This window comes from Streptomyces sp. 2P-4 (assembly GCF_030167965.1).
Taxonomy (GTDB): domain Bacteria; phylum Actinomycetota; class Actinomycetes; order Streptomycetales; family Streptomycetaceae; genus Streptomyces; species Streptomyces globosus_A.
The window spans coordinates 4277200-4392269 of sequence record NZ_CP095011.1 but is presented as its reverse complement, the minus strand read 5'-3'; the positions used below and the strand labels follow the sequence as shown (position 1 = coordinate 4392269).

Below are 115070 nucleotides of genomic sequence, written 5' to 3'. Positions count from 1 at the left end.
GGCGGGGCAGATCCACCTCCAGGGCGGCCAGGTCACCGTGTACGACCCGAAGGGCATGGACAACGCGCGCCGCGTCTTCCCGACGCTGGGGTACGCCGAGTCGGCGGTGGCGGCGGCGCGCGGCGCGGACGTGGTGCTGCACCTGACCGAGTGGCGGGAGTTCCGCGAGCTGGACCCGGTCGAGCTGGGTGCGGTCGTCAGCGACCGGCTGCTGCTGGACGGGCGCAACGCGCTGGACGCCGGGCAGTGGCGCGCGGCCGGGTGGACGTACCGGGCGATGGGCCGGCCGCGCGCCTGACGGGCCTTGCCGGAGCCGGCGGCGCGGTCATCCGGTTCGGCGGTGTGCGGCGGCGCGGGCGGTGAACTCGGCGGCGCGCAGGACGCGCAGGGCGTTGCCCCAGGTCAGTTCGGCGATGTCGGTTTCGGGCCAGCCGCGTTCCAGGAGTTCGGCGACGAGGCGCGGGTAGCCGGAGGGGTCGGTCAGGCCGGTCGGGCGGTGGGTGCCGGGCTCGGTGCCGAAGGAGGCGCCGAGGCCGACGGATCCGGGGCCGGCCACGGCACGCAGGTGGTCGAGGTGGTCGGCGACGGCGTGGAGGGAGTCGCCGGTCTGCCCGGTGTCGAAGGAGGCCATCGCGAGGCCGCCGGTCGCGCGGAGGGCGAGCAGGACGTCGTCCGTCGTGTTGTCCGGGTGCGGGGTGAGGGCGGCCGCGGCGGTGTGCGTGGCGATGACGGGCGCCTTGGAGGCGCCGGCGATCCGGAGGGCCGCGGCGGGGGTGCAGCCGGTGACGTCGAGGAGTATCCCGAGCCGGTTGGCCTCCAGGACGACCTGGTGGCCGAAGGGGGTGAGGTCCTCGGCGGCCCAGGGGGCTCCGGCGGCGGCGAGGACGCGGACGCCGAGGGCGTGGAAGGCGCGCAGGGCGGCGAGCGAGTCGGTGAGGGTGCTGCCGGGGACGGGGCCGAGGAACGAGGCGATGCGGCCGCGGTTGCGGGCGTCGGCCATGTCGTCGGCGGTGAGTGCGAGGCGGAGGCCGTCCGGGTAGCGGCGCAGGAGGGCGAGGGCCGCGTCGACCTGGTCGAGGGCGTCGGCGAGGGCGTGGCCGGGGGCGGTGCCGGGGGGCGGGAGCAGGGACCAGAACTGGGCGCCGACCCCGCCGGCGCGCAGGCGGGGGATGTCGGTGTCGACGCCGGCGTCGGGGGTGCCGATGTCGTGGTACGGGCTCTGCCGCAGGATCCGGACGAGGGTGTTGTGCCCGTCGGCGACGGGGTGCAGGGCGAGCAGTGCGACGGCCCGGTCGAGGGCGGGGGCGCGGGCGGGGGCGGGCGGGTCCGCGGCTCCGACGGAGGCCGGTCCGGGCGGGGGCGTCTCGGCGGCGTACGCGAGGTGCGCGGAGGTCTGTTCGTCCTGCAGGTCGGCCATGGGGTTCGCTCCGGGGTGGGCGGCAGCAGGGAGGGAGAAGTGCTGCCACCGTGACACGCGGGGCGGCCGGGCGGCCCGGCGGATGCGGCGTTCGGGTGAGACGCGCAGGTCAGGGCAAGGCTGGCGGCGGCCGTCCCGCCCGGTCCCGGCCGCCCTGCGGCGGGCGGGGCCGGGCCGGGGCGGGTCGCCGGGCCGGGCGGTTCAGACGGCGGTGTGGAGGACCGCGTTGGAGGGGCCGCGGGTCGCCGACAGGTCGCGGGCGACGGCCTCCGCGTCGCGCAGCACCCGTACGGCGTTGGACCAGGTGAGCTTGGCGAGGTCGGCGGGCGACCAGGCGCGGTGCAGGAGTTCGGCGACGAGGTTCGGGTAGCCGGCGACGTCGTCGAGTCCGGACGGGGTGAACGCCGTGCCGTCGTAGTCGCCGCCGATGCCGATGTGGTCGATGCCGGCGACGTCCCGCATGTGGTCGAGGTGGTCGGCGACGGTGGCGGCGGTCGCGGCCGGGCGGGGGTGCTCCGCCTCGAAGGCGCGGTGCACCGCCATCGCCTCGGGGGTGGTGTCGAGGTGGTGGAAGCCGTGGGCGCGCAGGTTCTCGTCGGCGGCGAGGGTCCACTCGACGGCCGCGGGGAGGATGAACTTCGGTACGAACGTGGCCATGGCGACGCCGCCGTTGGCGGGGAGGCGCTCCAGGACGTCGTCGGGCACGTTGCGCGGGTGGTCGCAGACGGCGCGGGCCGAGGAGTGGGAGAAGACGACGGGTGCGGCGGAGGTGTCGAGGGCGTCGCGCATCGTCGTGGCGGCGACGTGCGAGAGGTCGACGAGCATGCCGATCCGGTTCATCTCGCGGACGACCTCGCGGCCGAAGTCGGCCAGCCCGCCGTGCCGGGCCTCGTCGGTCGCGGAGTCGGCCCAGTCGATGGTGTCGTTGTGGGTGAGCGTCATGTAGCGGACGCCGAGCAGGTGCAGGGCGCGCAGGGTGGCGAGGGAGTTGTTGATGGAGTGGCCGCCCTCGGCGCCCATGAGGGAGGCGATGCGGCCGTCGCGGCGGGCCGCCTCCATGTCGTCGGCGGTCAGGGCGCGGGCCAGGTCGCCGGGGTAGCGGTCGATCAGCTGGGTGACGGCGTCGATCTGCTCCAGGGTGGCGCTGACCGCCTGGTCGCCGGCGTAGTCGGAGCGGACGAACACCGACCAGAACTGCGCGCCGACCCCGCCGGCGCGGAGCCGGGGGATGTCGGTGTGCAGGTGGGCGGAGGTGTCGCCGGCGATGTCGCGCTGCGCGAGGTCGTAGCGGACCTGCTGGCGCAGGGCCCAGGGCAGGTCGTTGTGGCCGTCGGCGACGGGGTGTTCGGCGAGCAGGGCGCGGGCCTGGTCGAGGCGGTCCGCCGCGGTCACTTGCCGAACCCGAAGGACTCCGCGCCGGAGGCCTTGGCCCGCAGCCGCTTGCCCTTCTCGGTGGCCTGGTCGTTCAGTTCCTGCTGGAAGTCGCGCATGCGGGCGAGGAGTTCGCCGTCGTGGGCGGCGAGCATGCGGGCGGCGAGGAGGCCGGCGTTGCGGGCTCCGGCGACGGAGACGGTGGCGACGGGGACGCCGGCGGGCATCTGGACGATGGACAGGAGGGAGTCCATGCCGTCGAGGTACTTGAGCGGCACGGGGACGCCGATGACGGGCAGGGGGGTGACCGAGGCGAGCATGCCGGGCAGGTGGGCGGCCCCGCCGGCGCCGGCGATGATCGCCTTGAGCCCGCGGTCGGCGGCCTGCTCCCCGTAGGCGATCATCTCGCGGGGCATGCGGTGGGCGGAGACGACGTCGACCTCGTAGGGGATCTCGAACTCGTCGAGGGCCTGGGCGGCGGCTTCCATGACGGGCCAGTCGGAGTCGGATCCCATGACGATGCCGATGACGGGGGCGGTGCTCCCGGTGCTGGGGGTGCTCATGCGGTGATCGTTCCTCGGAGGTAGCCGGCAGCGTGACGTGCGCGCTCCAGCACATCGTCCAGGTCGTCGCCGTAGGTGTTGACGTGGCCGACCTTGCGGCCGGGTTTCACGTCCTTGCCGTACATGTGGATCTTCAGCTGCGGGTCGTGGGCCATGCAGTGCAGGTACGCGGCGTACATGTCGGGGTAGTCGCCGCCGAGGACGTTGGCCATGACGGTCCAGCGGGCCCGGGGGCGGGGGTCGCCGAGGGGAAGGTCGAGGACCGCGCGGACGTGGTTGGCGAACTGGGAGGTGACCGCGCCGTCCTGGGTCCAGTGGCCGCTGTTGTGCGGGCGCATGGCGAGCTCGTTGACGAGGATCCGGCCGTCGGCGGTCTCGAAGAGCTCGACGGCCAGGTGGCCGGTCACGCCGAGTTCCCCGGCGATGCGCAGGGCGAGGGCCTGGGCCTCGCCGGCGAGCTCCTCGGAGAGGTTCGGGGCGGGGGCGATGACGGTGTCGCAGACGCCGTCGACCTGGATCGACTCCACCACCGGGTAGGCGACGGCCTGGCCGTGCGGGGAGCGGACGACGTTCGCCGCGAGTTCGCGGACGAAGTCGACCTTCTCCTCGGCGAGGACGGGGACGCCGGCCTTGAAGGGGGCCTCGGCGTCCTCGGGGGTCCGGACGAACCAGACGCCCTTGCCGTCGTAGCCGCCGCGGACCGTCTTGAGGATGACGGGGAACCCGCCGACCTCCGCCGCGAAGGCGGCCGCGTCCGCCGGGTCCGCCACGATGCGGTGGCGGGGGCTTGGCGCGCCGATCTGGTCGAGCTTGGCCCGCATCACGCCCTTGTCCTGGGCGTGCACCAGCGCGTCGGGTCCGGGGCGGACGGGGATGCCGTCCGCTTCGAGGGCCCGCAGGTGCTCGGTGGGCACGTGCTCGTGGTCGAAGGTGATCACGTCGCAGCCGCGCGCGAAGGCGCGCAGGGTGTCCAGGTCGCGGTAGTCGCCGATGACGACGTCGCTGACCACCTGGGCCGCCGAGTCCTGCGGGGTGTCACTGAGGAGCTTGAACTTGATGCCGAGGGGGATGCCCGCCTCGTGGGTCATACGGGCGAGCTGGCCGCCGCCGACCATGCCGACTACCGGGAACGTCACCCCTCCAGGGTATCGGCCGGCCGTCCGCCGGACGGACCCGGCCCCACCGGGAACTCGTAGCAACATCCCGTGCGCCCTGCGTCGCGTACCTGTACGAACGCACAGTGCCCGAAGGCACAGACGGGTCGGCAGGGGGACACTTAGCATGAGTGGCCGATCGAGAGGCGACAGACGCCCCGCTGGGGGCCGCTACGGACGGGACCGACCATCACCATGACCACGCCGAAACGGGGCTCGGCCCTCGAACGGGTACGCGGCCTCGCACGCGAAGTCGCGAAGTTCGGGGCTGTCGGGGGCCTGGGCGTGCTCGTGAACCTGGGTGTCTTCAACCTGCTGCGGCACACCACGGACCTGCAGGTGGTCCGGGCGAGCGTGATAGCCACCGTCGTCGCGATCACGACGAACTACCTCGGCTTCCGCTACTTCACCTACCGGGACCGGGCGCGGACGGGCAGCTCGCGGGAGGTCCCGCTGTTCGTGGCGTTCAGCCTGATCGGGCTGGTGATCGAGAACGGCGTGCTGTACGCGGCCACGTACGGGTTCGGCTGGGACGGCCGGCTCGCCTCCAACGTCTTCAAGTTCGTCGGCATCGGCACGGCCACGGTGTTCCGCTTCTGGTCGTACCGGACGTGGGTCTTCAAGGCGCTGCCGCAGGCGGCTCCCGCGGCCGCCGCGGAGCCGGAGCCGGTGGCGCGGGCCGCGGCCCGGCCCGCGCGGGAGAGCGGTACGCGCGCCCCCGAGCCCGCCGGCAACAAGTAGGGGGCCCGCCCGCCTCCCGGCGCCCCGGGGTCAGCGGACGGTGTGCTCCCGCTCTCCGCGCTCGGGCTCGGTGCGGCTGAGGAAGAGGGCGAACACCGGGGGCTGGGCCTGGAGCAGTTCGAGGCGGCCGCCGTCGGCCTCGGCGAGGTCGCGGGCGACGGCGAGGCCGATGCCGGTGGAGTTGCGGCCGCTGATGGCCCGCTCGAAGATGCGGTTCCCCAGGTCGGGCGGGACGCCGGGCCCCTCGTCGGTGACTTCCAGGACGGCCTGGTTGCCGACGACCCGGGTGCGCAGGGCGACGGTGCCGCCGCCGTGCATGAGCGCGTTCTCCACGAGGGTGGCCAGCACCTGGGCGACCGCGCCGGGGGTCCCGAAGGCCCGTACGCCGGTCTTGCCGGAGCGGACGATGGCCCGGCCCTCGCTGCGGTAGGCCGGCCGCCACTCCTCCACCTGCTGTTTGACGACCTCGTCGAGGTCGAAGGGGACGGCGGAGCCGGTCCGCGGGTCGCGGGAGTTCGTCAGCAGCCGCTGGACGACGTCGGTGAGCCGCTCCACCTGGGCGAGCGCGATGGTGGCCTCCTCGCGGACGGTCGCGAGGTCGTCGGTGACGGTGATCTCCTCCAGCCGCATCGACAGCGCGGTCAGCGGGGTGCGCAGCTGGTGGGAGGCGTCCGCGGCAAGGCGCCGCTCGGCGGTGAGCATCCGCCCGATCCGCTCGGCGCTGGAGTCGAGGACGTCCGCGACGCGGTCCAGCTCGGGGACCCCGTAGCGGCGGTGGCGGGGCCGGGGGTCGCCGGAGCCGAGGCGCTCGGCGGTCTCGGCGAGGTCGGTGAGCGGGGACGCCAGCCGGTTGGCCTGGCGGATCGCGAGGGCCACGGCGGCCACGACGGCGAGCAGCGCCACCGCGCCGACCACGGCGAGGGTCCGCCCGACCTCCTGGGTGACAGCGGAGCGGGGCTCCTCGACGACGACCAGCTCGCCCAGCTCCCCCTTGGCGGTGCCGCGCAGGACGCTCCCGCCGGGCCGCTCGCCGATTTCGACGGGAGGCTGCCCGGGGACGGTGATGCGGGCGTAGCGGCCGGGGTCGAGCTGCTCGGCCAGCGCGTCGGAGTCGATGGGCCGGCGCTCGGCCGCGTTCGCCTCGACGATGCTCGCCAGGCGCAGGGCCTCGGACTCGATGCGGTCCTGGGCGCTGCTGGTGATCGTGCGGGTCTCCACGATGACGAGGGAGACGCCGAAGACGGCGATCACGACGAGCACCACGGCGAGGGTGGACTGGATCAGGCGGCGGCGCATGGCTGGGGGGCCCGGTCAGCTCTTCTCGAAGCGGAAGCCGACGCCGCGGACGGTGGCGATGTAGCGGGGGTTCGCGGCGTCGTCGCCCAGCTTCTTGCGGAGCCAGGAGATGTGCATGTCGAGGGTCTTGGTGGAGGACCACCAGGTGGTGTCCCACACCTCGCGCATGAGCTGGTCGCGGGTGACGACGCGGCCGGCGTCGCGGACGAGGACGCGCAGGAGGTCGAACTCCTTCGCGGTGAGCTGGAGCTCCTCCTCCCCCATCCAGGCGCGGTGGGACTCGACGTCGATGCGGACGCCGTGGGTGGCGGCGGGCTGGGCGGCCTCGGTGGCGCCGCGCCGCAGCAGGGCCCGGACGCGGGCGAGGAGCTCGGCGAGGCGGAACGGCTTGGTGACGTAGTCGTCTGCTCCGGCGTCCAGGCCCACGACGGTGTCGACCTCGTCGGCGCGGGCGGTCAGGACGAGGATGGGAAAGCCGAGCCCCTCGGCGCGCAGCCGGCGGGCCACTTCCAGGCCGTCCATGCCGGGCAGGCCCAGGTCGAGGACGACGAGGTCGACGCCGCCCTGGAGGCCTGCGTCGAGGGCGGCCGGGCCGTCCTCCCGGACCTCGACGTCGTACCCCTCCCGGCGCAGGGCGCGGGCCAGGGGCTCCGAGATGGATGCGTCGTCCTCGGCGAGCAGTACACGCGTCATGTGGGTGATGGTAGTCCGCGGCGGCGATCCGCAGGGGCGGCCCCGCGCACCCCTTTCCATCTGGCCTTATGAATGCAGCCCGCCTTCGAAAATGCCTAAACGGTTCCCAATCCTCCTGTGATCCATCTCTCAAGTCCTTTCATTTGCCACCCGGTCGTGTCGTATGGTGGCGAGACGCCTGATGTACTACCTCCGGGACCTTTGCGCCGAAATCCGAGCCAAAGGTCTCAATTCTGTCCGGATCGATCAGAGGGTCTTGACGACTTTCCCGATCGGCTTCGGTGACAGTGGATGACCTGTGGGCCGGCGCCCCGCGCGCGTTCGTGTGCGCGAGGGCGTGGATCCCGGTTGCGTTTGTTCCCCCGCCCCCTCCGCGGCGCGGGTGCGGTCCCCGGGGCGTGGGGGCCGGAACAGCAGCTGCCGGTTCCGGCCACCCCCCACCGGGCGCCGACGGCTCACGAAGCCGGGCGTCCCGAGCAAGCAAGGATCGACCATGGCTTCCAGCCTGACGAAGGGCGCGGTGGACCCGTCCGCCGAGAAGACCTTCTTCGGCCACCCCCGTGGCCTGGCCACTCTCTTCATGACCGAGATGTGGGAGCGCTTCTCCTACTACGGCATGCGGGCGCTGCTGGTGTACTACCTGGTCTCGGGCGGCGCGGACGCCGCCACGGGAAGCCAGGGCGGCGGCCTGGCCATGACCGCGGCCACGACGACGGCCATCTACTCCGTCTACGTCTCCATGGTCTACCTGATGGCCATGCCGGGCGGATGGTTCGGCGACCGGGTCTGGGGCGCGCGCAAGACGGTCGCCATCGCCGGCTTCGTGATCATGACGGGTCACCTGTCGCTGGCCCTGCCCGGCCAGGCGATGTTCTTCGTCGGCCTGCTCCTCGTCGCGGTGGGCTCCGGTCTGCTGAAGGCCAACATCTCCACGATGGTCGGCCACCTCTACGACGGCCCCGAGGACCCGCGCCGTGACGGCGGCTTCACGCTGTTCTACATCGGCATCAACCTCGGCGCGTTCGTCGCCCCGTTCGTCGTCGGCACGGTCGGCAAGGAATACAACTGGCACCTGGGCTTCGCCCTCGCCGCCGTCGGCATGGGCATCGGCCTCGCCCAGTTCCTCCTCGGCACCAAGCACCTCAGCCCGAAGAGCAGCCAGGTCCCGAACCCGCTGTCGGCCGAGGAGCGCAAGGCGGTCATCACCAAGGCCGTCCTCGGCGCCGCCGCCATCGCCGTCTTCTACGGCGCCGTGGTCGCCCTGGGCGCGTACACCCTGAACTGGGTGCTGGTGCCGCTGACCCTCGCCGGTCTGGTCATCCCGGTGGCCGTGCTGGTCCGCATCAAGCGCGACAAGGACCTGAACACCACCGAGCAGTCGAGGATGACTGCGTACATCTGGTTCTTCGTCGCCGCCGCCGTCTTCTGGATGATCTACGACCAGGGCGGGTCGACGCTGTCGCTGTTCGCGGACTCCAAGACCGCCGACACCGTCTTCGGCCTCGGCTTCTCGGCCACCTGGTACCAGTCGCTGAACCCGCTGTTCGTGATGGCGCTGGCCCCGGTCTTCGCCTGGCTGTGGCTGTGGCTGGCCCGCAAGAACCAGGAGCCGAACACCATCGTGAAGTTCGCGATGGGCCTGGTCCTGGTCGGCGGCTCGTTCTTCGTCTTCATCGTCCCGATGAACATGGCCGGCGACGGCACCATGGTCTCCCCGATGTGGCTCGTCTCGATCTACATGATCCAGACCATCGGCGAGCTGTGCCTCTCCCCGGTCGGCCTCTCCGTCACCACGAAGATGGCCCCGCAGAAGTACGCCTCCCAGATGATGGGCGTCTGGTTCCTCGCGGTCACCGCGGGCGACTGCACCACCGGCCTGCTGTCGCTGGCCGGCGTGGACCTGAACGGAACGGTCGTCATCGGCATCCAGGCGAGCGCCGCGGTCCTCGCCGGTGTGGCGGTGTACGCCTATCGCAAGAAGGTCCGGGCGCTGATGGGCGACGTCCACTGACGCACCCGCGCACAGGCTGAGGCGACGGCCCGGCACTCCTCCGAAGGGGTGCCGGGCCGTCGCGTTCCGCCGGCTCCGTCAGCGGCGGGTGCCGCCGCGCAGGCGGCGCCAGGGGGTGAGGGTGAACACCGCGGCGCCGAGCAGGACCACCGTCGCGGCGGCCACGGCGAGGGCCCGCACGCCGCCCGTGCCGCCCGCGCCGGTCTCGGCGAGGCCGCCGGGTCCGCCCGACCCGGCGGAGGCGGAGCCGCCGGAGGCCGGGGAGCCGGAGCCGCCGGGCTGGGCGGTGGTGTCCAGCTCCAGGGACACGCCGCTGGAGACCGCCTTGCAGGGCACGTTGATCGGCGTCGAGCCGGGGCTCATCGTCACGTCGATCGTCAGGCGGTCCGGGGTCAGCGTCACCTTGCCCGTCGCCCCCGGCTTGTAGGTGCCGGTCATGTCGCTCAGGCTGACCGGGGCCTTGTCCGGGATCGGCTCCGCGTTGGCCGGGCCGGAGACCCGGACCGTGCCGGTGTCCGCGCCGCCGAGCCGGATGTCCATCGAGGGCTTCAGGGCGCCCGCGGGGAGGGCCATGGGGCTGGCCATCGCCCCCTTGGCGGTCTTCACGGTGAGGTCGAAGCCGCCGCCGTTCTTCTTCGCGCTGACCGTCACCGGGGTCTTGACGCCGCCCGGGACGACGGCGCCGCAGTCGAAGGCCACCTCGACGGGCTTGCCGGGGAAGTCGGTCTGCCCGCCGCCGCCACCGGTGGCGCCGCCGGACGCGGTGCCTCCGCCCGACGCGGTGCCGCCGGACGCGGTGCCGCCGGACGCCGTGGTGCCTCCGCCCGACGCGGTGCCGCCGGACGCGGTGCCGCCGGACGCCGTGGTGCCTCCCGACGCCGAGCCGCCGGACGCCGTACCGCCGCCGCTCGCCGTACCGCCCCCGCTCGTCGTACCGCCGCCGCTCGTCGTACCGCCGCCGTCCGACACCTTGATCGTCGCCCCGGCCGCGGCCGCCTCCTTGGGCGAGCAGCGCGTGGTGAACCCGCTGAAGTCCACGTCGTACCGGCCCGGGGTGATCGTCACCTCCCCCGCCTTGGCCAGCTTCACCCTCCCCTTCATGTCGGACAGCACCATCGGCGCGTTCTTGGGGATCGGCGGGTTCTTCCGCTCACCCTCCAGCTTCACCTCGCCCGCGAGCGCCCCGCCGAGCCTCACCCAGCCGGTCGGCTTCACGGTGTCCTTGCCGAGGTCCATCAGGTCGGTGTTGTTCGAGGCCGCCTTGACGGTCCTCCACACCACCTCGACCTCGTCGCCGACCTTCGCGGCGGCGGGCGCCGTCACCGAGACGGTCGTCGTGCCCTGGACCGGGCCGCCGCCGCCTGCGGGCGGAATGCACTCCACCTTGTACGAGACCTCGGCCGCCTTGGCGGGTCCCGCCCCCAGCAGCGCGGCCGCGCCGCCGAACAGCAGCGCGGCCGCGGCCGCGCTCACCCTCCGTTGGGTCCTCACTGGTGTCCCTTCGTCGTCGGACTGCCGGCTGACGGTGCGGACGTCTGCGGTGCCGTGAACCACGGCAGGTCTGCGGCCTCCCCCGACCCGGCCGCCTCCGGGGCCTCCTGCACTGCGGGTGCCTCCGGCGCGGGCGCCGGCCGGACCCGGTCGACGAGGGCCATCCCGGCCCTGAACAGGCCGGCGGGCACCACCAGCAGGAGCAGGGCCCAGAACACCAGCACCCCGTACGGGCGGGACACCGCCCACGGCCGGGCCGCCAGGACCGTCTCCCCGTACATGAGGGAGACCGTGTGGCTCCCGTGTGCACCGGCCCCGAGCGTGACGGGCAGCCGGACCTCCGCCCTGCCCCCGGGCGGGATGGCGCCCTTCCAGCGGACCTCCTCCCACTGCGGGGCGAGCACGCCGCGGGCCGTGCCCAGCCGGAAGACCGGGTCCGCGACGGGCGCGGGTCCGGTGTTCCCGAGGGTGACGGTGAAGGTGCGCGAGGGCGGCGCGCCGAACCGGGTCAGGATCCCGTCGCCGCCCGCCAGCCGGGCCGGGCCCAGCACGGCGAGGCGCGGCGCGCCCTGCTCGGGCGGCAGCTCGGCCACCGGGTGGCCGGTGAGCACCAGCGGGAGGGCGACGGTGGCGGCGTCCCCGCCGACCGAGGTGACGTTGACGATGCACGGGCACGGTGTGGGCGGGGCCGCCGCGGCCAGCCGCGCCGTGAAGCGGCCGTCGCCGCCGACGGAGACGGCCGCGCCCTCGGCGTTCGCGCAGCTGTTCGTGCCGCCGACCATGTTCTGGCCGCAGACCAGCAGCATCACCAGCGTTCCGGCCAGCCAGCCCGTGCCGGTCACCGTGAGCTGCGTACCCGGGGCGGCTTCCCGGAGCGAGAGCTGCGCGGCCGGCGGTGCATCCGCGGCGGCGGCCGGTGCCGCGGCGGCGAACAGGCACGCCGTGAGCACGGCCGCGGCGGCGCGGGCCCCGGCCCCGCCGGTCATGCGCGTGCTCCCGCCGGCTCGGGGGCCGGCTCCGGTCCGGCCCCGCTCCCGGGTACCGCAGCGGGCGGCCCGCGCCGGGCGCGCCGCCTGCGGGCGAAGGCCGCCGCGGCCGCGGCGGCCGCGCCGAGGGCGAGCAGGGCTCCCGGGCCGGGCACGGCGACGCCGGGTGCGAACCGGGCGGACGCGGTGGCGGCGGCCGGCGCGGCGCCCGGGGCGGTGGCGGTGAGCGTGAGGTCGGCGGCGCCGAGGCGGGGCGCGCTCGGCCACGGCTCGGCCAGCCGCAGCCGCCCGCCCGGCGGCACCTGCACGGGCAGGGCCCGCTCCGGGCGGCCGGGCAGCGGCCCGAACAGGCCCTCGGCGCGCACCGACACCCGCGGCGCGAGGGCCACGTTCCCCCGGTTGACCAGGGTGTACGCGACCTCGGTGCGGGCGCCGCGGCCGCGCACGGCGACGTCCTCGACGGTCAGCGCGGCGAGGGTCGGGCCGCCGACGCGCAGGTGGACCCGTACGGCCTCCTCGCGGCCGGCCTCGGCGGCGAGGACAGCGGCCCGGCGGTCGCCGGGCAGCGCGGCCGGCGGAACGGTGACCGTGAAGGGGACCGCCGCGCGGGTCCGCGGCGGCACGGTGACGGCGGCCGCCCCGCCGAAGCTGATCCACGCGCCCGCCCCGCCCGCCCCGCCGGGCTCCTCGGCACCCCGGAGGGCGAAGGTGCGCGGCCGGTCGGAGGCGTTCGTCAGGGCGAGCCGGTCCTCCAGTACGGCTCCGGGGGCGCCGGCGAGGTAGAAGGCGGGCCGGGGCGTCCCTCCGGCCGCGCCCGGCTCGGGGGCGGCGCTCCAGCCGGGGCCGTCCGCGGCGGGGGCGGGGGCCGTGCCGAGCAGCGGCAGGAGCGGCAGGAGGAGCGGCAGTGCGGAGGCGGCCCTCCGGCCGCGGGGGCGGCGGCGGGGGGCGCCGGCCGGCGGGCGGGGCACGGGCATGGCCGGTGCTCCGCTCAGGTCCGGGCGGCCCGGCGGCTGCGCCGGCTCAGCCAGAGGAGCCCCGCGGTGCCGGACAGCAGCACGGTGCCGCCGAGGGTGGCGAGCGCGGCGACGGAGTCCTCCGGCCCGGTCTGCGGGAGGGTGTCGGCGGGCCCGGACCCGGCGCCGGCCGCGGCGGTGACGTCCAGCTCCAGCGACGGCTTCGGGCTGTTGCCGGGGGTGCAGGTGGTGGTCGTCCCCATCGCCTTGATGGTCAGCACGCCCGCCGTGAAGGTGACCCGGCCCGTCTTCTTCGGGGTGTAGGTGCCCGACAAGTCGGTGATCTTGATGGGGGTGTTGGCGGGCGCCGCCTCGGGGTTCGGCGGGCCGGAGACCGCCACCTGCCCCTGGTCTGCGCCGCCGACCACGATGACCGCGCTCGGGTTCATCGCGCCCTTGCCGAGCTCGATCGGGCTGGAGGAGACGCCCTTCCGGAAGGACATCGTCAGCTTGTAGCCGTCGCCCTCCGCGGCGGCCCTGATGTCGATGGGCGAGACGGCCGACTTGTCCCCGATGGGCGTCTTGCAGTCGTAGGCGACGTCCACGACGTCGGCGCGGGCCGTGCCGGCGGCGGGCAGAACCGCCGCCCCGGCCAGCGCCAACGCGACCGCCGCCGAGCGTGTGCGGTGGGACACCTTCGTCCTCCCCTCGAACCGATTCTGACGGCACATCAGATCGCGGCTCAAGGTACGCCCGGGGCCCTGCAAGGGGAAGACGAAGGACGAGGTGTTCGGCCGCGGCCGGCTCAGGCCGCGCGCACCCCCCGCTGCCACACCGCGGAGACCAGCGGCACGCCCGGCCGGTACGCCAGGTGCACATGGCTCGGGGCGTCCAGCAGCGCCAGGTCGGCGCGCGCGCCCGGCGCCAGGACCCCGATGTCCGTACGCCGCAGCGCGCGGGCGCCGCCGGCGGTGGCCGACCAGAGGGCCTCGTCCGGCGTCATCCCCATGTCCCGCACGGCGAGCGCGATACAGAACGGCATGGAGCTCGTGTACGAGGAACCCGGGTTGCAGTCCGTGGACAGCGCGACCGTCGCCCCCGCGTCCAGCAGCCGGCGGGCGTCCGGCCACTGCGCGCGGGTCGAGAACTCGGCGCCCGGCAGGAGCGTGGCCACCGTGGTGTCCGCGGCCTGGGCGAGGGCGTCGACGTCGGCGTCGGTCAGGTGCGTGCAGTGGTCGGCGGACGCCGCGCCCAGCTCGACGGCGAGCTGCACGCCCGGACCGTACGAGAGCTGGTTGGCGTGCACGCGCGGGATCAGCCCGGCGGCCGCGCCGGCGGTCAGGATCGCGCGCGCCTGGTCGCCGTCGAAGGCGCCCTTCTCGCAGAAGACGTCCACCCAGCGCGCGTACGGGGCGCACGCCGTGAGCATCTCGCCGGTGACGAGGTCGACGTACCCGGCCGGGTCCTCGGCGTAGTCCGGGGAGACGATGTGCGCGCCGAGGTAGGTCACCTCCTCCGTGTGTGCGGCGGCGATGCGCAGGGCGCGGGCCTCGTCGGCGACGGTCAGGCCGTAGCCGGACTTGGTCTCGAAGGTGGTCGTGCCCTGCCGGCGGGCCTCGTCGAGGTGGCGGACCAGGTTCGCCTCCAGCTCGGCGTCGGACGCGGCGCGGGTCGCCGCGACCGTGGTGCGGATGCCGCCCGCGGTGTAGCTGCGGCCCGACATGCGGGCGTTGAACTCGGCCGTCCGGTCGCCTGCGAAGACGAGGTGGGAGTGGGAGTCGACGAAGCCGGGGATCAGGGCGCGGCCCTGGGCGTCGAAGGATGCGTCTGCCGGCGGGGCCTTGGCTGTGGGGCCGACCCAGGCGATGCGGTCGTCTTCGACGACGACCGCTGCGTTCTCGACCAGGCCGAGGGGGCCCTCACCCGATTCCGGGTCGTTGGTGACGAGGCTCCCGATATTGCCGATGACTGTAGTGCTCATGGGTTCCTTCCAGGGGTTTCCTTCCCCCACCCCGCCCCTTCCCGAAACCGGGGCTCCGCCCCGGACCCGCTGCCGCTGCACCTCCGGCGGGGCCGAGCCCACGGACTCCGCCCCGCCCCCCCGTTCCGGGCGCTCCGCGCCCGTGCGCTCAAACGCCGCGCGGGCTGGACATGCCCGCCCCGGCGGGCCGGAGCCGGCCCCGCCGGTGATTGAAGGCGCAGGGCGTGGGGCGGAGCCCTGCGGGTCCGGTTGCCGGGGTGGGGTGGGGGTCAGGTGCGGACTGCGGCGATGGAGGCGGACAGGGCCGACGGGACGTCGGGGACCAGGGTGTGGGCGCCGTCGCGGACGATGTGGCGGCCGCCGACCACCGTGTGGCGGACATCCGCGGCCGAGGCCGCGAAGACGGCCGTCTCGGCGCCCAGCCGCGGCAGGGGGCCGGCCGTGCGGACGCTGTCCAGGGCGATGGTGGTGAAGTCGGCCAGTGCGCCCGTTTCCAGGCGGCCCGCGTCGGGGAGGCCCAGCGCCGCGTGGCCGTCCGCGGTGGCGGCGGTGAGCAGCGCGTCGGCGGTCCAGTGCCCCCGCGTCCGGCTGCGGAGCCGCTCGTCCAGTTCCATGGCGCGCGCCTCCTCCAGCAGGTCGATGACGGCGTGGCTGTCGCTGCCCAGCGACAGCGGGCTGCCCGCCTGCTGGAGGCGGACCGCCGGCCCGATCCCGTCGGCGAGGTCCCGCTCGGTGGTGGGGCACATGCAGGTGCCCGTCGCGGTGCCGCCGAGGAGCGCGATGTCCTCGTCGGTGAGGTGGGTGTTGTGGACGCCGGTGGTGCGCGGCCCGAGCACCCCGTGGTCGGCGAGCAGCCGGGTGGGCGTGCAGCCGTGGGCGGCCAGGCAGGCGTCGTTCTCGGCGGTCTGCTCGGACAGGTGGACGTGCAGCGGGGCCTGCCGCTCCTCGGCCCAGCGCGCGACGGTGCCCAGCTGGTCGGCGGGGACGGCGCGCACGGAGTGCACGGCCGCGCCGATCAGGGCGTGCCCGCGCGGCACCAGCGCGGAGGCCCGTTCGGCCCAGGCGTCGGCGGTGCCGTCGGAGAACCGGCGCTGGTGCTCGGTGGGGGCCTGGCCGAAGCCGGAGGACAGGTAGGCGGTGTCGAGGAGGGTGATGCGGATGCCGGCGGCCGCGGCGGCCTCGATGAGGGCTTCGCCCATGGCGTTGGGGTCGGCGTACGGGGTGCCGTCCGCCTGGTGGTGGAGGTAGTGGAACTCGCCGACGTTGGTGATGCCGGCGAGCGCCATCTCCGCGTACACGGCCCGGGCGAGGTCGTGGTACGTCTCGGGGGTGAGGCGGTGGGCGACCTTGTACATGACGTCGCGCCAGGTCCAGAAGGTGCCCGAGCCGACCTGGACGGTGCCGCGCAGGGCCCGGTGGAAGGCGTGGGAGTGGGCGTTGGCGAGGCCGGGGAGGGTCAGGCCGCGCAGGACCTCCGCGCCGGGCGGCGGGGCGGCGGCCCCGGTCCGCAGGGCGGCGATCCGCCCGTCGTCGGACACGTCGAGGGCGACGCCCGGCTCGACACGGGTGCCGAGCCAGGCGTGCTCCAGCCAGTACGTCTTCACCGTGCGCAGGGTCAGTGACACGCCAGGCCTTCCAGTACGTCGGCGAGGGCGAGGACTCCGGCGACGCAGTCGTCCTCGGGGGCGAACTCCAGCGGGGAGTGGGAGACGCCCGTGGGGTTGCGCACGAACAGCATCGCGGTGGGGACGGACGCGGAGAGGATTCCCGCGTCGTGTCCGGCGCCGGTGCCGAGGACGGGCACGGATCCGCCGAGGATCCGGTTGATCTCGTCGCGCAGGGCGTGCTCGAACTCGACGACCGGGGTGAAGGACTCGCGGACGACGGCGAGGTCGACGCCGTCCTTGTCGGCGCGCTCGCGGGCGGCCTTCTCGATGGCGGTGACCACCGTGTCGAGGGTGGCCTGGTCGGCGGCGCGGGAGTCGAGCCAGCCCCGTACGAGGGAGGGGATGGCGTTGACGCCGTTCGGCTCGACGGAGACCTTGCCGAAGGTGGCGACGGCTCCGGCGAGCGCCGCCTCCGTACGGGCGGCCAGGACGGTCTCCGCGTAGGTGAGCATCGGGTCGTGCCGGTCGACGAGGCGGGTGGTGCCGGCGTGGTTGGCCTCGCCGCGGAAGTCGAACCGCCAGCGGCCGTGCGGCCAGATGGCGGAGGCGATGCCGACGGCGTCGCCGGACAGGTCGAGGGCGCGGCCCTGTTCGACGTGGAGTTCGACGAAGGCTCCGATACGGGCGAGCCGTTCGGGGTCGGGCCCGATCGCGTCGGGGTCGTACCCGGCGGCCTCCATGGCCTGGGGCAGGCTGATCCCGTCGGCGTCGCGCAGCTCGTACGCCTTCTCCTTGGTCAGCTGCCCGGAGGTGAGGCGGGAGCCGACGCACGCGAGGCCGAAGCGGGCGCCTTCCTCGTCGCCGAAGTTGACGATGGCGAGGGGCCGCCTGAAGCGGGCCCCGCGGGCGCGCAGCTCGTCGAGTGCGGCGAAGGCGGAGACGACGCCGAGGGGGCCGTCGAAGGCGCCGCCGTCGGGCACGGAGTCGAGGTGGGAGCCGGTGACGACGGCGTCGCCGGCGGCGGGGTCGCCGAGCCAGGCCCACTGGTTGCCGTTGCGGTCGGTCTCGACGTCGAGGCGGCGGGCCTCGGCCTGCATCCGGAACCAGAGCCGGCAGTCGGCGTCCGCTCCGGTCCAGGCGTAGCGGCGGTAGCCGCCGGAGGCGTCGCTGCGGCCGAGGGCCGCAGCGACGCCCACATGGCGTGGAAGCTCTGGCTCACGCGGAGGCTCCGGTGTCGCCCTCGCGCATCGGGACGCGCACGCCCTTGGCGTCGGCCACGGACTCGGCGATGTCGTAGCCGGCGTCGACGTGCCGGATGACGCCCATGCCGGGGTCGTTGGTGAGGACGCGGCGGACCTTCTCGCCGGCCAGCGGGGTGCCGTCGGCGACGGTGACCTGGCCGGCGTGGATGGAGCGGCCCATGCCGACGCCGCCGCCGTGGTGGAGGGAGACCCAGGAGGCGCCGGACGCGACGTTGACCATGGCGTTGAGCAGGGGCCAGTCGGCGATGGCGTCGGAGCCGTCGAGCATGGCCTCGGTCTCGCGGTACGGGGAGGCGACGGAGCCGCAGTCGAGGTGGTCGCGGCCGATGGCCAGCGGGGCGGCCAGTTCGCCGCTCGCGACCATGTCGTTGAAGCGCTCGCCGGCCTTGTCGCGCTCGCCGTAGCCGAGCCAGCAGATGCGGGCGGGCAGGCCCTGGAAGTGGACGCGCTCGCCGGCCATCTTGATCCACCGGGCGAGGGACTCGTTCTCCGGGAACAGGTCGAGGATCGCCTTGTCGGTCTTGGCGATGTCGGCGGCGTCGCCGGAGAGGGCGGCCCAGCGGAAGGGGCCCTTGCCCTCGCAGAACAGCGGGCGGATGTAGGCGGGGACGAAGCCGGGGAAGGCGAACGCCCGGTCGTAGCCGGCGAGCCGGGCCTCGCCGCGGATGGAGTTGCCGTAGTCGAAAACCTCGGCTCCGGCGTCCATGAAGCCGACCATGGCCTCGACGTGCCTGGCCATCGACTCGCGCGAGCGGGTGGTGAAGCCCGCCGGGTCCTTGGCCGCGTAGGAGGCCATGTCGTCGAAGTCGACGCCGGTCGGCAGGTAGGCGAGCGGGTCGTGCGCCGAGGTCTGGTCGGTGACGATGTCGATGGGGGCGCCCTCGGCGAGCATCTGCGGGAGCAGCTCGGCGGCGTTGCCGAGGAGGCCGATGGAGAGCGGCCTGCGCTGGTCGCGGGCCTCGGTGGCGAGCTGGAGGGCGTGCGCGAGGGAGTCGGCCTTGACGTCCAGGTAGCGGTGCTCGATGCGGCGCTCGATGGCGCGCGGGTCGCAGTCGATGCAGATCGCGACGCCGTCGTTCATGGTGACGGCGAGCGGCTGGGCGCCGCCCATGCCGCCGAGGCCGGCGGTGAGGGTGATGGTGCCGGCGAGGGTGCCGCCGAACTTCTTCGCGGCGACGGCCGCGAAGGTCTCGTACGTGCCCTGGAGGATGCCCTGGGTGCCGATGTAGATCCAGGACCCGGCGGTCATCTGGCCGTACATGGTCAGGCCCAGCTGCTCCAGGCGGCGGAACTCCTCCCAGTTGGCCCAGTCGCCGACGAGGTTGGAGTTGGCGAGGAGGACGCGCGGCGCCCACTCGTGCGTCTGCATGACGCCGACGGGGCGGCCGGACTGGACGAGCATCGTCTCGTCCTGCTTGAGGGTGCGCAGGGTGCGGACCATGGCGTCGAAGGAGCGCCAGTCGCGGGCGGCCTTGCCGGTGCCGCCGTACACGACGAGCTTGTCGGGGTGCTCCGCGACCTCGGGGTCGAGGTTGTTCTGCAGCATCCGGAGGGCGGCTTCCTGCTGCCACCCCAGGGTGCTGAGCTCGGTGCCTCGCGCGGCCCGTACGGGGCGGGGTCCTGACATGGCGATGCCTCCAGACGCTGTGGGTAATTCCATTCACATCTTCACCGGCTGAATAGTTCCAGTCAACAGCTGCGGGCGGGCGCGCCGGGTGGTGGGATGGCGGACATGGCTGCCGACACGCACGCGCAGGGCGCCGCCGAGCGCCGGGACCTGGCCGTCCGGGCCGCCGTCGAGCAGGGCCTCGTGGGCGGGGCGGACTCCGCGCCGCCGCTGGTCTGCCTGCTGGACACCGCCGGGATCCGCGCCTCCGCCGCCGCCCTGGCCGGTGCCTTCGCGGCCGCCGCGGCGCCCGGGACGCCCGTCCTGCACGCCTTCGCGGTGAAGGCCGCGCCGCTCGTCCCCGTCCTGCGGCTGCTCGCCGGCTGCGGGCTGGGCTGCGAGGTCGCCAGCCCCGGCGAGCTGGCCCTGGCCCGCGCCGCCGGGGTGGGCCCGGAGCGGACGGTCCTGGACTCCCCCGCCAAGACGGCGGCCGAGCTGCGCGAGGCCCTCGCCCTCGGCATCGCCGTCAACGCCGACAGCCGGCAGGAGCTGGAGCGGCTGGACGCGCTGGTCGCCCAGCACCCGACGGCCTCCCCGATCGGCGTACGGATCAACCCGCAGACGGGCGCCGGCGCCATCGACGCCCTCTCCACGGCCACCGCCACCTCGAAGTTCGGCATCGCCCTGCGCGACGAGGGGGCCCGTGCCTGGCTGGTGCGCGCCTTCCTGGACCGCCCCTGGCTGACCCGGCTGCACGCCCACTCGGGCTCCCAGGGCGTCCCGCTGCCGCTGATCGCCGAGGGCGTACGGGAGCTGCACGCGCTGGCCGAGGAGATCAACGCGGCGGCCGGGCGCCGCCAGGTCGACACCCTCGACATCGGCGGCGGCCTGCCCGTCGACTTCACCTCGGACGCGCACGCTCCCACGTACGCGGACTACGTCGCCGCGCTGCGCGAGGCGGTCCCGGCCCTGTTCGACGGCTCGTACGGGCTGGTCACCGAGTTCGGGCGGTCGCTGCTGGCCAAGCACGGCCTGGTCGTGGCGCGCGTCGAGTACACGAAGAGCACCGGCGGGCGGCCGATCGCCCTGACGCACGCCGGCGTCCAGCTGGCCACCCGCACGGTCTACGCGCCCGCCGCGTGGCCGCTGCGGATCCTCGCCTACGACGGCAAGGGCGCCCCGAAGCAGGGCCCGCCCGTCGCCCAGGACGTGGCCGGCCCGGCCTGCTTCGCCGGCGACCTGCTGGCGACCGCACGGGAGCTGCCCGAGCTGGCGCCGGGCGACCTGATCGGCGTCCCCGACACCGGCGCCTACTTCTTCACGGCCCACTACGGCTACAACAGCCTGCCCGGCCGGCCGTCCACGGCTTCACCGTGGACGGCTCGGGCGGGGTGTCCTTCCGTACGGCCCGCCGGGCGCAGACCCTGGCGGACCTGGCGGCGGAGGCCGGCGCGGACCTTGCGGAACCCCTCGGCTGACCGTCCCGCGCCCGCCTACTCGACGAACAGGCCTCGGGCCGCGGCCCGCGCGTCGAAGGCCTCCAGCCTCGCCTGCGCGTCGGGCAGCGCGTCGGCCATCGCCTCCAGCAGCACCCGCCCCAGCAGCATCGGCGCGCAGGCGGTGTCGAAGGCCAGCCCGGTGCCGACCGGCGCCGGGATCAGCAGGTCGGAGACGCGGGCGACGGGCGCGAACGGCGACTCGGCGACCGTCACCACCGTCAGCCCCGCCTGCCGGGCGTGCTCCAGCGCCTCGGCCACCTCGCGGGGGTGGCGGGGCAGGGCGAAGCACAGCAGCGCGGAGGCGCCGGCGCCGGCGGCCGCGTCGATCCGGTCGGCGAGCATGGAGCCGCCCTCGTCGAGGAGCCGCACGTCCGGGTGGACCTTGGCGGCGAAGTACGCGAACCCGCGGGCCTGCGAGGACGCCGCCCGCAGCCCCAGCACGGGCAGCGGCACCGACGCGGCGAGCAGCCGGCCCGCCTCCTGGACCGGCGAGGGGTCGGCGAGCATGGCCGAAAGCTGCCGCAGGTTCTCGATCTCCCCCTGGACGGCCTGCTGGTACTCGTTGTAGGCGTCCTCCTGTTGCTCCTCCGCCCGCTCGGCGGGCGGGGCCACCTCCCGCAGGTGCCGGCGCAGGGCCGGGTAGCCGTCGAAGCCGAGGGCCACCGCGAACCGCGTCACCGAGGGCTGGCTGACGCCGGCCAGCTCGGCGAGCTCCACGCTCGACAGGAACGGCACCTCGGTGGCGCCGCGCACCATGCAGTGCGCGATCCGCCGCTGGGTGGGCGTCAGCCGGTGCCCCTCGAACAGCCTCTGCAGGCGCGCCGCCGGGCTGTCGCTCGTCATCCCGACCCTCCGTCCCCGTACGTATTCAGTCACGGAGCACTCTGCATGCGTCTATGCAGGCACGGCAACCCGCGGCCGCTCCGCGAGACGGGCGGGCCGGGCGCGGAGGGGGCGGTCCGGGGCCGGAGAACGCGGGGACCGCCGCACCCTCGGGGTGTGCGAGGGGCGGGACGACGGCGGTCCCCGCGCGGGACACGGGCCGGGTCAGGGCCGTCCGCGTCCGTGGCGCCGCAGGTCCGGGAGCCGCTCCGGAGGTGTGCAGACGCCGTTCCGTGGCGCCGGCCGGGGCCCTCGCCCCTGCCGACACCCACCACTGTGCCCTGCGCGTGTTAAGCCGGTGCTGCCGCCGCGTGTCGGGCCCGTGCCGATCGCACGAAGCCCCGGCACGCGGCCGGCAGCGCCGCCGTCACGCGTTCTTCGCGAGGAACGCGAGCAGGTCCTGGCGGCTGACGACGCCGGTCGGCTTGCCCTCGACCAGCACGATCGCCGCGTCGGCCTTGCCCAGCGCGGCCATCAGGTCGGAGACGGGCTCGCCGGAGCCGACCTGCGGCAGCGGCGCGCTCATGTGCTTCTCCAGCGGGTCGCTCAGCGCGGCGCGCTGCGCGAACAGCGCCGCGAGCAGCTCCTTCTCCACGACGGAGCCGATGACCTCGGCGGCCATGACGTCCGGGTGGCCTGCGCCGGGCTTGACGACCGGCATCTGGGAGACGCCGTACTCGCGCAGCACCTCGATGGCCTCGCCGACGGTCTCCTCGGGGTGCATGTGCACCAGGGAGGGCATGTCGCCCTCCTTGTCGGCGAGGACGTCGCCGATGCGGGCGGCGGGGCCGGCCTCCTCCAGGAAGCCGTGTCCGGCCATCCACTCGTCCGAGAAGATCTTGCTCATGTAGCCGCGGCCGCTGTCCGGGAGCAGGACGACGACGACGTCGTCCGGGCCGAGGTTCTCGGCGGCGCGCAGCGCGGCGACGACGGCCATGCCGCAGGAGCCGCCGACGAGGAGGCCCTCCTCCTTGGCGAGGCGGCGGGTCATCTGGAAGGAGTCCTTGTCGGACACGGCGATGATCTCGTCGGCCACGTTCCGGTCGTAGGCGGTCGGCCAGAAGTCCTCGCCGACGCCCTCGACGAGGTACGGGCGGCCCGAGCCGCCGGAGTAGACGGAGCCCTCCGGGTCGGCGCCGATGACCTTGACCTTGCCGCCGGACACCTCCTTCAGGTAGTTGCCGGTGCCGGAGATCGTCCCGCCCGTGCCGACGCCGGCCACGAAGTGCGTGATCCTGCCCTCGGTCTGCTCCCACAGCTCGGGGCCGGTGGTCTCGTAGTGCGAGCGCGGGTTGTTCGGGTTGCTGTACTGGTCCGGCTTCCAGGCGCCGGGCGTCTCGCGGACGAGGCGGTCGGAGACGTTGTAGTAGGAATCCGGGTGCTCCGGGTCGACCGCGGTCGGGCAGACCACGACCTCGGCGCCGTACGCCCGCAGCACGTTGATCTTGTCCATCGACACCTTGTCAGGACAGACGAAGATGCACTTGTAGCCCTTCTGCTGGGCCACGATGGCGAGTCCTACACCGGTGTTGCCACTGGTCGGCTCCACGATGGTGCCACCGGGCTTGAGCGCACCGCTCTGCTCGGCGGCCTCGATCATCCGGAGGGCGATGCGGTCCTTCACGGAGCCGCCGGGGTTGAAGTACTCGACCTTGGCAAGGACGGTGGCCTGAAGGCCTTCGGTCACGCGGTTGAGCTTCACCAGCGGGGTGTTGCCGACGAGGCTGATCATCGAGTCGTGGAATTGCACCATGTTCTCCAGGGATGGGACTCCACGGGTTCTCCGGGAGACATGGCCAGAGTATGCGGAAAGGGATTGGCGGACGGGCGGTACGGGGCAGGAAGGTCGACGAGGACGGAGGTGGCGTGAAGGGTGTCCAGAGCAAGGACGGCCCGCCGGATCGCGGCGGGGGCGGCGTACGGCGGGGGCGGGCTCGGCCTGGTCGGGGTCGCCGCCGTGGGGCTGGTGCTGGCGGAGGTCCAGTTCGCCAAGCGGACGGTCGGCAGCGGCCTGCCGGACCCGCCGCGCGCGGACGGCCTGTACGGCGGCGGGTTCTGCGGCAGCGGGCTGGACCCGGGGCCGCTGCGGCTCGCGATGATGGGCGACTCGACGGCCGCCGGGCTGGGTGTCCACCGGGCCCGGCAGACTCCGGGGGCGCTGCTGGCGTCGGGGCTGGCGGCGGTCGCCGAGCGGCCGGTGGAACTGCGGAACGTGGCCCTGTCCGGGGCGATGTCCGACGACCTCGACCGGCAGGCCGGGCTGCTGCTGGACGGGGACGCGCCGCCGCCGGACATCTGCGTGATCATGATCGGGGCGAACGACGTGACGCGCCGCATGCCGCCCACACAGTCGGTGCGGCACCTCACCTCGGCGGTGCGGCGGCTGCGGCTGGCGGGCACCGAGGTGGTCGTCGGGACCTGCCCCGACCTGGGCACGATCGAGCCGGTGTACCAGCCGCTGCGGTGGCTGGCCCGGCGGGTGTCGCGGCAGCTGGCCGCGGCCCAGACCATAGGGGCCGTCTCGCTGGGGGCCCGCACGATCTCGATGGGTGACCTGCTGGGCCCGGAGTTCGCGGCGAACCCGCGCGAGATGTTCGGCCCTGACTCCTACCACCCGTCGGCCGAGGGGTACGCGACCGCGGCGATGGCGATCCTGCCGACGGTGTGCGCGGCGCTGTCCCTGTGGCCCGAGTCGGACCGGCTGGAAGTGAGCCGGGACGAGGACATGCTGCCGGTGGCCCAGGCCGCCTCGGCCGCAGCCGGCCAGGCGGGCACGGAGGTCACCCCGGCCCGCGGCCCGTGGGCCCTCCTGAAACACCGCCGCCGACGCCGCGTCCCGGCGGAAGACGCCGGCCCGGCCCACTCCCCGGCCACCCTCACCCACTCCCAGGACCCCTGACCGGCCAACGCGCCATCCGCCCCCCGCACACCCCCGGACCAGCCCCCGGACCCTGCGGAGCGACCGGCATCACACGCCCCACCCGGTGACCAAGACCGTACGGGCCGGTAACTTCGCATGCGGTCCGCAATGAGCCGCAACTCACCCCTTGGAGCCCCGATGCCCGAAGCCGTCATCGTTTCCGCCGCCCGCTCCCCGATCGGGCGCGCCTTCAAGGGGTCCCTCAAGGACGTCCGCCCGGACGACCTCACCGCGACGATCATCCAGGCCGCCCTGGCCAAGATCCCCGAGCTGGACCCGCGGGAGATCGACGACCTGATGCTCGGCTGCGGCCTCCCCGGCGGCGAGCAGGGCCACAACCTGGCCCGCATCGTCGCGGTGCAGATGGGCATGGACTACCTGCCCGGCACCACGATCACCCGCTACTGCTCCTCCTCGCTGCAGACCTCCCGCATGGCCCTGCACGCGATCAAGGCGGGCGAGGGCGACGTCTTCGTCTCCGCCGGTGTCGAGACCGTCTCCCGCTCGGTGAAGGGCACCTCGGACGGCCTGCCCGACACGCACAACCCGCTGTTCGCCGAGGCGGAGGCACGGACCGCCGAGGTCGCCCAGTCCGAGGGCTCGACGTGGCACGACCCGCGCGAGGACGGCCTGATCCCGGACGCGTACATCTCGATGGGCCAGACCGCCGAGAACCTGGCCCGCCTGAAGGGCGTCACCCGCCAGGACATGGACGAGTTCGGCGTCCGCTCCCAGAACCTGGCCGAGGAGGCCATCAAGAACGGCTTCTGGGCCCGCGAGATCACCCCGGTGACCACCCCGGACGGCACGGTCGTCAGCAAGGACGACGGTCCGCGCGCCGGGGTCACCCTGGAGGGCGTGCAGGGCCTGAAGCCGGTCTTCCGCCCGGACGGCCTGGTCACGGCCGGCAACTGCTGCCCGCTGAACGACGGCGCCGCCGCGCTGGTCATCATGAGCGACACGAAGGCGCGCGAGCTGGGCCTGACCCCGCTGGCCCGGATCGTCTCCACCGGCGTCACCGCCCTCTCCCCGGAGATCATGGGCCTGGGCCCGGTCGAGGCGTCGAAGCAGGCCCTGAAGCGGGCCGGCCTGACGGTCGGCGACATCGACCTGTTCGAGATCAACGAGGCGTTCGCCGCGCAGGTCATCCCCTCCTACCGGGACCTCGGCATCCCGCTGGAGAAGCTGAACGTCAACGGCGGCGCCATCGCCGTCGGTCACCCGTTCGGGATGACCGGTGCCCGCATCACCGGCACCCTGATCAACAGCCTCCAGTTCCACGACAAGCAGTTCGGCCTGGAGACGATGTGCGTGGGCGGCGGCCAGGGCATGGCGATGGTGATCGAGCGGCTGAGCTGAGCCGCAGCGGAGGGTAGGGGTCGCCCGAGGAACGAGGGCGGCACCTGCCCGCAGCGGAGGCGAAGCCCAGCGCGACCAAGGGTGCGAGCGGCTGAGCTGAGCCGCAGCGGAGGGTAGGGGTCGCCCGAGGAACGAGGGCGGCACCTGCCCGCAGCGGAGGCGAAGCCCAGCGCGACCAAGGGTGCGAGCGGCTGAGTGAAGCGCCTCGTTTGCCCTGGTCCGGGCCTCCTGGGGCGCCGGGATCCAATCCTTCCGCGGCCGACCTGTGACCGAATCTCCCCCAGGATGTGACAAACATCCTGGGGGTTCGGCATTTTCGCAGCTCAGGCGGGGTATGCCGCTCTCCTGTGTGACGAACGCCCTGTCCATTTCGTGACGTAATGCACTGCACGCCATTCCCAGGTCGGGACACTCTGATGTAGGAAGTCGGGGGATCGAGTCAATCAGGAGTTAGTCAGTGAGCGCCATGTCTCTTGCCCTGCTGCTGACCACGGCCGCCGCCGCGGCCGTGGGCGCTGCTGCGCTGCACGCCGTCCACGGCCTCCGCAAGCAGGTCACCGCCCTGCGGGGCGAGCTTGCCGTCCCGTCCCGGCCGCGCGGTGCGAGCGTCCCGCACGCCCGCGGCGCCGCGGAGTCCCCCGCCGCCGAGATACGGGCCGCCGTGGCGGAGGCCCTGGCCGAGGAGCGCGAGCGCGAGCTCGCCGAGGCGCGGGCCTTCTGGGCCGCGCAGGAGGCCCGCGAGGCCGCCGAGGCCTCGCCGACCTTCGCGGGCGACGCCCCGTCCCTGCTGGGCGGGCTCCCGGGCCTGGCGGACGACGGCCCGGTCTTCCTGCCCCGCCAGGCGGATCTGGTGGGTCTGGAGCCGGTGCTGGGCGAGGAGGTCGCCGACGAGTACCCGGAGGATTCGGCGGAGCTGGCGGCCGCGCGCCGCCGCCACCCCTCGCACCCGGACTTCGTCCCGTCGCAGCCGGTGTCGGCCGGCGCGGACCACGAGCGCACGGTGAACCGCCTGGAGGAGCTGGCGGAGGCCCGTACGGCGCTCGCGGACGTCCGTCCGGGCCCCCTGGGCACGCTCGACGTGTACGTGTTCACGGACGGCACGACGCTGTGCATGACGCCGGGCCACCGCGAGACGGCGGAGCGCCTGGCGGAGGCGCTGCGCTCGGGCACCGCGCCGGTCCTGCTGGGCGGCTCGGGTATCTCGGGCGCCTACGCGCTGACGTTCTCCTGCGGCGGTGACGCGCAGGACCCCGACAACAACGTCTACATCCTGGCGGACCGCGTCATCGCGTCGCTCTGACCTCCGCCTGCTCCACCAGCCGCACGGCCTCGTCCAGCATCTCGGACGGGGCCTTCGCGGTTTCCGGGGCGGCGCGCAGGGCCTCGGCGAGGTCGGTTCCGGCGACGGCGACCTGGTCGCCGACGGCGAAGACGCCCGCGTCGGGCATGGTGTGCGCCGGAGCCGCCCCGTCCGGCGCTTCGAGCCGCTGGGCGCGTACGGACAGCTCGCGGGCCAGTTCGAGCGCCTCGGCGGCGGCTCCGCGCTGGAGACGGCTCTGCGGCATGGCGCGCAGCCGGTCGGCGAAACGTTCGACGGCGTCGGTCAGGGGCGAGGTATCGAGCACGCGGCCGACCTTACGCGTGGGGGCGGCGCCATTGCCAACGGCCGGACTCTCCGGCACGGTGACGGGAAGGGAACAGCACGGCCACACCCCGGAGGCGCCCATGTCCGTAGAGTTCTCCGAGCAGACCCACCGCAACATGATCGACAGGATTCCGCAGACGACCGGCCGCGAGGTCGCGGACTGGCTCCGCACCGTGGACGAGGGTCCGTCCCTGGTCCGGTTCGAGGAGAAGGTCAGCTGGCTGCGCGGCGCGCACGAGCTGTCGTACGGCCAGGCCAAGGCGATCATCCACGAGTACGACCTGCGCAGGGCCGCCCGCAGGTTCGGCTGATCCTCCGTCCCCCTCCCTGCCCCCCACCCGCCCGGTCTGCACCGGAACGCGGGAAGGCCCCGCGAGCGTCGCGCTCGCGGGGCCTTCCCGGTGGTGCCGGCGGGCCCTGCCGGGCCCGGTCCTGCTAGTCGTCCCCGGAGAGGATCTGGAACAGGCGCAGCATCTCCAGGTAGATCCACACGAGGGTCAGGGTCAGGCCGAAGGCGGCGAGCCAGGCCTCCTCGCGGGGGGCGCCGTAGGCGATGCCGTCCTCGACCTGCTTGAAGTCCAGGGCGAGGAACGCGGCCCCGAGGATGACGCCGATGATGCCGAACAGGATGCCGAGGCCGCCGCTGCGGAAGCCGAGGCCGTCACCGCCCGCGAACACCGAGAACAGCAGGTTCGCGGCCATCAGCAGGATGAAGCCCATGGCCGCGGCCATGACGAAGCCGTAGAACCGGCGGTTCACGCGGATCCAGCGCATCTTGTACGCGAACAGCACCGCGGCGAAGACGCACATGGTGCCGAGCACGGCCTGGATGACGACACCGGCACCGAGGTAGGTGCTGGTGGCGGCGCTGATGACGCCGAGGAACACGCCCTCGAACGCCGCGTAGCCCAGGATGAGCGCCGGGGACGCCTTGCGCTTGAAGGCCTGGACGAGGGCCAGGACCATGGCGACGAGCGCGGCGCCGATCGCGATGCCGTAGGACTTGCCGATGTTCGCCGGGTCGACCGGGAGGGCGATCCAGGCGAGCGTCGCGGTGAGGATGACCGTGCCGAGCGTCATGGCCGTGCGGCTCACGACGTCGTCCATGGTCATCGCGTCGACGCGGGCGGGCGCCTGCGGCATCCCGGTGGCCGGGTCGGTGGCGTAAGGATTCGTCGCGTACGGGTTGGCCCCGGCCTGCTGGTGCTGCACGTCGAAGCCCGCGTAGGCACCGTTGTCGCGGCTGAACCCCCGTCGCGAGAAGACCGGGTTACTGCTCCTCATCTCACTCCTCCATGGCCACCTTGCGCGGCCTTGCAACAAGAGTAATGCGCTAGCAAAGAAATCACCCTACTGCTGGAGGAGGATCTTAGGAGAAGGACGGGCGGCGCGCAGGGGCATAACCGCCGGTCGGCGGCGCGGCGGGCGGGCCGGGCAGCGGGACGGGGGTGGCGGCGGGGACGCGGGAGGCGGTCGGAGGCTCGGGGGGCTCCGGCGCCGCATGAGGCGGCCGGGGCGCATGAGGCGGGTTGCGTCGGGGGCAGGGCAGGCCGGTCGGCGTACGCCGGCGCGCGGGCGGGGCCGCGGACGGGGCCGCGGGCGGGCCGGAAACGGAATGAGGCCGAGCCACCGGGTGTTCGCGGGTGGATCGGCCGAAGTGGGAGTGCCCGGAGCCGGACTTGAACCGGCACGACCTCAAGGCCAGCGAGGTTTAAGCTCGCCGTGTCTGCATTCCACCATCCGGGCATGGGAGCCGGCGCCTCGGAAAATCAACCGGACGCCGGACCGAGCCTATCGGGAATGCCCTGGTCGGGGACGGGCACACTTTCCTATGTTGTCTGATTTTATTGGCGCTTGAGTGTCCGTCAGGCCGGAGAACGCGGGGTCGGCCCGTTGCGGCACCGACGACCGGCCATACGGGAATGACGGGATTTCGATGGCCCCCGCCGGCCTCCGCGCCACCTGTCCGCCACCCCGGGCCACCCCACCCCCGCCGGCCCGCACCGGCCCTCCCGCGGCACGCGCGATCCCCCGGAAGGCCACCCCCCAGGGGGCGCAGTCATACCAGAGGAGGATCCGGCCGGTCCCGCGGTCAGACTCCAGTGGGCCGGTGAACGGGCACCGCGGCTGATCCCCTGCCCCTGCTGCGCGGAGACGATGGGAGGGTCCCAATCCGCAGACCGCCGCAGCCGGTCAGCATCCGAGGAGCAGCCCCCGTGACCACCATGAACCACGCCCCGCACACCACCCTGGCCGTGGCCGCCCGGGCCACCGGCCTCTCCAAGGTGTACGGCCAGGGCGAGACCCAGGTGGTCGCGCTCGACAACGTGTCCGTGGACTTCGGCCGCGGCCGGTTCACCGCGATCATGGGCCCGTCCGGCTCCGGCAAGTCGACGCTGATGCACTGCGTCGCCGGCCTCGACACGTTCTCCTCCGGCTCCGTCCGCATCGGCGACACCGAGCTCGGCTCCCTCAAGGACAAGCAGCTCACCCAGCTGCGCCGCGACAAGATCGGCTTCATCTTCCAGGCGTTCAACCTGCTGCCGACCCTGACCGCTCTGGAGAACATCACCCTCCCGATGGATATCGCCGGCCGCAAGCCGGACAAGCAGTGGCTCGACACGGTCATCGAGATGGTCGGCCTCTCCGGCCGCCTCGGCCACCGCCCCACCCAGCTCTCCGGCGGCCAGCAGCAGCGCGTCGCGGTGGCCCGCGCCCTGGCCTCCCAGCCCGAGATCATCTTCGGCGACGAGCCCACCGGCAACCTCGACTCCCGCTCCGGCGCCGAGGTCCTCGGCTTCCTGCGCAACTCCGTGCGCGAACTCGGCCAGACCGTCGTCATGGTGACCCACGACCCGGTCGCCGCCTCCTACGCCGACCGCGTCGTCTTCCTCGCGGACGGCCGCATCGTCGACGAGATGCTCGCCCCCACCGCCGACGGCGTCCTCGACCGCATGAAGGCCTTCGACGCCAAGGGCCGCACCAGCTAGTACCGGCCGGTGCCGTGACCGGGCCGCCGGCCCGCAGCCGCCCGCCCGCCGCCCTCCCCGAACCGCCCGACCGCGCCTCCTGCGCCGCCGCCCCGGCGGCCGCCACGACTCCTGGATTCCCCATGTTCCGTACCGCCCTGCGCAACGTGCTCGCGCACAAGGCCCGACTGCTGATGACGGTCCTCGCCGTCATGCTCGGCGTCGCCTTCGTCTCCGGCACGTTCGTCTTCACCGACACCGTCGGCAAGGCGATGTCCGACCAGTCCCGCAAGAGCTTCGACGGGGTCGCCGTCTCCGTCACCCACCTCGGCCCCGGCCGCGCCGAGGACGGCACCAAGGAGGAGGGCGAGCCCGGCATCAGCCGGCAGACCCTCGACAAGGTCGCCAAGCTGCCCGGCGTCGCCTCCGCCTCCGGCCGCGTCTCCGGCTTCGCCGGCGTCGCCGACCCCTCCGGCAAGCTCATCGGCAGCGGCTGGATGAACCAGGGCGCCAACTTCGCGCCCGTCCAGGACGGCAAGGACCCCCGCTACGCGTTCACCGCGGGCAGCGGGCCCGCCAAGGCCGAGGAGATAGCCCTCGACCAGGCCTCCGCCAAGGCCGGCCGCTACTCCGTCGGCGACAAGGTGCGCGTCGCCACCAACGGCCCGGTGAAGGAGTACACCCTCAGCGGCGTCTTCACCACCGAGGACGGCGCCGTCAACGCCGGCGGCTCGCTCGTCCTCTTCGACGCCAAGGTCGCCCAGGAGCTCTACCTCGCCCCCGGCTACTACTCCGAGCTGGCCGTCGCGGCCAAGCCCGGCACCGACGCGGCCAAGCTCCTCGCCGACGTCACCCCGGTCGTCGGCAAGGACGCCAAGGCCGAGACCGGCGCCGCCCTCGCCGAGCGCAACGCCAAGAACATCGAACAGGGCATGAGCGGCCTGAAGACCGGCCTGCTCGCCTTCGGCTTCATCGCCCTCTTCGTCAGCATCTTCCTCATCTACAACACCTTCAGCATGCTGGTCGCCCAGCGGACGAAGGAACTGGCCCTGCTGCGCGCCGTCGGCGCGACCCGCAGCCAGGTCCGCCGCTCCGTCCTGACGGAGTCCCTGCTCGTCGGCCTGCTCTCCTCCGTCCTCGGCCTCGGCGTCGGCGTGCTCCTGGCCATGGGCCTGCGCTCCGGCATGGACAGCTTCGGCGCGAAGATCCCGGCCGGCCCGCTGGTCGTCTCCACGACCGCCGTCACCACCGCCCTCCTCGTCGGCCTGGTCGTCACCGTGCTCGCCGCCTGGCTGCCGGCCCGCCGCACCTCCAAGATCCCGCCGGTCGCGGCGATGGGCAGCGCCCACCTCCCGCAGACCGCCAAGTCCCTCGTCCTGCTCAACAGCTTCGGCGGCGTCCTGGCCGGCCTCGGCGCGGCCCTGATCCTGTGGGGCTCCGCGAAGGGCGGCGAGACCGGCCGCTGGATCATCGGCGGCGGCGCGTTCTTCACGCTGATCGGCGTGGCCGTGCTCATCCCGATGCTGTCCCGGCCGCTGATCGCCGTCGTGCGCCCGCTGCTGACCCGCGTCTTCGGCACCGCCGGCAACCTCGCCGCCCGCAACGCGGTCCGCAACCCGCGGCGCACCGGCGTCACCGCCGGCATGCTGACCATCGGCCTGACCCTGGTGACGGGCCTGACCGTGCTCGGCGTGACCGTCGGCAAGGCCGTCGACCGCTCCACCACGGACCAGATCCGCGCCGACTACATGCTCACCATGGCCAGCGGCGGCGACCTGGACCCCTCGGTCCTGACCGCACTGGAGAAGACCCCGGGCGTCACCGCCGTCTCCGCCCAGCAGTCCGCCTACTTCAAGGGCAAGGGCGACGTCTTCCACTCCGCGTCCGGCGTCAACCCGGCCGCCATCGAGAAGGTCGTCAACCTGAAGGTCGTCAGCGGCTCGGTTGCCTCCCTGGCCCAGGGCCAGGTCGCCGTCGCCGACAAGACCGCGAAGAAGGCCGGCCTGTCGGTCGGCAGCACGATCGACGCCGCCTTCGACGGCGGCGAGAAGAAGACCCTCACGGTCGGCGCGGTCTTCGAGGAGAACGAGCTCGTCTCCCCCTACGTCCTCGACGCCAAGCTGGTCCCGGTCGCGGCCGGCGAGAAGCCGCAGATCCGCCAGGTCTTCGTCAAGCTGTCGGGCGGCGAGTCCGCGGCGAACGAGCAGAAGGTCATCGACGCCCTCGGCGACAACCCGGCCATCAAGATCGACACCAAGCAGGACATCCGCAACGAGATGGGCGGCATCATCAGCACGATGCTGAACCTGATGTACGGCCTGCTCGGCATGGCCCTCGTCATCTCGGTCCTCGGCGTCGTCAACACGCTGGCGATGTCGGTGTTCGAGCGGACCCAGGAGATCGGCATGCTCCGCGCCGTCGGCCTGGACCGCGGCCGGGTCAAGAACATGATCCGCCTGGAGGCCGTCGTCATCTCCCTCTTCGGCGCGGTCCTCGGCGTCGGCCTCGGCACCTTCCTCGCCTGGGCGCTGGGCCGCACCTTCAAGAACAGCATCCCGAACTACGAGCTGGTGATCCCGTACGACCGGATCGGCGTCTTCCTGCTGCTGGCCGCCGTGGTCGGCGTCCTGGCCGCCATGTGGCCGGCGCGCAGCGCGGCGAGGCTGAACATGCTGACCGCGATCAAGACCGAGTAGCAGCGGCCGGCAGTGCACGGAGGGCCCCGGGGCGGCGAAACCGCCCCGGGGCCTTCCGCGTTCCCTGGCGGGTCACGGGGGTGACGCGGGCCCCCCGCCCCAGGTGCGGGCCCGCAGGGGCATGCGGGAGGGGCCGCCGTCCTCGGACCGCACCGCGAGGACCTGGTTGACGCCGAGCCGGTTGTGCTCGAAACCGAGCGCCGACGCCGCCATGTACAGCAGCCACACCCGCGCCCGCCCCGGGGAGGTCAGGGCGACGGCCTCCTCCCAGTGCTCCTCCAGCCGGGCCACCCAGGCCCGCAGGGTGAGGGCGTAGTGCTCGCGCAGCGCCTCCACGTCGCGGACCTCGAAGCCGGCCCGCTCCAGTTCGCCGACGGTCGTGCCGAGGGGGGACAGCTCGCCGTCGGGGAAGACGTAGGCGTCGATGAACGCATCGACGCGGTAGGCGCGTTCGTCGGGTTCGGGGCGGCGGGCGATCTGGTGGTTCAGCAGCCGGCCGCCGGGGCGGAGGAGGGCGTACAGGCCGCGGGCGTAGTCGCGGTAGCGGGCGGCGCCGACGTGCTCGGCCATGCCGACGGAGGAGATCGCGTCGTAGGGGCCGTCGCCGACGTCGCGGTAGTCCTGGACGCGGATCTCCACCCGGTCGGCGAGGCCCTCTTCGGCGACCCGCTTGCGGGCGTACCCGGCCTGCTCGGCGGAGAGCGTGACGCCGGTGACGCGGACGCCGTACGCGCGGGCGGCGTGCAGGGCGAGGGCGCCCCAGCCGCAGCCGACGTCGAGGACGCGCATGCCGGGCTCCAGGCCGAGCTTGCGGCAGACGAGGTCGAGCTTGTCGTGCTGGGCCTGCTCCAGGGTGGCGCCGGGGCTCCAGTAGGCGCAGGAGTACACCATCGAGGGGCCCAGGACGTAGGCGTAGAAGTCGTTGCCGACGTCGTAGTGGTGGCTGACGGCCTTGCGGTCGCGGCCCCTGCTGTGCCGGGATCCGCCGCGGCGGACGGCCTCCTCCGGCGGCGGCGCGGGCGGCGGCCACGGCCCGGCGAGGGCGGCGAGCTCGCGCAGGGCGGCGCGGCGGGCCGGGTCGCGCAGCAGCGCGGCGGTACCGGCCGGGGCGGCGGCTGCCGGGGCGGTGGCTGCGGCGGCTGCCGGGGCGGTCGGCCCGCGCTCCCACAGCAGGCCGGACACCAGGCCCAGCAGCCCGTACAGGTCGCCCTCGACGGTGAGGTCCCCGGCGACCCAGGCGCGGGCCAGGCCGAGCTCCCCGGGCCGCCACAGGACGCGGCGCAGGGCGCGGCGGCGGGCCAGGACGAGGACGGGCCCGCCCGGCGGCCCCGCCTCGCTGCCGTCCCAGGCCCGGATCCGGACGGGGAGCGGTGCGCCCAGCAGGGTCTCGGCCACAGCGGCCAGCCGCGGTGCGGCGTCGGTCATCGTCGGCACCTCCAGTCCATCCGATCGGACGGACTACCCCGGTACGGCGCCCGCCATGCCGCGGCGCGCGGGGCGCGCGGCGCCGGGTACGCCGAAGGGGCCGCCCGCACCACGGATGGCGGGCGGCCCCTTCGGGGACGTGCGGGGCGGGCCGGACGCGCGGGGCGTCCTGCCTGCCGTCGGGCGGACCTGCGTCAGGAGGCCTTGGCCTTCTCGGCCGGCGCGGCCGCGGCGGCCGGAGCCGGGGCCGGCTTGGCGGCCTCGTAGAACTCCTCGCGGGGGGTCTCCAGAGCACCCAGGGAGACGACCTCGCGCTTCAGGAACATGCCGAGGGTCCAGTCGGCGAAGACGCGGATCTTGCGGTTCCAGGTCGGCATGGCCATGCCGTGGTAGCCACGGTGCATGTACCAGGCGAGACGGCCCTTGAGCTTGATCTTCATCTTGCCCATGACGATCATCGCGACGCCCTTGTGGACGCCGAGACCGGCCACCGCACCCTTGTTGGAGTGCTCGTACTCCTTCTGCGGGAAGCCCCGCATGCCGGCCACGACGTTGTCGCCGAGGACCTTGGCCTGGCGCAGCGCGTGCTGGGCGTTCGGCGGGCACCAGGCGTTCTCGACTCCGGCCTTGCGGGCGGCGACGTCGGGGATCTGGGCGTTGTCGCCGGCGGCCCAGATGTAGTCGGTGCCCTGGACCTGGAGGGTCGGGGCGGTGTCGACGTGGCCGCGCGGGCCGAGCGGCAGGCCGAAGCGGGCCAGCGCCGGGTTGGGCTTGACGCCCGCGGTCCACACGATCGTGTTGGAGTCGACCTCGAGGCCGTTCTTCAGCACGACGTGGCCGTCGACGCAGGAGTCCATCGAGGTGCCGAGGTAGATCTCGATGCCGCGGGACTCCAGGTGCTCCTTGCCCCAGGTGCCGAGCTTGGGCCCGACCTCGGGAAGGATCTTGTCGGCCGCGTCCACCAGGATGAACCGCATGTCGTCGCGGCTGATCGTGGAGTAGTACTTGGCGGCGTCGCGGGCCATGTCCTCGACCTCGCCGATCGTCTCAGCGCCGGCGAAGCCGCCGCCGATGAAGACGAAGGTGAGGGCCCTGCGGCGGACGTTCTCGTCCGTCGTGGACTCGGCCTTGTCGAGCTGCTCGAGGACGTGGTTGCGCAGGCCGATGCCCTCTTCCACGCCCTTCATGCCGATGCCCTGCTCTGCGAGGCCGGGGATCGGGAAGGTGCGGGAGATGGCGCCGAGGGCGATCACCAGGTAGTCGAAGGGCAGCTCGTACGCCTCGCCGACGAGCGGCGTGACGACGGCGACCTTGCGGTCCTGGTCGATGCTGGTGACCCGGCCGGTGAGGACCTCCGCCTTGGGCAGCACGCGTCGCAGCGGGACGACGACGTGCCGAGGCGAGATGCTGCCTGCGGCCACTTCGGGGAGGAAGGGCTGGTAGGTCATGTACGACCGCGGGTCGACGACCGTGACGGTCGCCTCGCCGTAGCGCATCTTCTTCATGATGCGCTTGGCTGCGTACAGGCCTACGTACCCACCTCCTACAACGAGGATCCTGGGACGCTCCGTGGTGCTCATGGAACGAGTATCCAGCACCCCCAGGGGTGATGCTCGTGAGCCCCTTCACAAGAACCGACAGGGGCTCTGCTACACTGCGCCGCCCACGTGACGGAGGTCATGGTGCGGATCGGGAACCAGGGTGTGGCGGGATTCGTTGTTCACCCGCTCTGAACTGGCCTCCAAGGCCCCAACCGGAGTAGACCACCGGGTTCGTGGATACCTACCGACACGGCGCGGCGCCCTCCGCGGATCGCACGAAGAGGGTCGCGGAGGGGCCGTTGGACCCCCGAGGGGGGCCTTCCGGGCCCTCGACTTGACCCCGGGCACCCCTTTTCCTTGTGAAGAACTTCACGAACTTTTCGGCGCGCCGCCGGGGAAAGCCGAGCCCGAGCGCCCCGAACACCCCCAACACGCCCACTCCCAGGGCCCATCCGCCTTCGATCCCACCGCCGCTCCGCTCGCGGGGGCGGCGACCGGGCCGCACCTCGATCGAAGTGCCGACTCAAGCGCGACAGGGCCTCGTGTACACGTTCGCGGGTACACTGGCCGCATGACCGATAACGCCGTGACTGTACGAGAAGCCCGCGCGCATCTCGCCGACCACATCAACCGAGCCGAGGAAGGGCTTCCCACCGTCATCACGCGCAACGGCACGCCGGTGGCGGCAGTGGTCCCGATCGCGGACTTCGAGGCATTGGAGGAAGCGGCCGACGTCATGCTGGCCCGCGAAGCTGAAGCAGTTCTCGCCGAGGGCGGCCCCACGGTGACCATGGCCGAACTGCTGGCAGACCTGTTCAGCGAGCAGGATGGCGACGCGGCGTGAAGTACGCCTTTCGGTTCACCGCTGCGGCGCAGAGGCAGCTGCGCACCATCAGCCGTCCCCACGCCATGCAGATCCTGACCGCACTGACCGCGCTCGGTGAGGATCCGTACCGCGAGGACGCCGACGTCAAGAAGCTCACCGGCCCGTCCGGGCTCTACCGGCTCAGAGTCGGAAACTACCGGGTCGCCTACCAGGTCGACAATGGCGAGCTCGTCATCCTCGTTGTCAAGGTAGGCGACCGGCGAGACGTCTATCGCAATCTGTAGGCGTCAGGTCAGGGACCAGGCGATGCCGTCCAGGATGTCGTGTTCCGAGACCACGACCTCCGTCGCGCCCGTGCGCTCCATGATCGCCAGGAGGACGAGGGCGCCCGCCGCGATCACGTCGACGCGGCCCTCGTGCATCACGGGGATCGCGGCGCGCTCGGCGTGCGTGGACGCCAGCATGCGCTCGCTGATCTCGCGGACCTGCTCGTACGGGATGCGCGAGTGGTGGATGCGCGCGGAGTCGTACGCGGGCAGGCCGAGCGCGATCCCGGCGACGGTGGTCACCGAGCCGGCGAGGCCCACCAGGGTACGGGCCTCGCGCAGCGGGACGGTCTGCTCGGCGAGGTCCAGGGCCGCCTCGATGTCGGTCCGCATCGCCGCGGTCTGCGCCGCGGTCGGCGGGTCGGTGACGGCGCCGTCCACGACGAGGTGGCGCTCCGTCATGCGGACGCAGCCCACGTCGACCGAGCGCGCGGCCCGCACGTGGTCGTCGCCGACCACGAACTCCGTGGAGCCGCCGCCGATGTCCACCACCAGGTACGGCTTGTCCAGGTGGTCGGCGCCGACGAGCTCGCGGGTCGCGCCGGTGAAGGAGAACTCCGCCTCCTGCTCGCCGGAGACGACCTCCGGCTCGACCCCGAGGATGTCCCGCACCCCGGCGGTGAACTCGTCCCGGTTCTCCGCGTCCCGCGAGGCGGAGGTGGCCACGAACCGGATGCGCTCGGCGCCCAGCTCCTTGATCACCCCGGCGTACTCGCGGCAGGCGGCGAAGGTCCGCTCCAGCGCCTCGGGGGCCAGCCGGCCGGTCCGGTCCACGCCCTGGCCGAGGCGGACGATCGTCATCCGCCGGTCGAGCTCGACGAGGTGGCCGGTCTCCGGGTCGCAGTCGGCGACCAGCAGGCGGATGGAGTTGGTGCCGCAGTCGACCGCCGCGACCCGCGTCATGCCTGCGGCTCCTTCTCCTGCTCGGCCGCGGCGCCGCCGCACGGCGTGACGCAGGGGCCCTTCGCCCACCACTCGGGCAGCATCGCCAGCGCCTCGTCGCCGAAGGGGTTGACGCCCGGACCGGCGGCCAGCGAGTGCCCGACCAGCACGTGCAGGCACTTCACCCGGTCCGGCATGCCGCCGGCGCTGGGGAAGCCCTGGAGCACCTCGATGGCGTCGCGGCGCCGGATGTAGTCCTCGTGCGCGGCCTGGTAGGCGGCGGCGAGCTCGGGGTCCTCGGCGAGGCGGGCCTGCATCTCCTTCATCACGCCGTTCGCCTCCAGCGTGCCGATCGCGGAGGCGGCTCGCGGGCAGGTCAGGTAGTAGAGCGTGGGGAAGGGCGTGCCGTCGGGGAGGCGGGGGGCGGTCTCCACCACGTCGGGCTGCCCGCAGGGGCAGCGGTGGGCGATGGCGCGCAGCCCGCGCGGCGGGCGTCCGAGCTGCTGCTCGAACGCCTCGATGTCCGCGTCGGTCGGCTCGGTCCGGTCGGTCTGGGGCGGGGGCGTCTGCATGCCTGGAGGAAGTCTCTTCGTTCTCGTGGATGGGTGCTGCGGGGTGGTGCGGGGCGGTCGGGTGCGTACGGCCCGTCAGTCGCCGGGGCGGTCGGCCTTGTCGACGCCGTCCCAGACGTTGGAGTACCAGGGCCGGTCCGCCCCGGCGTGCCCGGTGCGGCGCTGCTGCGCCGCCTCGGCCCCGGGGTCGGCCATGATGTAGCCGGTCTCGCCGGGCCGTACGAAGTGCAGGTGCTTGCGCGCCTGCTGTTCGGCGTAGGCGTCGTCCTGCCAGCGGGCCTTCTCGTCGCGCAGCCGCTCCAGCCGCTTGGCCGCCGCGTCGGCGGCCCGCTCCTGCTCGGCGATCTCCGAGCGCTGGGAGACGTACTGGCGCATCGGGTACGCCAGGGCGACGACCAGCGTGCAGAGGACCAGCACCAGGAGCGCGGCCCGGCCGGTGAGCCGGCTGCGGCGGACCTGTCGCCGGTTCTGCGACCGGTAGACGTGGGCTGCGGTCCGCTCTCCGAGCTGCTTGAGCCTCGTCGCGGTGGAGAAGGTGGAGAACCGATCCCGGTTCCCGGCCATTGAACCCGCCTCCCCTGGTGCACGGCGCTACGCAATACGTCCCCGCACACGGTACGGGACCGAGTGCGGGGACGTACGGAGGCCGGACCCTCGGGTCACGGCCCGGAGGCGGTTCAGCCCTTGAAGCGGGGGAACGCGCTGCGGCCGGCGTACACGGCGGCGTCGTCGAGGATCTCCTCGATGCGCAGCAGCTGGTTGTACTTGGCGACGCGCTCGGAGCGGGCCGGGGCGCCGGTCTTGATCTGGCCGCAGTTGGTGGCGACGGCGAGGTCGGCGATGGTGACGTCCTCGGTCTCGCCGGAGCGGTGGGACATCATGCACTTGAAGCCGTTGCGCTGGGCGAGCTCGACGGCGTCGAGGGTCTCGGTCAGCGAGCCGATCTGGTTGACCTTGACGAGGAGGGCGTTGGCGGTGCCCTCCTCGATGCCGCGGGCGAGGCGCTCGGGGTTGGTGACGAACAGGTCGTCGCCGACGAGCTGGACCTTGGCGCCGAGCTTCTCGGTGATGGTCTTCCAGCCGGCCCAGTCGTCCTCGAACAGCGGGTCCTCGATCGAGACGAGCGGGTACGCCTCGACGAGCTCCGCGTAGTAGTCCGTCATCTCGGCGGCCGAGCGGGCCTGGCCCTCGAAGTGGTACTTGCCGTCCTTGTAGAACTCGGACGCGGCGACGTCGAGCGCGAGGGCGATCTGCTCGCCGGGGGTGTAGCCGGCCTGCTTGACCGCTTCGAGGATGAGGTCGAGGGCCTCGCGGTTGGAGCCGAGGTTGGGGGCGAAGCCGCCCTCGTCGCCCAGGCCGGTGGAGAGGCCCTTGTCCTTCAGGACCTTCTTGAGGGTGTGGTAGACCTCGGTGCCCCAGCGCAGGGCCTCGGAGAAGGACTCGGCGCCGATCGGCGCGATCATGAACTCCTGGATGTCCACGTTCGAGTCGGCGTGCGAGCCGCCGTTCAGGATGTTCATCATCGGAACGGGCAGCAGGTGCGCGTTCGGGCCGCCGAGGTAGCGGAACAGCGGGAGGTCGGAGGCCTCTGACGCGGCGTGCGCGACGGCGAGGGAGACGCCGAGGATGGCGTTGGCGCCCAGCGAGCCCTTGTTGTCGGTGGCGTCCAGGTCGAACATGGCCTGGTCGATCAGGCGCTGCTCGGTGGCGTCGTAGCCGACGAGCTCGGGGCCGATCTGCTCGATGACCGCGAGGACGGCCTTCTCGACGCCCTTGCCCATGTAGCGGTTCGGGTCGCCGTCGCGGAGCTCGATGGCCTCGAAGGCACCGGTGGAGGCGCCGGACGGAACGGCAGCACGGCCGGTGCTGCCGTCGTCGAGGCCCACCTCGACCTCGACCGTGGGGTTGCCTCGGGAGTCCAGGATTTCCCGGGCTACGACGACGTCGATGGACGGCACGAGCATCTCCTTCTGGGATGTGACGCTGGGTGTGCGGTGGCGTGTCGGACCGAAGGACCGGCCCTGCCGCCTAGAGCCTAACCGCAGCCGGGGGGTCGGCCCGCCGACCGCCCGGGTCGTGGGACGAAAAAGGGCCCGAATACCCCGCTTCCCGGACATACGCCCCCTGCTGACGGCGGCGTACGGGGGCGGGCACGCCACCGCCCGGCGCGAGGGGGGGTACGCGCCGGGCGGTGGGGATCAGGTGTTGCGGGAGCCCTCGGGTGAGGGTTCGCGCGGAGTTCAGGCGAGCTTCAGCTTCTGGCCGGGGAAGATCAGGTCGGCGTCGGAGACGATGTCCTTGTTGAGCTCGAAGAGCTTCTCCCAGCCGCCCTTGACGCCCTGGGCGTCGGCGATGGTGCCGAGGGTGTCGCCGGACTTCACCTCGTACGAGCCGTTGCCGGTCTTGACGACGGGGGCCTCGGCGCGCTCGGAGCGCGTGGTGGGGGCGGGCGTCTGCGCGCGCTGGGTCTGCTTCTTGACCTCGGTCTTCTGCGGCTGCGTCTTCTTGGTCTCGGTCTTCGGCGTCTGCTTGGGGGTCGTGTTGGTGGTCGACCCGCCGCCGGTGTACGAGGAGTTGGACAGGCCCTTGCCGCAGTGCGGCCAGGCGCCCTTGCCCTGGACCTTCAGGACCTTCTCGGCGATGGCTATCTGCTGCGCCTTGGTGGCCTGGTTGGCCTGCGCGGCGTACGCCTTGCCGCCGAAGCCGGCCCACGTGGAGGCGGAGAACTGGAGGCCGCCGTAGTAGCCGTTGCCGGTGTTGATGGACCAGTTGCCGCCGGACTCGCACTGGGCCACGCGGTCCCACTCGGACGCGGTGGCGGCGGAGGCGGTGCCGGCGGTCATCAGGGGGGCCGCGACCGCGACGCCGGCGACGCCGGCGAGCGTGACGATGCGGGTGGTCCGCTCGATGGCGGTGGCGCGGCGGTGCTTGCCCTTGCCCGAAAGCAGCATGGAGTTCTCCTCACCGACGCCTGCGAGGTGAGCTGTCGGGTTCGGGCGGATGAGTTGCCCGGTCGCGCACGTGGCGCGTCTTCACCCCAAGCCGGTCCGGACCGTCTTCGACGGCCTTTCGCGGCACCTACCTTGGTTCCCCCGCTCCTGCCTTCGGCGCTTGACGCGACGTGTTGTTCCCCCCGTCCGCCGGCAGGACTCGGCGATGCGGTCGAAGGGGCCCGCGGTGGCGGGCGATTCAGAAGGTAGACAGGTCCCTCCCCGAAGTTCAACGAGGGAAATCCGGGGAGGGAGGGCCCTACTTGCGCTCCCCCGAGGGGCATTTGCGCAGGTGAGGGCGGTTTTCACCCAAGGTCACGGACAGGACACGCCAGTTGACCGGAAGAGACGCATGTCTCATTTGAACGAACCGGACATTCAACACTTTCCGGGTGTCCGAAATGCCGTTGTTCTTAACCTATTTCCAGGTTCTGGCCGGGCTTGATGAGGTCGGCGTCCGAGCCGATGACCTGCTCGTTGGCCTGGTACAGCGCGCTCCAGCCGCCCTTGACGCCGGCGGCGTCCGCGATGGCGGCCAGGCTGTCGCCCTCCTTCACCGTGTACGAGGGCGCCGGCTCCTCGGCGGCGGGGGCGCCGCGGTGCTTCCCGGTGGCCGCCGTGGCGGCGGAGACGTCCGCCGGGTCGGTGGAGGCGCCCGGGGCCGGCGAGGCCGACGGGTCGGCGGGCGCCGCAGGGGAGCCCGGGGCGGCGGATTCGGGGGACCCGGAGGGCGCACCGGGCGCCGCGGGCGTCCCGGCGGTGTCGCCCGGCAGCGGGGTGCCCGGGGCGGTGGGGCTCGGCGTGGGGACCGCGGGGTCGGCGGGGTTCACGGGGCCCGGGGTGACCGTGGGGTCGCCCGGGAACACCGGCGGGAGCGTCGGCGACGGCGTCGCACCGTCCGGGTCGGGCATGACGGGCAGTCCGACGGAGGGGGCGAGCGGCCCGGGGGGCGGGGTCGCCGGGGCGGGGGTCGGCGCGCCGTAGTCGGTGGGCCGGTGGCCGTCCGCGACGGGGACCTGGTCGTCCGGGCGGACCGGGGAGGGGCCGACGGCCCGGTGGCTGCCCGCGGAGCCCGGGTCCACGTCCGCGGCGGGGCCGTCCTGGGTCAGCCCGGCCGCGGCCGCGCACTGCGCCCAGGCCTGGGCGCCGCTGGCGGCGAGCACGCGCTCGGCGACCGCGATCTGCTGGGAGCGGCTGGCGAGGTCGGGGCGCTCGGCGAACTCCAGGCCGCCGGCGTTCTTCCACTGCTCCTGCGTGAACGCCAGGCCGCCGTAGGAGCCGTTGCCCGTGTTGGCGCTCCACGTCCCGCCGCTCTCGCATTCGGCGACTTTGTCCCACGTCGCGGCTTCGGCCGCACTCGCGCCGGTGGCGGCGAGCAGCGGCATGGCCAGCGCGGAGCCGGTGACTCCGGCGGTGACGACGATGGCGGGTACCTGGCGGGGGCGTCTGTGGCGGCCGTTCCCGGAACGCATGTGATGCACCTTTCGCATAACGGCGTGGTAACGGCAGAACCTAGCGGCCTTCGAACGATTGTCACAAGTTGAGCAAGAAATTGATTTACCATCAGAAACCCTTCAGATGTTTCGGGGTGTGAAGCGGACGGGAAGGGTGCGCAGGCCACGCATGATCAGTCCGCCCCGCCATCTCAGGTCCGCAGGCGGAACTGCCAGTTCCAGATCGGGCAGACGCGTCAGCAAAGTCGCAAGCGCCGTCTGACCCTCCAGCCGGGCGAGCGGCGCGCCCAGGCAGTAGTGGATCCCGTGCCCGTACCCCAGGTGCTGGTTGTCGCTCCGCGAGAGGTCCAGGGTGTCCGGTTCGGCGAACCGCGCCGGGTCCCGGTCGGCCGCGGCCAGGACGACCAGCACGGGGTCGCCGACCGCGATCTCCTGCCCGCCGAGGACCAGCGGCCGGGTGGCGAACCGCCAGGTCGCCAGCTCCACCGGCCCGTCGTAGCGGAGCAGTTCCTCGACGCCGGTCTCCAACAGGTCCCGCTCGCCGGCGGCGAGGGAGGCCTGGAGGCGGGCCCGCTCGCCCGGGTTCATGAAGAGGGAGTGGACGCCGTTGCCGATGAGGTTGACGGTGGTCTCGAAGCCCGCGAAGAGGAGGATGAACGCCATCGCGGTGGCCTCGGCCTCCGTCAGGTGGTCGCCGTGGTCGCTCGCCCGGATCAGGTCGGAGATGAGGTCATTGCCGAGGTCATCCCTTTTGCGGTGGATGAGTTCGCCGAGATAGGCCCGCATCTGCTTCACGGAACGGGCCACCCCGCCCCGCGGCCCGCCGCCGTGCCGGATCATCATCCCGGCCCAGTCCCGGAAGTCGTCCTGGTCCTCCCGCGGGACGCCGAGCATCTCGCAGATGGCGTAGATGGGGAGCGGGAAGGCGAACTCGTGGATCAGGTCCGCCTCGCCGCGGCCCGCGAACGCGTCGATCAGATGGTCGGTCAGCTCCTGCACCCGCGGCGCGAACTCCGCCACCCTGCGCGGCGTGAACGCCTTCGACACCAGCCGCCGCAGCCGCGTGTGGTCCGGCGGGTCGATGTTGAGCAGGTGCGTCATCAGCTCGGCCTTGCGCTCCCCCGGGATCCCGGTCTTGCCCTTGGCGTGCGCCGGCTCCGCGTGGTGCTCCGGGTTCTTGCTCAGCCGCTGGTCGGCCAAGGCCTGGCGGGCGTCGGCGTACCGGGTCACCAGCCACGCCTCCACCCCGCTCGGCAGCCGCGTGCGGTGCACCGGGGAGTGCTCCCGCAGCCAGGCGTACGCCGGGTACGGGTCGGTGGCGAACTCCCAGTCGAACAGGGTGGGGCCCTGCGCGGGAGCGGGTTCTTCGGAGGCTGCGGAGGTCGGCTCGTGCACGCCCCCGACCGTAACCCGCGCGCAGGCCCCCGCCCGCCGCTGCCGCTCCCCTTACTCCGCGGCCCCGCCCGCCCCGTCGGCCCCGTCCGCCCCGTCGGCGCCGGTGTCCCGGCCGGGGGCGGCGTCGAGGCCCTCCGCGGCGCGGATCGCGTCGCGGTAGGCGCGGGCCGCCGCCCGCAGGGCCGTCTCCGGGTCGGTGCCCTCCGCCTCGGCGCGCGCCGCGAGCCGCAGCAGCTCGTACCCGACGCCCTCGCCAGCCGGCAGGGCGACGGCCACCCCGCCCGCCCGCGCCCGCCCGGCGAGCTTCGCCGCGAGCGCCAGGCCGGGCTGGCCGAGCGGGATCCCGTCCGTGACCGACTCGCGCCGCTTCTCCACCGCCTTGGTGCGCTGCCAGTGCGCGCCGACGTCCTCCGCGGTCTCCGCCTCGGCGTCGCCGAAGACGTGCGGGTGGCGGTGGACCAGCTTCTCGACGAGGGTGCCCGCCACGTCGTCCACGGAGAACGGCTCCTCGGGGTGCTCCTCGGCGATCCGCGCGTGGAAGACCACCTGGAGCAGGACGTCGCCGAGCTCCTCGCGCAGCTCCTGCCGGCTGCCCTCCTCGATCGCCTCGACCAGCTCGTACGACTCCTCGATGGCGTACTTCACCAGCCCCTGATGGGTCTGCCGGGAGGTCCACGGGCACTCGCGGCGGACCCGGTCCATCACCTGGACGAGGTCGAGGAGCCGCGCCCCGGGCAGGTCGTAGGAGCCGGGCAGCAGCTCCAGCTCCGGCATCGCGACCCGGCCGGACCCGGCGAGCCGGGCCAGCCCGTCGGTCAGCCGCCGGTCGCCCTCCCCGCCGGGGATGACCACGACCGTGCGCCCGCCGACGCAGGCATCGACCAGCTCCTGCGCGTCCGGCACGGCGAAGCCGACCTCGACGCCGGCCTCGCGCAGGTACGGCAGCTGCGGGTGGTCCGCGGCGGCGCACAGCACCTCGTCCGCGGTGCGCAGCGCCTGCCAGGCCGGCCAGGACAGCAGTCCGGGCGCGACCCGGTGGCTGACGGTCAGCAGGACGATCCGCCCGGTGTCGGGGGCGGCGGGGGCGGCGGCGGGTTCGGCGGAGTGGGAGTTCACCCTTCGAACCTACCGCCCTGCGCCGGACCGCGGCGGCGGGCCCCCGGGGGCCGGGTCAGGCGCCCGCGGCGGGCTGCTCGGGCCGGGTCCGCTGGGTGATCCAGGGGGTGGCCTGGTCGCCGAGGACGATCTGCTGGGCGTCCCACACGCCGTAGCGCGGGTTCACCTTGATGTGCAGCTCCTTCGCGGCGGCCGCGAGCCGCTCCAGCGCCTTGTCCTGGCTGCCGTAGTGCTCGAAGAGCTTGTCGCGCAGCAGCTTGAAGCGGGCGTCCGCCTCCAGCTGTGCGGGCGCCAGCTGCGCCTGCTCCAGCGCGGAGGCCTCCAGCCGCTCGCTGCTGCCGGCCTTCTCCAGCTGTGCCTGGCGGAACTCGCCGACCTCCCGCGGGGAGACCGTCACCCCCGCGTCCTTCGCGGCGCGCTCCAGGACGGCGGTCTGGATCATCTTGTTGAGCTTGACCCGCTCCAGGCCCGGCGAGGACTGGATCAGCTGGGCGGCGCTGCCCTCGGCCCGGTTCTGGGCGTCGCGGACGGCGACCACCTGGGCCTGGAGTGCGGAGGTCGTGATCCGCTCGCCGCCGACGACGGCCGCGGTCCCGGGCCGGGCCCCGCCCGAGCAGGCGGACAGCAGGGGGGCCGCGACGAGCAGGGCGGCGGAGACGGAGAGCGCTGTGCGACGGTGCAAAGGAGCCTCCAGGGCCGGGAGATTGTGCGTCGGTGCACAAAGGCCGTGCGGTGATCGATGGTATGCAGTCGGGGTGGTCCGGGCCACCCGTTCGACCAACGAGTCCCCTGGTGTCGCGGGTACGCCCCCGCCGCCCCCGGCCGGGCGGCACACGGTCAGCGGACCCGGGTCAGCCACTCCAGGGTCCGCCGGACCTCCGCGGAGAAGGGGTGCCCGGGGCCGTGCACGCGGTCCGCGTCGAACAGCAGCCGGGCCAGGGTGTCGTGCGCGGCGGGCCGGTCGCCCAGCGACAGCAGCAGGTGCCCGATCCGCCGCCGCACCTCAAGCGGCAGCCCCGGGTCCGGGTTGGCGTAGTGGTTCTCGAACAGCGGCAGCAGCGACCGGTACTCCGCCAGCGCCGCCGCCGGCTCGCCGAGCTGCTCCAGGCACTGCGCGGCGTCGTAGCGGAACCGCAGCGACTGCGGGTCGCCCGCGGGGAACTCGTCGGCCAGCCGGCGCAGTTCGGGCAGGGCCCGGCGGTACTGGCCGTCGTCCATCAGCGTGGCCGCGTACTGCTTGCGCAGGGAGCGCACCACGGGCGAGTGCTCGCCGTGCTGGGCGGCCGCGGCCGGGAGGATCCCGCCGAGGATGTCCACGGCCTGCGTCAGGCGGCCCTGGTCGAGCAGGCTGCGCGCCTCGTCGACGGCGGCTCCGATGTCCGGCCGCGGCGGGGCCGTCGGCTGCGGCGGGATCGCCGTGCTCCGGTCCGGCCACGGCGCGTGCGGCCGCAGGAAGGGGCGGCTCGGGTCCAGGGACGCCGACGGCGCGCCCTGCTTGGGCAGCAGCGGCGCCAGGGCCTCGTACACGGCCTGCGCGGAGGCGGGCCGGTCCTGCGGGTCCTTGGCCAGCATGTGGAGCAGTACGGCCTCCAGCTGGTGGGGGATCTCCGGGCGGGTCCGGCGCACGGGCGCCGGGGGCTCGTACAGGTGGCGGTGGAGCACGCCGAGCGCGGTGGAGCCGGCGAAGGGCACGTTCCCGCTGAGGAGTTCGTAGAGCAGCACGCCGAGCGCGTACAGGTCGGTGTACGGGCCGACCGCGCCGCCCATCGCCTGCTCGGGGGCCATGTACGCCGGGCTGCCGATCGGCGTGCCGGTGCTGGTGAGGCGGGTGGTGTCGGTGTCCATCACCGAGGCGACGCCGAGGTCGAGGACGAGGACGGTGCCGTCCGGGCGGACCATCACGTTCCGCGGCTTGAGGTCGCGGTGGACGATCGGCACCGCGTGCACCGCGGACAGCACCCCGCACAGCTGCGCGACCACCGACACCGCCCACGGCCACGGGTACGGGTCGTGCGCGGCCAGGTGGTCGGCGAGGTTCTCGCCCTCGACGTAGCCCATGACCAGGAACAGCTCGTCGCCGTCGCTGCCCGCGTCGTGGACCGTGACCAGGCCCGGGTGGTCCACCTGCGCCGTCACCCGGCACTCGCGCACGAAGCGGCGCCGCAGCTCCTCGGCGACGGAGCCGGGACCGGCCACCTTGTCCGGGCGGAGCAGCTTGACCGCGACGCGCCGGTCCAGGCGCTGGTCGTACGCCGTCCACACCTGGCCCATGCCGCCCTGGCCCAGCAGCGACGCGAGGCGGTAGCGCTCACCGATGATCCGGCCGTCGTCCGTCACCGGCCCGTGCCCTCACCGTCGGCCGGGGGCCGGTTCGGGTGCGGGGTCTCCTTGCGCAGCAGCTCGCTCAGCTCGTCGAGCTCGGCGCGGACCTGCCCGATGCGCGGCGGGGTGGCGGGGCCGGGTCCGGGCTGCGCCGGGCGCGGCACCGGGGTCGGCGTGTGGTGCACCGGCTGGTGCGGCTGCGGGTAGCCGTACGCCGGCCCGGCCGTCTGCTGCGGGGGCGCGTACGGGGCGGCGGGCTGCGGCGGGTACCAGGCGGCGGAGCGGGCCGCGGCCCTGGCCTCGTAGTGCCGGATGTCGGCGACGAGGAAGTAGATGCAGGTGGCGACACCGGTCAGGATCGTGCCGAAGGCGCCGGTGTTGCCCTGCCAGCCGTCGGTATTGGGCGTCGGGTCGGCGCCGATCAGCGCGAGCCAGCCGACGGTGAGGGCGAAGTTGACGGCGAGGAGGATCCAGTCGGCGGACTTGCGGGTCACGACCGCGAGCCGCAGCATCGTGGCCCATCCCAGGAAGCCGCAGGTGAGGACGGGCAGCAGGGCGAACAGCACGCGCAACGCCACCACACCCCCGGAACTGGGCTGGGGCTGCTGCGGCGGGAGGCCGGGGCCGTGCATCGCTGCTCCTGACGGACCGTGTCGACAAGTTCTGGTCTGAGGGTATACAGCGTTTCCGGCCGTCAGTGAGGGGATGCGCGCAACCGTTGCAGCCTCGCAGCACACGCCCCCGCCACGCGCCCCCGGCGAAGGTCCGCACCGCCCGCCGGCCGGCCGGCGGCACCGGGCTGGCCTCGTCCCACCGACCACACCCCCGGGGGGACAACCATGACCGTCAGCCGTTCCAGAGCGGTTGCCGCCGCCGTCGCCCCCGAGGACATCGTGGAGCCCTGACACGGCCGCGGCGGCCGGGACCCGCAGCAGGGGTCCCGGCCGCGGGCCGGCCGGTCAGGAGCCCAGGACCGTCGTCAGGAACTCGCCGGTCCAGGCCAGCAGTTCCCGGCCGACCAGCGGCTTCCCGCCGACCCGCGCCGTCTTCGGCCGCGGGACCAGCACCTGCGACGCCGCCGGCTTCAGCACCGACCCCGGGTAGAGCCGCTTCAGCCGCAGCTCCTGCGACTCCCGCAGCTCCACCGGCCCGAACCGCACGTTCGGCCCCTGGAGGGTGATGTCGCCGACCCCGCAGGCCCGTGCCAGCATCCGCAGCCCCGCCACCAGCAGCAGGTTCTCCACCGGCTCGGGCAGCTTGCCGTAGCGGTCGGTGAGCTCCTCCCGCACCGCCTTGACGTCCTCCTCGGAGTTCACCGAGGCGATCGCCCGGTACGCCTGCAGGCGCAGCCGCTCCCCCGGCGCGTAGTCGTGCGGGACGTGCGCGTCGACCGGAAGCTCGATCTTCACCTCCAGCGGCGGCTCCTCCTCCGCCCCGCCCTCGACGGCCGCCCGGTAGTCGGCCACCGCCTCGCCGACCATCCGGATGTACAGGTCGAAGCCGACGCCCGCGATGTGCCCGGACTGCTCCCCGCCGAGCAGGTTCCCCGCACCGCGGATCTCCAGGTCCTTCATCGCCACGTACATGCCGGCGCCCATCTCGGTGTGCTGGGCGATCGTCGCGAGCCGCTCGTGCGCGGTCTCCGTCAGCGGCTTCTCCGGCGGGTACAGGAAGTACGCGTACCCCCGCTCCCGGCCGCGCCCGACCCGGCCGCGCAGCTGGTGCAGCTGCGACAGGCCGAAGTTGTCGCCGCGCTCCACGATCAGGGTGTTGGCGTTCGAGATGTCGATCCCGGACTCCACGATCGTCGTCGAGACGAGCACGTCGAACTTCTTCTCCCAGAAGTCCACGACGACCTGTTCGAGGGCCTGCTCCGACATCTGCCCGTGCGCCGTCGCGATCCGCGCCTCCGGCACGATCTCCCGCAGCCGGGCCGCCGCCCGGTCGATCGACTCGACCCGGTTGTGGATGTAGAAGCACTGCCCCTCGCGCAGCAGCTCCCGCCGGATCGCCGCCCCGATCTGCTTCTCCTCGTACGGGCCGACGAACGTCAGCACCGGGTGCCGCTCCTCCGGCGGCGTGGTGATCGTCGACATCTCGCGGATGCCCGTCACCGCCATCTCCAGGGTCCGCGGGATCGGCGTCGCCGACATCGTCAGCACGTCCACGTTCGCCCGCAGCTTCTTCAGCTGCTCCTTGTGCTCGACGCCGAACCGCTGCTCCTCGTCGACGATGACCAGGCCGAGGTCCTTGAACTTCGTCTCCTGCGAGAACAGGCGGTGCGTGCCGATCACCACGTCCACCGAGCCGTCCTTCAGGCCCTCCAGGGTGGCCTTGGCCTCGGTGTCGCTCTGGAACCGCGACAGCGCCCTCACGTTCACCGGGAACTGGCTGTACCGCTCGGAGAACGTGCCGAAGTGCTGCTGCACCAGCAGCGTCGTCGGGACGAGCACGGCGACCTGCTTGCCGTCCTGCACCGCCTTGAACGCCGCCCGCACCGCGATCTCGGTCTTGCCGTAGCCGACGTCGCCGCACACCAGCCGGTCCATGGGCACGGACTTCTCCATGTCCTCCTTGACCTCGGCGATCGTCGTCAGCTGGTCGGGCGTCTCCGCGTACGGGAACGCGTCCTCCAGCTCGCGCTGCCAGGGCGTGTCCGGGCCGAAGGAGTGGCCGGGCGCCGCCATCCGCGCGCTGTACAGCTTGATCAGGTCGGCGGCGATCTCCTTGACCGCCTTCTTCGCGCGGGCCTTCGTCTTCGTCCAGTCGGCGCCGCCGAGCCGGTGCAGCGTCGGCGCCTCGCCGCCCACGTACTTGGTGACCTGCTCCAGCTGGTCCGTCGGGATGTACAGCCGGTCGCCGGGCTGGCCCCGCTTGGCGGGCGCGTACTCCACCAGCAGGTACTCGCGGGTGGCGCCCTGCACGGTGCGCTGCACCATCTCGATGTAGCGGCCCACGCCGTGCTGCTCGTGGACGATGTAGTCGCCCGCCTCCAGGGTGAGCGGGTCGATGGACTTGCGGCGCCGCGTCGGCATCCGGCCGAGGTCCTTCACGGCCGTCCGCTGCCCCGTCAGGTCCGTCTCCGTCAGGACCGCCAGCCGCAGCGCCGGGTCGACGAAGCCGGTGGCGAGCGCCCCGCACGCCACGTGGACGAGGCCGGTCGCCAGCTCGCCGAGCCCGGCCTCCAGGCGGGCCGCGATGCCCTCGCCGGACAGCACCTCGACGGTGCGGGCGGCGGGTCCGTGGCCCTCGGTCAGGTAGACGGTGCGCCAGCCGTCGGCGATCCAGCCCTTGGTGTCGGCGAGCGCGCGGGCGGTGTCGCCGCGGTAGGCCTCCGCGGCCTGCATGCCCAGCTTGAGGGTGTCGGCGGACAGCTCCTCGTCGGCGGCGAACGGCGAGACGGACCACCACATCATGCCGAGCTCGCGCGCCCGGTCGCGGACGTCGGCGATGCCGCGCAGCGAGGCGGCGCCGACGTCGATCGGGGCCTCGCCGCCGCCGGCGGTGGCCGCCCAGGACGCCATCAGGAACTCCTGGCTGGTGGCGACGAGGTCCGCGGCGCGCGTGCGGACCCGCTCCGGGTCGCAGACGACGGCCATCGACCCGGCGGGCAGCACGTCGACGAGGAGCTCCATGTCGTCGACGAGGACCGGCGCGAGGGACTCCATGCCCTCCACCGCGATCCCCTCGGCGATCTTCCCGAGGAGTTCGCCGAGCTCGGGGTGGTCCTCGGCCAGGGCCGCGGCCCGCTCGCGGACCTCGGCCGTCAGCAGCAGCTCGCGGCAGGGCGGCGCCCACAGCCCGTGCTCGGCGATCTCCAGGGACCGCTGGTCGGCGACCTTGAAGTAGCGGACCTCCTCGACCTCGTCGCCCCAGAACTCGATGCGCAGCGGGTGTTCCTCGGTCGGCGGGAACACGTCGAGGATGCCGCCGCGGACGGCGAACTCGCCGCGCTTCTCCACCAGTTCCACCCGCGCGTACGCGGCCGCCGCCAGCGCCTCGACGATGTCGCCGAGGTCGGTGCTCTCGCCCCGCCGCAGACTGACGGGCACCAGGTCCGCCAGGCCCTTGACCTGCGGCTGGAGCACGGACCGGATCGGTGCGACCACGACCGAGACAGGCCCGGCCGCCGGGTCGTCCTTGCTGGGGTGGACGAGCCGGCGCAGGACGGCCAGGCGGCGGCCGACGGTGTCGCTGCGCGGCGAGAGCCGCTCGTGCGGCAGCGTCTCCCACGACGGGAACTCGGCGACCTCGTCCGACGGCAGGAAGGAGCGCAGGGCGGCGGCCAGGTCCTCGGCCTCCCGGCCGGTGGCGGTGACCGCGAGGACGGTCCGCCCGGTGCGGGCGGCCAGCGCGGCGATCGCCAGGGGCCGTGCGGCGGGCGGGCCGACGAGGTCCACGTGCATCCGGTTGCCGTCCCCGGCCGCGGTGACCGCCTCGGTGAGGGCGGCATCCCGGGTGACGGCGTCGAGCAGTCCGTGCAGGCTCATGAAGGAGGCTTTCCATCCGGTGTAGAGGGCAGCGCGAGGGGCCCGACACGCGTGCGGGCCGGGAGTTCCACCCTACGCCCGCTCCCCCGGCCCCGGCCTCCGTCGGCACACCCCGCACCCCGCCCGCCGCCGCCCCCGCACACGGCGCGGCCCCGGCGCGCCCTTTCCGGGGCCGCCGGGGCCGCACCGCCCCCGTACGACCGCCGGCTAGTCGCCGGCGATCGCGTCCAGGACGTTCATCCGCCCTGCCCGGAAGGCCGGGACCAGTGCGGCGAACAGGCCGACGAAGGCCGAGGCGGCGAAGACGCCGATGATCGTCGGCCAGGGGATCTCCAGCACCTTCAGCCCCTCCAGCGCCAGCAGCTGCTGGGCGGCGGCCCCCCAGCCCATGCCAAGGCCGAGGCCGAGGAGGGCGCCGAAGAGGGCGATGACGACCGACTCCAGGCGGATCATGCGGCGCAGCTGGCGGCGGGACAGGCCGATGGCGCGCATCAGGCCGATCTCGCGGGTCCGCTCGACCACGGAGAGGGCGAGGGTGTTCACGACGCCGAGCACGGCGACGACGATGGCGAGCCCGAGGAGCCCGTAGACCATGTTGAGCAGCTGGCCGACCTGGTCCTTCAGGTTCTCCTTGTAGTCGGTCTGGTTCAGCACCTGGTACTGCGGATAGGGGGCGAGCGCCGCCTTGAGCGCCGCGTACGCCGGCTCCGCCTTCCCGTCCGCGGCCTTGGCCAGCAGCATGAACGGCCGCGGCATCTTCTCCGCCGGCACGTACTGCCCGGCGGTCGCCGTGGACACGTACATGACGCCCTTGTCGAGGTTGCCGTCGTCGGAGGTGATCGCCGCGACCTTCAGCCGGGCGGTCTTGCCGCCGGTGAACGCGACGGTCAGCTCGTCCCCGACCTTCACCCCGTGCTCGGCGGCGTAGAGCGAGCCGACCGACATCGCCCCGGCGCCGTAGGCCTGCGGGTGCTCGCCCGCGGTCATCTTGCGCCGCACGTCCTGCGCGTACGAGGGGTCGGTGACGCTGAGCTCCTCGTCCACGGTGCGGCCGTCCGGGGCGGTGACCTTGGCGGGGACGCCCCGGTAGGCGGTGACGTGGTCGAGGCCCGCGGTGGCGCGCAGCGCCTGCTCTGCCTGCGGCACGACCGGCTGGCCGGCGGGGGACTGCACGATGTAGTCGGCGCCGACGGACCGGTCGAGCTCGTCGGTCGCGGAGGCGACCATCGAGGACCCGACGACCGACAGGCAGGCGACCAGTGCCAGCCCGATCATCAGCGCGGCAGCGGTGGCACCGGTGCGGCGCGGGTTGCGCAGCGCGTTCCGCTCGGCGAGCCGCCCCACGGCCCCGAACGGCCGCAGCACCGGCGCGGACAGCACCCGTACGACGATCCCGGCGAGCAGCGGCCCGATGACGACGAACCCGATCAGGGTGAACACCACGCCGAGTCCCAGCCAGGCCGAGCCGGTCGCGGCCCGGTCGGCGGCGACGGCCGCGGCGAGCCCCGCGGCTCCGGCACCGGTGAGGAGGAGCCCGACCACGGCCCGGATCCGGCCGGCCTTGCGGTCGCCGGGGGTGCCGGCGTCGCGGAGGGCGGCCATCGGGGAGACCTTCCCGGCCCGGCGGGCGGGGACGAACGCGGACACGACGGTCACGACCACACCGAGGACGAGACCGGTGACGGGCGTGGTCCACGCCACCGTCAGGTCATCGGTGGACAGGTTCATGCCCATCTGGCCCATCAGCTCCATGAGCCCGACGGCCAGCCCGATGCCCGCGCCGATGCCGAGCGCGGAGCCGATGGCCCCGAGCAGCAGCGCCTCGACGACCACGGACTTCAGAACCTGCCCGCTCTCGGCGCCGATGGCCCGCATCAGGCCGATCTCGCGGGTCCGCTGGGCGACCAGCATCGAGAACGTGTTGAAGATCAGGAAGATGCCGACCAGGAAGGCGATCCCGGCGAAGCCGAGCATCACGTACTTCATGACGTTCAGGAACGACGCGACGTCCTTGCGCCCGGCGTCCGCGGACTCCTTCGCGGTCTGCAGCTTGTACGTGTCAGCGCCGACCGCGGCGGCGACGTTCCGCTTCAGCTGCTCGTCGCTGACACCGTCCGCGGCGGTCACCGCCAGGTGCGTGAACACGCCGGGGGCCCCGAGGAGCTTCTCCTGCGCGGTCGCCGTGTCGAAGTAGACGACGGCCGCACCGGGGTTGGTGACGGTGAACGCGGCGATACCGCTGATCCGCGCCCGGACGTCACCGATCACGGTGATGGTGCGCAGCTCCTGGCCCAGCTCCAGCCGGTGCTTGCGGGCGGTGTCGGCGTCCACCATCATCTCGCCCGGCCCGCTCGGCGCCCGGCCCGAGGTGATCTTCATCGACCTCAGTTCGGCGGCGGACCAGTTGGCGGCGATCGTCGGAGCGCCGGTGGTGGAGCCGAGGTTCTCGTTCTTCCCGTTCACCAGCGTGACGGACATCGAGAGCACCCCGCCCTGCACGTCCGTCACACCGTCGACCCGGCGCACCTGCTCCAGCACGGACCCCGCAAGCACCTCGGGCCGGCCGCTGCGCGGCACGTCGTCGCCGTCCTCCGCCGCCTTCGGACTGACCGTGACGTCAGCGCCCGTCACGGCGAACAACTTGTCGAACGTCGTGTTCATGGTGTCGGTGAAGACCAGCGTCCCGCAGACGAACGCCACGGACAGCATCACGGCGACCGCCGACAGCAGCATCCGCCCCTTGTGCGCGACGAGGTTCCGCCGCGACGTCTTCAGCACCGCACCCGCGCTCACGAGGTCCGCCCCCGCGCGTCGAAGTCCTTCATCCGGTCCAGGACCTGCTCGGCGCTCGGCGCGTGCATCTCGTCGACGATCCGCCCGTCCGCGAGGAAGACGACCCGGTCGGCGTACGACGCGGCCACCGGATCATGCGTGACCATGACAATGGTCTGGCCGAGCTCGTCGACCGAACGCCGCAGGAACCCCAGCACCTCGGCCCCCGCCCGGGAGTCCAGGTTCCCGGTCGGCTCGTCACCGAAGATGATCTGCGGCCGGGCAGCCAGCGCCCGCGCCACCGCGACCCGCTGCTGCTGCCCCCCGGACAGCTCGGTCGGCCGGTGCTTCAGCCGCCCCGCCAGCCCCACCGTCTCCACGACCCGCTCCAGCCACTCCCGATCGGGCTTCCGCCCGGCGATGTCCATCGGCAGCGTGATGTTCTCCAGCGCGTTCAGCGTGGGCAGCAGGTTGAACGCCTGGAAGATGAACCCGATCCGGTCCCGGCGCAGCTGCGTCAGCTTCTTGTCCTTCAACCGCGTGATCTCGGTGTCATCCAGGTGGATCTCACCACTGGTCACGGTGTCCAGCCCCGCAAGGCAGTGCATCAGCGTCGACTTCCCCGACCCGGACGGCCCCATGATGGCCGTGAACCGGCCCCGCATGATGTCCACGTCGACATGGTCGAGAGCCACCACCCGCGTCTCACCCGAGCCGTACGCCTTGACGACCTGGCGCGCCCGGGCCGCGACGGCTTCATGGCCTCCAGTACCCCCGTGCCTGGTTTCGGTCATAGCCGTTGTCACGGTGCTTCCCCTCGTTCGTCTGCCTGTGCGGTCGAGTGTCGGCCGCACAGGGGCCCGGGCGCCCTGGTGCCCCTCGCCGTATCCACCGGGGGGTTAGCCCCACCCCGCGTATGAACCAGTTAAGGACGCCGCTCGCCGCGCCACCTCCTCCGCCGGGACGAACGGCCCCTGGGCCGTTGTAAGGAGCAGCCCCTAGGGGATCTGCACCCTTCGGCGGACGCGAGACGGGGGTTCCGCCGGGCATGCCGCGGTGAGAAGGTGTCCCCCGGCCAGTACGTGCACGGTGAAAGGATCCGGGTGGGCAGGCAGGAGAGCACCGGTGGACACCCCGGGGACGCCGCCTCCGGGCACATACCCGCCGGCCCGGCCGCTGCCGCGGGGCGCCCCCCGGCCTCCGTCGTCGCCGCCCTGATGCTCACCATGGCGCTCGTCGCCCTGGACGCCTCGGTGGTCGCCACCGCCGTCCCGCAGATCGTCGGCGACCTCGGCGGCTTCTCCGTCTTCTCCTGGCTCTTCGCCGGCTACCTCCTCGCCATCACCGTCACCCTCCCCGTCTACGGCCGGCTCTCCGACACCTTCGGCCGCAAACCGGTCCTCCTCTTCGGCACCGCCCTGTTCCTCGCCGGCTCCCTGCTGTGCGGGGTCGCCTGGGACATGGCCTCGCTGATCGTGTTCCGCATCGTGCAGGGCCTGGGCGGCGGCGCCCTGCAGGGCACCGTCCAGACCCTCGCCGCCGACCTGTACCCGCTGAAGGACCGCCCGCGGATCCAGGCCCGCATGTCCTCCGTGTGGGCCGCCTCGGCCCTCGCCGGCCCGGCCCTCGGCGGACTCCTCGCCGGATACGCCGACTGGCGGTGGATCTTCCTCGCCAACCTGCCGCCGGCCGGGCTCGCCCTCTGGCTGGCCGCCCGCCACCTCTCCGAACCGGCCCGCGCCCCCGGGGGCCGCGGCCCCGTCGACTGGGCCGGCGCCCTCACCATCGCCGCCTGCGGCAGCGTCCTGCTCTTCGCTCTCGTCCAGGGCGGTGTCGCCTGGCCGTGGCTGTCCTGGCCGTCCCTCGCCCTGCTGGCCGCCGGCGCCGCCCTCGCGGCCGCGGTCGTCGCGGTCGAACGCCGGGCCGCCGACCCGATCCTGCCCGGCTGGGTGTGGCGGCGGCGCACCATCGCCGCCGTGAACCTCGCCCTGGGCGCCCTCGGCCTCCTGATGGTCGCCCCGACCGCGTTCGTCCCCACGTACGCCCAGACGGTCCTCGGCCTCGACCCGGTCACCGCCGGGCTCGTCATGTCCGCGATGACCCTCAGCTGGCCGCTGTCCGCGGCCCTGAGCCAGCACGTCTACCGCCGCATCGGCTTCCGCGACACCGCGGCCCTGGGCATGGCGGCCGCCGCCCTGGCCCTCTTCGCGTTCACCCGGCTCCCCTACCCGGGGAGCCCCTGGCAGCCGGCCCTCGCGATGCTGGCCCTGGGCGCAGCCCTGGGCCTGTTCCAACTCCCCCTGATCGTCGGCGTCCAGTCCACGGTCGGCTGGGCGGAACGCGGCACCACGACGGCCTCGGTCCTCTTCTGCCGCCAGGTCGGCCAGAGCCTGGGCGCGGCGCTCTTCGGCGCCGTCGCCAACGCCACCCTCACCACCCACCTGACCGGCGGCCACACCCTGGAGGCGATCCCGGAGGCCCTGGACACCGAAGCAACGGCCGAACCCGTCCGCCAAGCGGTGGCCACGGCGGTGGACCACGTCTTCCTCGGCGCAACGGCCGCAGCCGTGGCAGCCCTGGCCGTCCTCCTCTTCCTGGCCCCGCGCCGCTTCCCGGTCCTCCCCGACCAGCAGTTGTCATGACCGCCACCCCCCGAGTAGACCTGTCCGACAACCACACGGGGGAGACATGACACACACACTCCTGGCCCTGGCACTCTTAACACTGCTGACGGGCCTGATCACCCGGCGCCTGCGCCGCAGCCCCGCCTTCCTCACCGGCCGCGACGGCCGCCTCTCGACCTCGACCGCCCTGGCCCTCGCCTGGACGGTCATCCTGGTCTGGCTCCTCCTCGCGGTCCTCGCCCACGCCCTCACGACAGGCCACAGCACCCGCTACCTCAACGCCGACCCCGGCCCCCTGTCGCCCCTCGCCACGGTCTACCTGCCACTCCTGGGCGGCCCGTACACGGCCCTCATCGGCGCCAAGGCCGTCGTGGGCATCCGCCTCCAGCACGGCACCCTCGCGAAACCGGCCCCCACCTCACCCCACCGCCCGCTCCGCGAGCTCATCGCCAACGACAGCGGCCGCACCGACCTGGTCGACCTCCAGTACGTAGCCCTGAACGCCGTGACGATGCTCTACGTCGCCCTGTCCTTCCTCTCCGATGTCCAAGGCGGCCTCCCCGACCTCCCGCCCCAGCTCTGGGCCCTGACCGGCGCCCCCGCGGGCGCGTACCTGCTCAACAAACTGGCGACCCGCCCCAACCCGGTCATCACGGCGGTGTCCCTCACGGAGGACACCCTCACGGTCCGAGGCGGCGGCTTCACCCCGGACGCCCGCCTGGAACTGAACGGCACCCCGGTCCCCACCACATCCCCCACCCCCGACACCCTGACCACACCCCTCCCCCACCCCACCCACCCCATCACCGCAGTCGTCACAGCCCGCGGCCTCCGCAGCGACCCGTACACCCACACACCGACCCCGGACACACCGGCGGACGAACTCACACCCCCGGGGGCTCGGCCCGGCCGGCGACGGGGGCGGGGCGGGGTGCCGTCCGGGGTGTAAAACGTGATGTGTGGCCCAAACTCCGCACCCCACACAACTCCCGCCAAGGGGCCATAAATCATGCCTACCCCGGACGGCACCCCGCCCCGCCCCGGCACCGGCCCCACCCGAAGCCCCCGCCCACCAGCCCCGCCGGCGCTTGAGGCGCGGGGGCGCGGGGGCAGAGCCCCGCAAGCACCAGCCGGCCTCAGCCCTCCGCCGGCGCCGGCCGCCCCGTCAACGCCGCCAGACTCGCCCGCACATGACTCATGTGCGCCCGCATCTCGTCCTCGGCCTCCGCATGCTCCCGCAGGATCCGCTCGGTCTCCCGCCCGATCCGCTCCTCCCGCACACGCGCCTGCGCCAGCAGCTCGGCGGCCTGTGCCTCCGCGTCCTCCTGCCCGTGCCGGGCAGCCTCCTCCGCCTCGGCGAGCCCCCGCCGCGCCTCGGCAAGCCGCCCCTCGACATGCCGCTCCAGCTCGGCAAGCCGGTCGTCAAGCCCGTTCTCCCGTACGGCGAGGGCCCGTTCGGCAGCCTCCCACCGCTCGGCCTGCTCCTGCTCCTGCTCGGCAAGCAGCTCGTGCGCCCGCCGCCGCGTCTGCGCGAGCACAGCCTCCGCCTGGTCCCGCCACCCGGCCGCATCCTCCCGGGCCGCGGCACGCAGCGCATCCGCCTCCCGCTCGGCGGCGAGCAGCCCCTGCCGGGCCCGCACCTCGGTCTGCTCCCGCACGGCCTGCGCATCCTGCCGCGCCAGCTCGGCAACCCGTTCGGCATGCGCATCGGCCGCGGCCAGCGCATCGGCGGCGTCGGCCCGCGCGTCGGCCCGCAGCGATTCGGCCTCCTCCAAGGCGAGCGCGAGGATCCGCCGGGCCCGCTCGCTCAGCTCGTCGTACGTCTGCGGCGGCAGCGCTGCGACGACCTCCCGCAGCCGCTCCGCCTCCCCTTCCATCTGCTTGGCGAGCACGGTCAGCCGCGCCACCCGCTCCCAGGCCTCGTCCCGGCTGCCGGAGAGCCGCGCGAGACAGCGGTCCACCTGGTCCGTGCGGTAGCCGCGGCGTACGGTCGCGAAACCCTGTCCGTGAGGTGACATGCGTGCAGCCATCCTGGAAGCGCCTCTCTCGCGGGGATTGCTGTCAAGCATGCGCCATGGGCCCCCTGAAGCCCGAATGGCCGGGCCGGGACCCCGACAAGGGTCCCGGCCCGGCCACACCAGTGATCATCCGATCAGAGCAGTCCGTCCCACATCTGCTCCAGCAGCACCGACCACCAGCTCTCCGGCGAGGTCAGCGCGGCACTGTCCAGGCCGGCCAGATTCGCCTGGAAATCGACGGTCCAGCGCCCCGCCTGTTCGGGCGTCAGATGCTGCCGCAGCCGCCACATGTGCCCCAGCATGGCGATCGACCGCGCGAACTGCGGCAGGCTGGAGTTCACGAACTGCGGCGGCACGGGCGCCCCGCCCGGCCCGCCCTCGACGGGCACCGCGACGATGTGCGCCGTCCCGTACTGCACGCACAGCGCCTTCCCGAAGTCGCTGCCGATGACCAGGTACGAGCCCGCGTCCGACGCGGGCTGCACCTGCCGCTGCACCGCCAGCTCGGCCAGGGTCGGCACCGGCTGCCCGGGAACGGCCTGCGCCCAGAAGAACGGCCCGAAGTCCGTCGGCAGGCCGGCCCACATCAGCGTCTGCGCGACGATGTCGGGCACACCCTGCCGGGACACCGCCCGCTGGTCGAAGCGGAACACACCCTGCGGCCCGAACGCTCCGGCAAGCTCCGCACCGATCGCGTCGAGCGGGATCGCCGGCTGGAGCGGCACCTGCGGCAGCGGTGCCCGCACGGGGGCGGGGCGCGCCGGACCGTCGGCCACCTGGTGCAGTTCGCCCTGGTGGGTCAGCAGGTGGCGCATGCCGGCCTGGCGCCCGGCGTGGTCCTTCCCGTACGGGGCGACACTGGTGATCCGCACCTGCGGCCAGGTCTCGCGGATCATCCGGGCGCAGTAGCCGCCGGGCAGCTCGCAGGACTCCAGCTCGGTGTGGAGTTCCAGCACCTGCTGCGGCGGCACGTTCATGGCGCGCAGCTCGTGCAGGATCTGCCACTCGGGGTGCGGGGTGCCGGGCGCGGAGCGGCGGATGATCTGCTGCTCGGAGCCGTCGTTGCCGCGGTAGCGGAGCACGGCCTGGTAGCCGGGGCCCACCGTGGGCGTGCCCGTGGCGGCGGGCGCGGGCGGCGGCGCGGAGGGGCCGGCCACCACGGCGGGCCCCGCCAGCATCGTCGCGGCGTGCTCGACGCCGCCGGGGGGCGTACCCGGCCCACCGGGAGCGGCGGGCGGCGCGGGCGGCTGCGCACCCGGCGCGGGCGGCGGCCCGGGAGGCACAGGCGGCCCACCCACCACAGCAGGCCCGGCCAGCATCGTCGCAGCATGATCCAACCCACGCCCCAGCGACCCCGGAGCACCCGGCGGACCCGGAGGCGCAGGCGGCTGCCCCGCACCAGCCCCCGGCACACCAGGAGCACCCGGCGCAGGCGGCGGCCCCGGAGGCACAGGCGGCCCACCCACCACAGCAGGCCCGGCCAGCATCGTCGCGGCATGGTCCAGCCCGCGCCCCATCGACCCCGGAGCCCCGGGCGGACCCGGAGGCGCAGGCGGCTGCCCCGCACCAGCCCCCGGCACACCAGGAGCACCCGGCGCAGGCGGCGGCCCCGGAGGCACAGGCGGCCCACCCACCACAGCAGGCCCGGCCAGCATCGTCGCGGCATGGTCCAGCCCGCGCCCCATCGACCCCGGAGCCCCGGGCGGACCCGGAGGCGCAGGCGGCTGCCCCGCACCAGCCCCCGGCACACCGGGAGCGGAAGGGGGCGCGGGCGGCCCGACGGGCGCCTTGCCGGTGGGCTCCTGCGCCAGCGCCTCCGGCGACCCGGGCGGCGCAGCGGGCGCAGCCGACGGCACGGGCGGCGCCCCGCCCAGATCAAGCGCGGGCGCGATCGCAGTCCTCGGCAGCGCACTGCCCGCGGGCATGAGCTGCGTCCGGGCCTCCGAGGACTCCGACGGCGCCGCCCCCGCATCGTCCAGGTCCGACCCGGACAGCGGCGGCGCGAACACGGTCGCAGGCAGCGGCACCGAGGCGTCATCCGCACCCGGCGTCACATCCGTACCCGCCCACGGCGTGGCCCCGACGGGCACCCCGCCCTCGGCGGTCGGCTCGTACGGCACCTCGCGCCGCAGCGGCACCGGCTCCGACACCTCGGCGGCCGCAGCCGGGACAGCCCCGTCCCCGGAGGCGACGACACCCGCACCCGAAGACGCACCGGCAAGACCATCGCCAGAACCGGGCGGAGCCTCAGCCGAAGCAGAAGCAGAAGCAGAAGCAGGCTCCGCAACCGGATCAGACGCCCCAGCCTCAGCAGACGCCCCAGCCGCAGCCGCAGCCGGCGGAATCCCCGCCCGGTCCGCAGCCTCCTGCAGCCACTCCGGAGGACTCAGCATGAACGACGTCTGCTCCGAGTCGATCCGCGGTGCCGGCACCGACGGCTCCGCCGCCGGCACCGCCGCAACCCCGTACTCCTCCTCGTACCGGCGGATGACCTCACCCACCGGCAGCCCCGGCCACAACGTCACCTCGCCGCTGTCCCGCGCAATCACCAACCGCTGCCGACCACCACCGGCCACCGGCCCGCCCGCACGATCCTCAGCCCACACCACGAAGCCGAGCCCGAACTCCCGCACCCGCACCTCCCGATGCTGGTACGGCGGCACGCCCCCGTTGATCCACTCCTCGGCGCGCTCCTGCGCCTGCGCAAACGTCACCACCGCGCCGTCACCCTTCCACCGGTGCGCCACCCGGCACCGGAACCGAACGCGCGAATCCGCCGTCCACCATCAGACCGGCCACCGTCTCCAACTCAGGGGGATTTCCCGCCAACTTCTCGAGAAAGGCATCGAAATCCGCACCGCACGGCAGCAACAGCCGCTCCACACGCTCCTGCACCGACCAACCGTCCCGGTCGCGCCCGTCGTCGTACGGGGAGAACCACACCGAGCCGATGCCCTCGCCCCTGACCTTCACCGCCAGCAGACCACCCTGCGCGAACGCCACACACAGGTAGTCCTTCGTCAGATGGTCCCGCAGGCACTTGTTCACGTACACCAGGTCATTGACGGCAGCCTCCTCACGCACCGTGAAGAACGGCTGGTCGACCAGCACACCCAGGTCCACGTCCAGACCCGCACCGACCGGCGCACACCCGCCCGCAGCCTTCAGGAACGCCCGATAGGCCTCCGGCAGCCGGTAGCCGAGGTCCTCCTCGACCCCCTGCACCTGCTCCTCACCCACCGACACCGCAGCCTTCGGCAGCGCCAGGTGCACCGGGCGCACCTCCTGAAGCGGACGCGTACCCCGCTTCCCGTGGTCCACAGGAGCCGTCGCCAGACCGGCATGGTGCCGCAGCAGCGCCTTCACCTCGACCGGCACCAACTCCATACGCCGCGTCCCCGCCACGTGGTGCCACGTCCAGCCGTGCGGCGTCGCCACCGGCCCGACCGTGTCCCACAGGGGATGCCCGGCAGCCCGCATCGCCGCATTCGCCGACACATAGTCCGTCAACCGCAGCTCATCCACACCGAACCCCTCCGGAGGCTCGGCGATCTCCACCGCCGCACGCGCATACGGCGAGAAATCCGGATGTCCCTGCGCACCCATCCGCACGCCCAGGGGATGCCGAGCAGCCCGGACCGGGTCCGGGAAGTGCACGACCTGCCCCGAATACGCGGCGTTGGGTGGCGCGGCCTGCTCGCCGAGCCGACCTGTCGTCATGGCAGTAGCCCCCTGCTGGATCTGGCTGGTTCCCCACAGCCTATGCGGTGAGGCAAGACCGGCCCCCGCCCCCGACCCGGTCCGTCCCACCCACCCCCACCATGACCGCAAACATCCGAATTGATACGAATATTCGACCCAGGTTCCACACCCCGGACAACATTTGACAGGCTGTCCCGCAAGCACGGGGGCGTGCGCACCAGCGGCCACCACCGCAGCCACGGGAGGGAAGACGCACCATGCAGAACACAGCGGCACGCACAGCCGCCCGCACACAAGCCACTGCGGAGACCGGCCCCGGAGCCACCGGAGACCCCCGCCTGCGCTGGAGCACCGCCGACCACACCGCAGTACCCGTACCGCGCTTCCGCCGCGACGGCATCCTGCCCACCGTCGCCGCAGCCCTCTCCGTCCGCGGCGAAATCCTCACCAGCACCGCCGGCAAAGCCGACCAGCCGCCCGCACTCCACCCGCTCGTCCAGGACTACCTCGACACCCTCACCAGCAGCCAGCGCGAACGCTTCACCGGCCGCTGCCCCGAAGCCATCCTCCTCTCCCGCCACCTCACCACCACCGAAAACACCCGAAGCAAACGCGCCTCCCGCAAACCCCTCACCGCGAACGAGGCCCGCCGCTCCCTCAAGAACTCCAAGATCACCGCACGCCGCATCCGCGAGGCCGGCGACCCCCTCCACGGCACCTACGCACCCCCCTGCCGCTCCTGCGAAGCCCTCCTCACCCACTTCGGCGTCCGCCACGTCGACCTCACCCCCGCCTCAGAAAAGGCCTGAACCACACCACCATGACCACCCCCTCCGCCTCCTACGACCGCTCCTCCGCCACCCGCTTCCCCACCACCGTCGACCACGCACTGCGCACCGCCGGCTGGGAACCGGGCCGCTGGGACATCAAGCAGGCCGAATACTGGGCCGACGCCCTCCGCGACCACACCACCCCCGCCGGCCACCGCCACACCGTCTTCCCCGCAGCCGTCGAAGCCTGGGCCGAGTTCGGCGGCCTCACCATCACCGCACCCGGCCCCGGCCGGCAGATAGCACCCGTCCCCGTCCGGCTCGACCCCCTCACGGGCCTCCACCTCGCCCGCACCCTCGCCGACCTCGGACGCGCCCTCAACACCCAGCTCTGCCCCCTCGGCACCGACTCCGACGGCGACTCCCACCTCGCCATCGACCAGGAAGGCCGCGTCTACGCCATCGACCACACCGGCGACTGGTACCTCGGCCCCCGCATGGACGAAGCCCTCACCCTCCTCCTGACCGGCCTCCAACCGGCACGCCTCACCAGCGCCCCCTGACACCCACCAGGCGGCCGCCCCTCACCCCCGCGGCACGCCCGGCAGCACCGCCGACACCCGGAACCCGCCCGCATCCGTCGGACCGGACACGAACACCCCGCCCAGCCCGACCACCCGCTCACGCATCCCCACCAACCCGTTCCCCCCACTCGGCAACCCCGGCAGAGCAGCACCCGCCACCCCCGGCCCGTTCTCCACCTGCACCGCCACCTCCCCCTCACGACGCCCCAGCCGCACCACCACCCGCGCACCCGGCGCATGCTTGTGGCAGTTCGTGAGCGCCTCCTGCACCACCCGGTACGCCGTCTGCTCCACCACCGCCGGATACGCCCCCGCCGCACCCCGCACATCCAGCTCGACGACCATCCCCGCCGCCCGCGACTGCCCCACCAGCGCCTCAAGCCCCGCCAGCCCCGGCCCGTCCTCCCCACCCGGAGACACCGGCACCACAGGCGCCGGCACCCGCTCCACCACCCGCTCCGGCCGCTCCGGCCGCTCCGGCCGCGGCGTCCGCAGCACCCCGAGCATCTCCCGCAACTCCGTCAACGCCTGCCGACCCATGTCCCCCACCAGCGCCGCATTCTGCGCCGCCTTCACCGGATCCTTCACCGCCACCGCCTGCACCGCCGCCGCATGCACCACCATCAGCGACACCCGGTGCGCCACCACGTCGTGCATCTCCCGCGCGATACGCGTCCGCTCCTCCGTACGCGCCCACTCCGCCCGCTCCTCCGCCCGGTCCGCCAGCAGCGACAGCTCCCGCTCCAGCGAATCCGCCCGCTCCTGCAGGCTCTCCATCAGCCGCCGCCGCGCCCCCACGTACATGCCGAGCAGCACCGGCGGCACCGTCAGCGCCACCGCCATGAACAGCGACAGGCCCACCACCAGCGTCCGCCCGGCCTCCTCCTCCCCGACGGTGCGCACGTACGTCACCACGAAGGTGGCGGCGAAGGACATCACCGAGAGCGTCGCGGTGATCCGCCGCGGCACCTCGCAGGCGGCGAGCGTGTACAGCCCCACCAGGCTGAGCAGAAAGCCCATCTCCGCCGGCGTGACCGCGATGCCGACGAGCACCACCGCGATGGGCATCCGCCGCCGCAGCACGACGACGGCCCCGGTCAGCGCCCCGAACAGCACACCGAGCACCACGGGCACGCCGGTGTCACGGGCGAAGACCACCCCCTCCGCGGCGCACTCCGCGACCGACACCCCCGCCAGCGACACGTCCAGCACGGCGGCCCGCCGCCGGTCCCACCACAGGGGCCCGTCCCGCCCGTCCCCACCCTGCTCTTCCCCCGAAACGGCCATACGCCCCACCCTACGCAGCGCCCCCAGCACACCGGCGACGGGAATTCCCGCGAACCACCGGTATTCGCACGTACGACTGAATCATCCGCCCACCAAGACCTGAATCCCACATTCCGGACGACAGTGAGCGCATGACCCAAACCCGACACGGCCGCGGCGACGACACCGGCGGCCTGCGCAACGGCACGGCGTCCTTCGAGGCCCTCCGCGACCAGGCCGTCGCCCTCCGCCGCCAGGGCCTCAGCCGACGCCAGATCCGCGACCGCCTCCACGTCCACAACAACGACATCCTGACCCGCCTCCTCGAAGGCGAGCCGCCACCCGACTGGACCCGCCGCCCCAACGCCAAGGACGACCTCCGCGCCCGCCCGCGCCCGCGAGCTCCGCCTCCAGGGCATGACCTACGACCGGATCCAGCTCGAACTGGGCTGCTCGAAGAGCTCGATCTCCCTCTGGGTCCGCGACCTCCCGAAGCCGGACCGGACCCGCACGCGGGAGGAGTCGTCCGAGATCGCCCGGCGGGGCTGGGAGCGGACGCTGGAGATCCGCGAGGAGGCGCGGCAGCAGACGAAGCTGGCGGCGGCCGCCGACATCGGCCGGCTGTCCGATCGCGAGCTGTTCCTCGTCGGGGTCGGCCTGTACTGGTCCGAGGGCAGCAAGGACAAGGCGTACCAGCGCCGCGAACGGGTGACCTTCATCAACAGCGACCCCGACATGGTGCGGGTCTACCTGGTCTGGCTCCGCCTGCTGGGCGTGACGGGCGAGCACCTGCGCTTCAGCATCACCATCCACGAGACGGCCGACACGGCCGCGGCGGAGAAGTTCTGGTCAGAGCCGGTCGGGGCCGGCCGCGGGGCGCTCCTGAAGACGACGCTGAAGCGCCACAACCCCAAGACGGTGCGCAAGCACACCGGCGACAGCTATCACGGCTGCCTGACCATCCGGGTTCTGCAAAGCGCCGAGTTGTACCGTCGCATTGAGGGCTGGTGGTGCGGCATAGTAGGGGCTGCGTCCGAAGGCGATCACGAAAAACGGACATAAAGGCAATCCCGGGTCGTATAAGGGTAATACGTCAGATTTTGGTTCTGATCATGGGGGTTCGAGTCCTCCCCCGGGAGCCACGCGGGTTCGGGTCCTGACCGGAAGGTCAGGACCCGCCCTCGTTTACGGCGTCTGGCCCCCCGGTATCCTTCGGAAGTCCACCACCCGAAGCCGAAGGGCACACCCGTGAGCGCCAACCGCCCGGCAGCCGTCGTCGTACTCGCAGCGGGTGAGGGCACCCGCATGAAGTCGGCCACTCCCAAGGTCCTCCACGAGATCTGCGGGCGGTCGCTCGTCGGACACGTCGTCGCCGCCGCGCGCGAGCTGGACCCCGAGCACCTCGTGGTCGTCGTCGGCCACGCCCGTGAGCAGGTCTCGGCGCACCTCGCCGAGATCGACGCGGACGTCCGCACCGCCGTCCAGTACGAGCAGAACGGCACCGGCCACGCGGTCCGCATGGCGCTGGAGGAGCTGGGCGGGTCCGTCGAGGGGACCGTCGTCGTCGTGTGCGGGGACACTCCGCTGCTGACGGGCGAGACGCTCGGCGCCCTGGTCGCGACGCATGCCGCCGACGGCAACGCCGTGACCGTCCTGACGGCGGAGGTCCCGGACTCCACCGGGTACGGCCGCATCGTGCGCGACCAGGAGACCGGTGCGGTCACCGCGATCGTGGAGCACAAGGACGCGACCGACGCGCAGCGCGCGATCCGTGAGATCAACTCCGGGGTGTTCGCGTTCGACGGCGCCCTGCTCGCCGATGCGCTGGGCAAGGTCCGGACGGACAACAGCCAGGGCGAGGAGTACCTGACGGACGTGCTCGGCATCCTGCGGGAGGCCGGCCACCGGGTGGGTGCGTCGGTGGGGAGCGATCACCGGCAGATCCTGGGGATCAACAACCGTGTGCAGTTGGCGGAGGCGCGGGGGCTGCTGAACGCGCGGCTGCTGGAGCGGGCGATGCTGGCGGGCGTGACGGTGGTGGATCCGGGGAGCACGTTCGTCGATGTGTCGGTGACTTTCGGCCAGGACGCGCTGGTGCATCCGGGTACGCAGCTGCTGGGTGCCACGCATGTGGGTGAGGGCGCCGAGGTGGGTCCGAACACGCGGCTGCGGGACACGCGGGTGGGCGCGGGTGCGCGGGTGGACAACACGGTGGCGGAGTCGGCGGTGATCGGTGCGTCGGCGTCGGTGGGTCCGTACGCGTACCTGCGGCCGGGGACGAACCTGGGTGTGAAGGCGAAGGCCGGCACGTACGTGGAGATGAAGAACGCGACGATCGGTGAGGGCACGAAGGTGCCGCACCTGTCGTATGTGGGTGACGCGACGATCGGGGAGTACACGAACATCGGTGCGGCGAGCGTGTTCGTGAACTACGACGGTGAGCACAAGCACCACACGGTGGTGGGCTCACATTGCAAGACGGGTTCGGACAACATGTTTGTGGCGCCCGTCACGATCGGGGACGGTGCCTACACGGCGGCCGGGTCGGTGATCACGAAGGATGTGCCGCCGGGTGCGTTGGCCGTGGCGCGGGGCCAGCAGCGGAATATCGAGGGTTGGGTGGCTCGGAAGCGGCCGGGGAGTGCGGCTGCCTCGGCGGCGCAGTCGGCGGCCGGTGAGGGGTCCTCGGGGGCCTGAGCGGCCCTTCCGGGTGAACTGTCCGGAAACAGGTGCGCCGGGGACGGCGTACCGTGGTAGGTGCACGCAATTCGGCTGGCTCACCGTGTGCGGGACGGACGCACATGGGGGCGAGCAGCTTTCAACACGTCTGAGGAGACTGTGCTGTGACCGGGATCAAGACGACCGGCGAGAAGAAGCTGATGCTCTTCTCCGGCCGCGCCCACCCCGAGCTGGCCGAGGAGGTTGCGCACCAGCTGGGCGTCCAGCTCGTGCCGACCAAGGCTTTCGACTTCGCCAACGGTGAGATCTACGTCCGCTTCCAGGAGTCGGCGCGTGGTGCGGACTGCTTCCTGATCCAGAGCCACACGGCTCCGATCAACAAGTGGGTCATGGAGCAGTTGATCATGCTGGACGCGCTGAAGCGCGCGTCGGCCCGGTCGATCACGGTGATCATTCCGTCGTACGGGTATGCCCGGCAGGACAAGAAGCACAAGGGCCGTGAGCCGATCTCGGCGCGTCTGGTGGCGGATCTGCTGAAGACCGCGGGTGCGGACCGCATCCTGACGGTGGACCTGCACACGGACCAGATCCAGGGCTTCTTCGACGGCCCTGTCGACCACTTGTCGGCGCTGCCGGTCCTCGCGGACTACGTGGGTGCGAAGGTGGACCGGACGAAGCTGACGATCGTGTCGCCGGATGCCGGCCGTGTGCGTGTCGCGGACCGCTGGTGTGACCGTCTGGACGCGCCGCTGGCGATCGTGCACAAGCGGCGTGACAAGGACGTCGCGAACCAGGTGACGGTTCACGAGGTGGTCGGTGAGGTCAGGGGCCGGGTGTGTGTCCTGGTCGACGACATGATCGACACGGGTGGCACGATCTGCGCGGCGGCGGAGGCGCTGTTCGCGCACGGTGCGGAGGATGTGATCGTGACGGCGACGCACGGCATCCTGTCGGGGCCGGCGGCGGACCGTCTGAAGAACTCGAAGGTGAGCGAGTTCGTGTTCACGGACACGCTGCCGGACCCGTCGGACCTGGAGCTGGACAAGATCACGGTGCTGTCGATCGCGCCGACGATCGCGCGTGCGGTCCGTGAGGTGTTCGAGGACGGTTCGGTGACGAGCCTCTTCGAGGAGCAGCAGTAGCAGGAGCGGGATGGGTCCCCGGGGTGCCGGCCGTGGTGGTCGGCGCCCTGTGGGAGATCCTTTTGGGTGCGGCCTCCGTGCCGGGTAGACTCGTGGAGTTGCTCGGCGAGGGAGGCCGCACTTTTCGGTGCGGGTGCTCCGTTATCGACGCGCTCTTCGTAGCAGGCCGTTTCGTGGCCGGGTGACCGTTGTCCGTTCCGTCACCCCACGAGGAGTGAACATGTCCGAGGTCAAGCTTTCCGCTGAGCTCCGTACCGTCTTCGGCAAGGGCGCCGCCCGTGCCACCCGCCGCAACAAGCAGATCCCGGCGGTCATCTACGGCCACGGCGAGGCCCCGAAGCACGTGGCGGTCGAGGGTCACGCGCTGACGATGGCGCTGAAGACCCCGAACGTCCTGATCTCCCTGGACATCGCGGGCGACGGCACCGAGCTGGTCATCCCGAAGGCCGTCCAGAAGGACCCGATCAAGCGCACCGTGGACCACGTGGACTTCCTCGCCGTGAAGAAGGGCGAGAAGGTCACGGTCGAGGTTCCGGTCCAGGCCGAGGGTGACCTGGCCGCCGGCGGCAACCTGCTGGAGCACGTCCTCTCCACCGTTTCGGTCGAGGCCGAGGCCACCCACCTGCCCGAGGCGCTGACCGTGTCGGTCGAGGGCCTGGAGGCCGGCGCGTCCGTGCTGGCGAAGGACATCGCCCTGCCGTCCGGCGTGTCCCTGGCGACGGACGCCGACGCGGTCGTCCTGCAGGTTCTCGCGGCGCAGGCCGAGGAGCCGGCTGCCGAGGGCGAGGGTGAGGGCGCGGAGGCCTGAGCCTCCCCCTTTTCCGTCGCACCGGTTGCGCACCCGACCGCCGTCCGGCTCCACTGGAGCAGGACGGCGGTCGTCCATGTTGAGGAGCTAGTGATGTCGGACGACGCAGCGCCCTGGCTGATCGTCGGTCTCGGGAATCCCGGGGCGGAGTATGCGGGCAACCGCCACAATGTCGGGTTCATGGTGGTGGACCTGCTGGCCGATCGGATGCGGGGGAAGTTCAAGGCGCACAAGGCGCGGGCGCAGGTGGTGGAGGGGCGTGTCGGTCCTCCGGGTCCGGCGAACCGGCGGGTGGTGCTGGCGAAGCCGATGTCCTTCATGAACCTGTCGGGTGGGCCGGTGACGGCCTTGCGGGACTTCTACAAGGTGCCGGTGGACCGGATCGTTGCGGTCCACGACGAGTTGGACATCGACTACGCGACGCTGCGGTTGAAGCTGGGCGGCGGTGACAACGGGCACAACGGTTTGAAGTCGATGACGAAGTCGCTGGGGCCCGACTACCACCGGGTGCGGTGCGGCATCGGGCGGCCGCCGGGCCGGATGCAGGTCGCGGACTTCGTGCTGAAGGACTTCTCCTCCGCGGAGCGCAAGGAGCTGGACTGGTTCGTGGACCGGGCCGCGGATGCGGTGGAGTGCCTGGTGACGGAGGGGTTGGAGCGGGCGCAGTCCGCGTATAACTCCTGAGGGCTACAGTTCGTCGAGCCCTTCGAAGTCGATGTCGGCGGCGAAGGGCCGGTCCACGCTGAACGGCTTGGTGTGGATCCCCTGGCAGACGTAGGCGCGGGTGTGAGGGTCCAGCTCGTAAACGTAGACGGCCGGTTCGATGGCCTCGCCGCCCTCGGCCTTGACGATCCAGTAGTGGGGGATGCCGGCGGCAGCGTATTTGAGGAGCTTGGTCTGTGTGTCCCGGGCTTCGGACTCGGGCGAGACCACCTCGACGGCAAGCAGGACGTCCGCGGCGTGGAAGTGGGTTTGCAGGGGGCTGGTGCACGCTTCTCGCCGCACGATCGAGATGTCCGGCTCTGGTCCGTTGCGCTTGTCGATGACCACGGTCATTTCGCGCGCGACCTTCATGTACCGGGGGGCGGCCGTGCGCAGCCGGGCAACGAGGAAGTCGATCAGCTCGGCGTGGATGAACCGCTGCGGACTCACGAAGACCAGGCTCCCGTCGATCAGCTCGGTGTGGCGCGGGAGGTCCGGCAGCGTCAACAGATCGTCCACGGTGTAGCCATCCAGAGGAGGCCGCGACCAGTCGTGGACGGACTCGGCGGTCATGGTTGCTCCCATGGACGGAAGTGTGGCCCTGGAACACCACGGTAACGGCCGATATCCGCCTGCGTCATCACATCGTGTGACGGCGACGAATATCGGCCGTTCGTTCGACCGTGCGGGGTCAGCCGGTGTTGCGCAGGCCGGCGGCGACGCCGTTGACGGTGAGGAGGAGGGCCCGGGACAGGAGCGGGTCGGGGGCTTCGCCGCGGGCGGCGGCGGCGCGCTGGCGGGCCAGGAGGGAGACCTGGAGGTAGGAGATGGGGTCGAGGTAGGCGTCGCGGACGGCGAAGGTCTGCTGGAGGACCGGCTGGGAGTCGAGGAGCTTCTCGCCGCCGGTGATGCGCAGGACCTCGCGGACGGTGAGCTCGTGTTCGGCGCGGATGCGGTCGAAGACGTGCTTGAGGTCGTCGGGGACGAGGGTGTCGACGTAGTGGCGGGCGATCCGCAGGTCCGTCTTGGCGAGGGTCATCTCGACGTTGGACAGGAAGTTGCGGAAGAAGTGCCAGCGCTCGCCCATCTCGGTGAGGGCGTCTTCCTGGCCGGCCTCGCGGAGGGCCTTCAGGCCGGAGCCGACTCCGTACCAGCCGGGGACGATCTGGCGGGACTGGGTCCAGCCGAAGACCCAGGGGATGGCGCGGAGGCCGTCGAGGCCGGCGCCGGAGTCGGGGCGGCGGGAGGGCCGGGAGCCGAGGTGGAGGTCGGCGAGCTGGTCGACGGGGGTGGAGGCGAAGAAGTAGGCGGGCAGGTCGGGGTCTTCGACGAGTGCGCGGTAGGCGGCGTGGGCGGCGTCGGAGACGATGTCCATGGCGGCGTCCCAGCGGGCGAGGGCCTCGTCGGACTGCCGGGGGGCGGTGTGCAGGGCGGAGGCCTGCAGGGTGGCGGCGACGGTCAGTTCGAGGTTCTCGCGGGCGAGGGAGGGGACGAGGTACTTGTCGGAGATGACCTCGCCCTGTTCGGTGACCTTGATCTCGCCTTCGAGGGTGCCCCAGGGCTGGGCGAGGATCGCGTCGTGGGAGGGGCCGCCGCCGCGGCCGACGGTGCCGCCGCGGCCGTGGAAGAGGCGCAGGCGTACGCCGTGGCGGTGGGCGACGTCGCGGAGGCGGCGCTGGGCGCGGTGGATCTCCCACTGGCTGGTGGTGATGCCGCCGAACTTGGAGGAGTCGGAGTAGCCGAGCATGACCTCCTGGACGTCGCCGCGGAGGGAGACGAGGCGGCGGTAGGAGGGGTCGGCGAGCATGTCGTCGAGGATGACGTCGGCGGCGCGGAGTTCGTCGGTGGTCTCCAGGAGCGGCACGATGCCGATCTTGGCCCAGCCTGCGTGGAGGTCGAGGAGGCCGGCTTCGCGGGCGAGGACGGCGGCGGCGAAGACGTCGTCGGCGCCCTGGCACATGGAGATGATGTAGGACTCGATGACTTCGGGTCCGAACTTCTCGAAGGCGTCCTTGACGGCGAGGAAGACGCCGAGGGTCTTCTGGCCGGCTGCGTCGAGGGGGGCGGGGGTGGGGGCGAGGGGGCGGCGGGAGCGGAGTTCCTTCGCGAGGAGCTTCTGCCGGTACTCGCGGGGCATGTCGGCGTAGCGCCAGGACTCCTCGCCGAGGCGGTCGAAGAGCTGGCCGAGGGCGTGGTGGTGGGCGTCGGCGTGTTCGCGGACGTCCATGGTGGCGAGCTGGAGGCCGAACGCGGCGAGGGTGCGGATGGTGCGGTCCATGCGGCCGTCGGCGAAGAGGGCGCCGCGGTGCTCGCGCAGGGAGGTCTGGATGAGGGTGAGGTCGGTGAGGAGTTCGGCGGTGCCGAGGTAGTCGCGGCCTTCCTCGTGGGGGGTGCCCTTGGCGAGGCGCTCGCGGGTGTTGAGGAGCTTCTGCCGGATGCAGGTGGCCTTGAGGCGGTAGGGCTCTTCGGCGTTGAGGCGCTTGTAGCGGGGGCTGATCTCGGGGAGGCGCTCCAGGTCTGCCTGGAGGGAGGAGAGGAGTTCCTCGGTGGCGCCGGTGTAGCGGATGGAGTTGGAGAGCAGGCCGCGCAGGTAGTCGATGAGCTCCAGGGCGTCGGTGATGCCGTGCTCGTGCTGGAGGATCAGGACGTCGCGGGTGACGTCGGGGGTGACGTTGGGGTTGCCGTCGCGGTCGCCGCCGATCCAGGTGCCGAAGGTGAGGGGGCGGGTGCCGGGGGGGAGTTCGACGCCGACGCGCTGGAGTTCGGCGGCGAGGTCCTCCAGGACGTCGCCGACGGCGCCTGCGTGGAGCTCGTCGAGGTAGTAGATGGCGTTGCGGGCCTCGTCGGCGGGCTCGGGGCGGACGACGCGGAGTTCGTCGGTCTGCCAGACGAGGTCGATGTTCTCGGCGAGGCGGAGGTCCTGGCGGCGGCGGTCGCCGGCGCCGGCGGCGGGCTCCTCCAGGAGGGTCGCGATGCGGCGGAGCTTGTTGAGGACGCTGCGGCGGGCGGCCTCGGTGGGGTGTGCGGTGAAGACGGGGCGGACGTTGAGGTTGCGGACCGTTTCGCGCAGGTGGTCGGGGTCGGCGTCCTTGAGCATGTCGGCGGTGCGTGCGAGGAGGCCGCCTTCGGCGGCGCGGTGGGCGCGCAGTTCGCGGCCGCGGTGGACCTGCTCGGTGATGTTCGCGAGGTGGAAGTAGGTGGAGAAGGCGCGGACGAGCTTGGCGGCGGTCTCCAGGTCGGTGTCGCCGAGGAGGGCTGCGGCGGCCTCGCCGTCGGTGCGGGTGAGGGCGCGGACGCGCTCGACGAGGTCGAGGAGGTCCCGGCCTTCCTGGCGGACGAGGGTTTCGCCGAGGAGGTCGCCGAGGCGGCGGATGTCCGCGCGGAGTTCCGCGTTGGCGGCGGCGACGGAGGTGGACGGGGCCCGGCCCGGGGTGGGGGCGGTGGAGGCCTGGTCGGCACTGCTCACGGGTGCGGCTCCTTGCAGTGGTCGAGCGCTACGGGGAGGTGGGCTCCGGCGTGCGCGCGGGGTGACCGTCCCGGACGCGTCCGAGTGGTACGGCCGTCCTGGTGCGCAGCTCGGCTGCCCGTGCGGACCGCGCTGTCCGACGACACAAGGATAGGTGTCCGGGCCTCGTGCCTCGGTAAACGTCTCATCAGGCGGGCGGGGGCGGCGTGGCGTGTCGGGCGGGGGCGTGTCGTGGGGGGTGTGGCGGGTAGGCGCGGTCGGCTGCGGCTCCTCTTGTTGCGGGGCCCGGCTTTGCCATACTTACGTTGCCGTAGGTTACGCATCCGTAGGTGCGGGCCTTCTCCTCACCCTCCAGGGGCCTCCATGACCACCAGTCCCGATCTTGTCGAAGGCGTCTCGGCGCCTTCCGGTTCCGTCCCATCCGAGTCCGCGACGCTGGGCGGCGAGAGCAAGCGCTCCGCCGAGCAGGTCGCGCTGCTGTTGTTCATCGTCGTTCCGTTTGCGGCGCTGCTGGCTGCGGTGCCCCTGGCCTGGGGGTGGGGGGTGAGCTGGCTGGACCTGGGGCTGTTGGTGTTCATGTACTTCCTGACGTGCCACGGGATCACGATCGGCTTCCACCGCTATTTCACGCACGGGTCCTTCAAGGCGAAGCGGCCGCTGCGGATCGTCCTGGCCGTGCTGGGGTCGATGGCGGTGGAGGGGCCGCTGGTGCGGTGGGTGGCGGACCACCGCAAGCACCACCGGTTCTCGGACCACGAGGGGGACCCGCATTCGCCGTGGCGGTACGGGGAGTCGGTGCCGGCGCTGCTGAAGGGGCTGTGCTGGGCGCACATGGGGTGGCTGTTCGACGAGGAGCAGACGGATCAGCGGAAGTACGCGCCGGATCTGGTGAAGGATCCGGTGATCCGGGGGATCTCGCGGGGGTTCGTGGGGTGGACGGTGTTGTCGCTGGCGCTGCCGCCGCTGGTGGGCGGTCTGGTGACGATGTCGTGGTGGGGGGCGTTCACGGCGTTCTTCTGGGGGTCGCTGGTGCGTGTGGCGCTGTTGCACCATGTGACGTGGTCGATCAATTCGATCTGCCATGCGGTGGGGAAGCGGCCGTTCCGTTCGCGGGACCGGTCGGGGAACGTGTGGTGGCTGGCGGTCCTGTCGTGCGGTGAGTCCTGGCACAACCTGCACCACGCGGACCCGACGTCGGCGCGGCACGGGGTGCTGCGGGGGCAGATCGACTCCAGTGCGCGGCTGATCCGCTGGTTCGAGCTGGCGGGGTGGGCGACGGACGTGCGGTGGCCGTCCGGGGCGCGTATCGACTCCCGGCGCAGGGAAAACGCGGCGAACCCGGCATGATGGGGGGCGTGGCGATCGACGGCAGCATTTCCAGCAGTGACAAGCCCCGGCGGGGCCGCCGGGTCCGGATGACGGGCGCCGAGCGGCGTCAGCAACTGCTGGACATCGGCCGGGCCCTGTTCGCGGAGAAGGGTTTCGAGGGCACGTCGGTGGAGGAGATCGCCGCGAAGGCGGGGGTGTCCAAGCCGGTGGTGTACGAGCACTTCGGCGGCAAGGAGGGCCTGTACGCGGTCGTCGTGGACCGGGAGATGCGCCAGTTGCTGGACATGGTGACGGGGGCGCTGACCGCGGGGCATCCGCGGGAGCTGCTGGAGCAGGCGGCTTTCGCGCTGCTGGACTACATCGAGACGTATACGGACGGGTTCCGGATCCTGGTGCGGGATTCGCCGGTGGCGCAGTCGACGGGGACGTTCGCGTCGCTGATCAGCGATATCGCCACGCAGGTGGAGGACATCCTGGGTCTGGAGTTCAAGGCTCGGGGGTTTGATCCGAAGCTGGCGCCGCTGTATGCGCAGGCGCTGGTGGGGATGGTCGCGCTGACGGGGCAGTGGTGGCTGGACGTGCGCAAGCCGAAGAAGGCTGAGGTGGCGGCGCATCTGGTGAATCTGGCGTGGCACGGGTTGGACGGTCTGGAGTCCAAGCCGCGGCTGGTCGGCCACCGCAAGAGCTGAGGAGGGGCCGGGCCGGTGGGCTCGGGCGGGTCGCCCCGCTGCCGCGGACTGCCGTGGCGGCGGGGCGTCGTCGTGTGGGGGCGGGGTCAGGCCTCCTTGACGGCGACGGCGAAGATCCGCCGGAAGGGGAAGACGGTGCCGCGGGGGCCGGTGGGATAGGCCTCGCGGAGGAGGTCGCGGTATTCGGCGAGGAAGGTCTCGGCTGCTTCGCGGTCGTCTCGCAAGGCGGTCAGGACGGGGCGCAGGGCGGTTCCCTTGACCCAGTCGAGGACGGGGTCGGGGCCGGGCAGCAGCTGGTGGTAGGTGGTCTCCCAGGTGTCGGTGGTGCAGCCGAGTTCGGTGAGGCGGTCGAGGTATTCGGCGGGATCGAGGACGTGGGTGTGGCGGGAGCCCTGGCCGGCGAGGCGGTCGCGCCAGCGGGGGCTGTCGCAGAGGGCTGCGAGGAGGGCGTGGCTGGGGGCGGTGTGGTTGGCGGGGACCTGGAAGGCGAAGGTGCCGCCGGGGCGGAGGGCGGCGGTCCAGGCGGCGAAGGAGCCGGGGTGGGCGGGGACCCATTGGAGGGCGGCGTTGGAGGTGATCAGGTCGTAGGTGTCGTCGGGGAGCCAGTCGGCGATGTCGGCGCGGCGGAAGTCGAGGGTGCCGCCGCCGGGGGTGGGGCCTGCGTGGTCGGCTTCGGCGCGGCGGAGCATGTCGGGTGAGAGGTCGAAGCCGGTGATGCGGGCGTCGGGCCAGCGGTCGGCGAGGAGGGCGGTGACGTTGCCGGGGCCGCAGCCGAGGTCGGCGATGCGGGCGGGGCGGCCGGGGCGGGTGGGGAGTGCGGGTATGCGGGCCAGGAGGTCGAGAAAGGGGCGGGTGCGGTGTCCTGAGTGGCGCAGGTACTGCTGGGGGTCCCATCCGGGGGCGGTGGGCGGGGCGGCCGTGCGGATCCGTGCAGCGGGGTCGACGTCGGAATGCATGTTCGAGCCTCCTTGCTGGGTTCGCGGGCGGAAGCGGAAGCGCCTCGGCCCCCTCCATGCCCAGCACCGCCCGGGAATATATCTTGACATCAAGAATAATGACATCGAGATATACCTGTCCGAGACTCTCGCATTCAAGAGACTTCACATCGACAGACCCCTTACACTGATCGGCATGGAGGACGAGGTCGACCGACTGGTCGCGGCATGGCGTCGGGAGCGCCCTGACCTCGACGTGGAACCGCTCGAAGTGCTGAGCCGCGTGAGCCGGCTCGCCCGCCACCTCGACCGCGCCCGCAGGCTGGCCTTCTCCGAGCACGGCCTGGAGCCCTGGGAGTTCGACGTCCTCACGTCGCTGCGGCGCGCCGGAGCCCCCTACCAGCTCTCCCCCGGCCAGCTCCTGACCCAGACGCTGGTCACCTCGGGCACCATGACGAACCGCATCGACCGGCTCGCCAAGAAGGGCCTCGTGGAGCGCCTGCCCGACCCCAGCGACCGGCGCGGCGTCCTGGTCCGCCTCACCCCCGAGGGCCGCGACCGCGCCGACGAGGCCCTCGCGGGGCTGCTGGCCCAGGAGCGGGCCATCCTGGCCCGCCTCTCGCAGGGCCAGCGCGCCGACCTGGCGGCCCTGCTACGCCAGTTGACCGCTCCGTTCGACAACATCCCCGGCTAGGTCCGCCGGCCGCACCCCCGCCCGCCGGGCCAGCGCCACGGCCGCCAGCGTGGAGTGCACGCCGAGCTTGCCCAGCACGTTCTGCATGTGCGTGCGGACGGTGTGCGGGGACAGGAACAGCCGGGCGGCGACGTCCTTGCGGCCCAGCCCGGCCACCATGCACCGCAGCACCTCGTGCTCGCGCGGCGTCAGGGACTCCACGAGGCGCTCGCCGTCGCTGCGGTGCTTGCGCGCGGCGGTCAGCTCCCGCAGCACCCCCGTCAGCAGGGCGGGCGGCAGGTGCGTCTCCTCCCGCAGCACGCCCCGTACGACGGCGAGCAGGCGGGAGAGCGAGCAGTCCTTCGCCACCCAGCCGGACGCCCCCGCCTGGAGGGCGGAAGCGGCCCGGCGCGGGTCGTCGCGCCCGGCGAGGACGACGCAGCGCACCGCCGGATGGGCGGCCCGGACGCCGGCGACGAGGGCGATGCCGTCCGGCGCGTGGGGCGGCTGCCCCGCGGCGCCCGCCTCCCGCTGGGCGGGCACGGCGCCGGCGGCGGCGCCGAGGTCGGCGTCCACCAGCAGCACGTCGAACCGGCGCCCCTCCGCGACGGCCCGCTCAAGGCAGCGCAGCGCGGCCGGGCCGCTGCCGGCGGCGGACACGTCGACGTCGGGCTCGGCGGCGAGTGCCGCGGCGAGCGACTCGGCGAAGATGCGGTGGTCGTCGACCACGAGAACTCGGATGCGAACCACAAAACCCCCAAGGGTCGGGGAACGGACGACGGCGGGTACGGCGCCGGGACCGGGCGATCCGCCGGCGCCGCGGCCGCCGCCGAGACACCTCTGCATTACCCCGGACCGGACGCCGTACCCGGCGCATCTCGACCCCTGAATCAACACCGGCCCCCACCGGCGTCACGCATCAGCGTAGAGCGGGCGGGCGGCCGCAGTTGGCCGAATAGCAGAAGTTTTCCGAGCGAATTCCGGGGGCGACCGCCTTGAACCGGTTCCGCCATGGCGGGATTTCACCGGTCCCGGAGTGCGGCCCCGCCGGCGTACGCCCGGGACGTGCCACGGGCAGGTGCGCGGGGGGCATGTCACCCCGCGTGCGTGCGCCGGGCGCCCGCGCACCGCGCCGCTCCACGGCGCGCCGCCTCCCCTGCGCGCTCCACCGGCGCTCCCCCCGCGCCCGACACCCGCCCTCCCCGCGGCCCGGACCGCGCGGCCGCACCCCCGGACGCACCGCACCCCCGGACGCGCCGCGCCCCCGGCACCGCAAGGGGGTGCCGGGGGCGCGGGAGGCGCGGCGGGGGCGGTCAGGCGCCGCGCAGGCCGCGCGTGAACTCCCAGGCGTCCGCGATGATTCCGGCGAGGTCCGGCCGGGACGGGGTCCAGCCGAGCCGGGCGCGGGCGTTCTCCGCGGAGGCGACGAGGACGGCCGGGTCGCCGGCGCGGCGCGGCGCGAGGACCTCCGGGATGTCCTTGCCGGTGACCTTGCGGACGGCTTCGACGACCTCGCGGACCGAGAAGCCGTTGCCGTTGCCGAGGTTGCAGATCAGGTGCTCGCCGGGGACGGCCGCGCCGAGCGCGGCGAGGTGGGCCTCCGCCAGGTCCGCGACGTGGATGTAGTCGCGCACGCAGGTGCCGTCCGCGGTCGGGTAGTCCTCGCCGAACACCGAGATCGCCTCCCGCTCGCCGAGGGCGACCTGGAGCACCAGCGGGATCAGGTGGGTCTCGGGGTCGTGGCGCTCGCCGAACTCCTTGTAGGCGCCGGCGACGTTGAAGTAGCGCAGCGAGACCGCCGCGACGCCGTGGGCCGCGCACTCGCCGGTGATCATGTGGTCGACGGCGAGCTTGGTGGCGCCGTAGGGGTTGGTCGGCTTGGTGGGGGACTCCTCGGTGAGCAGCGGCTCGGTCGGCTCGCCGTAGGTGGCGGCGGTCGAGGAGAAGACGAGCTTGCGCACACCGGCCCCGCGCATGGCCGCGAGCAGGGCGAGGGAGCCGCCGACGTTGTTCTCCCAGTACTTGCCCGGGTTCGCGACGGACTCGCCGACCTGGGAGGAGGCTGCGAAGTGCAGCACCGCCTCGTAGGAGGGGTCCAGGTACCGGGCGGCGTCCTGGATGCGGCCCTCGATGAAGGCGGCGCCGGCCGGGACGCCCTCGCGGAAGCCGGTGGAGAGGTCGTCGAGGACGGTCACCTCGTGGCCCGCTTCCAGCAGGTGGGCCGCGACGACGCTGCCGACGTAACCGGCACCGCCGGTGACCAGGTACTTACTCACTCGCCTACTACCTCTCGCGGGGGAACGCACGCGCGGTGCGTGCTCGTGCTGCCGCCCTCTGGCTTACCGGATTACGGGCGTCCGGGGAAATCGGGGCCCTGCCCGGGCAGTGCCGCACGGTCCAGCAGGCCGGTCCGGGCGGCGAGCGCGGCCGCCTCCAGCCGTGAGCCGACGCCGAGTTTCATCAGCACCCGCTGGACGTGGGTGCGGGCGGTGCTCGGGGCGATCTCCATGCCGGCGGCGATGAGCCGGGTGTCCTCGCCCTCCGCGACCCGCACCAGCACCTCGATCTCGCGCGGGGTCAGCAGCCGCAGCAGCCGGCTGCCCTCGTCGTCGGGCGGGACGGCCGGGTTCAGCAGTTCGGCGAACGCGCCCTGGAGCAGCTGCGGGGAGACGGCGGCCTCGCCGGCCCGTGCCTTGGCCAGGGCCCGTTCGACGCCCTCGATGCGCTCGTCCTGGCGTACGTACCCGCAGGCGCCGGCGGCGAAGGCGGCGGCGATGCCGCGCGGGCTGGGCACCGGCCCGAGCACCACCACCGCGATGTGCGGGCGCTCCCGCCTGATGCGGACGACGGGCTCGAAGACGCCGGGCTCGGCCGGGGAGGCCGTCCCCAGCAGGCAGACCTCCGGCGCCCGGCTGATGACGAGTTCGGCCGCGCCGGAGGCCGGCGCCGCGGCCGCGAGCACCCGGTGCCCGCGCAGCTTCAGGGCCGAGGCGAGCGCCTCGGCCAGCAGCCGGTGCTCGTCGACCACCATGACCCGTACGCCCATCGGGCTCCCGCCCCCTCCCCTTATGCCCCGGCAAGCTACACGCTTGTTCGACGGCGCGCGGGGGTTACCGCGCGAAAGCCCCCGGAAAGGCGGACCTTCCGGGGGCTTCGTGCGGCCGCGGGAACGGCCGGGGGTCAGCTCGCCGTGTACGAGACGAAGAGGTAGTCCGGGTCGCCGCCCGAGATGGAGCTCTTGCGCGCGGTGGTGCGGGACATGAAGAGCTTGCCGTTGTGGTAGCGGAACTCGGAGAACTCCGGGGAGAAGGCGATCTCGGCCTTCTTGGCGGCCCGGTCGCCGGGCGTCTCCATCAGGAGGGTCTGCTTCATCGTCGTGCCGTCGATGGAGACGACCTGGCCGCCCTTGTCGTAGGGGCCGGACTTGTAGGCGATGATGTTCGACCCGTCCATGCGGAGCGGGTACATGGTGTAGCGCTCGCCGGCGTCGGAGCGGTCGGTGGTCTGCTTGCCGGTCTCCAGCTCGAAGGAGAGCAGCTCGTTGGTGCGGCCGGACTCCTGTCCCTGGTGCTCGATCGAGGGCAGGTAGACCTTGCCGTTGCCGACGACGATGTTGGAGCACATCTCGACCTCGGTGCTGCGGCACTTGCCGCCGAAGTTGCCGGAGGCGAGCGAGATGCGCGACTTCAGCTCGCCCTTGGGGTCGACGACGAAGAGGTCGCTGATGCCGGTGGCGTTCTTGGCGGTCTTGCCGACGTCGGCGGCGACGACGAGGGGCTTGGTGGAGATGATCGAGGCCCACTCGATGCCCTCGGACAGCTTGTACGAGGAGGTGGGCGCGCCCGTGGCCGGGTCCAGGGTCTGGGCCTGGAGGGTCTGGTTCGGGTGGCGGCCGCACTTGCGGATGACGGCGAGGGCCTCGCCGCCTGCGTAGCCGGAGTCGTAGCAGCCCTCGGCGTCGGCCTTGGGGGTCCACAGGGACTTGCCGTCGGCGAGGTTCCAGGCGGCGCCGCCGCTGGTGCCGCCCGCGGCGACGGTGTTGCCGCTGATGGTGACCTCGTCGAAGTTCGCGGGCCGGTCGCCGGTGGCGCTGCCCTTGGCGTTGCCGGACCAGACGAGCTTGCCGGTGGTGAGGTCGAGGACGCCGACCTCGGTGCACGGCGGGTACTTGACCTCGGGCGTGGGCTGGCTCGCGCGGAAGAGGAACGCCGTCTTGTTGTCGCTGACGTGCTTGGTGGCGCCGCAGATCTCGCCGGGGAGGGGCAGCTCCCACTTCTTGCCGCCGTCGACGAGGTTGTAGCCGACGATCTTGCCGATGTCCGACTTCGCGTACACGCTGTCGGTCAGCCAGGAGCCCTTGACGGAGGTGCTCTCCTCGGGCGCCGGGCTCGGGTGGTTGTAGAGCACCCGGGCCTTGGGGTTGGCGGGCGCCTTCTCGGAGCCGGGCGTGCCGGCCGGGGCGGCGCCGGTGCTCGCGCTCGGGCCGGCCTGGGGCTCGCCGTCGTCGGCGCTGCCGGAGGCGTACCAGAAGCCTCCGGCCACGATGAGGACGATGGCCAGCGCGGCCGCCCCGACGATCATGAGCTGGGTGCGCTTCTCGCTGCCCGAGGGGCCCTGCGGGGTGCCCGGCAGCGGCTGGGCCGCATGCATGGGGGCCGTGGGCGCGCCGTACGGGTTGGGGGCGGCCGGGCCGCCGGGGGCGCCCTGCTGCGGGTAGCCGTAGCCCTGCTGGGGGTAGCCGTACGCGGGCTGCGCCGGCGGCTGCTGCGGGGCGGTCGGCGGCTGCTGCGGGGGGCCGGCCGGGGGCGCGGGCGGCGCGGCCGGCGGTGCGGGCGGCTGCTGCTGCGGGACGGGCGGCTGCATGTTCGGCGGGGCCGGCGGGGGTGCGCCGAAGCCTCCGGGCGGCGGGTCCGTCGGCGCTCCGAAGCCGCCGGCGGGCGGCTGGTTGGGGGGCGGCGGGGTACTCATCGGTTGCTACTGCCTCTCGGTGGGCGGCTCGGGTACACGTTCACTTGCCGAAGACCATCAGGAGCTTCTCGTCCGTGCCCTGGGCGCGCAGGAGCGCGGTGGAGAGGTAGAGGCGGCCGCCGACGTAGTCGATCTTCGGCTTGTAGAAGGCGGCCTCGACGGGTGCCGCGGTGCCCGACGGGCTGCGCAGCAGCGCGGTGGGGTTGCCGCCGGCGGCGGGGAAGGCGACGACCTCGCCGCCCTGGTCGGGGGTGGCGCGGCGGTAGGCGATCAGTTGGCCGTTCTCGGCGCGGACCGGGGTCAGGGTGCGGCCGTCGCCGGCGGGGGTGCGCCACTTGGCCTTGCCGGTGGAGAGGTCGAAGGCGACGATCTCGTTGGCCTTGCCGACTCCGGGGGAGGTCGGCATGTAGAGGGTGTTCTGGTCGACGACGGAGGTCTCGCAGACCTCGACGGACCGGAAGAGGCCGTTGGTGCACTCGGTTTCGAAGGTGCCCTCACCGCTGACGGTGGTGCGCTGCCTGCCGTCGGGTCCGAGGACGACGATGGCGCGCTCCTTCTTCTCCTCGTTGCCGACGTCGAGGATGACCGGGTCGAGGGAGTGGACGCTGGTCACCTTGTGCTTGGCGGGGAGCCGGTAGGTCCAGGTCTTCTTGCCGGTGACCGGGTCGGCGTCGGAGACCTCGGTGGTGAGGTCGTCGTCGTAGCAGGTCGCGATGGCGATCATCTTGGTGCGGTGGGCGACGTACGCGCCGGGCTTGCAGCCCTCGGCGCCGTTGCTGCCGAACAGCTTGTCGCCGGTGCTGATCCTGAAGGCGCTGGCGGTGCCGCTGCGGCTGACGGCGACGGTGTCGCCGGCGATGCCGAGGGTGGGGCTGGTCATGATGTCGAAGATGCCCTCCTTGGGCACCTCCTTGGACCAGCCCTCCTTGCCCGTCTTGAGGTCGACGAGCCGCATCCGGTTGCAGACGGCGCTCTCGGACTCGCCGTCCTTGTACATGACGACGGTCTTGGCGTCGGCGGTGGTCTGGCGGGTGACGGAGCAGATCTGCGTCGGGAAGGAGAGCTTCCACTTCTCCTTGCCGTCGGCAGCCCCGTAGGCGACGAGGTCCTTCCAGACGCTCTTGACGACGGTGTCGCCGACGACCCACTGGCCGCCGGAGTCGACGCCCGCGCCGGGGCCGTCGATCTTGACGGTCTTCAGCCAGAGGGCCTTGTCCTCGCCCTGCTTGCGCCCGGCGTTGAGGTCCTCGGACGCGCCGGAGCCGTTGCCGCTGCCGTCGCCCTTGTCCGGGGTGCCGGACGGCTGCGGGGCGGCGGGGGGCGCGCTCTGCGCGGCGGGCTTGGGGTCGTCGCCGCCGTCCCCGGCGAACGCGAGGTACGCGCCGGCGCCGACGAGGAGCACGCCGGCCGCGGCGGCCGCGGCGATGACGGCCGTGCGGCGGCCGCGCGGGCCGCCGGGGCCCGGGCTTTGCGGGGCGCCGGGCGCGGGCGGGACGGGCGGCGGGTAGCCGTAGCCGGGCTGCGCGAGCGGCGGCGCCGCCGGCTGGGCGTAGGGGTTGGCGCCCTGCGGGGGCGTCCCGTAGCCGGGCTGGGGCGGGCCGGGCAGGTGGCTGTAACCGGACGGCGCGGGCGGCTGGTTCGGCGGCTGGGGCGGCTCGGTCATCAGCGCGTACCTTCGGCGTCGGGCGATCGGGGGGGATCACCTTTCTACCACTGGCGTGTTTCCTGCACCGGGCCGGTCGCACCCCTGTTCCCAAGGGCGGACCGGCCCGTGACAGCGCCGTTATCCGGCCGTTCGGCGGCCGCGTGCCGGGCCGGGTCAGGCCTCTTCGGCCAGCTCCAGCCAGCGCATCTCCAACTCGTCCCGCTCGGAGATCAGTTCGCGCAGCTCCGCGTCGAGCTTGGCCACCTGCTCGAAGTCGGTGGCGTTCTCGGCGATCTTCGCGTGCAGGTTCGTCTCGCGGTCGGCCATCTTGTTGAGCTGCCGCTCGATCTTCTGCAGCTCCTTCTTCGCGGCCCTGGCGTCGCCTGCGGACGTCGACTTCGGGGCGGCCGGGGCGGGCGCCGGGACGGCCGCCTCGACCATCCGCTGCCGGCGCTCCAGGTACTCGTCGACGCCGCGCGGCAGCATGCGCAGCGCCCCGTCGCCGAGCAGCGCCATCACGGTGTCGGTGGTGCGCTCGATGAAGAACCGGTCGTGGGAGATGACGATCATCGAGCCGGGCCAGCCGTCGAGGAGGTCCTCCAGCTGGGTCAGGGTCTCGATGTCCAGGTCGTTGGTGGGCTCGTCGAGGAAGAGGACGTTCGGCTCGTCCATCAGCAGGCGCAGGATCTGCAGGCGGCGGCGCTCGCCGCCGGAGAGGTCGCCGACGGGCGTCCACTGCTTCTCCTTGGTGAAGCCGAACTGCTCGCACAGCTGGCCGGCCGTCATCTCCCGGCCCTTGCCGAGGTCGACGCGGTCCCGTACGCGCTGGACGGCCTCCAGGACGCGCAGCGACGGGTCGAGCTCGCCGACCTCCTGCGACAGGTAGGCCAGCCGGACCGTCTTGCCCACGGTGACGGTGCCGGCCGCGGGCTGGACGTCGCCCTGGGTGCGGGCGGCCTCGGCCAGGGCGCGGAGCAGCGAGGTCTTGCCGGCGCCGTTGACGCCGACGAGGCCGATGCGGTCGCCGGGGCCCAGGTGCCAGGTGAGGTGCTTGAGCAGGGTCTTGGGGCCGGCCTGGACGGTGACGTCCTCGAGGTCGAAGACGGTCCTGCCGAGGCGGGCGTTGGCGAAGCGCATCAGCTCGGAGGTGTCGCGCGGCGGCGGCACGTCCGCGATGAGGGCGTTCGCGGCCTCGATGCGGAAGCGCGGCTTGGAGGTGCGGGCGGGGGCGCCGCGGCGCAGCCAGGCCAGCTCCTTGCGCATCAGGTTCTGCCGCTTGGCCTCCTCGGTGGCGGCGATGCGCTCCCGCTCGGCGCGGGCGAAGACGTAGTCGCTGTAGCCGCCCTCGTACTCGAAGACGGAGCCGCGCTGGACGTCCCACATGCGGGTGCAGACCTGGTCGAGGAACCAGCGGTCGTGGGTGACGCACACCAGGGCGGAGCGGCGCTCGCGCAGGTGGCCGGCGAGCCAGGAGATGCCCTCGACGTCGAGGTGGTTGGTGGGCTCGTCGAGGACGATGAGGTCCTGCTCGTCGATGAGGAGCTTGGCGAGGGCGATGCGGCGGCGCTCGCCGCCGGAGAGCGGGCCGATGACGGTGTCGAGGCCGTGGGTGAAGCCGGGCAGGTCGAGGCTGCCGAACAGGCCGGTGAGGATGTCGCGGACCTTGGCGTTGCCGGCCCACTCGTGGTCGGCCATGTCGCCGATGATCTCGTGGCGGATCGTCGCGGCCGGGTCGAGGGAGTCGTGCTGGGTGAGGACGCCCATCCGCAGGCCGCCGCTCTGGGTGACGCGCCCGGTGTCGGGCTCCTCCAGGCGGGCCAGGATGCGGATGAGGGTGGTCTTGCCGTCGCCGTTGCGGCCCACGACGCCGATCCGGTCCCCCTCGGAGACGCCGAGGGAGACGCCGTCCAGCAGGGCACGGGTGCCGTACACCTTGCCGACTGCCTCGACATTGACCAAGTTGACGGCCATCAGACGCGCTCCAGGGAAGGAATGGGGATCAGCCCCTCAGCCTAACGCTCCGCGAAGCGCCCGAACGTTCCACCAGGAGCCACCCGCCGAGCGCCGTCGCGAGCGCGGCGGGCGCGGTCACGGGAAGGGCGACGAGGGTCGCCGCCGGGGCCGCGCGCCTGCCGGAGTGCGCGTACTCATCCCGCGCCCGGGTACCCGGCCCGGCCGGCGGGGCGCCGGGCCGGGCGGGGCGGCCGGGTCAGATGCGGGTGGCCCCCGCGGTCGGGCTGGTGGCGATCCGCGTCGTGCGGCAGGTACCGGACGCCTCCAGGGCGGCGGCGACCTTCGCGGCGGCCTCGTCGTCGCGGACGAGGAACGCGGTGGTCGGGCCGGAGCCGGAGACGATCCCGGCCAGCGCCCCGGCCGCGGTTCCGGCGGCCAGGGTCCGCGCCAGCTGCGGGCGCAGCGACAGCGCGGCCGGCTGGAGGTCGTTGGCCAGGGTGCCGGCCAGCGCGTCGGGGTCGCCGGAGGCGAGGGCGGCCAGCAGCGCCGGGGAGGCCTGCGGCTCGGGGATCTCGCGGCCCTCGGCGAGCCGGTCGAACTCGCGGAAGACGGCCGGGGTGGACAGCCCGCCGTCGGCGACGGCGAACACCCAGTGGAAGGAGCCGGCGTCGAGGGGGGTCAGCAGCTCGCCGCGCCCGGTTCCGAGGGCGGCCCCGCCGAGCAGGCTGAACGGGACGTCGCTGCCGAGCTCCGCGCACATCCCGAGCAGCTCGGCGACGGGCGTGTCGAGGCCCCACAGCCGGTCGCAGGCGAGCAGCGCGCCGGCGCCGTCGGCGCTGCCGCCGGCCATGCCGCCGGCGACGGGGATGTTCTTCGCGATGTGGATGTGGACGGCGGCCCCGCCGGGGCGTCCGCTGCGGGCCGCGAGCAGCTCGGCCGCGCGGGCGGCGAGGTTCGTCCGGTCCAGGGGCACCTGGTCGGAGTCGGGCCCGGAGCAGGTCACCGTGAGGGCGTCGGCGGGGGTGACGGTGACCTCGTCGTACAGGGAGACGGCGAGGAAGACGTTGGCCAGGTCGTGGAAGCCGTCGGGCCGGGCGGCGCCGACCGCGAGCTGCACGTTGACCTTGGCGGGGACGCGTACGGTGACGCCCCCGGCGGGTGCGGTGCTCACAGGGCGGGCCTCTCGGCTGCGGCGGGCTTGTGCTCGGCGATGGCGGCGAACTCCTCGACGGTGAGGGACTCGCCGCGGGCCTGCGGGGAGATCCCGGCGGCGGTGAGGGCCGCTTCGGCGGCGGCCGCGGACCCGGCCCAGCCGGCGAGTGCGGCGCGCAGGGTCTTGCGGCGCTGGGCGAACGCGGCGTCGACGACGGCGAAGACCTCGGTCCGGCTTGCGGCGGTCGGGATCGGCTCGGCCCGCCGGACGAGGGAGACGAGTCCGGAGTCGACGTTCGGCGCGGGCCAGAAGACGTTGCGGCCGATGGCGCCGGCCCGCTTGACCTCGGCGTACCAGTTCGCCTTGACGGAGGGGACGCCGTACACCTTGCTGCCGGGCTTCGCGGCGAGCCGGTCGGCGACCTCCGACTGCACCATCACGAGGGTGCGCTGGATGCTGGGGAAGCGCTCCAGCATGGTCAGCAGCACCGGCACGGCCACGTTGTACGGCAGGTTCGCGACGAGCGCGGTGGGCGGCGGGCCGGGCAGTTCCTCGACGAGCAGGGCGTCGGAGTGGACGAGGGCGAAGCGGTCCTTGCGGTCCGGCATGCGGGCCTCGATGGTGGCGGGCAGCGCCGCGGCGAGGACGTCGTCGATCTCGACGGCGGTGACCCGGTCGGCCGCTTCGAGCAGCGCCAGCGTCAGCGAGCCCAGGCCGGGGCCGACCTCGACGACGACGTCGTCGGGCCGGACGCCGGCGGTGCGCACGATGCGGCGCACCGTGTTGGCGTCGATGACGAAGTTCTGGCCCTTCTGCTTCGTCGGGCGCACGCCGAGCGCGGCCGCGAGTTCGCGGATGTCGGCCGCGCCGAGGAGGGCGTCGCTGGTTCTGTCGGGCTGCTGCTCTGCGGTGCTCACCGGTAAAGCCTACGGCCGCAGTGCGGCCACGGACTCGCCCCCCGCTGCACGTACAGCTTCTTGGCCCGGTACGTCTGCTCGCCGCTGGTGGCGTCCTGGGGGCGGCCGCTGCCGCCGAGGCCCTGCCAGGTGCGGACGTCGAACTGGTAGAGGCCGCCGTACGTGCCGGACGGGTCGGTGGCGTCGGGGCGGCCGCCGGACTCGCACTGGGCGAGGGCCGCCCAGTTCAGGCCCTCGGCTCCGGCGACGGAGGCGGGCAGGGGCCTGGTGCCGACGCGGACGACCTGGGTGACGGGTTCGCGGACGGTCTCCTCGGTGACGCGGCGGGGCTTCTGGGCGACGCCGTTGACGGTGCGCAGGGCGTAGGTGACCCGGCGGGCTCCGGGGCGGCCGGCCCGTTCGACGACTTCGGTGCCGGCGAAGAGGTCGGCGTCCTGGATGCGCTCGGTCTCGAAGGGGATGCGCTCCTCGCGGACCTCGCGGGTGCCGGTGATGCGGAGCACGGTGACGGTCTGCCCGTCGCGGGGGAAGGACTCGGGCGGGACGGAGGTGGTGTCCTGTCCGGAGAGGGTGATGCCGGCCTGGCCGAGGGCCTCGCGGACGGTGGCGGCGTTGGTGCGGACGGTGGTCTCGCCGCCGTCTGCGAGGAAGGTGACGCTGCGTTCGGTGCGGACGGCGAGGTCGAGGCCGGAGCGGGGCACGGGGGCGGTGCGGGGGACGGACAGGTGGGCGCCTTCGACGCGGACGCCGAGTTGGCGCAGGGCGGCTTCGACGGTGCGGGCGGTGGTCCACACCTCGCTGGTCTGCCCGTCGAGGGTGAGGAGCACGGGGCGCCCGTAGCGGACGGTGATCTCGTCGCCGTCGCCGAGGGCGGCGGCGCGGGCGGGGGCGACGAGGTCGTGGGTGCCGACGCCGAGTCCTTCGGCGGCGAGGAGTTCGCCGACGTCGTCGGCGAAGGTGTGCAGGGTGCGGGAGCGGCCGTCGACGGTGAGGCGGACGGCCTTGTCGGTGGCGACGAAGGCGGTGGTGCCGCCGGCGAGGAAGGCGACGACGAGGGCCTGCGGGATGATCCGCCGCCAGGCGGCGGGGCCTGCGGAGGCAGCGGGCGGGGTGGCCGGGGCGGCGGGGGCCGGCGTCCGGCGGCGGCGTCCGGTGCCCGGCGTGCCGGGGGGCTCGGCGGGTCTGCGGCGGTGGCCGGCGCGGCGGCCTCCGGGTGCGCGGGGCGCGGGGACGGCCCCGTCGGGGGCGTGCGCGGCGGCCGGGGCGGCAGGGTCGGCCGCTCCGGTGAGGGGGCCGGCGCCGGGGTGCGGTTCGGCATCGGCCCCGTGGCCCCCGGTGAAAGGTTTCTCGCTCACGCCGCTCGCTCCACTGGTCCGGCCCGGCTTCGTCGGGCACGGCACCCTAGCGGAGGGTCCGTCACTCTCCAAAGCCGGTCGGACACCCAGCGTGTCGGCGGGCGGGGGCGGGTCAGTAGCCGAAGGCGCGCGCCGTGTTGGCGGCGATGGCCGTGGCCATGGCGTCCTCGTCGATGCCGCGGACCGCGGCCATCGCGCGGACCGTCAGCGGAATGAGGTACGGGGCGTTCGGCCGTCCGCGGTACGGCGCGGGGGTGAGGTAGGGGGCGTCGGTCTCGACGAGGACGAGCTCCGCGGGGGCGGCGGCGAGGGCGTCGCGCAGCGGCTGGGCGTTCTTGAAGGTGACGGTGCCGGCGAAGGACATGTAGTAGCCGGCGGCGGCGCACTCGCGGGCCATGTCGGCGTCGCCGGAGTAGCAGTGGAAGACGGTCCGCTCGGGGGCGCCCTCCTCGCGGAGGATCCGCAGGACGTCGGCGTGGGCGTCGCGGTCGTGGATGACGAGGGCCTTGCCGCGGCGCTTGGCGATCTCGATGTGGGCGCGGAAGGACAGCTCCTGGGCGGCCATGCCCTCGGGCCCGGTGCGGAAGTAGTCGAGGCCGGTCTCGCCGACGGCCTTGACGTGGTCGAGCGCGGCGAGGGCGTCGATCTCGGCGAGGGCCTCGTCGAGGGCGGCCTGCCCGCCGCCCGGGCGTGCGCCCTGCCGGGACCATCCGTCGGGATCGCCGAGGACGATGCGGGGCGCCTCGTTCGGGTGGAGGGCGACGGCGGCGTGGACGTTGTCGTACGCCGCGGCGGTCTCGGCGGCCCAGTGGGAGCCCTTCACGTCGCAGCCCACCTGCACGACGGTCGCCACGCCGACCGAGGCGGCCCTGGCGAGGCCCTCCTCGACGGTGCCGGCCTGCATGTCGAGGTGGGTGTGCGAGTCCGCCACGGCGACCCGGAGCGGTTCGGGCAGCGGCGGCGGGGTGTCCTTGGAGGCGCTCATACGGCCGATCTTATGACCGGCGGCGGCGCCCCAGCAGTCGGGCGAAGAAGCCGCGGCGCTCCTCGCCGCCGTCCACCGGCACGGGTCCGGGGGCGTCGTGGCGGGGTGCGGTGCGGCGGTCGGCGCGCGGCAGGTTCGCGCCGGCCGGGACGGGTCCGGCGATGCCGGGCGAGACCGGGTGGTGGTAGATGCTGTCCATGGTGCCGCGGACGGTGGACACCTGCCCCTCCCGCATGATCCGCACGACGTGGCTGCCGCAGTTGTGGCAGGTCGGGTTGGACAGCGGGGAGGGGACGCGCTCGCCGCCCGCCCGGTGGACGATGAAGGGGCGGCCGTGGCCGTCGGTGTGGTGCTCGATCTCGTAGCCCTGCTCCCAGCCGTAGCCGCACCGCATGCAGGCGAAGGAGTACGCCTCGTGGGCGACGTGGACGCCGGCCGCGGCGGCCGCGGCGGCGCGGGCCGCTGCGGGCGACGGGGCGGGGGCCGGGACGGGGGCGGCTGCCGGGGTGTCTGCGATCTCGCTCATGCCAGCTCCTCTTGTTCCACTGGTGCCATTGCCAGTGGACGCCTCGCCGGGCGGGAGCGCATCAGGCCATGTCGAGAATTGGACGGTCCTTGGGCGACTCATGCCCGAGGCGCCCGGTGCGCGGTCCGAGCTTTGCTTTTCAGGTTATCCCTTTACCCTCTTACGGCATCTTTTCGGCCGCGTTCTTTGCCGCGACGACGGCGTCGAACACCTCCCGCTTGGGTACGCCGGCCTCGGCGGCGACCGCCGCGATGGCCTCCTTGCGCCGCTCCCCTGCCTCCTCGCGCACCCGTACGCGCCGCACCAGCTCCGCAGCGTCCAGGTCGGCGGGCCCGGCCTCGGGGGCGCCCTCGACGACGACGGTGATCTCGCCGCGGACCCCCTCGGCGGCCCACGCGGCGAGGTCGCCGAGCCCGCCGCGCCTGACCTCCTCGTACGTCTTGGTCAGCTCCCGGCAGACCGCCGCTCGGCGGTCGGCGCCGAAGGCCTCGGCCATCGCGGCGAGGGTGTCGTCGAGCCGGTGCGGGGCCTCGAAGTAGACGAGGGTGCGCCGCTCGGCCGCGACCTCGCGGAGCCGGGCGAGGCGCTCTCCGGCCTTGCGCGGCAGGAACCCCTCGAAGCAGAAGCGGTCCACGGGCAGCCCGGACAGGGCGAGCGCGGTGAGCACCGCGGAAGGCCCGGGCACCGCGGTGACCTTGATGTCCTGCTGCACGGCGGCGGCGACGAGCCGGTAGCCGGGGTCGGAGACGGACGGCATGCCGGCGTCGGTGACGAGCAGCACCCGCTTGCCGTCCTCCAGCGCCTCGACGAGCTCGGGGGTCCGCTGGGACTCGTTGCCCTCGAAGTACGACACGACCCGGCCGGTGGTGTGCACGCCGAGCCCCTGGGTCAGCCGGCGCAGCCGGCGGGTGTCCTCGGCGGCGACCACGTCCGCCCGCTCCAGCTCGGCCGCAAGGCGGGGCGGGGCGTCGGCGAGGTCGCCGATCGGGGTGCCGGCGAGGACGAGCACGCCGTGGGCGGCGGCTCCGGTACGGGTGGGCTGGTCGGTCGTCACCCGTCCATCCTCTCAGCCGTCCCGCCCGGCACACGCTCCGGCGGCGGGCAGCACGGCGGAGCGCACTGCCACGGCGCTGTGGATCGCGACCACGGCGCTGTGGATCGCGACCGGGCGTTCCCTACGATGACCCGGTGACCAGTACCGCGACGCCGCCGCCCAGCCCCGCGGGGGCCCCGACCGCCCCGCCGGCGGGCCGGGCAGAAGAGCCGTCCCCCTGGCTGCGCCGGCTGCGCGGCTTCGGCTACGCGCCGCCCGCCGGAGCGCGCCCGGCGGACGTCCGCGCCCGCCTGGTGCCCCCGTACGCCCGCCCGTCCGGGCAGTTGTGGGCGGCGCTGGGCTTCTCCGCGGCAGCGGCGGCGACCTGGCAGCGCGTCATGGCGTGGGCCGGGCCGATCGCGGTCGCGCTGGTGGCCGGGGTCATGCGGTTCTGGCAGCTGGGCAGCCCGAAGGCCGTGATATTCGACGAGACGTACTACGCGAAGGACGCGTGGGCGACCATCCGGCAGGGCTACGAGGCGAGTTGGCCCAAGGACATCGACAAGTCGATCCTGGCCAACCCGGACGGGGTGGCCCTGCCGACGGACCCGGGGTACGTGGTGCACCCGCCGGTCGGGAAGTGGGTCATCGGGCTCGGCGAGTGGATGTTCGGCTTCGACCCGTTCGGCTGGCGGTTCATGACGGCCGTGCTCGGCACGCTGTCGGTGCTGCTGCTGTGCCGGATCGGGCGCCGCCTGCTCCGCTCCACGTTCCTCGGCTGCCTCGCGGGCGGACTCCTCGCCGTGGACGGCCTGCACCTGGTGATGAGCCGGGCCGCGCTGCTGGACCTGGTGCTGATGTTCTTCGTGCTGGCCGCGTTCGGGGCGCTGCTCGTCGACCGCGACCGGGCCAGGGAGCGGCTCGCGGCGGCCCTGCCCGTGGACGCGGAGGGCCGTACCCGGCCCGACGCGGTGGTCGCCGAGACGCTGCGGCTCGGCGTGCGCCCGTACCGGATCCTGGCGGGCGTGTGCCTGGGCCTGGCTTTCGGGACGAAGTGGAACGGCCTGATCACCCTGGCGTTCTTCGGGATCCTGACGGTCCTGTGGGACGCGGCCGCCCGCCGCACCGCGGGCGCGGCCGCCCCGTACGCGGCGATGCTGCGCCGGGACGCGCTGCCGGGCTTCGTCTCGACGGTGCCGGTGGCGGTCGCGGTGTACGTCGCGTCCTGGCTGGGCTGGATCCTCAGCCCGGACGACGGCCGCGGCGGCTACTTCCGCGACTGGGCGGCAAAGCAGGACCAGGACAGCCCGCTGTCGTTCCTGCCGGAGTGGCTGCGCAGCCTGTGGCACTACGAGACGGAGGTCTACAGCTTCCACGTGGGCCTGACCTCGGGGCACACGTACGACTCGAACCCGTGGAGCTGGCTGGTCGTCGGCCGGCCGGTGTCGTACTTCTACGAGTCCCCGGAACCGGGCGCGGACGGCTGCCCGGCGACGGAGGCCGGCAAGTGCGCCCGCGAGGTCCTGGCCCTCGGCACCCCGCTGCTGTGGTGGGCGGGCTGCTTCGCCCTGCTGTACGTGCTGTGGCGGTGGTTCTTCCGCCGCGACTGGCGCGCGGGCGCCATCGCGTGCGCGGTGGCCGCGGGCCTGCTCCCCTGGTTCAACTACCAGGAGCGCACCATCTTCTACTTCTACGCGGTGGTGTTCGTCCCGTACCTGTGCCTGGCCCTGGCGATGACCGTGGGCGCCCTCCTGGGCCCGCGGGACTCGACGGAGCGCCGCCGCACGCTCGGCGCGGTGGCGGCGGGCGTCCTCGTCCTGCTGATCATCTGGAATTTCATCTATTTCTGGCCGATCTACACGGGCCAGTCGATCCCGATGGACTCCTGGCGCAGCCGCATGTGGCTGGACACCTGGGTCTGAGACGGCGGCCGCGGGCCCCGGTGCCGGTCGGCGCCGGGGCCCGCGGCTGTTCTCGGCCCGAATCGGAATGTCCGGCTCCCGCAACAACATGCACATGGCACGCGCACAGCGCGTAAGGTCGTCCGCCGGAGGTCCTTGAACGCGTTCAAGGGATCGGATGTCCTGGGGAGGGGCGCGGATGAACGGGGCAGGCAAAGGCGCGGTCGTGGTCGGGGTGTTCCTCGCGATGGTCGGCGGCACGGCGCTCGGGGTGTACACGCTGGTCGACGGCGCCGGCAGCGGCGAGGGGGCGGGCGCCTCGGCGGCGTCCGCGAAGGGCAGCGGACCCGTCACCGGGGAGGAGGCCGCCCGGACGGCGAAGGCGTTCCTCGCCGCCTGGGCCGCCGGAAGGGACCGCGAGGCCGCCCGGCTGACCAACAACGCCGCCGCCGCGCAGGCCGCACTGGCCGGCTACCGGGACAGGGCGCACATCGCCAAGGCCGTGTTCACGCCCGGCGCCCCGGAGGGGGCGGCCGTCCCGTTCACGGTGGCCGCGGAGGTCGCCCACGAGGGCGCCGCGAAGCCCCTCGCGTACGCCTCGAAGCTGACGGTGGTGCGCGGAGAGACGACCGGGAAGCCGCTCGTCGACTGGCAGCCCTCGGTGGTCCACCCCGAGCTGGGCCGGGGCGAGGAGCTGCGGGCCGGCCCGCCGGCCGCGCCGCCGGTCAAGGCCGTCGACCGGCGCGGCGAGGAGCTCGACCCGCACCGGTACCCCTCCCTGCGGCCGGTCCTGGACCAGCTGCGCCGCACGTACGGCGGGAAGGCGGGCGGGCGGCCCGGCGTCGAGCTGTGGATCGAGCCGGCCTCCCCGGAAGCGCCCCGGCGCACGCTGCTGACGCTGGCCGAGGGCGAGCCGGCGAAGCTGGAGACGACCCTGGACGCGCGGGTGCAGGCGGCGGCAGAGAAGGCGGTGGCGCGCTACCCCGAGGCGTCGGTCGTCGCGATCCAGCCGAGCACCGGGCACGTCCTGGCCGTCGCCAACCACCGCAAGGACGGCTTCAACGCGGCGATGGAGGGCGCCCGCGCCCCCGGCTCCACGATGAAGATCGTCACGGCGGCGATGCTGATGGACCGCGGCGCGGCAGCGGCGGACCAGCCGGCGCAGTGCACGAAGGAGGTCTCCTGGGGCGGCCGCCCCTTCCACAACCTGCGCGGCTTCGAACTGCCGGGCGCGGACTTCGCGACGGCGTTCGCCCGGTCCTGCAACACCTCGTTCATCAAGCGCATCAAGACCGTGGACGACGACGGGGCGCTGGCGGAGGAGGCGCGCGAGGTCTTCGGGATCGGCCTCGACTGGAAGACGGGCGTCCGCTCCGTCGACGGCAGCGTGCCCGAGGCGACCGGAGCCGCGGCGGCGGCCGCGTACATCGGGCAGGGCCGGATCACCATGAACCCCCTCAACGTCGCCTCGATCACGGCCACGGCGCGCACCGGGGTGTTCCGGCAGCCGGTGCTGGTCGCCCCCGGCCTGGACGGACGGCCCCTCGCCCGGGCCGAGCGGACGATGAAGCCGGCGGTGGCACGGCAGCTGGTGCAGATGATGCGGCTGACGGCCGCATCGGGCACGGCCGCGCAGACCATGGCGGGCGTACGGGGCTCGGACAAGGGGGCGAAGACGGGCTCGGCGGAGGTCGACGGCGCGGGCAGCCCGGACAGCTGGTTCACGGCCTTCAGCGGCGACGTGGCGGCGGCGGCCATGGTGGAGGCCGGCGGCCACGGCGGCGACGCGGCGGGCCCGATCGTGGCGGCCGTCCTCAACCGCTGACGGCACCCGTTGAGAGAATATGTAGATCGGTCTACAGTGGCGCCATGGGACTGAAAGGCGCCGAAACGCGCGACCGGCTGCTGGACGCGACGCAGGAGCTGATCGAGGCCGGGGGCTACCTCGGCGCCGGGCTCAACCAGGTGATCGCGGCCAGTGGCGCGCCTCGCGGCTCGCTGTACTTCCACTTCCCCGGCGGCAAGGACCAGCTGGTCGGCGAGTCCGTCCGGCGGGCCGGGCGCGCCATCGGCGGCGAGCTGGAGAGCCTGGCGGACTCCAGTACGTCGGTGGCGGAGTTCGCCGAAGCGGTACTGCGCCACCTGGGCGAGCGGCTGGAGGAGTCGGGGTGGCGCAAGGGGTGCCCGGTGGCCACCGTCGCGCTGGAGACGGCCGGCACCAACGGCCCGCTGCAGGAGGCGTGCTCGGAGGTCTACACGTCGTGGGAGGCGGCTCTGCGCGCGCGGCTTGCCGGCCGCCCGGACGGCGACGACCTCGCGACCGCCATCCTGGCCCTCGTGGAGGGTGCGCTCCTGCTGGCTCGGACGCACCGCAGCAAGGAGCCTCTGGACCGGGTCGCCCGCCGGATCGGCGCCCTGGTCGGCTGACGATGCCCGCCGGCGACGGCGGGCCTCTTTCTGCCCAAAAAATATGTAGACCGATCTATTAGAGGAGAGCTCCATGGACGCGATCGTCTTCGGCGCGACCGGCTTCATCGGCCGTTCCCTCGTCGCCGAGCTGCTGACCCGGGGTCAGCGGGTGGCGGCGGCCGTACGCAACGACACCCTCACCCCCTGGCTGGCCTCCCAGGGCGTCGGCCTCCGCGGGCTCGAGATCGTCACCGCCGACATCACCCGGCCGCTCGCGGAACTGCCCGACGTCCGGGACGTGTACAACGCGGCCGCCCGCTTCGCCTTCGGCCTCAGCGAGCGGGACGCGCGGGCGGTGAACGTCACCGGGGCGCTGAACGTGGTCGAATGGGCCGCCACGCTGCCCCGGCTGCGCAGGCTCGTGCACATCAGCGGATACCGGGTGAGCGCCGCCGACGGCCACCCCGACTACGCCGGGCTGGGAGCCTACGAGGCGTCGAAGCTGGAGGCCGACCTCGCCGTACGGGCCCGCGCCGAGGCCCTGTCGGTGCCGCTGACCGTCGCCAACCCCAGCACCGTGATCGGGCCCGGCCAGTACATCGGCCTGGCCACCCTCGTCGAGGACCTGTGGAACGGGCGGCTCCCCGCGCTGCCCGGAGGCTCCGACACCTTCCTGCCGGTCACGACCATCGACTACCTCGTGCGCTTCCTGGCGGAGATCCCCGGGTCGCCCGCGGGCGAGCACTACTGGGTGCTCGACGACGACACCCCGCTCCTGCCCGACCTGATCGGCACGATGGCCGCCCACATGGGGGTACGGGCACCCCGCCGGACCGTTCCGGCCGGCCTGCTGCGGCGGTTGCCGCGGCGGTTGACCGGTGCAGACCCCGAGACCCTGTCGTTCCTGTCGGCCGACCGGTACCCGACGGCCTCCGCCGACGCCTTCGCCGCGCGCATCGGCCTGGAGACGCCTCCGGTGACCGAGGCCCTGCGCACCTGGGCGGACGACCTGGTGGCCGCCCGCTTCGGCTCCGCAGCGCCCTGGCAGAGCCCGTACGGCTTCCACACCGTCGCCGGCGCTCCGACCTGGGTGACCGGCGACCGGCATCGCCCCTCCCACGTCCTGCTGCACGGCCTGCCGATGAACGGCGACCTCTGGAGGCCCGTCGCCGCCCACCTCCCCGGGCCGGTGCTCGCCCCCGACCTGCCCGGCCTGGGGCGCTCGGCGCCGTCCCCCTCGACGACCGACGTGTGGCTGGCCGATCTGATGGGCCCGGTGCAGACCCGGCCCGTGCTGGTCGCGCACTCGCTGGCCTGCGGGGCCGCACTCCGCTTCGCCGTCCGCCATCCGGACCGCCTCGGCGGCCTCGTCCTCGTCTCCCCGGCGTTCCTGCAGGCGCCCGCCCCGCGGCTCGCCCGCTCCGCCGCGGCCGCGCCGATGCTGCGGCGCATGCCGCCTCCTCGGCTGGCCCGGACGCTCGGCGTCCCCGACGGACCGGAGGTGCGCAGCGCCGCGGCCGACCTGAGGCGCCCCGGAGTGGCGCGCCGCGTGGCCGCGGCCCTGCGCGGGGACGCCGCCGCGCGCCGCGAATGGCGGGCCCTGCTCGACCGGGTGGCCGTCCCGGTCCGGATCGTCGTGGGTTCGGCGGACCCGCTGACCGGGCCCGTCGGCATCCCGGTGGACGAGATCGCCGGGGCGGGCCACTACCCCCAGCTGACCCATCCCGCCCAGGTCGCCCGCCTTCTGCGCACCGCCGCCGCTGCGACCGGTGCGTGAGCGCCGCTCTCTCCTGCCCCCGAGCCGGCACCCCGGAGTGTGGAGGACGGCCGCCTCCGCCCTCCCGGGGAGAACCGCACATCAGCGGATCGGGGGCGTGCGGAGGTGGACGCCCGGCTCAGAGGGCCGTGCGCAGGGCGCGGAGCAGGGACTGGGCGCGGGGGTCGGCTGTGACCGATGACGCCAGGGCGTTCGTGACGTAGCCGAAGGCGATGCCCGATTCCGGGTCGGCGAAGGCGAGGGAGCCGCCGCGGCCCGGGTGGCCGAAGGAGGCGGGGGACAGCATCGGCGAGGCGGGGCTGTGGAGCATGTGGCCCGGTCCGAAGCGGGTGCCCACGACAAGGACCCGGTCGGGGCCGGACGACAGCTCGGTGCCCGCGAGGGCGGTCGTCTCGGGGGTGAACAGGCGGGGGCCGTCCTCGGTGTCGCCGATCAGGGACGCGTACAGGCCGGCGAGGGCGCGGGCGGTGCCGATGCCGGCGGAGGCGGGGAGTTCGGCGGCCCGGTAGGCGGGGGCGTTCTCGTCGGCGAGCGGGGTGATCGCCGCGAAGGCGCGCCGGGTGAGGGAGTCGGGGTCCGCGTACGCCTCCGAAACGTTTCTCCGCGGCCGCAGGCGCAGCGCCCCCGCCGACTGCGGCGGCTCGACGGCGCCGACCCGGCCGACCCGCCCCGACTCGGCGACCTCCTGCGGCAGCCCGATCCAGAAGTCCAGGCCGCGCGGGCCGGTGACCTCCTGGGCGAGCCAGGACCCGAGGGAGGCGCCGGTCACCCGGAGCACCAGCTCGGACAGCAGCCAGCTGAAGGTCTGCGCGTGGTAGCCGTGCGCCGTGCCCGGCTCCCAGAACGGCCGCTGCGCGGCGACCGCCCGCGCGCCCGAGAGGCCGTCCGCGGCCTGTTCCGGGGTCAGCGGCACGTCCAGGGCGGGTACGCCGGCCCGGTGCGCGAGCAGGTCGCGGACCAGGGCGCCCTCCTTGCCGCCCGCCTTGAACTCGGGCCAGTGGTCGCCGACGGGCGCGTCCAGGTCGAGAAGCCCGCGCTGGTGCAGCAGCAGCGGGACGACGGCCGCGACGCCCTTGGTGGCCGAGCGGACCACCTGCGCCGTGTCCGCCGTCCACGGGGCGGTGCCGTCGGCGTCGTGCGTGCCGCCCCACAGGTCGACGACCCGCCGGCCGTCCCGGTACACGGCCACGGCCGCGCCCCGGTCGCCGAGCACCTCGAAGTTGCGTACGAAGGCGTCGCGGACGGCCTCGTAGCCCTCCGCCACCTCACCCTGGATGTTCACGTGCGGTCCAACTCCCACCTGGGCCGGCTCATTCCCGCGACGGTGCCGCCCGGACCGACCGCGGGTCGAACCCGAAGGGCAGCTCCAGGCGGTGGGCGCGCATCAGCTCCTCGTCGCACAGCAGCTCCTGCGTGGGGCCGTCGGCGGCGATGACGCCCTCGCTGAGGACGACCGAGCGGGGGCACAGCTCCAGGGCGTAGGGCAGGTCGTGGGTGACCATGAGGACGGTGACGTCGAGCGAGCGGAGGATGTCGGCGAGCTCGCGGCGGGAGGCCGGGTCGAGGTTGGAGGAGGGCTCGTCCAGGACGAGGATCTCCGGCCGCATGGCGAGGACGGTCGCGACGGCGACGCGGCGGCGCTGCCCGAAGGAGAGGTGGTGCGGGGGCCGGTCGGCGAAGCCGGCCACGCCGACGCGCTCCAGCGCCTCGCGGACGCGCTCCTCCAGCTCGGCGCCGCGCAGGCCGGCGGCGGCCGGCCCGAAGGCGACGTCCTCCCGGACGGTCGGCATGAACAGCTGGTCGTCGGGGTCCTGGAAGACGATGCCGACGCGGCGGCGGATCTCGGCGAGGTGCTGCTTGGCGACGGGCAGCCCGGCGACGCGGACGGTGCCGATGCCGCCGCCGAGGATGCCGTTGAGGTGGAGGACGAGGGTGGTCTTGCCCGCGCCGTTGGGCCCGAGGAGGGCGACGCGCTCGCCGCGGCCGACGGTCAGGTCGACGCCGAAGAGGGCCTGGTGGCCGTCGGGGTAGGCGTACGCGAGGCCGGCGACCTCCAGGGAGGGGGCGGGCACGGCCGGGGCAGAGGTCACAGGGTCCATCCGATCAGGCAGACGGCGAGGGCCGCCGTCGGGAGTACGGCCGCGCGGGCCCATTGGGCGCGGGTGGCCGTGACGTCGTCGATGACCGGCATGGAGCCGGTGTAGCCGCGGCTGACCATCGCGAGGTGGACGCGTTCGCCGCGTTCGTAGGAGCGGATGAACAGCGCTCCGGCGGTCTTCGCGAGGACGCCCCAGTGCCGGATGCCGCGGGCCTCGAAGCCGCGCGAGCGGCGGGCGATCGACATCCGGCGCAGCTCGTCGGCGATGACGTCCCCGTAGCGGATCATGAAGGTGGCGATCTGGACGAGCAGCGGGGGCAGTCTCAGCCGCTGGAGGCCGAGCAGCAGGGCGCGCAGCTCGGTGGTCGCGGCGAGCAGGACGGAGGCGGCGACGCCGAGGGTGCCCTTGGCGAGGACGTTCCAGGCGCCCCACAGTCCGGAGACGGACAGGGACGCCCCGAGCACCTCGACGCGCTCGCCCTCCGCGACGAACGGCATGAGGACGGCGAACGCGACGAACGGCACCTCGACCAGCATCCGGCGCAGCACGAAGGCGGGCGGGATGCGGGCCGCGGCGGCGACGGCGGCGAGGAGGAGGGCGTACAGGCCGAAGGCCCACACCGCCTCGCGCGGGGTGGACACCACGACCAGGACGAACGCGAACGCCGCGACGATCTTGCAGTGCGGGGGCAGTGCGTGGACCGGCGAGGTCCGCTCCAGGTGGAGCCGGTGGGCGTGGCCCGCCCCCATGTCAGACCGCCGAGGTCTCGGGGTGGGCCGCGGGGCGCGCGGCCGGCGTGCGGCGGCTGCGGGCCGCCCAGAAGACGCCCGTGCCGACGGCGACGGTCGCGCCGACACCGATGACGCCGGCGAGGCCGACGGAGAGGCGCTCGTCGTCGACGTCCTTGACGCCGTAGTCGGCGAGGGGCGAGTCGGCGGTGGCGTGCTCGTACTGGTCGGCCTTGGCGTCGATGCCCTGGTCGGCGGCGACCTTCTCCAGGCCGTCGGGGCTGGCGGAGGCGTAGAAGGAGACGAACCCGGCGAGGAGGAGGGCGGCGGCCAGGCCGGCGGCCCACACGGCGCGGCCGGAGCGGGCGGAGCGGGCGGGACCGGCGGCGGCGGGGGCCTCGGCGGCCGGGGCGTCGACGAGTTCGCCGCCGACGCGCAGCTTCAGCGGGGCGGCGAGGCCCTTGACCCCGTGGACGAGGTCCGGGCGGACGGCGAGGACGGCGCCGACGGTCGCGGCGGTGATGGCGGCCTCGCCGATGCCGATCAGGACGTGGACGCCGAGCATGGCGGCGAGCACCTTGCCGACGGGCACGTCCGTGGTGCCGCCGACGGCGTACAGCAGGGTGAACGCCGCGGCGGAGGCGGGCACGGAGACGAGTGCGGCGGCGAAGGCGGACGCGAGGGCGGACCCCCGGTTCCGGGGCAGGACGGCGAGCAGGCCGCGGAAGACCAGGTGGGCGGTGATCACGGTGACCACGCCCATGACGGTGATGTTGACGCCGAGGGCGGTGAGCCCGCCGTCGGCGAAGAGGACGCCCTGCATCAGCAGGACCACCGAGATGCACAGCACGCCGGTGTAGGGGCCGACGAGTATCGCGGCGAGCGCCCCGCCGAGGAGGTGCCCGCTGGTGCCGGCCGCGACCGGGAAGTTCAGCATCTGCACGGCGAAGATGAAGGCGGCGACGAGTCCGGCAAGCGGGGCGGTGCGCTCGTCGAGCTCGCGGCGGGCACCGCGGAGGCTGACGGCGACCGCGCCGGCGGCGAGGACACCGGCGGCCGCGGACACGGGGGCGTCGATGAATCCGTCGGGCACGTGCATGGCTGGCTCCGCTTCCTGCCGTCCTTGAGCTGACAAAATCTTTATCCACCCAAGATTAAGGCTCACCTGCAAACCATGGGCAAGAGCGGGGAGGTCACAAATAGCGCCTCGCACTTTCGTGGGAATGTGCGAGGCTGGGGGCAATACGGACTTATATGTTCCGATTCGAGGAGTCTTGTCGATGTCGCCGACCGCCGAGAATCCGACCGGGCCCGCATCAGGGGCCGCCACCGCCGCGCTCACCGCCGTCGCGGCCGCCACCGCCGTGGTCCCCGGCGTCGAGGAACGCGTCATCGCCCGCGTCATCAGCGACGATCCGCTCTACCGGAAGATCCCCGTCGCGCTGCGGTACGCGCCGGCCGAGCCGCTCGCCGTGCGGATCGTCTTCCCCGCGGGCCTCTCACCCGAGGGCACCGACAACGAGTGGGTCCTTCCGCGGGCCCTGCTGGAGTCCGGGCTCCAGGCCCCCACGGGCACCGGCGACGTGCGTGTCTGGCCCTGCGGCCGGGTCCAGGCCGTCGTCGAACTCCACTCCCCCGAGGGAGTCGCGGTCATCCAGTTCGACATCGCCGCGCTGCGCCGCTTCCTGCGCCGCGCCTCCGCCTCCGCCCCGGCCGCCTCCGCCACCCGCCCGGCGTAACGGGCGCCGCCGGGCCCGGACCCGCCCGCCGGGCATGCGGAAGGCCCGGCCCCGCATCCGCCGTCGGGAGCGGGTGCGGGGCCGGGCCTCAGGGCGCCAGGGCGTCAGGGCGTTAAGGGCGTCAGGGCGTCAGGCGCTGACCAGCTCGCGGTCCTTGCCCGTCCCCTCGCCGGAGTCCCCGCCGGCCAGGTGCTTGCGCAGGCTCTCGCCCTCGACGTCCACGTTCGGCAGGATCCGGTCCAGCCAGCCCGGCAGCGCCCACGCCCGGTGGCCGAGCAGCGCCAGCACCGCCGGGACGATGGCCATGCGGACGACGAAGGCGTCGAAGAAGACGGCGACGGCCAGGCCGAAGCCGATCATCTTGACCATCTGCTCGCTGGAGCCGATGAAGCCCGCGAACACCGCGATCATGATGACGGCCGCGGCGACGACGACCCGCGCGCTGTACTTGAAGCCGGTCACGATGGCCTGGCCGGGCCGCTCGCCGTGCACGTACGCCTCGCGCATGCGGGTGACGAGGAAGACCTCGTAGTCCATCGCCAGGCCGAAGACGACGCCCACCATGAAGATCGGCATCATGCTCATGATCGGACCGGTCTGCTCGACCCCGAACAGCGAGCCCAGCCAGCCCCACTGGAAGACCGCGACGACCGCGCCGAGGGCGGCCACCACCGACAGCAGGAACCCGAGGGCCGCCTTGAGCGGGACGAGGATCGAGCGGAAGACCACCGTCAGCAGCAGGAAGGCGAGGCCGACGACGAGCGCCAGGTAGGGCAGCAGCGCCTCGTCCATCTTCTGCGAGAAGTCGATGTTCATCGCGGTGGCGCCGGTGACGAGCACCTCGTCGCCGCTGGATTCGCGGATCTCGCGGACGAGGCCCTCGGTCGCCGCGGAGGACGGCCGGTCCTTCGGAATGACGGTGATCACCGCGGCGTCGCCCGCCTCGTTGGGCGCGGGCGGGGTGACCACGGCCACGCCCTCCATGCCCTTGATCCGCGCCTCTGCGGCCTCGGCCAGCTTCTTGTCGCCGTCGACGACGACCATCAGCGGGCCGTTGAAGCCGGGCCCGAAGCCCTCGGACAGCAGGTCGTACGCCCGGCGCTGGGTGGTGGAGACCGGCTGGGAGCCGTCGTCGGGCAGGCCCATCTCCAGGCTGCCCGCCGGGACGGCGATCGCGCCGAGGCCGACCACGCCGAGGAGCAGGACGGCGACGGGGCGGCGGAGCACGAAGCTCGCCCACCGGGTGCCGGCGTTGGCCTTGGGCTCGGCGCCGGCCGGCCGGCCCTTGCCGAACAGCCTGCTCTTCGTCCCCGCCGGGAGCACCTTGCGCCCGGCGAAGCCCAGGATGGACGGGACGAGCGTCAGGGCGACGAGGACGGCGATGACGACGGTGCCCGCGGCGGCGAGGCCCATCTTGGTCAGCATCGGGATGTTGACGACGGCCAGGCCGGCCAGGGCGATGACCACGGTCAGGCCGGCGAAGACGACCGCGGAGCCGGCGGTTCCGGCGGCGCGGCCCGCGGCCTCGTCCCGCTCGTGGCCCTCGGCGAGCTCCACGCGGTAGCGGGAGACGATGAAGAGGGCGTAGTCGATGCCGACCGCGAGGCCGATCATCATCGCGAGGGTCGAGGTGGTGGTGCCGAGGTCCAGCACGTTCGCGAGCGCGGTGATGGCGGAGACGCCGATGCCGACGCCGATCAGCGCGGTCAGCAGCGGCAGCCCCGCCGCGACCAGCGAGCCGAAGGTGATGACCAGCACGACGCCGGCGACGAGGATGCCGATGACCTCGCCCGAGCCGGTCTCGGGGGCCGCCATCAGGGCGTCGCCGCCGATCTCGACGGTCAGCCCGGCCTTCTTCGCCGCGTCGCCGGACTCGGTGAGCGCCTCGCGCGTCTCGTCCTTCAGCTCCATGCCGCTGACGGTGTACTTGACGCTCACGTACGCGGTGGAGCCGTCCTGGCTGACGGCCTGCACCTGGAAGGGGTCGGCGACCGAGGCGACCTGGGCCTTGCCCGGGCCCTCCTGGATGCCGGAGACGATCTTCTGGACCTGTGCCTTGTTCGCCTCGTCGGTGATCCTGGCGCCCTGCGGCGCCTTGACGACGATCCGGGCGGACGCGCCGTCGGCGGCCATGCCCGGGAACTTCTCGTCGAGCAGGTCGAAGGCCTTCTGGGCCTCCGTACCGGGCATCGAGAAGGATCCGGAGGTGGGGGCGGACGCCGATGCCGCGCCGAAGCCGGCGGCGAACAGCAGCGCCACCCATATGAGGGCGACGAGGCCGCGGCGCCTGAAGGCGCCCCTGCCGAGACGGTAGAGGAAGGTGGCCACTGGAGTGGTTCTCCCGTTCGAGTCGTGGGATGGATCCGGGTGGATCAGGGCGTGGAGAGCCGGCCCGACGACGAGAGCGGCGTGTCAGGAGCAGCGTGGATCTGGTGCGGTGGATCGTGCGCGGTGGGAGCCGCGCGGTGCATCTGTGCGGTTGTCGGCCGTACGGGGATCCCGGCGGGTCCCGCGCGGCGGCTCAGACGCCGAGGGCGGGGAACACCACGGCGTCGACGAACTCTCCGAGGAAGGCCCGGTCGACGGGACGGTCCTCGATCAGCGGGAGCGCGATGAACGCCCCCACGATGACGTGCGGCACGAACTCCAGGGCGGGGCAGTCCGGGGAGACCTCACCCCGCTCGACGGCCCGCTGCAGCATCAGCTGCATGCCGTTGAGCTCCGGTTCGACCAGCAGGTCCCGCAGCGCCTTGTGGAGCTCCGGGCTCTCGTGGACGGCATGCGCCAGGCCCCGCAGCAGGGCGGTGTCCTTGGCCATCTGCGCGTCGTCGGAGTACTGGACCATGAGCCCGAAGTCCCCGCGCAGGCTGCCCGTGTCGATCTCCGCGAGGGGGACCGGCTGGGTGCAGCGAAGGGCCCGGGCGACCAGCTCCGGCTTGCTCCCCCACTGGCGGTAGAGGGTGGCCTTGCTGGACCTGGTGCGGGTGGCGACGGCGTCCATGGTGAGCGCCTCGTACCCGACCTCCCGGAGCAGGTCCAGGACCGCCCCGTGGAGTTCGGCCTCGCGCTCGGGGGTGATGCGGCTGCGCCGCGACGACACCTCGTCGGACATCGCTGGGCACCTCCCGTCGAACGAAACCGTTTCGTACACCCACGACGATACCCCCCGACCGAGCGAAACGAAACCGTTCCGTTTCGCTTGGCTGCGTGGCCTGGATCACCTGTACGGGTTGCCGGGCCCCTTCCCCGCGGAAAACATGGGGACGTGAGCCACGACGTCGCGTACCTCCGCTTCCCCCACCTCCACGACGACCTCCTGTGCTTCGCCGCCGAGGACGACCTGTGGGTCGCCCCGCTCGTCCCCGACGGCGCCTCCCCCGGCCGGGCGTGGCGGATCACGGTGGACCGGACGCGCATCGGCCACCCCCGCTTCTCCCCCGACGGCAGCCACATCGCCTTCACCACGTGGCGTAGCCTGGACCCCGAGGTGCACCTCGCGCCCGTCGAGGGCGGCCCGGCCCGCCGGCTCAGCCACTGGGGCGCCACCGACACCCGGGTCTGCGGCTGGACGCCGCCCGACAAGGACGGCCGCAGCGACATCCTCGCCGTCTCCTCGCACGGGCAGCCCTTCTCCCACTACGCGTGGGCGTACAGCCTGCCCACCGACGGCTCCCCCGGCGGCCGGCTGCCCTGGGGCCCGGTGTCCGACATCGCGGTGCACGACGAGCCCGCCGCGGACGGCTCCGTCGAGCGGCGCACCCTGCTGCTGACCGGCAAGCCCCCGCACGAGCCGGCCGCGTGGAAGCGCTACCGCGGCGGCGCCACCGGCCGGCTCTGGCTGCACGGCAAGCGGCTGCTGGAGGACATCGGAGGGCATATCGCCGCGCCCATGTTCGTCGGCGGCCGCATCGCCTTCCTCTCCGACCACCAGGGCATCGGCAACCTCTACTCCTGCCTGCCCGACGGCACCGACCTGCGCCGGCACACCGACCACGAGGAGTTCTACGCCCGCCACGCCGCGAGCGACGGCTCCCGCGTCGTCTACCAGTGCGCCGGCGAGCTGTGGCTCGTCGAGGACTTCGGCCCCGACGGCACCCCGCGGAAGCTCCAGGTCCGCCTCGGCGGCCCGCGGGCGGGCAGGCGCACCCACCAGGTGCCCGCCGCCCACCACGTCGACTCGCTGTCCGTCGACACCACCGGGCGGGCCAGCGCCGTCGTCGTCCGCGGCAGCCTGTACTGGCTCACGCACCGCGACGGCCCGGCCCGCACGATCGCCGACACGCCGGGGGTGCGGGTGCGGCTGCCGGAGATGCTCGGCACCGGCGGCCAGGTCGCGTACGTCACGGACGCCGAGGGCGAGGACGCCGTCGAGATCGCCTACCTGCCGCGCGCCTCGGGCGAACGGGAGCCGCGCCGGCTGGCCTCCGGGAAGCTGGGGCGCGTACTGGAGCTGCTGGCCGACCCGGACGGGGAGCGCCTCGCCATCGCCTCGCACGACGGCCGGCTGCTGCTCCTCGACGCGACGGAGGAGTCCAACGGCGAGGTCACCGAGCTGGTCGCGTCCGTCAACGGGCCCGTCACCGACCTGGCGTTCTCCCCGGACGGGGCGTGGCTGGCGTGGTCGCACCCGGGCATCGGCCGGTCGCTGCGGCAGATCAGGATGGCCAGGATCTCCGGCACCGGGCCGCGGACCGTCGTGGACGTGACGAACGGCCGCTTCGAGGACGACCACCCCGTCTTCACCCGGGACGGCCGCTACCTGGCCTTCCTGTCGTGGCGCGGCTTCGACCCGGTCTACGACGTCCACACCGGCGACCTGTCGTTCCCGCTGGGCTGCCGGCCCTACCTGGTGCCGCTGTCGTCGGCGACCCCCTCGCCGTTCGCGTTCACCCCCGACGGGCGGCCCGCGGCGGGCGGCCTCGACCCGGTGGAGGGCGAGTCCGGCGAGGGCGACGGCTCGGTGACGGTGGAGGTGGAGGGGCTGGAGAACCGGGTGACTCCGTTCCCGGTGTCGGCGTCGAAGTACTCGGCGCTGCAGCCGGTCAGCGGCGGCGGGCTGGTGTGGCTGCGCTGGCCGATCTCGGGCGCCCTCGGCGAGACGTTCGCCAATCCCGCCGACACCAGCGGCAAGCCGACCCTGGAGCACTTCGACATCACGAAGGCCCGCAAGACCGAACTGGCCTCCGGCCTGGACTGGTTCGCGGTCAGCGGCGACGGCACCCGCCTCGTCCTCAACGACGACGGCGACCTGCGGGCCGTCCCGGCCACCGAGTCCGGCGACGGCGACTCCACCGTCTACCTGGACCTGCGGCGCATCCTGCACGAGGTGGACCCGCCCGCCGAGTGGCGGCAGGCCTACGAGGAGGCCGGGCGGCTGATCCGCGCCTACTTCTGGGACCCGAAGATGTGCGGGATCGACTGGGACGGCATCCTCGCCCAGTACCGGCCGCTCGTCGAACGCGTCGCCTCCCCCGACGAGTTCGCCGACCTGCTGCGCGAGGTCCTCGGCGAGCTCGGCACGTCCCACGCGTACGTCTCCGCGGCCCGCCGCAACGAGGGCCCGCCGCACTACCAGCGCCCCATCGGCCTGCTCGGGGCCAACCTGGTGTGCCGCGACGGGAACTGGGTCGTCAAGCGGATCCTGCCCGGCGAGTCCTCGGACTCCAAGGCCCGCTCCCCGCTGGCCGGCACCGGCATCCGGGAGGGCGCCGTCCTCACGCACGTCGACGGCCGGCCCGTCGACCCCGTGGCCGGCCCGTACCCGCTGCTCGCGGCGGCCGGCGGCACGACCGTCGAGCTGACCTTCGAGCCGGCCGAGGGCGAGGGGCGCGCCCGCCGGGTGGCGGTGGTCCCGCTGATCGACGAGCGGCCGCTGCGCTACCAGGACTGGGTGTCCAAGCGGCGCGCGGTGGTCCGCGAGATCAGCGGCGGCCGCTGCGGCTACCTGCACATCCCCGACATGGGCGGCTCGGGCTGGGCTCAGTTCAACCGCGACCTGCGGATGGAGATGTCCCGGCCCGCGCTGATCGTGGACGTACGGGGCAACGCGGGCGGGCACATCAGCGAGCTGGTCGTCGAGAAGCTGACCCGCTCCATCCTCGGCTGGGACCTGACCCGCGACGCGCAGGCCGTCAGCTACGCCTCCAACGCGCCCCGCGGCCCGATCGTCGCGCTGGCCGACGAGGCGACCTCCTCGGACGGCGACATGATCACGGCTGCGTTCAAGCTGCTCGGGCTGGGCCCGGTGGTGGGACAGCGGACGTGGGGCGGCGTCGTCGGGATGACCGGCCGGCACGTCCTCGGCGACGGCACGGTCATCACGGTCCCGATGAACGCCGCCTGGTTCGAGGGGCACGGCTGGTCGATCGAGAACCAAGGGGTGGAACCGGACTACGCGATCCTGCGGACGCCGCTGGACTGGGCGGAGGGCCGGCACGCGCAGCTGGCGGACGCGGTGCACCTGGCGCTGGAGCTGCTGGAGGCGCAGCCCGCGGCGGTCCCGCCGGGCTACACCGACGTACCGGACCTGCGGCGGCCGAAGCTGCCGCCGCGGTAGCCCCGGCGGGGCAGCGGGCGGCGGGCCCCGGGGGCGGGGCCCGCCCGGCGGCCGTCAGGCCGTCAGCCCGTGCCGGCGGCGCGGCCCCGCTCCCGCTCGTCGGCGGCCCCGCCCTCGCCGACCAGCCCCTTGGGCACCCCGGCCAGGCGCGGCTCGAACCGCCGCACCTCCCGCTGCCCGCCGGCCGCGATCAGCGCGGGCAGGTGGCCCCGTACGCCCTGCATGCCGCGCAGCCACCACTGCGCGTACACGTGCGCCGAGCGGCGCTCGATGCCGGCGACGATCCGGTCGACGGCCGGGCCCAGCGGGTAGGTGCGGTTCGCCGGCCAGGGCAGCCGCTGCCGCAGCTCCCGCATGACGCCGTCGCGGTCGGCGCCGCGCACCATGTCGGTGTCGGTCCACGACAGGTAGCCGACGCCGACCCGGACGCCCTTGTGGGCGACTTCGGCGCGCAGGCAGTGCGCGAACGCCTCCACGCCCGACTTGGAGGCGCAGTACGCGCTCATCATGGGGGCCGGGGTCATCGCGGCGAGCGAGGCGATCTGCAGGAAGTAGCCCCGGCTCCCGGTGAGCAGGGGCAGGAAGGCCCGCGCGGTGACCGCCGAGCCGACCAGGTTGACCTCGATCACCCGGCGCCAGGCGTCGGGGTCGGAGGCGGCGAACGGCCCGCCGGCGGCCACGCCGGCGTTGGCGACGACGATGTCGGCCCGGCCGAAGCGCTCCCGGACCTCCCCGGCGACGCGGGCCATGGCCTCGTGGTCGGTGACGTCGGCGTGCCAGTGGGCGCTGTCGGTGTGCAGCCGCCCGGACACCTCCTTGAGCGCCTCCGGCTCCAGGCCGACCAGCGCCACCCGCGCGCCCCGCGCGGACAGCTTGCGGGCGAGGAGCTCGCCGACGCCGCGGGCCGCGCCGGTGACGACGGCGACCTGTCCCTGAAGGTTCCTGTGCGCGCTCACGGCGTCCTCTCCTCCTGCTGCTGCCGGGGTTCCTGCGGGCGTACGAGGTAGCGGCGGGCCAGGTCGCGGACCGCGCCCGCCACGGCCTCGGGGGCTTCGACGGGGGTCATGTGCCCCATGCCGGCCAGTTCGGTGAGGCCGACGCAGCGGGGCAGGGCGGCGGCGATCCTGCGGGCGTGCACGATCGGCGAGAGCCGGTCGGCGGTGCCGGCGAGGACGGCGGTGGGCGCCGTCAGCGCGGCGAGCCGGGCGTCCACGTCGAGTTCGGCGAGGACCCGTGACCAGCCGTGCCGGACGGCGGCGGGGCAGGCGTGCACGATACGGGCGCACGCCTCGACCTTGTCGGGCGCGGAGCCGGGGCCCATCGTCGCGTACTTGAGCACCTGCCGGGCCGGCGGGGTGACCGGCCCGAGCGGGGCGCGCGAGCCGAGGAGGGCGCGGGTCAGCCGGGTGCGCAGGGGGCCGGGGCGCAGTGGGACGACGCGCGCCTCGGCGGCCAGGCGGGAGCTGCCCGTGCTGCACAGCAGGACGGCCGCGGCGTGCTCGTCGAGTTCGGGCCGGCCCGCCGCCGCCATGATGGTCATGCCGCCCATGGAGTGCCCCGCGAGGACGGCCCGCTCGCCGGGGGCGAGGGCGGCCCGCAGGACGGCAGCGAGGTCGTCGGCGAGGGCGGTGGTGGAGTAGCGGGAGGTCGCGGGGGTGCGGCCGTGGCCGCGCTGGTCGTACGCGATGACCCGGTGGTCGGCGGCGAGGTCGCGGATCGGGGCGGCCCAGAAGGCGGTGGAGCAGGTCCAGCCGTGGGCGAGCACGACCGGCGGGGCGTCCGGCTCGCCGTGCTCCTCGACGTGCAGCCGGGCGCCGTCGGCGGATACGGCGACCAGCTCGCGGCGGGCGGCGGGCGGCGCGTACCGGCCGGCAGGGGCGTGCGTCAGCCGGCTCATACGGCGGCCTCCCCGGCGGCGGCCGCGCCGGCCCGGTCGGGAGTGTGGCCGCGCGTGCCGCCGCGGGCGCGGAGGACCTCGTACTCGGCCATGTCGACGGTCTGCGTCAGCCGGCGGAACTCGCCGGTCGTGCCCGGCCAGACGGTGGTGTTGCGGCCCTGCGCGTCCAGGTACCAGCTGGTGCAGCCGCCGGTGCTCCACACCGTCCGCTCCATGCGCGCCTGGACCTGCCGGTTCCACCGGCCCACGGCCGAGGGTCGGGCCGCGAGGGCGGCCCGGCCGCCGAGGACGTCCAGTTGGCGCAGGTAGTCGGCCATGTAGTTCAGCTGCGACTCGATCATCAGGATCATCGAGCTGTTGCCGAGTCCCGTGTTGGGCCCGATGATCGTCATCCAGTTCGGGAAGCCGGCCGCGGTCGCGCCGCGCAGCGCCTGCATCCCGTCCTTCCAGTGGTCGGCGAGGGTGCGCCCCTCCGCGCCCACGACCCGGTCGGCGATCGGCATGTCGGTGACGTGGAACCCGGTGCCGAAGACGATGGCGTCGGCCTCGGCCTCGGTGCCGTCGGCGGCGACGAGGACGCTGCCGCGGACCTCCTTCAGCCCGGAGGCGACGAGGTCGACGTGGGGCCGGGCGAGCGCCGGGTAGTAGTCGCTGGAGAGCAGGATGCGCTTGCAGCCGATGCGGTAGGAGGGCGTCAGCTTCGCCGCCAGCTCCGGGTCCTTGATGGAGCGCGCGATGTTCGCCTTGGCGAGGGACTCGATCAGCCCGAGCCGGCCCGGATGCTTGGTGAACGCGCTGACCTGGAGCTCCCGGATGCCCCACAGCAGCCCGCGGCGCGCCGCCCGCGTGAACGGCAGCTGCCGGTGCAGCCAGCGCTCGGCGGCGGTGATGGCGCGGTCGGTGCGCGGCATCACCCAGGGCGGTGTGCGCTGGAAGAGGGTCAGCCGCTGTACGTCGGGGGCGATGGCCGGGACGATCTGGATGGCGGAGGCGCCGGTGCCGACGACCGCGACGCGCTTGCCGCGCAGGTCGTAGTCGTGGTCCCAGCGCGCGGTGTGGAAGACCTTCCCGGGGAACCCGGCGAGGCCGGGGACCTCCGGCAGCCTCGGCTCGGAGAGCGGGCCGGTCGCGGAGACGACGACGTCGGCGGTGAGGGCGCCGCCGGAGGTCTCGATCTCCCAGTGCAGCCGCTCGGCGTCCCAGCGCATCGACTGCACCTCGTGGCGCAGCCGGATGTGGGGGCGCAGGCCGAAGGTGTCGGCGACGCGCTCCAGGTAGGCCCGGATGTGGGGCTGCCCGGAGAAGGTGCGCGGCCAGTCGGGGTTGGGGGCGAAGGAGAAGGAGTACAGGTGCGAGGGGACGTCGCAGGCGCAGCCGGGATAGCTGTTGTCCCGCCAGGTCCCGCCGACGGAGTCGGCGCGTTCCAGGATGGTGAAGTCCGTGATCCCCTCGCGGCGCAGCCGGACGGCGGCGCCCAGTCCGCCGAAGCCCGCCCCGATGACCGCCACCCGCACGTGCTCGCCCATGCCGCCTCCCAGCCGCCGCACCGTCGCGCCACACTGCCAGCAATCACTGGCACAATCGGGAGGGTAGAGCAGCACCGTACCGAGGGGTAGGGGTCGCACGCGGAAAGTTACTGCGGGTACGCCATAGGCTTCGGCCGTTGCAGACACGGAAGCGGGGACGACGTTGCGCGAATACCGTACGGAGGAACTGGCCGAGGCCGCCGGCATCCCCGTCCGCACCCTGCGCTTCTACCGCGAGCGCAAGCTCCTGCCGCCACCGCGCCGCGAGGGCCGCATCGCCTGGTACGACGACCACCACCTGGCCCGGCTGCGCACCATCGCCGCCCTGCTGGAGCGCGGCCACACCCTCGGCGGGATCGCCGAGCTGACGGCCGCGTTCGAGCGGGGGCGGGACGTCGGCCAGCTCGGCGAGCTGCTCGGCATCGGCTGGTCGGAGGAGACCCCGGTCCGGCTGACCCCGGAGGCGCTCGCCGACTACTTCGAGGGCGAGGTCACCCCGGAGAACCTGGCGGCCTCCCTCGACCTGGGGTACGTCGCCACCGACGGCGACGAGATCGTCCACGTCAGCCGCCGCCTCCTCGACGTCTCCTCGGCCCTGGTCCGCGAGGGCGTCCCGCTCGCGGCGGTCCTGGAGACGGGCCGCCGGGTGCGCGGGCACGCGGACGCCCTGGCCGCGCTGTTCGCCGGGCTGGTCGCCGAGCACCTGCCGGACGACCCCGAGGCGGTCACGCGGCTGCGGCCGCTGGCGAAGAGCGTGGTCGAGGCCGAGCTGTCGATGGCGATGGACCGCCTGCGGGCGGCGGCGGGACCGGCGGACGGGCCACAGGAGGCAGCGGACGGGGCACAGGAGGCAGCAGGCGGAGACGGGGCCGCTCAGACCGCGCCGAGCCCGTAGGCCACCGTCACCGGCGCATGGTCGGACCACCGCTGCGGGTGCGTCTCGGCCCGCTCCACCCACGCCTTCACGGCCCGGTCCGCCAGGCCCGGCGTGGCGACCTGGAGGTCGATGCGCCACCCGGCGTCGTTGTCGAAGGCCCGGCCGCGGTAGGACCACCACGAGTACGGGCCCTCCGTGTCCGGGTGCAGCGCCCGCACCACGTCCACGTACCCGGCCTCGGCGTAGACCTTGCCGAGCCACTCCCGCTCCTCGGGCAGGAAGCCGGCGCTCTTGCGGTTGGTCCGCCAGTTCTTCAGGTCGGCCTCGCGGTGGCAGATGTTCCAGTCGCCGCAGACGACGACCTCCCGCCCGTCCGCCGCGGCCCGCTCCTTCAGCTCGGCCAGGTACGGCAGGAACGCGTCCATG

The 115070-nt window shown here is 73.5% G+C and carries 91 protein-coding genes, 2 tRNA genes, 3 pseudogenes and 1 riboswitch (2 of these 97 only partly in view); of the genes and pseudogenes, 32 read left to right on the top strand and 64 right to left on the bottom strand.

The window, feature by feature from the left end; all coding sequences use genetic code 11:
- On the top strand, positions 1–298 hold the 3' end of the coding sequence (locus MUK52_RS19420) for a UDP-glucose dehydrogenase family protein (RefSeq protein ID WP_114057802.1). The gene continues 1046 nt to the left of window position 1, outside the view; only the last 298 of its 1344 coding nucleotides appear in the window; its start codon lies off the left edge, out of view; the stop codon is at positions 296–298.
- 27 nt (positions 299–325) lie between these two features.
- On the opposite strand, the gene MUK52_RS19415 is transcribed toward MUK52_RS19420, so the two are convergent.
- The 4 genes from MUK52_RS19415 to MUK52_RS19400 all read right to left on the bottom strand — a co-directional run bounded on the left by MUK52_RS19415 (position 326) and on the right by MUK52_RS19400 (position 4487).
- Positions 326–1417 (bottom strand): membrane dipeptidase, encoded by a 1092-nt coding sequence (locus MUK52_RS19415; RefSeq protein ID WP_284578581.1) that lies wholly within the window; start codon positions 1415–1417, stop codon positions 326–328.
- Positions 1418–1618: 201 nt separating this feature from the next.
- Positions 1619–2809, bottom strand: coding sequence for a dipeptidase (locus MUK52_RS19410; RefSeq protein ID WP_284578578.1), 1191 nt, complete (start codon positions 2807–2809; stop codon positions 1619–1621).
- Entirely contained in the window at positions 2806–3351 is a 546-nt protein-coding gene (gene purE / locus MUK52_RS19405; RefSeq protein ID WP_114057805.1) for a 5-(carboxyamino)imidazole ribonucleotide mutase, read from the bottom strand. The genes MUK52_RS19410 and purE overlap by 4 nt, the downstream gene beginning before the upstream one ends.
- Positions 3348–4487: a 5-(carboxyamino)imidazole ribonucleotide synthase gene (locus MUK52_RS19400; protein WP_114057806.1), complete on the bottom strand. Its 1140-nt coding sequence runs from the start codon at positions 4485–4487 to the stop codon at positions 3348–3350. Before MUK52_RS19400 ends, purE begins: the two co-directional genes overlap by 4 nt.
- Positions 4488–4700: 213 nt before the next feature.
- Here MUK52_RS19400 and MUK52_RS19395 point away from each other — a divergent pair, with 213 nt between their 5' ends.
- A complete protein-coding gene (locus MUK52_RS19395; RefSeq protein ID WP_114057807.1) occupies positions 4701–5246 on the top strand; it encodes a GtrA family protein in 546 nt (181 codons plus the stop codon).
- Between the two features lie 30 nt (positions 5247–5276).
- Here MUK52_RS19395 and MUK52_RS19390 read toward each other — a convergent pair whose 3' ends face one another.
- Together MUK52_RS19390 and MUK52_RS19385 are read right to left on the bottom strand one after the other, a co-directional pair.
- Complete coding sequence (locus MUK52_RS19390; RefSeq protein ID WP_114057808.1) at positions 5277–6542, bottom strand: sensor histidine kinase; 1266 nt, start codon at positions 6540–6542, stop codon at positions 5277–5279.
- 15 nt (positions 6543–6557) lie between these two features.
- On the bottom strand, positions 6558–7235 hold the full coding sequence (locus MUK52_RS19385) for a response regulator transcription factor (RefSeq protein WP_284578574.1): 678 nt from the start codon (positions 7233–7235) through the stop codon (positions 6558–6560).
- A 493-nt stretch (positions 7236–7728) separates the two neighbouring features.
- Between MUK52_RS19385 and MUK52_RS19380 the strand changes: the two genes are divergently transcribed.
- The gene (locus tag MUK52_RS19380; protein ID WP_114057810.1) at positions 7729–9246 is read left to right on the top strand and encodes a peptide MFS transporter; all 1518 of its coding nucleotides are present in this window, start codon (positions 7729–7731) and stop codon (positions 9244–9246) included.
- Between the two features lie 78 nt (positions 9247–9324).
- On the opposite strand, the gene MUK52_RS19375 is transcribed toward MUK52_RS19380, so the two are convergent.
- The 8 genes and pseudogenes from MUK52_RS19375 to hutU form a co-directional block, all read right to left on the bottom strand.
- The gene (locus MUK52_RS19375) at positions 9325–10719 is read right to left on the bottom strand and encodes a hypothetical protein (protein ID WP_284578571.1); all 1395 of its coding nucleotides are present in this window, start codon (positions 10717–10719) and stop codon (positions 9325–9327) included.
- 14 nt (positions 10720–10733) lie between these two features.
- Complete coding sequence (locus tag MUK52_RS19370; RefSeq protein WP_284578569.1) at positions 10734–11723, bottom strand: hypothetical protein; 990 nt, start codon at positions 11721–11723, stop codon at positions 10734–10736.
- Positions 11720–12697 (bottom strand): COG1470 family protein, encoded by a 978-nt coding sequence (locus MUK52_RS19365; RefSeq protein ID WP_284578567.1) that lies wholly within the window; start codon positions 12695–12697, stop codon positions 11720–11722. The genes MUK52_RS19370 and MUK52_RS19365 overlap by 4 nt, the downstream gene beginning before the upstream one ends.
- A 14-nt stretch (positions 12698–12711) precedes the next feature.
- Positions 12712–13371: an LPXTG cell wall anchor domain-containing protein gene (locus MUK52_RS19360; protein ID WP_284578563.1), complete on the bottom strand. Its 660-nt coding sequence runs from the start codon at positions 13369–13371 to the stop codon at positions 12712–12714.
- A 110-nt stretch (positions 13372–13481) separates the two neighbouring features.
- Positions 13482–14657, bottom strand: coding sequence for an imidazolonepropionase (gene hutI / locus MUK52_RS19355; protein WP_284578560.1), 1176 nt, complete (start codon positions 14655–14657; stop codon positions 13482–13484).
- 269 nt (positions 14658–14926) lie between these two features.
- Positions 14927–16282, bottom strand: coding sequence for a formimidoylglutamate deiminase (locus MUK52_RS19350; RefSeq protein ID WP_174250471.1), 1356 nt, complete (start codon positions 16280–16282; stop codon positions 14927–14929).
- Positions 16273–17462: pseudogene (locus MUK52_RS19345) on the bottom strand (allantoate amidohydrolase). The gene MUK52_RS19350 and the pseudogene MUK52_RS19345 overlap by 10 nt, the downstream one beginning before the upstream one ends.
- 17 nt (positions 17463–17479) lie before the next feature.
- Positions 17480–19153: a urocanate hydratase gene (hutU, locus tag MUK52_RS19340; protein ID WP_114057816.1), complete on the bottom strand. Its 1674-nt coding sequence runs from the start codon at positions 19151–19153 to the stop codon at positions 17480–17482.
- 105 nt (positions 19154–19258) lie between these two features.
- On the opposite strand from hutU, the pseudogene MUK52_RS19335 reads away from it, so the two are divergent.
- A pseudogene (locus MUK52_RS19335) lies at positions 19259–20610 on the top strand (type III PLP-dependent enzyme domain-containing protein).
- A 15-nt stretch (positions 20611–20625) separates the two neighbouring features.
- On the opposite strand, the gene MUK52_RS19330 reads toward MUK52_RS19335, so the two are convergent.
- Both MUK52_RS19330 and MUK52_RS19325 read right to left on the bottom strand, forming a co-directional pair.
- Positions 20626–21474 (bottom strand): MurR/RpiR family transcriptional regulator, encoded by an 849-nt coding sequence (locus MUK52_RS19330; RefSeq protein WP_114057817.1) that lies wholly within the window; start codon positions 21472–21474, stop codon positions 20626–20628.
- A gap of 406 nt (positions 21475–21880) precedes the next feature.
- Positions 21881–23263: a cystathionine beta-synthase gene (locus MUK52_RS19325; protein WP_114058955.1), complete on the bottom strand. Its 1383-nt coding sequence runs from the start codon at positions 23261–23263 to the stop codon at positions 21881–21883.
- 123 nt (positions 23264–23386) lie between these two features.
- On the opposite strand from MUK52_RS19325, the gene MUK52_RS19320 reads away from it, so the two are divergent.
- The 3 genes from MUK52_RS19320 (at position 23387) to MUK52_RS19310 (ending at position 27092) form a co-directional block, all read left to right on the top strand.
- The gene (locus MUK52_RS19320) at positions 23387–24412 is read left to right on the top strand and encodes an SGNH/GDSL hydrolase family protein (protein ID WP_284578552.1); all 1026 of its coding nucleotides are present in this window, start codon (positions 23387–23389) and stop codon (positions 24410–24412) included.
- Between the two features lie 159 nt (positions 24413–24571).
- Entirely contained in the window at positions 24572–25792 is a 1221-nt protein-coding gene (locus tag MUK52_RS19315; protein WP_114057819.1) for an acetyl-CoA C-acetyltransferase, read from the top strand.
- A 466-nt stretch (positions 25793–26258) separates the two neighbouring features.
- Entirely contained in the window at positions 26259–27092 is an 834-nt protein-coding gene (locus MUK52_RS19310) for a hypothetical protein (RefSeq protein ID WP_174250558.1), read from the top strand.
- On the opposite strand, the gene MUK52_RS19305 is transcribed toward MUK52_RS19310, so the two are convergent.
- A complete protein-coding gene (locus tag MUK52_RS19305; RefSeq protein WP_114057821.1) occupies positions 27076–27417 on the bottom strand; it encodes a hypothetical protein in 342 nt (113 codons plus the stop codon). The genes MUK52_RS19310 and MUK52_RS19305 overlap by 17 nt on opposite strands.
- A gap of 100 nt (positions 27418–27517) precedes the next feature.
- On the opposite strand from MUK52_RS19305, the gene MUK52_RS19300 reads away from it, so the two are divergent.
- Entirely contained in the window at positions 27518–27748 is a 231-nt protein-coding gene (locus MUK52_RS19300) for a DUF4287 domain-containing protein (protein WP_114057822.1), read from the top strand.
- Positions 27749–27872: 124 nt separating this feature from the next.
- Here the strand turns inward: MUK52_RS19300 and MUK52_RS19295 are convergent, their stop codons facing one another.
- Complete coding sequence (locus MUK52_RS19295) at positions 27873–28721, bottom strand: Bax inhibitor-1/YccA family protein (protein ID WP_114057823.1); 849 nt, start codon at positions 28719–28721, stop codon at positions 27873–27875.
- Positions 28722–29101: 380 nt separating this feature from the next.
- A tRNA-Leu gene (locus MUK52_RS19290) sits at positions 29102–29183 on the bottom strand.
- 479 nt (positions 29184–29662) lie between these two features.
- Here MUK52_RS19290 and MUK52_RS19285 point away from each other — a divergent pair.
- Both MUK52_RS19285 and MUK52_RS19280 read left to right on the top strand, forming a co-directional pair.
- Positions 29663–30427: an ABC transporter ATP-binding protein gene (locus MUK52_RS19285; protein WP_114058956.1), complete on the top strand. Its 765-nt coding sequence runs from the start codon at positions 29663–29665 to the stop codon at positions 30425–30427.
- A gap of 122 nt (positions 30428–30549) precedes the next feature.
- A complete protein-coding gene (locus tag MUK52_RS19280; protein ID WP_114057824.1) occupies positions 30550–33102 on the top strand; it encodes an ABC transporter permease in 2553 nt (850 codons plus the stop codon).
- 72 nt (positions 33103–33174) lie between these two features.
- Here the strand turns inward: MUK52_RS19280 and MUK52_RS19275 are convergent, their stop codons facing one another.
- Positions 33175–34527 (bottom strand): class I SAM-dependent methyltransferase, encoded by a 1353-nt coding sequence (locus MUK52_RS19275; RefSeq protein WP_284578547.1) that lies wholly within the window; start codon positions 34525–34527, stop codon positions 33175–33177.
- Between the two features lie 194 nt (positions 34528–34721).
- Positions 34722–36107, bottom strand: coding sequence for an NAD(P)/FAD-dependent oxidoreductase (locus tag MUK52_RS19270; protein WP_114057826.1), 1386 nt, complete (start codon positions 36105–36107; stop codon positions 34722–34724).
- Positions 36108–36639: 532 nt separating this feature from the next.
- Here MUK52_RS19270 and MUK52_RS19265 point away from each other — a divergent pair.
- The gene (locus tag MUK52_RS19265; RefSeq protein WP_284578544.1) at positions 36640–36912 is read left to right on the top strand and encodes a type II toxin-antitoxin system Phd/YefM family antitoxin; all 273 of its coding nucleotides are present in this window, start codon (positions 36640–36642) and stop codon (positions 36910–36912) included.
- Positions 36909–37178 (top strand): type II toxin-antitoxin system RelE family toxin, encoded by a 270-nt coding sequence (locus MUK52_RS19260; RefSeq protein WP_284578542.1) that lies wholly within the window; start codon positions 36909–36911, stop codon positions 37176–37178. Before MUK52_RS19265 ends, MUK52_RS19260 begins: the two co-directional genes overlap by 4 nt.
- A gap of 3 nt (positions 37179–37181) precedes the next feature.
- Here the strand turns inward: MUK52_RS19260 and MUK52_RS19255 are convergent, their stop codons facing one another.
- The 14 genes from MUK52_RS19255 to MUK52_RS19190 all read right to left on the bottom strand — a co-directional run bounded on the left by MUK52_RS19255 (position 37182) and on the right by MUK52_RS19190 (position 56007).
- Complete coding sequence (locus tag MUK52_RS19255; RefSeq protein WP_284578539.1) at positions 37182–38123, bottom strand: Ppx/GppA phosphatase family protein; 942 nt, start codon at positions 38121–38123, stop codon at positions 37182–37184.
- A complete protein-coding gene (locus MUK52_RS19250) occupies positions 38120–38674 on the bottom strand; it encodes a DUF501 domain-containing protein (RefSeq protein WP_114057830.1) in 555 nt (184 codons plus the stop codon). The genes MUK52_RS19255 and MUK52_RS19250 overlap by 4 nt, the downstream gene beginning before the upstream one ends.
- 75 nt (positions 38675–38749) lie before the next feature.
- Positions 38750–39238 (bottom strand): FtsB family cell division protein, encoded by a 489-nt coding sequence (locus MUK52_RS19245; RefSeq protein WP_114057831.1) that lies wholly within the window; start codon positions 39236–39238, stop codon positions 38750–38752.
- A gap of 113 nt (positions 39239–39351) precedes the next feature.
- Positions 39352–40632 carry a phosphopyruvate hydratase gene (eno, locus tag MUK52_RS19240; RefSeq protein WP_114058957.1) on the bottom strand — a complete coding sequence of 427 codons (1281 nt, stop codon included), beginning with the start codon at positions 40630–40632 and terminating at the stop codon, positions 39352–39354.
- A 282-nt stretch (positions 40633–40914) separates the two neighbouring features.
- Positions 40915–41625, bottom strand: a complete 711-nt coding sequence (locus MUK52_RS19235) for a LysM peptidoglycan-binding domain-containing protein (protein WP_114057832.1) — start codon at positions 41623–41625, stop codon at positions 40915–40917.
- Between the two features lie 2 nt (positions 41626–41627).
- A riboswitch (cyclic di-AMP (ydaO/yuaA leader) is annotated at positions 41628–41794 on the bottom strand.
- Between the two features lie 283 nt (positions 41795–42077).
- Positions 42078–43136, bottom strand: coding sequence for a LysM peptidoglycan-binding domain-containing protein (locus MUK52_RS19230; RefSeq protein WP_284578533.1), 1059 nt, complete (start codon positions 43134–43136; stop codon positions 42078–42080).
- A 102-nt stretch (positions 43137–43238) separates the two neighbouring features.
- Entirely contained in the window at positions 43239–44513 is a 1275-nt protein-coding gene (locus MUK52_RS19225) for a cytochrome P450 family protein (RefSeq protein ID WP_114057834.1), read from the bottom strand.
- 51 nt (positions 44514–44564) lie between these two features.
- Positions 44565–45629: a nucleoside triphosphate pyrophosphohydrolase gene (locus MUK52_RS19220; protein ID WP_284578530.1), complete on the bottom strand. Its 1065-nt coding sequence runs from the start codon at positions 45627–45629 to the stop codon at positions 44565–44567.
- A 55-nt stretch (positions 45630–45684) separates the two neighbouring features.
- Positions 45685–46311 (bottom strand): SurA N-terminal domain-containing protein, encoded by a 627-nt coding sequence (locus MUK52_RS19215; RefSeq protein WP_114057836.1) that lies wholly within the window; start codon positions 46309–46311, stop codon positions 45685–45687.
- A gap of 155 nt (positions 46312–46466) precedes the next feature.
- Positions 46467–47966 (bottom strand): protein kinase domain-containing protein, encoded by a 1500-nt coding sequence (locus MUK52_RS19210; RefSeq protein ID WP_284578528.1) that lies wholly within the window; start codon positions 47964–47966, stop codon positions 46467–46469.
- Complete coding sequence (locus tag MUK52_RS19205; protein ID WP_114057837.1) at positions 47963–48583, bottom strand: hypothetical protein; 621 nt, start codon at positions 48581–48583, stop codon at positions 47963–47965. Before MUK52_RS19205 ends, MUK52_RS19210 begins: the two co-directional genes overlap by 4 nt.
- Before the next feature lie 327 nt (positions 48584–48910).
- On the bottom strand, positions 48911–52441 hold the full coding sequence (gene mfd / locus MUK52_RS19200) for a transcription-repair coupling factor (protein WP_114057838.1): 3531 nt from the start codon (positions 52439–52441) through the stop codon (positions 48911–48913).
- A 207-nt stretch (positions 52442–52648) separates the two neighbouring features.
- On the bottom strand, positions 52649–55174 hold the full coding sequence (locus tag MUK52_RS19195) for an ABC transporter permease (protein ID WP_284581732.1): 2526 nt from the start codon (positions 55172–55174) through the stop codon (positions 52649–52651).
- Between the two features lie 56 nt (positions 55175–55230).
- Entirely contained in the window at positions 55231–56007 is a 777-nt protein-coding gene (locus MUK52_RS19190; protein ID WP_428985462.1) for an ABC transporter ATP-binding protein, read from the bottom strand.
- 309 nt (positions 56008–56316) lie between these two features.
- Between MUK52_RS19190 and MUK52_RS19185 the strand changes: the two genes are divergently transcribed.
- Both MUK52_RS19185 and MUK52_RS19180 read left to right on the top strand, forming a co-directional pair.
- Positions 56317–57855 carry an MFS transporter gene (locus MUK52_RS19185; RefSeq protein ID WP_502963584.1) on the top strand — a complete coding sequence of 513 codons (1539 nt, stop codon included), beginning with the start codon at positions 56317–56319 and terminating at the stop codon, positions 57853–57855.
- Positions 57856–57901: 46 nt separating this feature from the next.
- Positions 57902–58786, top strand: a complete 885-nt coding sequence (locus MUK52_RS19180) for a hypothetical protein (protein ID WP_284578523.1) — start codon at positions 57902–57904, stop codon at positions 58784–58786.
- 187 nt (positions 58787–58973) lie between these two features.
- Here the strand turns inward: MUK52_RS19180 and MUK52_RS19175 are convergent, their stop codons facing one another.
- The 3 genes from MUK52_RS19175 to MUK52_RS19165 all read right to left on the bottom strand — a co-directional run bounded on the left by MUK52_RS19175 (position 58974) and on the right by MUK52_RS19165 (position 63575).
- Positions 58974–59855 carry a coiled-coil domain-containing protein gene (locus tag MUK52_RS19175; protein ID WP_114057840.1) on the bottom strand — a complete coding sequence of 294 codons (882 nt, stop codon included), beginning with the start codon at positions 59853–59855 and terminating at the stop codon, positions 58974–58976.
- A 134-nt stretch (positions 59856–59989) separates the two neighbouring features.
- The gene (locus MUK52_RS19170) at positions 59990–62572 is read right to left on the bottom strand and encodes an SUKH-4 family immunity protein (protein ID WP_284578519.1); all 2583 of its coding nucleotides are present in this window, start codon (positions 62570–62572) and stop codon (positions 59990–59992) included.
- Between the two features lie 7 nt (positions 62573–62579).
- Positions 62580–63575, bottom strand: coding sequence for an SMI1/KNR4 family protein (locus tag MUK52_RS19165; protein WP_114057841.1), 996 nt, complete (start codon positions 63573–63575; stop codon positions 62580–62582).
- Between the two features lie 239 nt (positions 63576–63814).
- On the opposite strand from MUK52_RS19165, the gene MUK52_RS19160 reads away from it, so the two are divergent.
- Both MUK52_RS19160 and MUK52_RS19155 read left to right on the top strand, forming a co-directional pair.
- Positions 63815–64366 carry a YwqJ-related putative deaminase gene (locus MUK52_RS19160; RefSeq protein WP_114057842.1) on the top strand — a complete coding sequence of 184 codons (552 nt, stop codon included), beginning with the start codon at positions 63815–63817 and terminating at the stop codon, positions 64364–64366.
- Positions 64367–64377: 11 nt separating this feature from the next.
- On the top strand, positions 64378–64890 hold the full coding sequence (locus MUK52_RS19155) for an SUKH-3 domain-containing protein (protein WP_114057843.1): 513 nt from the start codon (positions 64378–64380) through the stop codon (positions 64888–64890).
- Positions 64891–64911: 21 nt separating this feature from the next.
- Here the strand turns inward: MUK52_RS19155 and MUK52_RS19150 are convergent, their stop codons facing one another.
- Entirely contained in the window at positions 64912–66198 is a 1287-nt protein-coding gene (locus tag MUK52_RS19150) for a sensor histidine kinase (RefSeq protein WP_284581731.1), read from the bottom strand.
- A 131-nt stretch (positions 66199–66329) separates the two neighbouring features.
- Between MUK52_RS19150 and MUK52_RS19145 the strand changes: the two are divergent.
- The 6 genes and pseudogenes from MUK52_RS19145 to pth all read left to right on the top strand — a co-directional run bounded on the left by MUK52_RS19145 (position 66330) and on the right by pth (position 71490).
- Positions 66330–67239 (top strand): annotated as a pseudogene (locus MUK52_RS19145) (hypothetical protein).
- Positions 67240–67245: 6 nt separating this feature from the next.
- Positions 67246–67319, top strand: a tRNA-Gln gene (locus MUK52_RS19140).
- A 106-nt stretch (positions 67320–67425) separates the two neighbouring features.
- Positions 67426–68874, top strand: a complete 1449-nt coding sequence (gene glmU / locus MUK52_RS19135; protein ID WP_114057846.1) for a bifunctional UDP-N-acetylglucosamine diphosphorylase/glucosamine-1-phosphate N-acetyltransferase GlmU — start codon at positions 67426–67428, stop codon at positions 68872–68874.
- Positions 68875–69020: 146 nt separating this feature from the next.
- Positions 69021–69998, top strand: coding sequence for a ribose-phosphate diphosphokinase (locus MUK52_RS19130; RefSeq protein WP_114057847.1), 978 nt, complete (start codon positions 69021–69023; stop codon positions 69996–69998).
- Positions 69999–70218: 220 nt separating this feature from the next.
- Entirely contained in the window at positions 70219–70806 is a 588-nt protein-coding gene (locus MUK52_RS19125; protein ID WP_114057849.1) for a 50S ribosomal protein L25/general stress protein Ctc, read from the top strand.
- A gap of 93 nt (positions 70807–70899) precedes the next feature.
- Positions 70900–71490, top strand: coding sequence for an aminoacyl-tRNA hydrolase (pth, locus tag MUK52_RS19120; RefSeq protein WP_114057850.1), 591 nt, complete (start codon positions 70900–70902; stop codon positions 71488–71490).
- A gap of 3 nt (positions 71491–71493) precedes the next feature.
- Here the strand turns inward: pth and MUK52_RS19115 are convergent, their stop codons facing one another.
- On the bottom strand, positions 71494–72093 hold the full coding sequence (locus tag MUK52_RS19115; protein WP_472914389.1) for a Uma2 family endonuclease: 600 nt from the start codon (positions 72091–72093) through the stop codon (positions 71494–71496).
- 106 nt (positions 72094–72199) lie between these two features.
- A complete protein-coding gene (ppc, locus tag MUK52_RS19110; RefSeq protein ID WP_428985464.1) occupies positions 72200–74974 on the bottom strand; it encodes a phosphoenolpyruvate carboxylase in 2775 nt (924 codons plus the stop codon).
- A gap of 363 nt (positions 74975–75337) precedes the next feature.
- Between ppc and MUK52_RS19105 the strand changes: the two genes are divergently transcribed.
- The gene (locus tag MUK52_RS19105; protein ID WP_114057853.1) at positions 75338–76321 is read left to right on the top strand and encodes an acyl-CoA desaturase; all 984 of its coding nucleotides are present in this window, start codon (positions 75338–75340) and stop codon (positions 76319–76321) included.
- Positions 76318–76992, top strand: coding sequence for a TetR/AcrR family transcriptional regulator (locus tag MUK52_RS19100; protein ID WP_114057854.1), 675 nt, complete (start codon positions 76318–76320; stop codon positions 76990–76992). Before MUK52_RS19105 ends, MUK52_RS19100 begins: the two co-directional genes overlap by 4 nt.
- Before the next feature lie 86 nt (positions 76993–77078).
- Here the strand turns inward: MUK52_RS19100 and MUK52_RS19095 are convergent, their stop codons facing one another.
- Complete coding sequence (locus MUK52_RS19095; RefSeq protein ID WP_114057855.1) at positions 77079–77948, bottom strand: trans-aconitate 2-methyltransferase; 870 nt, start codon at positions 77946–77948, stop codon at positions 77079–77081.
- Between the two features lie 175 nt (positions 77949–78123).
- Between MUK52_RS19095 and MUK52_RS19090 the strand changes: the two genes are divergently transcribed.
- Complete coding sequence (locus tag MUK52_RS19090) at positions 78124–78621, top strand: MarR family winged helix-turn-helix transcriptional regulator (RefSeq protein ID WP_114057856.1); 498 nt, start codon at positions 78124–78126, stop codon at positions 78619–78621.
- Here the strand turns inward: MUK52_RS19090 and MUK52_RS19085 are convergent.
- The 12 genes from MUK52_RS19085 to rsmI all read right to left on the bottom strand — a co-directional run bounded on the left by MUK52_RS19085 (position 78580) and on the right by rsmI (position 93156).
- Positions 78580–79350, bottom strand: a complete 771-nt coding sequence (locus tag MUK52_RS19085) for a response regulator transcription factor (protein WP_114057857.1) — start codon at positions 79348–79350, stop codon at positions 78580–78582. The two genes, MUK52_RS19090 and MUK52_RS19085, sit on opposite strands and share 42 nt — an antisense overlap.
- Positions 79351–79913: 563 nt before the next feature.
- Positions 79914–80876, bottom strand: a complete 963-nt coding sequence (gene galE, locus MUK52_RS19080) for a UDP-glucose 4-epimerase GalE (protein WP_114057858.1) — start codon at positions 80874–80876, stop codon at positions 79914–79916.
- A 71-nt stretch (positions 80877–80947) separates the two neighbouring features.
- The gene (locus tag MUK52_RS19075; RefSeq protein WP_114057859.1) at positions 80948–81646 is read right to left on the bottom strand and encodes a response regulator transcription factor; all 699 of its coding nucleotides are present in this window, start codon (positions 81644–81646) and stop codon (positions 80948–80950) included.
- 134 nt (positions 81647–81780) lie between these two features.
- Positions 81781–83568 carry an outer membrane protein assembly factor BamB family protein gene (locus MUK52_RS19070; RefSeq protein ID WP_114057860.1) on the bottom strand — a complete coding sequence of 596 codons (1788 nt, stop codon included), beginning with the start codon at positions 83566–83568 and terminating at the stop codon, positions 81781–81783.
- 40 nt (positions 83569–83608) lie between these two features.
- A complete protein-coding gene (locus tag MUK52_RS19065; RefSeq protein ID WP_284578510.1) occupies positions 83609–85231 on the bottom strand; it encodes an outer membrane protein assembly factor BamB family protein in 1623 nt (540 codons plus the stop codon).
- Positions 85232–85387: 156 nt separating this feature from the next.
- A complete protein-coding gene (locus MUK52_RS19060; protein ID WP_114057862.1) occupies positions 85388–87184 on the bottom strand; it encodes an ABC-F family ATP-binding cassette domain-containing protein in 1797 nt (598 codons plus the stop codon).
- 238 nt (positions 87185–87422) lie between these two features.
- Complete coding sequence (locus tag MUK52_RS19055; protein ID WP_284578507.1) at positions 87423–88337, bottom strand: 4-(cytidine 5'-diphospho)-2-C-methyl-D-erythritol kinase; 915 nt, start codon at positions 88335–88337, stop codon at positions 87423–87425.
- Positions 88334–89236, bottom strand: a complete 903-nt coding sequence (gene rsmA, locus MUK52_RS19050) for a 16S rRNA (adenine(1518)-N(6)/adenine(1519)-N(6))-dimethyltransferase RsmA (protein ID WP_284578504.1) — start codon at positions 89234–89236, stop codon at positions 88334–88336. Before rsmA ends, MUK52_RS19055 begins: the two co-directional genes overlap by 4 nt.
- Complete coding sequence (locus MUK52_RS19045; RefSeq protein ID WP_284578502.1) at positions 89233–90591, bottom strand: resuscitation-promoting factor; 1359 nt, start codon at positions 90589–90591, stop codon at positions 89233–89235. Before MUK52_RS19045 ends, rsmA begins: the two co-directional genes overlap by 4 nt.
- Positions 90592–90703: 112 nt before the next feature.
- Positions 90704–91576, bottom strand: a complete 873-nt coding sequence (locus MUK52_RS19040; protein WP_114057866.1) for a TatD family hydrolase — start codon at positions 91574–91576, stop codon at positions 90704–90706.
- Positions 91577–91586: 10 nt separating this feature from the next.
- On the bottom strand, positions 91587–92102 hold the full coding sequence (locus MUK52_RS19035) for a hypothetical protein (protein WP_428985465.1): 516 nt from the start codon (positions 92100–92102) through the stop codon (positions 91587–91589).
- Positions 92103–92262: 160 nt separating this feature from the next.
- Positions 92263–93156 (bottom strand): 16S rRNA (cytidine(1402)-2'-O)-methyltransferase, encoded by an 894-nt coding sequence (rsmI, locus tag MUK52_RS19030; RefSeq protein WP_284578499.1) that lies wholly within the window; start codon positions 93154–93156, stop codon positions 92263–92265.
- Positions 93157–93290: 134 nt separating this feature from the next.
- On the opposite strand from rsmI, the gene MUK52_RS19025 reads away from it, so the two are divergent.
- The 4 genes from MUK52_RS19025 to MUK52_RS19010 all read left to right on the top strand — a co-directional run bounded on the left by MUK52_RS19025 (position 93291) and on the right by MUK52_RS19010 (position 99222).
- The gene (locus tag MUK52_RS19025) at positions 93291–95057 is read left to right on the top strand and encodes a dolichyl-phosphate-mannose--protein mannosyltransferase (RefSeq protein ID WP_114057867.1); all 1767 of its coding nucleotides are present in this window, start codon (positions 93291–93293) and stop codon (positions 95055–95057) included.
- 178 nt (positions 95058–95235) lie between these two features.
- A complete protein-coding gene (locus MUK52_RS19020; RefSeq protein WP_284578497.1) occupies positions 95236–96861 on the top strand; it encodes a penicillin-binding transpeptidase domain-containing protein in 1626 nt (541 codons plus the stop codon).
- Between the two features lie 44 nt (positions 96862–96905).
- Entirely contained in the window at positions 96906–97463 is a 558-nt protein-coding gene (locus tag MUK52_RS19015) for a TetR/AcrR family transcriptional regulator (RefSeq protein WP_114057869.1), read from the top strand.
- Positions 97464–97536: 73 nt separating this feature from the next.
- Positions 97537–99222, top strand: coding sequence for an alpha/beta fold hydrolase (locus tag MUK52_RS19010; protein ID WP_284578494.1), 1686 nt, complete (start codon positions 97537–97539; stop codon positions 99220–99222).
- Positions 99223–99340: 118 nt separating this feature from the next.
- On the opposite strand, the gene MUK52_RS19005 is transcribed toward MUK52_RS19010, so the two are convergent.
- Genes MUK52_RS19005 through MUK52_RS18990 form a run of 4 tightly spaced genes read right to left on the bottom strand, consistent with a single transcriptional unit; the run spans position 99341 to position 103148 of the window.
- Positions 99341–100504 (bottom strand): serine hydrolase domain-containing protein, encoded by a 1164-nt coding sequence (locus MUK52_RS19005; RefSeq protein WP_114057871.1) that lies wholly within the window; start codon positions 100502–100504, stop codon positions 99341–99343.
- Positions 100505–100532: 28 nt separating this feature from the next.
- Positions 100533–101321, bottom strand: a complete 789-nt coding sequence (locus MUK52_RS19000) for an energy-coupling factor ABC transporter ATP-binding protein (protein WP_284578491.1) — start codon at positions 101319–101321, stop codon at positions 100533–100535.
- Positions 101309–102070, bottom strand: coding sequence for a cobalt ECF transporter T component CbiQ (cbiQ, locus tag MUK52_RS18995; protein ID WP_284578489.1), 762 nt, complete (start codon positions 102068–102070; stop codon positions 101309–101311). Before cbiQ ends, MUK52_RS19000 begins: the two co-directional genes overlap by 13 nt.
- 1 nt (position 102071) lies before the next feature.
- Positions 102072–103148, bottom strand: coding sequence for an energy-coupling factor ABC transporter permease (locus MUK52_RS18990; RefSeq protein ID WP_284578487.1), 1077 nt, complete (start codon positions 103146–103148; stop codon positions 102072–102074).
- A 181-nt stretch (positions 103149–103329) separates the two neighbouring features.
- Between MUK52_RS18990 and MUK52_RS18985 the strand changes: the two genes are divergently transcribed.
- Positions 103330–103788, top strand: a complete 459-nt coding sequence (locus tag MUK52_RS18985; RefSeq protein ID WP_114057875.1) for an SsgA family sporulation/cell division regulator — start codon at positions 103330–103332, stop codon at positions 103786–103788.
- A 129-nt stretch (positions 103789–103917) separates the two neighbouring features.
- Here MUK52_RS18985 and MUK52_RS18980 read toward each other — a convergent pair whose 3' ends face one another.
- Entirely contained in the window at positions 103918–106116 is a 2199-nt protein-coding gene (locus tag MUK52_RS18980) for an MMPL family transporter (protein WP_114057876.1), read from the bottom strand.
- 193 nt (positions 106117–106309) lie between these two features.
- Positions 106310–106900 carry a TetR/AcrR family transcriptional regulator gene (locus tag MUK52_RS18975; RefSeq protein ID WP_284578483.1) on the bottom strand — a complete coding sequence of 197 codons (591 nt, stop codon included), beginning with the start codon at positions 106898–106900 and terminating at the stop codon, positions 106310–106312.
- Between the two features lie 153 nt (positions 106901–107053).
- On the opposite strand from MUK52_RS18975, the gene MUK52_RS18970 reads away from it, so the two are divergent.
- A complete protein-coding gene (locus MUK52_RS18970) occupies positions 107054–110344 on the top strand; it encodes a S41 family peptidase (protein WP_284578480.1) in 3291 nt (1096 codons plus the stop codon).
- Between the two features lie 62 nt (positions 110345–110406).
- On the opposite strand, the gene MUK52_RS18965 is transcribed toward MUK52_RS18970, so the two are convergent.
- From MUK52_RS18965 to MUK52_RS18955, 3 genes are read right to left on the bottom strand one after another with little or no spacing between them, the layout of a single operon-like run.
- Complete coding sequence (locus tag MUK52_RS18965; RefSeq protein WP_284578478.1) at positions 110407–111300, bottom strand: SDR family oxidoreductase; 894 nt, start codon at positions 111298–111300, stop codon at positions 110407–110409.
- Positions 111297–112241: an alpha/beta fold hydrolase gene (locus MUK52_RS18960; RefSeq protein WP_284578475.1), complete on the bottom strand. Its 945-nt coding sequence runs from the start codon at positions 112239–112241 to the stop codon at positions 111297–111299. The genes MUK52_RS18965 and MUK52_RS18960 overlap by 4 nt, the downstream gene beginning before the upstream one ends.
- Positions 112238–113767, bottom strand: a complete 1530-nt coding sequence (locus tag MUK52_RS18955; RefSeq protein ID WP_114057881.1) for a flavin-containing monooxygenase — start codon at positions 113765–113767, stop codon at positions 112238–112240. Before MUK52_RS18955 ends, MUK52_RS18960 begins: the two co-directional genes overlap by 4 nt.
- A gap of 163 nt (positions 113768–113930) precedes the next feature.
- Here MUK52_RS18955 and MUK52_RS18950 point away from each other — a divergent pair, with 163 nt between their 5' ends.
- On the top strand, positions 113931–114662 hold the full coding sequence (locus MUK52_RS18950; RefSeq protein ID WP_246042711.1) for a MerR family transcriptional regulator: 732 nt from the start codon (positions 113931–113933) through the stop codon (positions 114660–114662).
- Here the strand turns inward: MUK52_RS18950 and MUK52_RS18945 are convergent.
- On the bottom strand, positions 114641–115070 hold the 3' portion of the coding sequence (locus MUK52_RS18945) for an exodeoxyribonuclease III (RefSeq protein WP_174250473.1). Its footprint extends 377 nt past the window's final position; only the last 430 of its 807 coding nucleotides appear in the window; its start codon lies beyond the right edge, outside the window — the gene reads right to left on this strand; its stop codon occupies positions 114641–114643. The genes MUK52_RS18950 and MUK52_RS18945 overlap by 22 nt on opposite strands.

Excerpts from the sequence above, each read along its gene's own strand:
- MUK52_RS19415 (WP_284578581.1), bottom strand. The coding sequence starts at position 1,417 with ATGGCCGACCTGCAGGACGAACAGACCTCCGCGCACCTCGCGTACGCC.
- purE (WP_114057805.1), bottom strand. The coding sequence starts at position 3,351 with ATGAGCACCCCCAGCACCGGGAGCACCGCCCCCGTCATCGGCATCGTC.
- MUK52_RS19395 (WP_114057807.1), top strand. The coding sequence starts at position 4,701 with ATGACCACGCCGAAACGGGGCTCGGCCCTCGAACGGGTACGCGGCCTC.
- MUK52_RS19390 (WP_114057808.1), bottom strand. The coding sequence starts at position 6,542 with ATGCGCCGCCGCCTGATCCAGTCCACCCTCGCCGTGGTGCTCGTCGTG.
- MUK52_RS19385 (WP_284578574.1), bottom strand. The coding sequence starts at position 7,235 with ATGACGCGTGTACTGCTCGCCGAGGACGACGCATCCATCTCGGAGCCC.
- MUK52_RS19380 (WP_114057810.1), top strand. The coding sequence starts at position 7,729 with ATGGCTTCCAGCCTGACGAAGGGCGCGGTGGACCCGTCCGCCGAGAAG.
- MUK52_RS19370 (WP_284578569.1), bottom strand. The coding sequence starts at position 11,723 with ATGACCGGCGGGGCCGGGGCCCGCGCCGCCGCGGCCGTGCTCACGGCG.
- MUK52_RS19365 (WP_284578567.1), bottom strand. The coding sequence starts at position 12,697 with ATGCCCGTGCCCCGCCCGCCGGCCGGCGCCCCCCGCCGCCGCCCCCGC.
- hutI (WP_284578560.1), bottom strand. The coding sequence starts at position 14,657 with ATGAGCACTACAGTCATCGGCAATATCGGGAGCCTCGTCACCAACGAC.
- hutU (WP_114057816.1), bottom strand. The coding sequence starts at position 19,153 with ATGTCAGGACCCCGCCCCGTACGGGCCGCGCGAGGCACCGAGCTCAGC.
- MUK52_RS19330 (WP_114057817.1), bottom strand. The coding sequence starts at position 21,474 with ATGACGAGCGACAGCCCGGCGGCGCGCCTGCAGAGGCTGTTCGAGGGG.
- MUK52_RS19315 (WP_114057819.1), top strand. The coding sequence starts at position 24,572 with ATGCCCGAAGCCGTCATCGTTTCCGCCGCCCGCTCCCCGATCGGGCGC.
- MUK52_RS19310 (WP_174250558.1), top strand. The coding sequence starts at position 26,259 with ATGTCTCTTGCCCTGCTGCTGACCACGGCCGCCGCCGCGGCCGTGGGC.
- MUK52_RS19300 (WP_114057822.1), top strand. The coding sequence starts at position 27,518 with ATGTCCGTAGAGTTCTCCGAGCAGACCCACCGCAACATGATCGACAGG.
- MUK52_RS19295 (WP_114057823.1), bottom strand. The coding sequence starts at position 28,721 with ATGAGGAGCAGTAACCCGGTCTTCTCGCGACGGGGGTTCAGCCGCGAC.
- MUK52_RS19285 (WP_114058956.1), top strand. The coding sequence starts at position 29,663 with ATGAACCACGCCCCGCACACCACCCTGGCCGTGGCCGCCCGGGCCACC.
- MUK52_RS19280 (WP_114057824.1), top strand. The coding sequence starts at position 30,550 with ATGTTCCGTACCGCCCTGCGCAACGTGCTCGCGCACAAGGCCCGACTG.
- MUK52_RS19275 (WP_284578547.1), bottom strand. The coding sequence starts at position 34,527 with ATGACCGACGCCGCACCGCGGCTGGCCGCTGTGGCCGAGACCCTGCTG.
- MUK52_RS19270 (WP_114057826.1), bottom strand. The coding sequence starts at position 36,107 with ATGAGCACCACGGAGCGTCCCAGGATCCTCGTTGTAGGAGGTGGGTAC.
- MUK52_RS19265 (WP_284578544.1), top strand. The coding sequence starts at position 36,640 with ATGACCGATAACGCCGTGACTGTACGAGAAGCCCGCGCGCATCTCGCC.
- MUK52_RS19255 (WP_284578539.1), bottom strand. The coding sequence starts at position 38,123 with ATGACGCGGGTCGCGGCGGTCGACTGCGGCACCAACTCCATCCGCCTG.
- MUK52_RS19250 (WP_114057830.1), bottom strand. The coding sequence starts at position 38,674 with ATGCAGACGCCCCCGCCCCAGACCGACCGGACCGAGCCGACCGACGCG.
- MUK52_RS19245 (WP_114057831.1), bottom strand. The coding sequence starts at position 39,238 with ATGGCCGGGAACCGGGATCGGTTCTCCACCTTCTCCACCGCGACGAGG.
- MUK52_RS19235 (WP_114057832.1), bottom strand. The coding sequence starts at position 41,625 with ATGCTGCTTTCGGGCAAGGGCAAGCACCGCCGCGCCACCGCCATCGAG.
- MUK52_RS19230 (WP_284578533.1), bottom strand. The coding sequence starts at position 43,136 with ATGCGTTCCGGGAACGGCCGCCACAGACGCCCCCGCCAGGTACCCGCC.
- MUK52_RS19205 (WP_114057837.1), bottom strand. The coding sequence starts at position 48,583 with ATGCACGGCCCCGGCCTCCCGCCGCAGCAGCCCCAGCCCAGTTCCGGG.
- mfd (WP_114057838.1), bottom strand. The coding sequence starts at position 52,441 with ATGAGCCTGCACGGACTGCTCGACGCCGTCACCCGGGATGCCGCCCTC.
- MUK52_RS19195 (WP_284581732.1), bottom strand. The coding sequence starts at position 55,174 with ATGCTGCTGTCGGCGGTCGCCGTGATGCTGTCCGTGGCGTTCGTCTGC.
- MUK52_RS19190 (WP_428985462.1), bottom strand. The coding sequence starts at position 56,007 with ATGACCGAAACCAGGCACGGGGGTACTGGAGGCCATGAAGCCGTCGCG.
- MUK52_RS19180 (WP_284578523.1), top strand. The coding sequence starts at position 57,902 with ATGACACACACACTCCTGGCCCTGGCACTCTTAACACTGCTGACGGGC.
- MUK52_RS19175 (WP_114057840.1), bottom strand. The coding sequence starts at position 59,855 with ATGTCACCTCACGGACAGGGTTTCGCGACCGTACGCCGCGGCTACCGC.
- MUK52_RS19165 (WP_114057841.1), bottom strand. The coding sequence starts at position 63,575 with ATGACGACAGGTCGGCTCGGCGAGCAGGCCGCGCCACCCAACGCCGCG.
- MUK52_RS19160 (WP_114057842.1), top strand. The coding sequence starts at position 63,815 with ATGCAGAACACAGCGGCACGCACAGCCGCCCGCACACAAGCCACTGCG.
- MUK52_RS19155 (WP_114057843.1), top strand. The coding sequence starts at position 64,378 with ATGACCACCCCCTCCGCCTCCTACGACCGCTCCTCCGCCACCCGCTTC.
- MUK52_RS19150 (WP_284581731.1), bottom strand. The coding sequence starts at position 66,198 with ATGGCCGTTTCGGGGGAAGAGCAGGGTGGGGACGGGCGGGACGGGCCC.
- MUK52_RS19125 (WP_114057849.1), top strand. The coding sequence starts at position 70,219 with ATGTCCGAGGTCAAGCTTTCCGCTGAGCTCCGTACCGTCTTCGGCAAG.
- pth (WP_114057850.1), top strand. The coding sequence starts at position 70,900 with ATGTCGGACGACGCAGCGCCCTGGCTGATCGTCGGTCTCGGGAATCCC.
- MUK52_RS19115 (WP_472914389.1), bottom strand. The coding sequence starts at position 72,093 with ATGGGAGCAACCATGACCGCCGAGTCCGTCCACGACTGGTCGCGGCCT.
- MUK52_RS19105 (WP_114057853.1), top strand. The coding sequence starts at position 75,338 with ATGACCACCAGTCCCGATCTTGTCGAAGGCGTCTCGGCGCCTTCCGGT.
- MUK52_RS19100 (WP_114057854.1), top strand. The coding sequence starts at position 76,318 with ATGATGGGGGGCGTGGCGATCGACGGCAGCATTTCCAGCAGTGACAAG.
- MUK52_RS19095 (WP_114057855.1), bottom strand. The coding sequence starts at position 77,948 with ATGCATTCCGACGTCGACCCCGCTGCACGGATCCGCACGGCCGCCCCG.
- MUK52_RS19090 (WP_114057856.1), top strand. The coding sequence starts at position 78,124 with ATGGAGGACGAGGTCGACCGACTGGTCGCGGCATGGCGTCGGGAGCGC.
- MUK52_RS19075 (WP_114057859.1), bottom strand. The coding sequence starts at position 81,646 with ATGGGCGTACGGGTCATGGTGGTCGACGAGCACCGGCTGCTGGCCGAG.
- MUK52_RS19070 (WP_114057860.1), bottom strand. The coding sequence starts at position 83,568 with ATGAGTACCCCGCCGCCCCCCAACCAGCCGCCCGCCGGCGGCTTCGGA.
- MUK52_RS19065 (WP_284578510.1), bottom strand. The coding sequence starts at position 85,231 with ATGACCGAGCCGCCCCAGCCGCCGAACCAGCCGCCCGCGCCGTCCGGT.
- MUK52_RS19060 (WP_114057862.1), bottom strand. The coding sequence starts at position 87,184 with ATGGCCGTCAACTTGGTCAATGTCGAGGCAGTCGGCAAGGTGTACGGC.
- MUK52_RS19040 (WP_114057866.1), bottom strand. The coding sequence starts at position 91,576 with ATGAGCGCCTCCAAGGACACCCCGCCGCCGCTGCCCGAACCGCTCCGG.
- MUK52_RS19035 (WP_428985465.1), bottom strand. The coding sequence starts at position 92,102 with ATGAGCGAGATCGCAGACACCCCGGCAGCCGCCCCCGTCCCGGCCCCC.
- MUK52_RS19020 (WP_284578497.1), top strand. The coding sequence starts at position 95,236 with ATGAACGGGGCAGGCAAAGGCGCGGTCGTGGTCGGGGTGTTCCTCGCG.
- MUK52_RS19015 (WP_114057869.1), top strand. The coding sequence starts at position 96,906 with ATGGGACTGAAAGGCGCCGAAACGCGCGACCGGCTGCTGGACGCGACG.
- MUK52_RS19010 (WP_284578494.1), top strand. The coding sequence starts at position 97,537 with ATGGACGCGATCGTCTTCGGCGCGACCGGCTTCATCGGCCGTTCCCTC.
- MUK52_RS19000 (WP_284578491.1), bottom strand. The coding sequence starts at position 101,321 with ATGGACCCTGTGACCTCTGCCCCGGCCGTGCCCGCCCCCTCCCTGGAG.
- cbiQ (WP_284578489.1), bottom strand. The coding sequence starts at position 102,070 with ATGGGGGCGGGCCACGCCCACCGGCTCCACCTGGAGCGGACCTCGCCG.
- MUK52_RS18990 (WP_284578487.1), bottom strand. The coding sequence starts at position 103,148 with ATGCACGTGCCCGACGGATTCATCGACGCCCCCGTGTCCGCGGCCGCC.
- MUK52_RS18985 (WP_114057875.1), top strand. The coding sequence starts at position 103,330 with ATGTCGCCGACCGCCGAGAATCCGACCGGGCCCGCATCAGGGGCCGCC.
- MUK52_RS18975 (WP_284578483.1), bottom strand. The coding sequence starts at position 106,900 with ATGTCCGACGAGGTGTCGTCGCGGCGCAGCCGCATCACCCCCGAGCGC.
- MUK52_RS18960 (WP_284578475.1), bottom strand. The coding sequence starts at position 112,241 with ATGAGCCGGCTGACGCACGCCCCTGCCGGCCGGTACGCGCCGCCCGCC.
- MUK52_RS18955 (WP_114057881.1), bottom strand. The coding sequence starts at position 113,767 with ATGGGCGAGCACGTGCGGGTGGCGGTCATCGGGGCGGGCTTCGGCGGA.